Origin of the sequence: Riemerella columbina (assembly GCF_030517065.1) — a bacterium.
Lineage (GTDB): Bacteria > Bacteroidota > Bacteroidia > Flavobacteriales > Weeksellaceae > Riemerella > Riemerella columbina_A.
Genome location: NZ_CP103950.1, coordinates 1 through 115,343, shown reverse-complemented (window position 1 = coordinate 115,343; position 115,343 = coordinate 1). Strand labels below are relative to the sequence as shown.

Genomic DNA, 115,343 nt, shown 5'->3' with positions numbered 1-115,343 from the left:
CCACGGCAATTTCGGTAGTCCCCCCACCGATGTCAATAATCATATTTCCTTCAGGTTTTTGAACATCAATGCCCACCCCAATAGCGGCAGCCATAGGTTCATAAATCAGGCGTACTTCTTTGGCGTTCACCTTCTGTGCAGAGTCTCTAACGGCTCTTTTTTCCACCTCTGTAATGCCCGAAGGAATACAAATCACAATTTTTAAAGCGGGCTGAAATAACTTCCCTTTAATCCCTGGTATTTTCTTGATAAACTCCTTGATCATATGCTCAGAAGCTTGAAAATCAGCGATAACCCCATCTTTTAGAGGGCGAATGGTTTTTATGTCTTCATGGGTTTTGCCCTGCATATGCTTCGCCTGTTCACCTACGGCTATGGGTTTCCCCGTATTCCTTTCTATAGCAACGATGGACGGCTGGTCCACAACAATTTTATTATCGTGTATAATGAGGGTATTGGCTGTACCCAAGTCTATCGCAATCTCCTGCGTAAATAAATCAAATAAACCCATTGTATTTCTCTATAATTATTTTCAATTGACAAAGATAGGAATTTAGACTTATTCTAAGGTATATCCTTTTTTAAAAAAATGTTAAAAAATGAAGATTTTTTTCTTGGGATAAGATTCAGATGGCTTTATGATTTGATTTGCAATGGGGTTGAATTTTAAAATAAGATATGCAAGAAAATTAGAATACCTGCAGTTTTTCTCTGATGAAAATATAGGTTGAGATTAAAAAACTCTTCTTTTGCCCTCTTGATTGGTCTTGATAACCACCACGGATTGAGCGTAAAAAACTTTAAGATGAAAAAAATATTAAAAAATATTTGGAGTGTATTATAAAAAGTTTATACATTTGCAACCACAAAAAAGAATAGCGGACTTAAACAAATAACATAGCCACTGCGGATGTGGTGTAATTGGTAGCCACGCCAGACTTAGGATCTGGTGCCGAGAGGCGTGGGGGTTCGAGTCCCTTCATCCGCACAATAAATTGCGAAAATAGCTCAGTTGGTAGAGCGCAACCTTGCCAAGGTTGAGGTCGCGGGTTCGAACCCCGTTTTTCGCTCATTGCTTGCCCTGGTGGTGGAACTGGTAGACACGCAGGACTTAAAATCCTGTGCCTCTTTTGGCGTGCGGGTTCAAGTCCCGCCTGGGGTACTTTAATCGCTGTTAATCGTTATGATTTTCAGCGATTTTTGTTTTTATACGCTTGAGGAATGATGCGTTTTGGGGAAAACTTAAACATTCTCATCGCACGATAATAACACGGCGTATTCTGGCAAATTTTTTGTTTTTCAAAAGTTTATGAAGACTAAATCTCAGCAACTTAGGTTTTATAAAAATATCGCAACGGGGCTTTTTATTCTGATGGCACTCGTTTTTATCATTACCACAATTTATCAAAAAAATCACCAAGAAGCCCATTGGGTCGGCTATATCAGAGCGTTCTCAGAAGCCGCTATGGTCGGAGCTTTGGCGGATTGGTTTGCGGTAACAGCGCTCTTTCATCATCCTTTGGGGCTTAAAATTCCGCACACCAACCTCATCGAAAAGAGTAAAAATAAAATTGGGGATAATTTAGGAAATTTCGTGGTGGAGAATTTTTTATCGCCGCAGAACATCAGACCTTATATTCAGAAATTGAGTGTATCGCCTATTTTGGGGCAATGGTTGGAAAAGCCCACCAACCAAGCCTTATTAGTAGATGAAATTTCTACAATTTTGACCAAAATCCTCCAACCTTTGGACGATAAACAAGTGGTAACACTCCTCAGTGGAAAAGCTAAAGAGTTGTCTTCTGATCTGAAAATCAACCAGTTGTTGAGTGGTGGGATTCATTATATGATGGGAGCGAATGAGCATCAAAAGTTGCTGACTTATCTGTCTCATCAAATGAAAATTTACATAGAGCAAAACCAAAATTTGGTTCGGGAACGGGTTAAAAAAGAGAGTTATGCGCTGATACCGAAGTTTGTAGATGATGCTATTGCGGATAAAATAACCCACGGCATTGCTCAATATTTTGATGAAATTGCTCAACAAAATGAACATCCTATTCGGCAGGAGGTAACGCAGAAATTGGCGCAGTTTTCGGAGGAATTAAACACGCCAGCGTGGGAAGAAAAGTTGAACGCTCTTAAAAACGAATGGTTGAATGAAGCGCGCATTGCGGAATATGTGGCTGCCATCTGGGCGACCACCAAAGCTAACCTGATGAAAGAACTCACCACGCCAGACTCCACGCTGCGGAATTATATGGCGAAAAATCTGATGCAGTTTTCTTCTCAATTTAAAAATGATGAAAATTTAAAACTCAAAATAGACCGCTGGGTAAGGCGTACGCTTTATGGGTATTTGTTGAAAAATACGCACCGTTTTGCCGAACTGATTAGCCAAACGGTAGGCAATTGGGAGGGCAAAGAACTCAGTCAAAAATTGGAGTTAGAAGTGGGTAAAGACCTGCAATTCATCAGGGTTAACGGAACTCTGGTGGGTGGTTTGGTCGGGTTGATCATTTATGCCCTGTCTCATATTTTTCTATAAAATAGTAGCCGTTTTGTTTTTGAAAAAGTCTATTTTTGCAAAAAAATCATTGCGCGTTGATAAGGATTTTAGAACATAAAGATTGGGTGATTTTCAGTCTCTTAGGGATCGGTTTTTTGTATGTTTTCGTTTTGAGAGTCTTGCTGCGGGACATCAACTTGGTGGAGTTCTTCACTTTGAAAAAAGAGGTAGCAAATAACACTTTTCAGGCGTGGCTGTTGGTGAGTTTAGGTTTTGCCATTGCCGTAGGTCTGGCTTTAAGCTCGCTATTGCCGATGGTGCCGCATTGGTTTGCTACAGAAATTTCGGTTTGGGGCTACCAACCTAATAAAATAGGCTCGGTGCTGTTGAGTTTATTGGTGCTGTTTGCCTTTCGTAATTTTTTCACTTATTTTTTATTCGCCAGCATAGGAGATTTAGACCGTTGGGCTTCATTTTACTTCGTGGCAACCAAATTTTTTATGGGAAGCACTTTAGCGCTTATAGCGTTGATTTTGGCACAATATTATCTTAGTATAGACACAGAATGGATGCTCTATGCTTATATGGCGTTTTTTAGTATAAGTTTCATTTTCAAAAATTTAGTTTATTATTTTCACAAAGATGAAATTTTGCCAGAAGAATGGTATTATAAAATTTTGTATATTTGCACGCTCCAAATATTACCCTTTTTGGTGGTTTGGAAATTTTTATTTTTATAAAACTTTTAGCGCGCATCTTACCGATCAGCCATTGGAAAATGGGCGGTAAGTTTAACCTAAAAATAAGTCAATACAACAGATGAAAATTAAATCCATATTGGTGTCTCAGCCACAACCTGCAGAGTCTTCTCCTTATATAGAAATGGCAAAAAAAGAAAAAATCAACATTGATTTTCGTCCATTTATCTATGTTCAAGGTGCAGATGCTAAAGATTTGAGAACGCAGAAAATAGACCTCTCTCAATACACGGGCATTATTTTTACCAGCCGAAATGCGGTAGACCATTACTTCCGATTGGCAGAAGAAATGCGCTTTGTGGTGCCAGATTCTATGAGATACATTTGCCAGTCAGAAGCCATTGCCAACTACCTCCAGAAGCACATTGTTTATAGAAAGCGAAAAATCAGTTTTGGAGAAAAGTTGCCTTCTGATATGCAGCCATTGCTCAAAAAGTACCCATCAGAAAAATACCTCTTGCCGTCTTCAGATGTGCTGAACGATAGCATTACCAAAGTTTTAGATGCCGCAGGGGTAGATTGGACCAGAGCCATTATGTACCGCACGGTGAATAGTGACTTGTCAGACATCAACTTGGCGGATTATGATATGCTGGTGTTCTTTAGCCCACAAGGCATTAAATCTATGGTAGAGAATTTTAAAGATTACAAAAAAGCCCAATTTAAAGTGGCTACTTTTGGTGCTTCTACCAAAGCTGAGGCAGAGAAAGCGGGGCTTAGCGTAGATGTAATGGCACCGACCAAAGAAAATCCATCAATGACGATGGCGATTGAGAATTTTATTAAAAACGAAAAATAAACGCAGTTTTATTATTAAAAATATAGCGCTATCATCTTTTATAAAGTATGGTGGCGTTTTTTAATTGATTAAAATATCCTATATGAAACCTCCTATAGCGCCTAAAAAAACAACCGTTTTGGTGACTCATCAAGATGAACGCATAGACCCTTATTTCTGGCTTAACCAAAGAGACAGCCCTGAGGTCATCCAATATTTAGAAGAAGAAAATCGCTATGCACAATGGGCAATGGCAGACACGGAAGCCCTACAAAATCAGCTGTTTGAAGAGATGAAAGCCCGCTATAAAGAAGATGATGAATCTCTGCCGTATTTTTTTAATGGTTATTGGTATATGGTTCGTTTTGAAAAAGGCAAAGATTACCCACTTTTTTTCAGAAAATATAAAACCTTAGAAGCGGAAGAAGAACTTTTATTAGATGCCAATTTGCTGGCTCAAAATCGAGATTTTTTAGATGTAGGGAGTATGAATGTAAGCCCTAACAACCAGCTGTCAACCTATTCCGTAGATGATACAGGGCGGCGCATTTACCGTATTTTTATCAAAGATTTAACCACGGGAGAGACCGCTACGGAAGTGATAGAAAACACCACTGGGAAAGCCGTTTGGGCGAATGATAACCAGCATTTTTTCTACATCAGAAAAGATAAATCTTTGCGGGCGTTTCAGGTATTCCGCCATCGGTTGGGCACAGCGCCAGAGGAAGATGTTTTGGTGTATCACGAGGAAGATCCCAGCTTTGATGTCAATTTATTCAAAACGAAATCTTTAGACTATATTTTTATCTCCAGCTCCAGCACGGTTTCGGATGAGCATCGGTTTATCCCTGCCGATGATGTTTTTGCAAAATGGACCGTGGTAGAGCCCAGAGCCAACGGCTTAGAGTACGCGGTGGAGCATTACGAAGACCATTTTTACATCATTACTAATGAAGGTGGCGCTACCAATTTCAAATTAGTGAAAACGCCAGTGGCTACGCCTCAAAAATCCTATTGGGAGACCATTGTACCCCACCGAGAAGCGGTATTATTAGAAGGTTTTGAGATTTTTAAAGACTTCTTAGTGTTGGAGGAACGCCAAGAGGGATTGTTGCAAATCCACATTCAAAATTGGGCTACGGGAGAGGCTTACCACCTGCCATTTCAGGAAGATACCTACACGGCGTATATCGGCGTTAATTTAGATTTTAATGCCCAAGTGCTGCGCTATGGTTATTCATCGTTAGTGCAACCTGCCGCCACTTTTGAGTTTGATATGAAGGACAAAACGCAAACCCTCCTGAAAGAACAAGAGGTTTTAGGCGGTCAGTTTCAAAAGGAAAATTATACTTCTGAGAGGCTTTGGGCGCCTTCCAGAGACGGTAAAACGAGAATTCCAATCTCATTGGTTTACAAAAAAGGAACGCCGCTTTCTGCCGAAACACCGCTATTGCTCTACGGTTACGGAAGCTATGGTCATACGGTAGATGCTGCTTTTTCCAGACTAAGGCTTTCGCTTTTAGACCGAGGTTTTGTCTTTGCCATTGCCCACATTCGGGGTGGTGAGTATTTGGGAAGACATTGGTATGAAGAAGGCAAGCTGCAGCATAAAAAAAATACATTTTATGACTTTATTGATGCCGCCGAGTTTCTCATTTCTCAACAATATACCTCTTCGGCTCACCTCTATGCTATGGGCGGCAGCGCGGGTGGATTATTGGTTGGTGCAGTGATGAACGAAGCACCTCAATTATTCCACGGCGTTATTGCGCAAGTGCCGTTTGTAGATGTGGTTACCACGATGTTAGATGAAGAAATTCCGCTGACCACAGGCGAGTTTGATGAATGGGGCAACCCTAAAAATAAAGCCGATTATGACTATATGAAATCCTATTCGCCGTATGATAATATAGCGCCGAAAGCCTATCCGCATCTTTTGGTGACCACGGGTTATCACGATAGCCAAGTGCAATATTGGGAGCCAGCCAAATGGGTGGCTAAACTCCGAGATTTAAAACAAGACCAAAACCTTTTAATCTTTAAAACCGATTTTTCATCAGGACACGGCGGCGCCAGTGGTAGGTTTGAATCTCTAAAAGAAGACGCTTTAGAGTACGCTTTTTTATTAAAATTAGAAGGTCAAAATCACTAAATAAAGTCTCTGATTTTTGGAGAGATGGGGAGAATTTTGATTTTTTATCCCATTTTTTCAGATGGATTTTTTTATTTTTTTATATCTTTACAGCTTAAAATAGAAGACTATGGAATTACAAGGCACAATTAAAAAAATTGGAGAACTGCAGACCTTTCCGAGTGGATTTCAGAAGAAAGAAATGGTACTCCTAACCCAAGAGCAATATCCTCAGCCCATTAACATTGAATTTTTATCCGAAAAAGTTTTTGCTTTAGATCCTTTCTCAGAGGGCGATGCCGTAAAAGTGGGTATCAACATCCGTGGGAGAGAGTGGACCAGCCCTCAGGGGGAGGTGAAATATTTCAACTCCATTACGGGGTGGCGTATTGAGAAAATTGATGGTTCTCAGCAATTTAATGAACCTACACAAGCGGCACCTTCGGCTACGCCAACACAAGGGAGCCCTGCAGTGGATGATAATCCCTTCAGTGATGATGAGGATGACCTACCATTCTAAAAAAATTAAAGCCGTTTCAAATCTTCTTGAAACGGCTTTTTTTAGCGGTTATTTTTTGCAAACTATGGTTTTGCTACCAGTTGAGCAATGTTTAAAATCACTTTAACGGCTTTTTCCATACTTTCCAAAGGCACATATTCATAAGGACCGTGGAAGTTCAGCCCACCCGCAAAAATATTGGGACAAGGCAAGCCCATATAAGAAAGTTGCGCACCATCTGTCCCCCCGCGGATCGCCTTGATTTTTGGCGTGATGTTCGCCGCTTTCATCGCTTCTTCGGCTAAATCTACAATGTGCATTTTGCCTTCAAATTGTTGCTTCATATTGCGGTATTGCTCCTTGATTTCCAGCTCTGCCACATCGCCATATTTTTCATTAAAACGGCGCACCGTGTCTTCCATCACGCGTTTTCTTTCTTCAAATTTTTCGGCATCGTGGTCACGGATGATATATTGAAGTTTGGCTTCAGAAACATCAGCATTCACTTCTAAAAGATGATAAAAACCCTCAAAACCTCGTGTGGTAGCTGGGGTTTCGTTTTCAGGTAACATCTTGATGAAATCGGCAGCCAAGAGCCCTGCATTCACCATTTTTCCGTAGGCATAACCTGGGTGCACGCTTAGCCCATGGATTTTTACCACCGCACCAGCAGCATTAAAATTTTCGTATTCTAACTCGCCCACTTCGCCGCCGTCCATTGTATAAGCCCACTCGGCACCGAATTTTTCTACATTGAAAAGGTGAGCGCCACGCCCAATTTCTTCATCTGGGTTAAAGCCTACCGAAATCCTACCGTGTTTAATTTCTGGATGAGCGATGAGGTATTCCGCTGCGGTGACAATTTCGGCAATTCCCGCTTTGTCATCGGCGGAGAGTAGCGTGGTGCCATCTGTAGTGATGAGCGTTTGCCCAATATAGTCTTTTAAAGTTTCAAATTTCTTCGGCGATAGTGTAAAGCCAGTTTCTGGATTCAGCAATAAATCTTGCCCATCATAATTTTCCCAAACTTGGGGATTAACACCTTTGCCATTGAAATCGGGTGTGCTATCGTAGTGGGCAATAAACCCAATTTGAGGCACTTTTTCCTCAATGGTGGCAGGAATAACGCCGAAAACATAGCCGTGTTCATCTATGGTCACCTCTTCTAAACCTAAACTTTTTAACTCTTCAAAAAGTAAATTCGCCATATCCCATTGTTGAGGTGTGGAGGGCGTGCTGGGGCTTTCTGGATCGCTTGTGGAGTAGATTTTAACATAAGAAATAAAACGCTCAAGGAGCTTTTTTTGCCATTCTGGGCTGAATTCTATCGTGTTTATCATTTTTAAATTAAATTTTTACAAAGTTAGCATTTTGAGCCGAGGTATCGGCATTATTCCTATTTTTTATGCGGTGTTATTGGGGTGTGTTTGTTGTAAAACATTGATAATGAAATATAAACAGGTTTGATGTGAAATTTAAAACTTTTTATTATATTTGAGACCAAATCTAAAAATGTAAAAATGTTTTTAACAGAATGTCCCCGAGATGCTATGCAAGGTTGGAATGAATGGATTCCCACAGACACCAAAATCGATTATCTCAATAGCCTGATGTCGGTCGGTTTTGATGTGTTGGATTGCGGCAGCTTTGTTTCGCCTAAAGCCATTCCGCAGATGGCAGATTCTGGCGAGGTTATAGATGCTATAGATAAAACGTTGTCTGATACTCAACTGTCTGTTATTGTAGCGAATATCAAGGGGGCAGAGAAAGCTTTGAAACATCAAAATGTGGATATTTTAGGTTTTCCGTTTTCCATTTCGGAAACTTTTCAATACCGCAATACCAATAAAAATCAGGAGGAAGCGTTTGCACAGATTCAACAGATTTTAGAGATGGCATCTGCCGAAGGGAAAATATTGAATGTTTATTTCTCTATGGCGTTTGGCAACCCTTATGGCGAAGGTTGGAAATGGCAAGATGTGGATTATTGGACGCAACGTTTTGCGGAAATTGGCGTTAAGAACATTCTCCTCTCTGATACCACAGGTGTGGCTACGCCAGAAACCATCCAGCTGTTGTTCAGCAAAATCCCACCTCAATATTTAGACATCAGCTTTGGCGCCCACTTTCACAACCGTTATGATGAGGCTTATCCTAAGCTAAAAGCCGCGTATGACCAAGGCTGCCGCAGATTTGATGCTGCGATAAAAGGCATTGGCGGTTGCCCTATGGCAAAAGATGATTTGGTCGGCAATATGCCCACGGAGCAAGTGTTTAACTTTATGAATTTAGAAAAAATCCCTATCCAGCAGAATATGCTCCACTTTGAAAGCGCTTGGAATAAAGCCAAGTCTATTTTTCATTTTTAATCAGGGATAAGAGTGGCTTAAAACATTCCTAACTCAAAGCGGGCTTCCTCGCTCATCATATCTTTGGTCCAAGTGGGCTCAAAGGTCAGCTCTAAGTCTACGGCGGTTACGCCCTCTACTTCTGCCACTTTTTCTTTGACCTCTTGGGGGAGAGATTCGGCAACGGGGCAATTGGGGGTGGTTAGTGTCATCACCACTTTTACGGCGCCTTCATCAGAAATTTGAACATCATAAACCAAGCCCAGTTCATAAATATCCACAGGGATTTCTGGGTCGTACACGGTTTTTAGAGTTTTGATGATCTCTTCGCCTATGCGGTTAATTTGTTCGTCTGTATATTTCATCCTATTGTGTTCAAAAAAGTAAAATCTTGAGTAGGCTGGAGTATTTAAAGGATACTTTACCGATAAAGCGGTTAGTCTTCTCGCTCCAATAAATCCTCTTGCCTTAGCTTTCTAAAAATGTTGCACAAAGTTAAAACATCTTTTTCACAATATTTAATAATTCTTGATAAATCTTTCTCTTGGTAATAAATCTCTGCTACCATAGCACCATCTATATCATCTTTTGGCGTAGGAATGCCGAAGAGATGTGCCATCAGTTCCAAGGGAATAAAGCTTTTATAATCTCCAAATTTCCAAAGCTCCATCGTATCCAGATGAGGGATTTCCCAAGGTTTTTTGCCAAACATTTGGAATGGGCTAGGAGGCATCATCCCATTAACTAAGAAACGGCGCGCAATCCACGGAAAGTCAAATTCTTTACCATTGTGGGCGCATAAAATCACTTGCCTTAGGCGCGGCGTATTGAATAAATCACCGAAATCTCTGAGCAGTGCCGCCTCATCATCACTGGCAAAACTCTTGATTTTCAGTTTGCCACTTTTGCTCATCATCCCCACGGAAATACAGATGATTTTTCCAAACTCAGCCATTACGCCTGCCCTTTGTGGATAAAAATCTTCGGCGGAAACCTCCTCCTTTCTTTGGAAAGCCGTTTTCTTCTCCCAAAGCCGTTGTTCGGTTTCAGACAGTTCGCTCCAATCTTGTACGGCAGGCACCGTTTCTATATCTAAAAAAAGAACTCTCTCAATAGGAATTTGTTGAATCATAGCGAGTTGTGTTTATCCAAAAAATAGGTAAGCCAAAATAATAGAAGTGATGATGCCCACCAAATCGGCTAAGAGCATCACGCCCACCGTATAGCGGGTATTGCGGACGCCCACGGCACCAAAATAAACGGCAATCACATAAAATGTGGTATCTGAGCTGCCTTGTAAAATCCCTGCCAACCGCGATGGGAAGGAGTCTGCACCGAAAGTTGCCATCGTGTCCACCATCATCCCACGCGCCCCAGACCCCGAGAGTGGTTTAATGAGTGCAGTAGGTAAGCCATCAACAAAACGCGTGTCTAAATTCAGCACATCGGCAAGCCATTTCATCCCATCTATGGCTAAATCAAAAACGCCAGAAGTCCTTAATAAAGAAATCGCGATGAGCATTCCCACCAAATAAGGGATAATCTTCACACAGACTTTAAAGCCTTCTTTCGCTCCATCAATAAAAGCATCAAAAATATTGAGTTTTTTATACAAGCCTCCCAGCACAATAGCGAGGAAAATCAATAGGATAATACCATTGCTCAGCACCTTGCTAAAAGTGTCCAATTCCTCTTTGCTCAGGCGGACTAAAAACCACACCAAGCCAGCGATAACGGCAGAAATACCACCAATATACAAAAGGATCACAGGCTGAAAAAGGTTGATGCGTTGCTTGATGGAGACCATCATCATCGCTGCCATAGTGGCGCAAAAGGTAGCAATCATACAAGGTAAGAAAATATCCGTAGGCGTTGCCGAGCCCATAGAAGCCCTAATGGCAATAATGGACACAGGAATTAAAGTCAAGCCACTGGCGTGCAAGCACAGGAACATAATTTGAGCATTGCTGGCGCGGTCTTTATCAGGGTTGAGAGATTGGAGGCTCTCCATAGCTTTAAGCCCGAAGGGGGTAGCGGCATTGTCTAAGCCTAAGAGATTGGCGGAAAAATTGAGCATCATATGCCCAAAAGCGGGGTGATTTTTAGGAACTTCGGGGAAGAGCTTTGAGAAAAAAGGCTGTATCCATCGGCTGAGGAGGCTAATGCCGCCCGCTTTCTCCGCAATGCTCATAAAGCCCATAAATAAAGCCATAATCCCAACTAAGCCCAAACAAATTTCCACTGCGGTTTGGCTGGTGCCGATCACGCCATCGGTGGTTTGTATTCTGTAGACCTTCACATTATTAGCCTCTGGCTGGTATTGGTAATGAATACGATTCTGAATATACAGCGGATTTTCTTGAAAATTCTCCACGGCATTGGGGTGGAAATCCGAAATCGGTTTGGTGGCAATCTGGATGGTATCACCACCTTTGCCCACCACCATATCGTTAAAAACCGTTTTGTAATGGTCAGAAAATCCATACTTTACCCCAGCGACTAAAATAGCGATGATGATAAACGCACTCCAAATTCTACTTAAAACCATAAGCTTAAATCAAAGAAAAAATAAGTATTAACAAGCGGCAATTTTCTCTACTCTTTTGAGGTGTCTACCGCCTTCAAAATCTGTGTTGAGAAAAGTTTGCACAATTTCTAACGCCAATTCTTTTGCGATAAAACGCGCTGGAATGGCCACCATATTGCAATTGTTGTGCTGCCGTGCTAAGGCGCCTAATTCTGGCATCCAGCATAGGGCACAGCGGATACCTTGGTGTTTGTTTGCGGTCAGCTGCACGCCTTGCCCACTGCCACAGACCAAAATACCCAATTCATTTTCTCCACTTTCTACAGAAGCGGCGGCAGGATGTACAAAATCTGGATAATCCACCGAGGCGGTGCTGTGGGTGCCATAGTCGGTAATGTCGTACTGGGCGCTGAGTTGTTGTTTTAGGTACTCTTTGTACTCGTAGCCAGCGTGGTCGCAGGCGAGGGCTAATTTTTTCATAACTTTAAAAAAGATTTTTACTTATCCCACAAAAATAAGATTAAAAAATGAAAACGGGGTTATGATGAGGTAAGAAAAAATAGTATCTTTGCAGACTACCGAGAAAACATCTATGAAGAATATAAGAAATTTTTGCATTATTGCCCATATAGACCATGGTAAATCCACGCTGGCAGACCGTTTATTGGAATACACCAATACTGTAACGCAGAGAGAACTCCAAGCGCAGACTTTGGACGATATGGACTTGGAAAAAGAACGAGGCATCACCATAAAATCTCACGCCATACAGATGGATTATGAGCACAAAGGGGAAAAATATGTGCTCAATCTGATAGACACCCCTGGGCATGTGGATTTTTCTTATGAGGTTTCTCGCTCTATTGCCGCTTGCGAGGGCGCTTTGCTCATTGTAGATGCGGCACAAAGCATTCAGGCACAGACCATTTCTAACCTCTACCTCGCGTTAGAAAACGATTTGGAAATCATCCCTGTTCTCAATAAAATAGACCTGCCTTCCGCCAATCCAGAGGAGGTAACCGATGAAATTATGAACCTTATCGGTTGTGATTATGAAGATGTTCTCCGTGTTTCTGGAAAAACTGGCGAGGGTGTGCATCAGTTGTTAGAGCAAATTGTGGAGCGTATTCCAGCACCGCAAGGCGATCCTGAAGCCCCGCTACAAGCCTTAATTTTTGACTCCGTTTATAATCCATTTAGAGGGATAGAGGCTTATTTTAAGGTGGTGAATGGGAAAATTAAAAAAGGCGAGAAAGTCAAATTTATGGCAACGGATAAAACCTATGAAGCCGATGAAGTGGGAACTTTAAAGCTCAAGCAACAGCCTAAGCAAGAAATCAAGTGTGGAGATGTGGGCTACATTATCTCTGGGATTAAAGATGCCCGAGAGGTTAAGGTGGGCGATACCATTACCAGCGTAGACCACCCTGCCACTGCGCCTATAGAAGGCTTTGAGGAAGTTAAGCCGATGGTTTTTGCAGGTATTTATCCTGTGGAAAGTGAAGATTTTGAGGAGCTTAGAGCCTCTTTGGAAAAGTTAAGGTTGAACGATGCCTCTTTGGTATTTGAGCCAGAAAGTTCGGCAGCGTTAGGCTTTGGTTTTAGATGTGGTTTCTTGGGAATGCTCCATATGGAAATCGTGCAAGAGCGCTTGGATAGGGAGTTTGGGATGAATGTAATCACCACCGTGCCCAATGTATCTTACCACGGTTACAGCAAAAAAGCGCCAGATGTACCTATTTTAATCAACAACCCATCGGAGATGATGGATCCAACAATCATGGACCGTGTGGAGGAGCCTTACATCAAAGCTTCTATCATTACCAAATCTGATTTTGTGGGTGCCGTGATGACCCTCTGTATCGAGAAGAGAGGCGAAATTGTGAGCCAAAATTATCCTACGGCAGATCGGGTAGAGCTCATTTTTAATATGCCGTTGGCAGAAGTGGTTTTTGATTTTTATGACCGACTGAAATCCATTTCCAAAGGTTATGCCTCTTTTGATTATCATCCGATAGGCTTCCGTGCTTCTAAATTGGTAAAAATGGATATCCTCATCAATGGCGATATGGTAGATGCTTTATCATCACTGATCCATCAAGATAATGCGTACAGCATCGGTAAGAAAATGTGCGAAAAACTCCGAGAACTGATACCAAGACAGCAGTTTGATATTGCGGTGCAGGCGGCATTAGGGACCAAAGTGATTGCCAGAGAGACCATAAAAGCTCTTCGGAAAGATGTGACCGCTAAGTGTTACGGCGGCGATATCTCTAGAAAGAGAAAGCTCTTAGAAAAACAGAAAGAAGGGAAAAAGAAGATGAAACAAATTGGTAGGGTTGAGGTGCCACAGTCCGCATTTATGGCGGTTCTCAAACTGAACGACTAAGCTCTATCATCAACCCTCAATAGATAACAGCAACGATTTTTTAGTTTGAAATCGTTGCTGTTTTTTATAAAACCTCGCGGCGTATGGTGCGCAGTAGATCTTCTAAGCCGTTCAGTTTAATTTCATAAACCGTAGCGAGCTGCATCCCCAATTTCCCCTTGGGGAAGCCGCTACTTCGCTGAAACCATTCCAGATAAGAAATGGGTAAATCGGCTAAGACTGTCCCTTGATATTTCCCGAAAGGCATCATCACGGTGCAGATTTCTTTTAAAATTTCTGGATTCAAAAGGAATAGATTTTAAGCGTTAGCATCGGTTGGTGGGATAATAACGGATTCTTTCTCAGCCTCCAGTGGCGTATCCATAGACTCAGGAATGATGAGTTCTGGCGTATCGTCATCGGAAAACTCATCTCGGTAGATTTGGATAAGAAGCAAAGTTACCGAAACCAAGATAGGCCCGAAGACCAAGCCCATAAAACCAAACAAATTCATACCCAAAATAATTCCAAATACCGTATTGAGCGGGTGGATGTCTTCCAGCTTTTTGAGCAAAGTAAATCTGAGTACATTATCCGTAAGTCCCACTAAAACAATGCAGTATGCAAATAGTGCCACGGCAGAAACCACCTCGCCCTCGGCAGCCATAAAAATACACACAGGAATATAAACGATAGAAGCCCCCACAATAGGAATCATAGATGCGACCGCCGTGAGTGCAAATAGCAAAATAGGGCTGGGCGCATCAAAAATAAAATAGCCAACAAGTGCCACCAAACCTTGTCCCAAAGCCACCACAGGAATACCAATGGCATTGGCGATAATCATCTTTCGGATTTTGTCGGCAATTAGGCTGATGTTCGCCCTTTTGAGCGGTGCCGCTTTGGTTAGGATACGCTCAAAAACCCTCGGGTTAACCAGCATAAAATATAAGATAAAATATGCAGAACCCACCACTGTAACGGTGTTGAGCGTGCTACTTAGTGCACTGGTAGACACGGTGCCTGCCAATTCTTTAAGCTTGCTGAGGTTGTCTTGGCTGAGGATATCAAATCCTGTTTTAGACAAAATATAAGCGTGTATTTTATCCAAAAAAAGATTGAACCGCCCCATATAAGCTTGCGCATTGCCTAATTTTCTGATGACCACATCAATAAGGAAATACAGCGGCAGAATCAAGATAAGCACCGTAGAAAGCATAATGGTTAATGCCGAAAGCCACGGTTTCCATTGTTTTTGCTCGATGAGGTAGAGGTTGTATTTTCTGGAAATCACATACAGGGTAATGGCGCCCAAAAGAGAGGGAATAAACATCGATAAATTATAGGCGATGAGTAAAAATAACACCAAAATGATGATTAAAAGGGCGATCTGTTTAATTTTAACATTACTGATAATGCCGTTGCGTTCAGTGTCCATAGGGTTGAATTTTAGAGTTGGATAATTTTAATTTTTGGTGATGATAAAGAGGCGTTTATAAAGCGTGTAGAGCATAGCATTCCAAAACGGAAAAGTGACTAAATAGCCGATGCCAAACAGCAATAAACCAGAATAACTGAACAAAACACAAGCGAAACAAGCCATCAATAACGAGACAAAATGTAACCTTAGCGCCACCCAATTGAGGCGAATACTTTCAAAAATATTAAGGTTGAGGAAGTACATAATGGGTGTAACCAATAGTGTGAGCATCATCCAAAGAAGGGGCAAAAACAGCGGTATTATTTGCAAATAAGACAAAATAATCCCCCAAAATAAGGCATATCCAAAGAATTTAAAAAAAGTACCGCCACGATAACCTGCCAATAAATCTGAAGTTTTATAAGGCTCCTGCAAGTCTATTTTTTGATAAATCTGATAAAACCCAATGTTTAGAGGGAAGAGCAATGCTTTGATGATGCTGAGGCCCAAAATAAAATAAGACATTGCCTCATTTTTAGAGAGTTCTTCGGCGGCTTTGTTGAGGTTTTTGAGTTGCCCATCGGCAATGATTTTTTGAAATTTAGCAATTTCTGGCTCTAAATTCAAATATTGTAAGAGCCCCGTAGCAAACACCATCAGCAAGCCAAAATATAAGACGGAAAACAGAATTTGGAAGCCTATCGTTTTCTTCCAATAACCTATAGCGGCTTCTAAAATAGGGCTGATATTCAACTTTCGATTAAGTTTTATTTTAACATTCATTAAAAATAATTTTGCACAAAAATAAGCATTCTTTATTTTTGCTAAATGTTTTCTGACAAAGAATCTCAATTTAATTTAATGGACCGCCTTTCCCTCCAAGGGGCGCCTTTTTTCTTTATCATAGATTTTTTGATGAATAACATAGAAATTTATACTCCACAGGCGCTGGAAGAGGCGAATATCAGCATTGATTTTAGAGGTTTTAAACAGAATTTAATATCTCCCGAATCTTTGCCCGAGCCTTTATTGTGGGAGGCTTTTCCAGAATCTTTGGCGGCGTATGCCTCGGGATTTCATCAGGTGCAGTGGCATCTCAAAAAAGGCAATTCCTATTTAGCGAACTACACCCGAAAAACCAAGGTGAGCACCAATCTCAGTTTGCCCCAAATTTTTGCCCATACCAAAGCCAAATATAAACTCCTCTATCCCGAAAAATGGGTGTGTTTCTCTCCTGAAACCTTTGTGGAAATTAAGAAAAACACCATTGCCACCTATCCTATGAAGGGTACTATAGAGGCTTCTCTCCCTAATGCCGAAGAGCGTTTAAAGCAAAGCACCAAAGAGAAAGCCGAGCATTATACCGTGGTAGATTTATTGCGAAATGACCTCAGTACGGTGGCGGATGCGGTAGAGGTGAAAAAATTTCAGCATATTGATTTTTTGCAAACGCAACAGAAAAACCTTTATGCCATGAGTTCGGAGATTGTAGGGCAACTCAAGCCAGAATTTCAGAATAAAATAGGGCAGATGATGAAAAAGCTCTTGCCAGCAGGCTCTATTTTGGGGGCGCCTAAGCCTAAAACGCTGGAACTCATTTTGGAGGCAGAAGGCTATGATAGAGGCTTTTACACGGGTGTGGCAGGCTGGTTTGATGGTGAGAATTTAGATTCCTGCGTGCTGATCAGATGGATAGAACAGACCGAAGATGGGCTTTATTTCAAAAGTGGTGGCGGCATTACTCACCAAAGCCAATTGGAAGAAGAGTATCAAGAAATGAAAAACAAAATCTATGTGCCAATTTATTGAGAGCATCCAGTGTAGAGCGGGCAAAATTTTGAATCTTCCGCTCCATCAACAGCGTGTAGATCAGAGTTTAGAGCGTTATAAAACCGCAGCATCTATTCACTTGGAGGCTATTATTTCAGCGTTGGACATTCCGCCAAAAGGCATTTATAAATTACGAATTCTTTATGATACCGAGGGCGTTTTTAGCACAGAATTTCAAGTTTATCAGCGTCCGGTCATTACTCAATTTCGGTTGGTGGAAGCACCACATATCCAATACGATTTAAAATATGCCAACCGTGAGGCTTTGCTTCAACTTAAATCTTCTCAACCATCGGAAGAGGTCATAATTACGCAGAATGGCGCCATTACGGACACTTCTTTCAGCAATTTGGTTTTCCTTAAAGATGATAAATGGTATACGCCAGAGACTTTCCTCCTTAATGGGGTGCAGCGCCAGCATCTTCTCAATAGGCAGCAGATCCAATCAATGGCAATCAACACTGGGAATCTACCCTCTTTTTCGCACTTTAAAATCATCAATGCGATGAATGAACTGTCCCAAAGTCCCAGCTATCCTATCAGCCAAATTATACTGTAGAAGGTGGATTTAAGAATTTAAAATACGCTTTCAGCGTGTCTGCATTAGGGGCATTTTTGGTGGAAATTTCTAAAATTTTGGGTTGCTCTCCAGCTTCAAAGAACAGCGGCAAACTCCGCTCTAAGGTGGATAAATCATCTAATCTGAAATAAGAAAACCCAAAATGTTTCGCCAATAGTTCTGCATTTTTTTGATGTGTGGTCGCAATAAACTCCTCCAAAGCATTGGTGGTATCTGGTCCAGGGATGATGCGGAAAATATTGCCCTCGCCGTTGTTGAGGATAATAATCCGCGTATATGGCGGAATGTAAGGATTCCAAAGCCCGTTAATATCGTAGAAAAAGCTAATATCTCCAGTGATAAGCAGCGTGGGTTGCTCGCTGACCATTGCGAAGCCCATAGCTGTAGAGGTGGAGCCATCAATGCCGCTGGTGCCACGGTTGCAGTAGATCGGATTTTGATGCACGAAATCAAACAACTGGGCGTATCTAATGGCAGAACTGTTAGAAATATGGACTTGATAATGTGCAGGAACTGCCTCGCAGAGGGTATCAAAAACCTTGAAATCTGAAAAATCAGCCTGTTGGGCATAAGCGGCGTGCAGACGGTCTTTTTTCTCTCGGAGGGTATCCCAAAGTTGAAAATAAGGCGTAGGCTCTATTTTGATTTGATTGATAATAGCGGAGAAAAAAGCTTCTGGCGTGGTGGCTAATTTTCGGTTGAGGGCAAAATAAGTATCGGGTTGCCAATAAGGGTCTATATGCCAATGGTTTTTGATGGGCGCCATCCGCAAAAATTGCTTAATCTTCTTAGAAACCACATTTTGCCCAATGGTAATGAGCAAATCTGGCGCATAATAAGGAATTTCCTCAGGGGTAATGCTGAAAATATAGCGGTCTATATGCCCAAAAAACTTAGGGTTATGCAGGTTAGAATTCGCTTCTGTAAGGACCACCACAGAATGGTTTTTCGCCAATTGGTCAAGGTAAGTTTCTAAAACCTCGTTGTGATGTAGCGTTCCCGTGAGGATCATAATTTTTTTAGAAGTATTCCACTCTGCAATAAGGGAAGCCTCTGGGGTAAAGTGTTCCTCGGGTTGTGTTCTCTCCACAGGAGGCAAAATTGGCAATTCTGGCACCAACTGATAGAGTGGCTCTTCCAAAGGAATGTTAATATGCACGGGACCTTGTTTTTCAAAACAAGTTTCTATCGCTTTTTTAATGGTACTGAAGTTATAATCATCAGCATCTGGTTGGCTGTCTTCTAAGAGTTGAAAACTGCCATAGGCGTGCTGTTGGTAAAGTTGGTTTTGTCGAATGGTCTGCCCATCAAATCGGTCGGTAAAGTCCGAAGGTCGGTCGGCAGTGAGGAGGAGGAGCGGAATGTTTTGATAAAACGCTTCCACTACGGCAGGGTAATAGTTGGCAGCCGCAGAGCCACTGGTACAAGACACAGCAACGGGCTTTCTGAGGCTTTGTGCCATCCCCATCGCTACAAATGCTGCGCTCCGCTCATCAATAATGCTATACGCATTGATGTTTTCTATTTCCGTAAAGTGGATCGCAAGAGGGGCATTTCTGGACCCTGGGGAAATGATGATATGATGAATGCCGTATTGCTGGAGCAAGTGGGCTAAAATTTGGATGCTGCGTTTGGAGGTGTATTGTTTCATACCAAAATGTCAATGATTAGAAAGTGGCAAAGTTAAGGCTATTTTATAGATTGAGGAATTATTTTTTTTGAGGGATGCGGTGCGTGAGGGATAGAGGCGGTATCCTTTTTTGAGGCGGCACGCCGAAAAAAAGATAAAGCCGAAAGCCCGACCCGAGGGGTTGGCATCGCATTGGCGAGGGGCACGCCCTGATTATTTTAACTGAAAGAATGAAGCAAGGCTTCCACCTGATTTTTCTGCGCCGTGTAGGCTTGTTGCAGTGCTGGTGTTTGTGCCATCCGCTGGTAGTAGGTGAGGGCTTTTTGAGCAAATTGCTTTCGGTTAAAGTCTGGAGCATCAGGGATTTGTGGAAAATTGGGGTGGAAGAGCATCTCGTAATACGCCTGAAATTCGCGTTCGTTTTTGTCTTCCACCAGCGTGTCTTTGGCTTTTTGCCGAACATGGAGCATCTCGTGGGCTATGAGGTTGAGGACGAGGCTGAGGTCAAAATCAAACAGGTTTTTAGGGATTTTCACAATGGTAGGCCCTCCCAATTGTCCTTCGGCGGTCAGGAGGATGTTGTTGGGTTCGCCCTCGCCCTCACGGATTTGAAAACTTGCAAAATTGGGGTGTTCCAAATTAAAACTTCGGATGAGAAACCGTGCCGCCTCCAAAGTCTGATGGTGCTGGCGGTAGGCATTGATGTGAAATTGAACGGTGCTAAAATTCATCGGAAAACATAAAAAAGCCTTATCGTGATGACAAGGCTTGGGGGTTAGAATAGGTTGTTAACGCCTAATTTTTCGGTCAATAGCTGGGCTATTTTTTCTTTTAAAGGGATGATGTCTATGTTCTCCATCGCATCATTCGCAAAAGCGTAGAGCAATAGGGCTTGCGCTTTTTCCTTAGAAATTCCTCTGGCACGCAGGTAGAATAGGGCGTCTTCATTCAGTTGCCCCACCGTGCAGCCGTGGGAGCATTTAACATCATCAGCAAAGATTTCTAACTGCGGCTTGGAGTCTATGGTGGCGCCTTCGTTGAGCAAAACATTGTTATTTTGCTGGTAGGCATTGGTTTTCTGTGCTATTTTGTCTACGAAAACTTTTCCATTAAACACGCCGTGAGATTGGTCTTTGTAGATGCCTTTATAATTTTGGTAACTTTCGCAATTCGGTTGGTTGTGGTGCACTGCGGTGTGGTGGTCTACCAACTGTGTGTCGCCAATAATGGTAATCCCATTCATAAACGAGTGGATATTTTCGCCCTCTTGGATGAAATCTAAATTATTACGCACCAACTTGCCCCCGAAAGAGAAGGTGTTCACCGTGGCTTGGCTGTCTTGCTCCTGTCTTACAAAAGTGTGGTCTACCAAATATGCGGTATTCGAATCGTTTTGAAGTTTATGCCAATCGACCTTTGCATTTTTCGCCACGAAAATTTCAGTTACCGCATTGGTAAACACAAAATTTTCATCTAAATTGTGATGACTTTCAATGATTTCTACCTTGGCGCCTTCTTCTACAATCAGCAAATTGCGAGGATTGTAAAAAGTATTTTCCTCTTGATTCTGAGAGATATAGAAAATATGGATAGGCTTCTCTACTACAATATTTTTAGGAAGATGAAGGAAAAATCCATCTTGGTTCAAGGCTTGGTTGAGGGTACAAAATGCCAAATCTGATGCGGCAATGCTGTTGTATTTCTCCGCTAAAAGAGCCTCGTATTTAGGGTTGGAGAGGGCGTACTTTAAAGTAAGAAATTCCGCATTGTCAATAGAAATGTGGGATAATTCTGGATGAAGTTTCCCATTGACAAAGGTTAGAAAATCAAAATGTTCCTCGCCTAAATGGAGCGCCTCCCACTGCGTTTTACTTATGGTGTTGGCTTCTGAAGGCTCGGTTTGATAGTCTTTCTCCGTAATTTCTTTGAGTAAAGTGTATTTGTATTCCTCATCTTTTTTTGTTGGGAAACCTTGGGCTAAAAATTGATCTAAAGCGGTTTGTTTAGCTCCTGAAAGCTGAGGTTGTAATGATTTTAATTGCTCTAATAATGCCATTTTTTAATCTTTTACCTTTCTAAAATGGAGGTTTAGAAAGCGTTGAGTTAAAAGTTATTTTAAACTTGCGCGACTATTTCACTAACCAATCGTAGCCTTTTTCTTCCAGTTCTAAAGCTAAGGATTTATCGCCTGTTTTGATGATTTTTCCGTCGGCTAAGACATGCACAAAATCGGGCTGAATGTAGTTTAAAAGCCTTTGGTAGTGAGTGATCAGAAGCACGGCATTGCCTTCATTTTTGAAGTGATTTACGCCTTCGGCTACAATTCTGAGGGCGTCTATATCCAGTCCAGAATCGGTTTCATCTAAAATGGCCAATTTAGGGTTGAGCATTAGCATTTGGAAAATTTCGTTTCGTTTTTTCTCGCCGCCAGAAAAACCTTCGTTGAGCGAGCGTGAAAGGAAATCTTTTCTAATCCCCAGTAAATCAGACTTTTCACGAATGAGTGCCAGCATTTCTTTGGCAGGCATATCCTCCAATCCATTGGCTTTGCGGGTTTCGTTAATCGCCGTTTTGATGAAGTTGGTCACCGTAACGCCAGGGATTTCCACAGGATACTGAAACGAAAGGAAAATCCCCTTGTGGGCGCGCTCTTCTGGGGCATCTTCCAACAGACTTTCGCCATCCAAAAGAATGTTGCCTTGGGTCACTTCAAAATTTTCGTTGCCAGCAATTACGGAAGATAGCGTGGATTTTCCAGCGCCGTTGGGTCCCATAATGGCGTGCACTTCCCCAGGGTTGATTTCTAACTGAATCCCCTTTAAAATTTCTTTATCTTCAACACTTGCGTGTAAGTCTTTTATTTTTAGCATATTAGTATATATTGTTTTTAATCTGTTCTAATTTTTCTTTTGATATTTTCGCGATGGATATAATATTTTCGTCCGCCATCCCCGAAGCGAGCATACTTTCTACCATCTCTATGATGGCTTCTTGTTTGCTAAAAATCAGGTGGTTTTGGGATACTCAATATTGCATCTTTTTCCGCTCAAATATTTTGCAAAGATATGAATTTTAAGGGATTTTTTGTGCTTGGAGCGGAAAACTTTAATCGCTGTGGTAGGGCTTGGTTTTTGAGCTGATATTAAAGAAATGTCATAATAGTAAAACCTATTTTATAATTTCTTTTGTTGATTATAGTTAAAAAGTCGTTGAAATTTAACTATGTTTAGGGTTAAAAACAGAAAAACGCCCAACAAACAATACTATCAGGCGTTTTTTTATTATCCAAAAATAATCAAAATTATTCCTTCCAATCTACTACGGCTTTAATGAAAGCCTCAGCGTTTTCTAATGGGATATTAGGGAGGATGCCGTGTCCTAAATTAACGATGTAGCGGTCTTTTCCGAACCTTCTAATCATCGTGTCTACCATTTTTTTAATGGTTTCTGGAGTGGAGTGGAGGCGGGCAGGGTCAAAATTCCCTTGGAGGGTCATCGTGTGGTTGGTGTACATTCTGGCGAGTTCTGGCGTAATAGTCCAATCAACGCCGAGGGCAGACACAGGACTGAGCACCATCTCTTCCAGCGCGAACCAACAGCCTTTACCAAAGACCACCACATGCGTGAGGGGACTTAGCGCCTCTACAATTTGCTTGATGTATCGCCAAGAGAACACCTCGTAGTCTTCTGGCGAAAGCATACCGCCCCAAGAATCAAAAATTTGAACGGCAGAAACGCCTTTTTCTACTTTTCTTTTAAGGTAGGCAATGGTGGTATCGGTTATTTTTTGTAAAAGTTGATGAGCGGCTTCGGGGTGCTGGAAGCAAAATGCCTTAGCGGTGTCAAAAGTTTTGCTGCCTTTGCCCTCTATACAATAGCAAAAAATCGTCCAAGGGCTACCTGCAAAGCCAATAAGCGGAATTTCATAATCCAATTTCTGTAGCGTGAGTTCTATCGCATCAAAAACATAACCGAGGGTGTCATCCACATCAGGAATTTCTATCGCCTCTATCTGTTCTTTGGTGCGGATAGGATTTTCCAGCCAAGGTCCTACGCCTTCTTTCATCTCAAAATGAATGCCCATAGCCTGAGGCACCACTAAAATATCCGAAAATAAAATAGCAGCATCCAGCGGAAAACGCCGAATCGGCATTAGGGTAATTTCTGCGGCTAACTCTGGGGTTTGGCAGCGCGTGAAGAAATCGTATTGGTCTCTGAGGGCTCTAAATTCTGGTAAAAAACGCCCTGCTTGGCGCATCATCCAAACGGGTGGACGCTCTACGGATTCCCCACGGAGGGCTTTAAGGTATAAATCGTTTTTTATTTTCATAAATCTTGTTTTTAATCGGGTTGTTTTATATGGTGTTTTATGGTGTGGAGTAAATCCTCCAAAGTCTGTTGTTGACTGGTGATCACGGGGTTTTGGCTCTGTTGTTTTAACGCTTTTTCTGTAGAAGTGCCTAAGGCGAAAAGGGTGGCATTGCCCAAAGTATTCTTCGCTAAAAAACTCTCTACGCCACTTGGGCTAAAAAACGCAATACCATCATATAGCGAGGTTATTTTGGGGTAAAGAAGTTGCGTTTCATAAACCGCTATGGGATGAAATGGGTAACCTTTGGCGGTGAGTCCATTTTTTAAAGTGTTGAGGCTTCTATTTCCGCAAAAATGTACAAATTGAGCTGTTTCCTCGCAAGGGTTTTCAAGGAGAAATTGAAGCAATTGTTCGGCATTTTTAGCCGTATGCAAGACTGGAATATTTAGGCGCTCCAATGCTGCCGCTGTTTTAGAACCAACGCAAAACACAGGCTCTTGTTGCCATTGAAAACCATTCTCTTGGAAGCCTTTAACGCTACTTACACTCGTTAATAAAAAGTGGGCGTGCTGAGGTAAATCGGTGGTTTGGGGCTTTATGATTTGGGTTTTGATGACCTCTTGGAAATCGCAATCCGCCACCTCTGATAAGTGGTGTTTTACTTCTGCCTCAATGCCGATTTTAGTGAAAAGAATGCGTTTCATTATAAAAAGCCTACGGTAGATTTTGCTTGATGGATTGCATAATGTCTTTGCCCCCACGGTTGAGGAGGTCTTGTGCCAAATGATAACCAAAATCTTGATGAGGTTCATATTTAAAAACCTCTTCTATTTCTAAAGAATCTTTACCGTTTAGGGAGGTCAGCTGCCCACGGAAGCGCACGGTATCATCATCAATAAATTCCGCAAAAGCGCCAATGGGAGCCGTACAGCCACCTTCTAAGGTTTGTAAAAAAAGGCGTTCTATCTCCACGCACTTTTGGGTAGGTTGGTGGTTGATGCGTTGTAAAGCCTCCGCAATATCGGCATCATCAGTGCGTCCTGCTATTGTTACCACCCCTTGGGCTGGTGCTGGCAACATAAAATGAAGCGGTTCATAGTGGAGGTCTAAATTAAGGCGCTTGATGCCTGCTAAAGAAAATAATGTGGCATCAGCAATGCCTTCTTCGGATAACTTTTTGAGGCGCGTTTGTACATTGCCACGGATGTCCACAAAAGCGGTATCTTTAAACTCACGAAGCCAAAAAGCCCGTCGCCGAAGGCTACTGGTGGCAATTTTCAGTTCGTGGAGGGGCAGATGTTGGGCTTTCTCAGCACGTACCAAAACATCTTGAGGGAAATCTCTTTCCAAATAAGCCCAAAGGCTGATGTTCTGCGGCAATTGTGTAGGGACATCTTTTAGTGAATGCACGGCAATATCAATCTCCGAGTTCAGCAGTGCCCAATCCAAATCTTTGGTAAACACGCCAGTAATGCCCATAGCGTATAGCGGTTGGTTGAGGTTTTTATCTCCAGAGGATACAATAGGGCAGATTTCTGTTCGGTACTGGTGTTGTTCTAATGCCTGTGCGACTTCTTGCGCTTGCCATAATGCCAACGGCGAGTTTCTGGTCCCTATTCTAATTGTGTTTTTCATTGAATTCTTCTATGGGTTGTTTCACGAAAATTTCATCCATCAACTTGGCAATTTCTTCGGCTTTCATAGGGTTGTCTATGATGTATTTTGCAAATCTATTGGTGATTTTTTGGATCAACTTATTGCTGAGCTCCATATCCTCTATGCCGATGTAGCGGTGCTTGCGGTAGAAATGGCGCATCTCATACTCCTCAATCCGTTGTAGTGAAGATTTAAACTGATGGATTTTTGGGGCGTATTTCCTTTTTTTCTCCCATTCTAAGAACTCTTTGCCCATTTCTTTGATGATGGCTTCCGCTTTTGGAATTTCCTTGCGGCGCTCTTCTATGGTTTCTTGTATTTGTTGGGAGAGCTCATCTACATCAATTAACTGCACTTGTGGTAGCTCTGCCACGGCTTTGTCCACATTGTGAGGGATGGATAGATCAATGATGAGCAAGTCTTTATTTTGAGGTAAATTTTCTTTGTGAATAATCGGTTGTGGGGCACCTGTCGCCACGATGAGAATATCAGCCTGTGCGATTTCCTCTTGATAATCAGAGAAATCAGCGTACGGGATTTGGAATTTATCCGCTACTTTTTGAGCGTTTTCTAAAGTCCTATTGATGATTTTAATATTAGGCTGGTAGAGGTGTTTCATAAGATTTTCCACCGTGTTTTGTCCAATCTCTCCCACGCCCAAAAGCAGGATTTTCTTATTTTGAAGCTGCCGCTGATGGTTCAGAATATAGTGCACAGCCGCATAGGAAACGGAGGCTGCGCCATTGCTAATGCCAGTTTCAGTTTTGATTTTTTTAGAAATTTGTATCGCGGAGTTGATGGCTCTTTCTAAGTAAGAGTTGGGTTTTCTTTTATAGGTTTTAAACCTTGTAAACGCCTTTTTAATCTGCGAAATAATTTCAAAATCGCCTAAAATCTGGCTCTCCAAACCTGCAGCCACGCGGAAGAGGTGGTTGAGGGCATCTTCGCTTTTTTTAACCTCACAATATTTGATGAAATCCACCAAACTCACGCCCACCGTGTTACAAAAAAGCTGTGCCACAAACATATAATTATGCGTGGTGGTGTAGATTTCCGTTCGGTTGCAAGTGGAAACCACAAAGGCATCGCCCATATTTTTATTATGGATATTCTGGACAAATTCTTTAATATGCTCATCAAAAAAAGCAAACCTTCCCCGAGTTTTGGTATCGGCTTTTTCAAAACTAATGCTCAGCACAGTAAAGTTGGCAGTCTGGTATGGATTATTTTTGTTTTGCATAGGATTTAAGAGGACAAAATTACGGTTTTTTCTGGTGATATGAAAATGATAATTTCTATATAAAATCGTTTGGTTAGATAAGGAAACATAGTCGTGATTTTTATATCAAAAAAAGCCCTAAAAATATTTTTAGGGCTTTCATCTAAAACTAAGATGATTGTAATAAAAGAGATGTTAATTAAGCGTTTTGCTTTTCTAAGGCATCTTTGGTTTCGTTGAGTTGGAGGACAATGGCCTCGCCCTCTTGGAGCTGTTTGGTCACTAAAAGCTCTGCCAGCAGGTCTTCTATATACTTCTGTACCGCTCTTTTTAGAGGTCTGGCACCGAAGTCTTTATCCCAACCTTTCTCCGCAATGAAGTCTTTGGCATCTTCTGTTAAACTCACCGTATAACCGAGTTTGTTGAGTCTTTCGTAGAGTTTATTCAGCTCTAAATCAATGATTTTTTTGATGTCTTCTTTTTCCAGCGAATTGAAAATGATAATATCATCAATTCTATTTAAAAACTCTGGTGCAAAGGCTTTCTTCAAGGCGCTTTCTATGGTATTTCTGGCATTGGCATCTACATTAGATTTCTTCGCAGTAGTGCCGAAGCCCACACCATCGCCAAAGTCTTTGAGGTGGCGCGTACCAATGTTAGAAGTTAGGATGATAATGGTATTTCTAAAATCAATCTTTCTGCCTAAACTATCGGTCACAAAGCCTTCATCTAAAATCTGCAATAGGAGGTTAAACACATCTGGGTGGGCTTTTTCTATCTCATCTAAAAGCACCACGGCATAGGGTTTTCTGCGCACGGCTTCGGTGAGCTGTCCGCCTTCCTCATAGCCTACATACCCTGGAGGCGCACCCACCAAGCGAGAAACGGCAAATTTCTCCATATATTCACTCATATCAATTCTGATGAGGGCTTCATCGGAGTTGAAGAGTTCTCGTGCCATCACTTTTGCCAATTCGGTTTTTCCGACGCCTGTGGTTCCAAGGAAAATGAAAGTACCGATTGGGCGGTTCGGGTCTTTGAGCCCAGCTCTGTTACGTTGTATGGCTTTCACTACTTTTTTTACGGCATTTTCTTGCCCAATAACCTTGCCATTAAGGTTTTGGTCCATTTCCGCCAATTTGTCTAACTCATTTTTGCCCACTTTGGTCACAGGAACGCCGCTCATCATTGAAACCACTTCGGCAACATTTTCTTCGGTGACCACTTCTTTCATTTCCTTAACTTCCTTATCCCAAGCCTCTTGTGCTAAGTTGAGCTCTATTTGTAAGCGCTCTTCCTCATCTTTAAGTCGGCGGGCTTCCAAATAATCTTGTGCTTTTACCGCTTTTTGCTTGAGATCTTTGGCTTCTTCTATTTTAGCCTCAAAATCAATAATTTCGGTAGGCACTTTCATATTTTTAATGTAAACCCTTGAACCCGCTTCATCCATCGCATCTATCGCTTTATCAGGAAGAAAACGGTCGGTAATGTATCTGGCGGTGAGGTTCACACACGCGTTAATGGCATCATCGGTATAAGTGACATTATGATGCTCCTCGTATTTGTCTTTAATCTGATAGAGAATTTGTATGGTTTCCTCTATGGAAGTAGGCTCCACCATTACTTTTTGGAAGCGTCTTTCTAAAGCACCGTCTTTTTCTATATTCTGTCGATATTCATCTAATGTTGTAGCACCAATGCATTGGATTTCGCCTCTGGCAAGGGCAGGTTTAAATATATTGGACGCGTCTAAACTCCCTGTGGAACCGCCTGCGCCTACAATGGTATGGATTTCATCAATAAAGAGGATAACATCTCTATTTTTCTCCAATTCTGTCATAATGGCTTTCATCCGCTCCTCAAACTGACCGCGGTACTTGGTGCCTGCCACTAAACTGGCTAAATCTAAGGTGATTACCCTTTTATTATAAAGCACTCGAGAAACTTTTTTCTGATAAATTCTAAGCGCTAAACCTTCGGCAATGGCGGATTTACCCACGCCAGGTTCCCCGATGAGGAGCGGGTTGTTTTTCTTTCTTCTCGATAAAATTTGAGAAACGCGCTCTATCTCCTTCTCGCGCCCAATCACAGGATCTAATTTCCCTTCTTTAGCGAGGTGGGTTAGGTCGCGCCCAAAGCTGTCTAATGTTGGCGTTTTGCTCTTGCCGCTTACCACGCTGCTGGAGGGGCGTCTGCTCTGTCCATAACTTTCTTGCTCCTCGCTTTCGCCATAGGTATTGTTCATTTTGGGGAGCATTCCGTTTTGTTGTAGCATATGTCGGTAGGCTTTTGCTACGGCTTCATAATCTACATCATAGCCTTCTAAAATCTGCGTGGTTGGGTCTTCCATTTTGTAGAGGATGCCCAAGAGAAGGTGCACGGTGTTGATATGGCCTGCTTTGTAGCTTCTGCTTTCTAAATCAGCTCTTTTAAGGGCATAATCAGCCATTTTAGTAAATGGAATCACCTCGGTTTCTTTGTTGAGGAGGGCATTATTCCCAATACTATTGAGCGCCTCTATTTTTCTTCTGATTTGAGTTAAATCAGCATTGAGGGTTTGTAATATTTCTCTTGCAGAATTGTCAGTTTTTAAGATGCCGAGGAGGAGGTGTTCTGTATTTAAGAACTCGCTTTCTAAGCGTCTGGCCTCGCTGGCACTGATTTTTAGGACTCTATCTAAGCCCTCTGAAAATTTGTTGTTCATTGGTAATCTCTCTTTTCTAAAGTTAAAAAAGATGGATAGAGTTTTTAATACTCTATTATCTGTCTCCCCAAATTTACAAAATCTTTACCAAACTAAAAAAATGACTTTATGGCATATTTTTTCATAACTTTGCCAAAAAATAAAAATCATATGAACTCAGAATTGGTAAATTATATTGGCTATGCCGCCTCGTTTTTTGTAGTGCTTAGTTTTGTGCTTAAAGATATTACCAGAATCAGATTGGTTAATTTAATAGGGTGCATTTGTTTTGTGATTTATGGCGTGTTTAGCGGTATGCTCTGGCCGATTATCATTCCGAACGCTATTCTGTGCTTTATCCAAGCTTATCATCTTCTGAAAAGTGGATCAAAAGCCTCGTAGATGCGGGTTATCGTTTCTGCGTTTAGTCCATTATCTACCGACCAAAGGATAGAGAAAGTCTGCCAAACGCTCCATCAGCATTATCCTGATTTACATTTAATTGGTAATGACTGGGGCGATGCATCATCGGTATCTCGTCCGTATGAAGTGAGTAAAATTGCTTTAAAATCTAAGATACTCCGTAGGGCGTATGTAGAGTTTAACTATCAGCTTTACCAAAAGTTGCTTGCTATAGCCGATAAAAATACTATTCTCCACGCGAATGATTTAGACGCATTATTACCCAACTATTGGGTGAGTCAAAAATTGGGCATTCCATTGGTTTATGATAGCCACGAAATATTTACCGAAATGCCTTCGCTCCAAGGGCGGTGGACCAAGCGTGTATGGCAACTTTTGGAACGCTCGGTGTTGCCAAAGGTAGCGCATATGATGACTGCCAGCCATAGTTATGCGGCGTGGTTTAGGCAGCATTATGGTCAATCGCCTGTGGTGGTTCAGAATTTCCCTTATCGCCAAAGAATAACAAAAACTAAAGAAGAATACCAACCTAAAATCGTGCTTTATCAAGGCGTCATCAATCCTTTTAGAGGGATAGACAAAGCCATTGAGGCTATGGCATATCTTCAAAATGTAGAATTCCTTATCGCTGGGGAGGGACCTAAAAAAAAGGAATACGAAGCTTTAACCCAACGGCTCGGCTTAGAGCATCGGGTGCGTTTTTTAGGGAGATTGTCGCCTCAGCAATTGAGAGAATTAACGCCCACTGCAGATGTGGGGCTAAGCATAGAAGAAAACGGTGGGCTGAGTTATTTTTACTCTTTACCGAATAAAGTGGCAGACTACATCCAAGCCAGAACGCCTCTTGTGATGTCTAAGTTCCCAGAAATGCAGAAAATTAATCAGCGCTATCGTGTAGGCGAGGTGCTCCATTCCCATACGCCAGAAGCCATTGCGGAAGCCATTCAGAAAGTGTTAAACCAAGGACAAAGCGCTTATCAAGAGGCTTTGGAAACCGCTGCCCACGACCTCTGTTGGGAAAACGAAGCGCCTAAAATCCTCCAACTTTATAATACGGTCATTGCCCAGCACCACGCGTAATACGGCGCAGTTTTAATTAAGCAATGAAAAAAAACTGTTAAAATCTCTTAATATTTACAAAAAAATATTATATTTGCTTCGTAAGAAAAATGGCTTATAGGAAAAACTTTACTATTTAATCAAAAAACATCAGATCTTTAACCGCTTTAGCCTTTGATTTGGGCTATGAGGTTTTTTGCGTGATGATAAAAAAGTAAAGTTATGAAATTTCAAGAAGACAGTTTACTAATCCGCCAATATCAGTCAGGCGAGGAGCCAGCGCTGGCGCGTTTAATAGAAAAACATCAGAAAGAACTTTTTACCTTTATATATTATAAAATTTTAGATGAAGATTTAGCGAATGATATTTTCCAAGATACCTTCGTTAAGATTATTATCAAGCTCAAATCTGGCGCCTACAAAGATGAAGGCAAGTTTATCCTTTGGGCTAAGCGCATTGCTCATAATTTGATTATAGACTTCTACCGCGTGACTTCCAAACGCAAAAAAGTCTCTGATACCACGCTCCGTCATCAAGATGAAGAGTTTTCTATTTTTGATAAAATCTGTGAACCCTCGGAGAATATAGAAGAGCAAATGATTACGACACAGATCAACGATGATTTGCTGATGATGCTCCAATGGCTGCCCGAAAGTCAGCAAGAAGTGATTAAGCTGAGGTTTTTTGATGGTTTGAGTTTTAAAGAAATCGCTGAACAAACAGGGGCGAGCATCAATACTACGCTGGGGCGCGTGCGCTATGCCGTGCTGAACCTCAGAAAGTTGATGAAAGAACACCAAATAATTTTAACCCGATAAGTAATAAATACCGTAGGCTTTTCGTTTAACAAAATAAAAAGAACAGCCTATGAATAATGTTTACAAAAGTGCACTCAAAGTGCTCCTTCCTAAACCCGCTACGGTCAAGTTTTTAACGGATTTTTCAAAATCAATAGTAGTGGTTCATTCTAAGTCAGGAGTCTTTATACTCTCAAAAAATTAACTACCTTTGCGCCTTATGAAAATAAGGCATATTTTTTTTGATTTAGACAACACCCTTTGGGACCATCGTAAAAATGCGAGGCTCACCTTAGAACAGTTATTTAAAAAATACCATATCCAAGACCGTATTCATGTGGATTTTGAGACCTTTCATCAGGTTTACCATACCATTAATGAAGACCTTTGGGCAAAAATCCGAGATGGCATCATTGATAAAGAAACGCTGAGAAAACACCGTTTTTATGATGTTTTCTTGCACTTTAGCTTAGATGATTTTGAGCTTTCTCAAATTTTTGAACATCAGTTTTTAGATGAAATCATCAGCTATAATGAGCTGGTGGAAGGCACCGTTCAGCTTTTAGAAGATTTAAAAGCAAAAGGTTACATCCTTCATATTCTATCAAATGGTTTTCAAGAGGTTACGAGTAGAAAACTGGAAGGAAGCGGCATTGCAACCTATTTTGAAACCGTAACCAGCGCTGATGAGGTCGGCTTGAGAAAACCGCACCCAGATTTGTTTCAATATGCATTAGATAAAGCCAAAGCCGAAAAATCAGAGTCATTTTTTATCGGTGATGATTGGATTGCCGATGCCCAAGGAGCAAAAAACTTTGGGTTGCCTGTGATCTTTTTTGATGCTTTAAACGAAGGTTTTTCAGATGATGGCATTATCAAAGTGGAGCGCTTGGCGGAAATCCCACAATACTTTTAAAAAATCATTATTTTTGCAACGATAAAAACAGAACAAATGTCAAGAATACTTACAGGAATACAAGCCACGGGAACCCCGCATTTAGGCAATTTGTTGGGCGCCATTATTCCAGCGATAGAACTCTCTAAAGCCTCTGATAATGAGTCTTTTCTATTCATTGCGAATATGCACTCCCTCACGCAGATTAAAAACGCTGAAGAACTGAAACAGAACACTTATGAAATTGCTGCGGCGTGGTTGGCGTGTGGTTTAGATACAGAAAAAACATTTTTCTATCGCCAGAGTGATATTCCAGAAGTTTGTGAATTATCGTGGTATTTATCGTGCTTTTTTCCTTACCAAAGGCTAACCTTGGCACATTCTTTTAAAGATAAAGCTGACCGTTTGGAAGATGTTAATGCAGGCTTGTTCACCTACCCTGTTTTAATGGCGGCAGATATTCTCCTCTATGATGCAGAGGTGGTGCCTGTGGGCAAAGACCAGTTGCAGCATTTAGAAATGGCGAGAGATATGGGCGCACGCTTTAACCACCAGATGGGCGAAACTTTTGTGCTTCCACAAGCAGAATTGCAGGAAAATACCAAGTATGTACCAGGTACAGATGGCAATAAAATGTCTAAATCCAGAGGGAACATCATCAATATTTTCCTACCTGAAAAGCAACTCAAAAAGCAAGTGATGTCCATAGAAACGGATTCTAAAACTTTGGAAGAACCTAAAGATCCAGAAACAGATAAGGTTTTTGCCATTTATCAACTCATCGCTACGCCAGAGCAAACCGAAGCTTTGCGCGAGAAATATCTTGCGGGCAATTTTGGCTATGGTCACGCTAAAACGGAACTTCTTAATCTGATTTTAGAAAAGTTTGAAAAAGAAAGAGTGCTGTTCAGCTATTATATGAGCCACCTCGATGAGCTTGAAGCGAAGTTAAAAGAAGGGGCAGAAAAAACCCGACCGATAGCACAAGAAACGCTAAAACGGGTGAGAGAACATTTGGGAATGTAATTTCTCCCAATTTAATCATTATAGAAAAAATATGATGTAAGTGCTTGTGAATAAGCACAATACTTTAACTGGATAAAAAATCCTCATCAGCCAACCTACTGATGAGGATTTTTATTTAATTTTTTTACTCAATCACCTTGAAATCCAATTGCTTGGCGATAAGGTTGGCTTTGGTCACTTTGATTTTGATAGGGTCGCCCAATTGGTAGCGGCGCCCTGTGCGAGCTCCATATACGGCGTGTGTTTTAGCATCGTATTGGTAGGAATCGTCCATTAAATCACGGAGTTTTATCAGACCTTCGGCGCCATTTTCAGGAATTTGTACCCAAAAGCCAAACTCTGCCACACCAGAGATCACGCCTTCAAAGGTTTCTCCCAAATGTTTTTCCATAAATTTAACTTGCATAAATTTAATAGAATCGCGTTCGGCATCGGCGGCTAAGCGCTCCATCATAGAGCAATGTTTGCATTTTTCTTCGTACTCAGCGCGGTTAGGCGATTTGCCTTTATCTAAATAATGTTGCAATAAACGGTGGGCAATCACATCTGGATAACGGCGGATTGGCGAGGTAAAATGCGTATAATACTCAAAGCCTAAACCGTAATGCCCCAGTGGCTCTGTGGAATACACTGCCTTGCTCATCGAGCGCATGGCTAAGGTTTCTATCATATTTTCTTCGCCTTTGCCTTTCACGGCTTTTAGGAGAGCGTTCATACTTTCTGCCACTTTTTTGGTGTTGGCGAGGTCCATTTTGTAACCAAAAGTCGCCACAAAATCTCGTAGAGCGGCTAATTTTTCTGGGTCGGGATCATCGTGAACACGGTAAATAAAGGTGTTGCCAGAAGGCTCTTTGCGATGGTTGAGGGAGATAAATTCCGATACTTTTCTGTTGGCTAATAGCATAAACTCCTCGATGAGGTGGTTGGCATCTTTGCTCACTTTAAAGTAAACGCCGATGGGCTCGTGGTTTTCATCAAGGTTGAAACGAACTTCGCTGCGGTCGAAGGTAATGGCACCGTTTTGAATTCTTTCTTTTCGCATAATTTTTGCCAAGCGGTTCAGGGTCAGGATTTCTTCCGCCAAATCGCCAGTTTGGGTTTCTATGCGCTCTTGGGCTTCTTCATAAGTGAACCTGCGGTCAGAGTGGGTTACGGTACGCCCAAACCATTCTTTAACCACTTCGGCTTTGTCGTTCATTTCAAAAACGGCGGAGAAGGTGTATTTGTCTTCATTAGGGCGAAGGGAGCACACGCCGTTGCTCAGCACTTCTGGGAGCATGGGCACCACTCTATCCACCAAATAGACGGAGGTGGCGCGTTGGTAGGCTTCTTCATCCAGCAATGTGCCAGGCTTTACATAATGGGATACATCAGCGATGTGAACGCCAATTTCCCAATTTCCATTTTTGAGTTTTCTGATGGATAGGGCATCATCAAAATCTTTGGCGTCTTTGGGGTCAATGGTAAAAGTGAGGATGGAGCGCATATCCCAGCGTTTTTTGACCTCTTCAGGGTCTATATTTTGGTCTATGGCATTGGCTTCTTGCTCCACTGCTTCAGGGAATTGATATGGCAATCCGTACTCGGCTAAAATAGAGTGTATTTCGGTTTCGTGCTCACCAAGGAGCCCTAAAACTTGGATGATTTCTCCATCAGGATTTTTTTCATTGGGTTTCCAGTCGAGCATTTTCACGATGACTTTGTCGCCATTTTTAGCACCATTGATTTTGGATTTAGGCACGAAAATATCGGTGTTGATTTGCTTTTTATCACAAACCACAAAACCGAAATCTTTATGCTTGATGAACTCAAAAGTGCCTACAAATTCCTCTCTGTTTCGTTCCAGTACTTCTAAAACGGAGCCTTCTAATTTTTTAGATTTGAAATGATAGGTCACAATGAGGACTTTATCGCCCTGCAAGGCATCTTTTACATTTTTAGAGTGGATGAAAATGTCTTCCTCTAAACCTTCCACGCGCACATAGGCGTTGCCCGTTTGGTTGAAGTCTATAATGCCGGTTAGGGTGTCTTTAATTTTAAGGTTGATGATATATTTGCCTTTCTCTACTTCTTTTATTTTCTCCTCTGCGATGAGCTTGTGGAGGGCTTGAATGACTAATTCCCGTTGGCGTGGGTTTTTGTAATCAATGCCGTCCGAGATTTGTTTATAATTATAAATTTTGGAAGATTGTTGTTTCATAAATTTTAAGATGAGTCTTCCAATTTCTTTGAGTTTACCGTCGTTTTTTTGGGATATATATTTTCTTTTTTTTGCCATTTCTTAGTGAATTTTAAGGTCAATTGATACAAAGGTAATGTAAATAACTTATATAGACTTTATTTTGTAAAAAATGAAGTGCTATTTAAACAAAATTTAATCTGTTTTGGGGTGTTTTTAATTTAGAATTATTATAAATTAATATTTTAATGAGGCTTAAAAAATGAATATTTATTAAAAATATTGAAATATTTTACAGATGACTCAAAAATGAGCCTGAAATAAAGTTTGTTTTTGTGAATTCAATAAATTGATAAAAATACTTGATATGTTAAAAGTGAAACTATTTATATTATTTTATATATTTGTTCGTTTGATTAGTAAAAAAATAATTTTGTTTAGTAAAAAAAATTACAAATGAAAAGAAAGTTACTTCTACCGCCTACTGTTTTGTTTACAGCAGTGTTGTTTTTTGGGCAAGAAGCTCATCAAACTAATGAACAGTTAGGAATGTTTAGTAAAACATTAAGTTTTGAAACCACTAATGCTCCTGATTTTGTTTTAGGACAATTGGTATTAGATGAATCCTCAAAATCTTTGAGAGATTTGCCTAAGCTAAAATTGCTCCAATCAGAAAAAGATAATGTAGGGATTACGCATTATCGCTATCAACAAATGCTGAATGGCTACCCTGTGGAAGGGGCTTCTGTGGTGCAGCATGTAAAAGATGATAAAGTGATTTCTCAGAATGGAGAGATCGTAAAAACTTTTTCTAATCAACTGTTATCCACAAAACAGCCTAAAATTTCAGAAACAAAAGCGCTGGATTTAGCAATTGCTTTTATGGGTGCTGAGGCTTATAAGTGGGAAGACCCTAAAGAGGAAGAATTTCTAAAAGCGGAAACAGGAAATCCAGAGGCTACATTTAAACCAGAAGGAACTTTGGTATACTATGCGCCAGGTGCGGAGTTTAAACCAGAAAATTTAAGACTTGCGTATAAATTTGATATTTATGCCGCAAAACCTTTAGATAGAAAAATTGTATATATTGATGCCGAAAATGGATCCGTTTTAGGGACTGAAGATAAGATAAAGCATTTTTGTAACAATCCATTGCACCTTCACGGAGCGGAAGGAGAGGCTAATGTAGCAGCGTTGCCAGAGTCTTATATGCCTAATTCTACGGCTAATGGAACAGCGTTCACAGCGTATAGTGGCACAAGGGCTATTGTTACAGATTATACAGGAAGTACCTATAGACTAAGAGATAATACCCGCGGAAATGGTATAGAAACTTACAATTTAAAAAGAGGAACCAATTATTATAATGCTGTAGATTTTACAGATTCTGATAATAATTGGAACAATAGAAATACTTATTTGGACCAATATGCAACAGATGCACACTGGGGCTCTGAAATGGTGTATGATTTTTATAAAAATACACTGAACAGAAATGGGATAGACAATAGAGGGATGAAAATGCTGAGCTATGTTCATTATGGTACCAATTATGTTAATGCATTTTGGGATGGTAGTAGAATGACTTATGGTGATGGGAACTATAGCTACAAGCCGTTGGTATCTCTAGATATTGTAGGTCACGAAATGACCCATGGGGTTACAGAGCGGTCTTCGGGGTTAGCTTATAGAGGGGAGTCGGGAGCGTTGAATGAAGCGTATAGCGATATTCTCGGAGTAGCTGTAGATTTCTGGGCTCGTCCTAATCAAGCCAATTGGACTATGGGGGAAGAAATTGGAGCGGCGTTCAGAAGTATGATTAACCCTAATCAATACTCTCAACCAGATACTTATAAAGGAACTAAGTGGGTGTCTACTGAAGGGTGTGTGCCAAGCAGGTCTAACGACCAGTGTGGGGTGCATACTAACTCAGGGGTGCTTAACTATTGGTTCTATTTACTTGTGAATGGCGGAAGAGGTACTAATGATTTAGGCAATACTTTCAATGTTTCAGGCATAGGAATCACTAAAGCAACGGCTATTGCTTACAGAACTAATGTATATTACCTTACTTCTTCATCTAATTATGCAGATGCAAGAACTTATTCTATTAAATCGGCTGAAGATTTGTATGGTGCTAACAGTAATGAGGTAAAGCAGGTTAAAAATGCATTTCATGCTGTAGGTATTGGTTCTGCAGCGGGAGATACACCAACCACGCCACCAACGGCTTGTAATACACCAACAGGCTTAGTGTCTACCAATATTACTTCTTCAGGGGCTAAATTACTTTGGGATGCCGTTTCTGGAGCCACAGGATATACCGTGGAATACAAAGCTGCTACGGATTATTCATATTCAGCAAGTGATGTACAATCTGCAGGCGCTATTTTATCAGGGCTTGATTCAGGAACGACTTATAATTGGAGGGTTAAAACCAAATGTAACTCTTCTACAAGTAACTATGCGAGTGCTCAGTTCACAACAACTTCATCATCTTCAGGATGTAATGGTGCTTTTGAGCCTAATAACTCTACAGGAACAGCAACAGAGATTACAGCTTTAAATGCCGATTACAATGCATCAATAGAAACTTCTTATGATGTAGACTATTACAAAGTCTCTTTCTCTTCAGGAGGAACATTAACCGTGAAATTGACAGGATTAACTCATGATGTGGATTTAGCGCTTTACAATAGTTCAGGCTACCGAGTGGTGAGTTCTCAAAAATCAGGAACTGCAGACGAAAAACTATATTATAGAGCATCAGCAGGAACTTACTACATTAAAGTTTATCCTTATTCTGGATCTAACCCAAATGCTTGCTACACACTTAGAATAGAGCCAGGCTATACTATAGCAGGTAATGCCGGAGTGGTTGCGGAAGAAGCTAATAGTGATGGCGGTTATAGCGTTTATCCTAATCCAGCAACAGATGTAATTAACATTAAAGTGCCAGAAAAATTAGTAGCGAATACAACGGTACATATCTATGATTTATCTGGTAAAAAAGTAATTACAACAGGTATAGAAGGAAAAGGACAAATCAATATCTCGAGATTACCAAAAGGTGTTTATACAGCTAAGGTAGATACAGGAGATGGAGAATCTACGGTGCTTAAATTTATCAAGAAATAAATTGAAAACCAAAAAGTAAAAATGAAAGGAAAGTCAAGGTAGGTCAATTGCTTACCTTGATTTTTTTTTGATGCAATGACATACGAGATACACTTCTAAAACATAAAAAATCGCTATAGTGTCTACTATAACGATTTTTTTATTTTGATAATATCTTAAATGCTTCCTATAAAGCATCAGTACAGAAAATCATATACTTTACAGGGATAGCATTTTTAAAGAAAGCTTTGATTTTTCTTAAATCGCTGGAGGCATCTTCTTTGGTGAAGTAACTCCCTGCGAGCACCTTATAATTAGGTCTTAGCGAGGCATCTTGCTGTACTTTAATATAAGGAAACTTCCGTCTGAAATAAAGCGCCACTTCATCCGCTTCGGCTTTGCTTTTTACTACGGCAAGTTGTATTTTAACCCCTAAAATCCGAGGATTCTTTCTGCAAATTTCGGCATTGGTTAGCGCTTTGTTGGGCGTATTTACTTTTGGTGCAGTGACGGGGTTTCTGCTTTCATAAGAATTGCTAGAACTATTGTTGGCGCTACTTTTTTTACATTTATTCTCCAAATTGTCTAAAACTTGACTTACATTTTGATCCGTGGTAATGGTAAGTTCCGTATTTTTTATCGTATCCTTTTTTACAACGAGCTGTGCGGTTGCTTTTTGGACGCTCACAACGGAAAATAGACAACTGAAAATAAAGACTGATAATGATTTCATCTTGTGTTTAAATTTATATTCCGCAAAAATACTAAAACTGCCAAAACTACCAAGTTGAAAAATGAAAATATTACGCTATTTAATTTAGAATGGTTACAAATTAAAGGAATATGATAATTTGCATCGCTTTCTGTCTGTTAATTTTCTGTTAAAGTCTTATTTTTGCCCAACTGAATGTAGAATTCAAAACGATTTAATAACCCAAGATTATATAAATGATTAGTTGGAGAAAGCATTACAAAAAGGGATTGATAGCCATAGGATTATTGCTATCAACAGGTGCTTCTGTCTATGCGCAGGATGCCGCAAGCGGTGACCCAAAGAATGGTGAGACGCTATTTAAAACCAATTGTGCTGCCTGTCACGCCTTAGATAAGCAGATGGTGGGGCCAGCACTTGGCGGTGTGGTAGATCGGTTAAAATCCGACCAAAACTTAGGTACAGATTGGCTTCATAAATGGATTAAGGACAATAAAGCCTTAAGAGCCTCTGGCGATAAATACGCTAACGAGGTGTATGAGAAGTTCAATAAAACGGAGATGACGCAGTTTACGAGCTTGTCTGACCAAGATATTGATGATATTTTGGCGTACACCACCAACCCTCCAGCAGAAGAGCCTGCAGCAGCTGATGCCGCTACGGAGGTCAATAGCTTAGATGCGATTAAAGCAGAGCAGAAACAGAAAAATGATTCTACAATTGTTCTGATTTCTCTGTTATTTATTGCAGCGCTATTGGTTTGGTTATTGGTAAAACTAAGACAATTGGTAAAACTCAACCAAACGGAAGAGCTTTCTGAGTTAGACGAAACCAGAATAAAATCTTTCGGCGAGTTGTATGAAAAATACCACTATGTAGGCAAAGGCTTACTGGCTGTACTTACCGTTCTTGCCGTGTATGGCGTTTGGAACTGGCTAATGTGGGTAGGGGTTTACAAAGGTTACCAACCAGAACAGCCGATTTATTTCTCTCACAAAATCCACGCTGGGGAAAACAAAATAGACTGTCAGTTTTGTCACTCTGGGGCTAAATATGGAAAAGTTTCCGAAATCCCTTCTATGAATGTGTGTATGAACTGCCACAAAAATATTTCTGAATACAAAGGAAAATATGTGGAAGAAGGCAAGTCTAAAGAATTCTACACGGGTGAGATTAAGAAAATCTATGCCGCTGTAGGTTGGGATGAGGCTACACAATCTTACACAGGGGAAAACACAACCTGTGGAGTGGACAAGAATCCACAATATGCCAGATTTCGTGTACTTTAACCACTCTCAGCACGTGGTGGCAGGAGAGGCTGTCATTAAGAAAGCTAAAAATGTAGACGTCGTTTGTAAAGCGTGTCACGGAGCTATAGATACCATGAATGTGGCTAAAATGGCTAACGATTTCACAATGGGATGGTGTATAGACTGTCACAGAACCACAGAAGTGGATATGAACAACGAGTACAATAAAGAGTATTTCAAAAACTTACACGATAAGTTGAAAAAACAATACGGCAGTGGCACTAAGATTACAGTAGATGCTATTGGTGGATTAGAGTGTGGTAAATGTCATTATTAATAATAGAAAACTAAGAAGTATCAAATGGCTTCAAATAAAATACAATTCAGAAGTATTCACGAGTTAAAAAGACCCGTCGCTAAACGCGAAACTGGCTCAGAAAGAATTTCAAAACGAAATTCCTGTAGATGAGTTCTTGGGTAATGAGGATAAAATGAATAACTCCGGAACTAGCAGAAGAGATTTCCTCAAACTTTTAGGGTTCTCTACTGCAGCCGTTACTTTGGCGGCTTGCGAGGCTCCGGTGATTAAAACCATTCCTTATGTGGTTAAACCTCACAACATTATCCCTGGGGTGCCTAACTACTTTGCATCTACCTTTTTTGATGGGTATGATTTCGCAAGTGTTTTGGTAAAAACCAGAGAGGGTAGACCAATTAAAATAGAACCGAATCCAGTTGCAGGTTCCTTAGGAACAACCAATGCAAGGGTGCAGGCGGGATTGTTGGCATTATATGATAATGATAAACTAAAACAGCCTAAATTAGACGATAAAGATGCAACTTTTGATCAAGTTGATGATTTCGTTCTTAAAGGTTTAGCCGAGGCGCAAGCTTCTAATAAGAAGATTGTTTTATTATCACATTCTTTTGCCAGCCCTACATTTAAGAAACTTTTTGGCGAATTTAAAGCCAAATATCCTAATGCAGAATTGGTAACTTATGATGCCATTCCTTACACGGCGGCTTTAGATGCGGCAGAAGAGGTGTTTGGGCAGAGAGCATTGCCGGTTTACGACCTTTCTCAAACCGAATTGGTAGTTTCTTTCCAAGCGGATTTCTTAGGCAATTATAACGCAGGAAGCCTTGAAACTTCTTATGCAGCAGCCAAAAAACCAGGTGCTAATATGCTTCGCCATATTCAGGTGGAGTCTAATATGTCACTCACGGGGGCTAATGCAGATACGCGTTTAAGAATGAAGCCAACCGAAGTGAATAAAACTTTAGTTGAGGTTTACAATGCGCTGAATGGCGGTTCTTCTAATGCGGTGGCTAACAAAATCGCTAATGAACTTAAAGCCAAAGGCAGCAAGGCTGTGGTCTTCGCTGAGGGCTCTAAAGGGGCTTATGTATTGGCACATTTAATCAACCAAAAGTTAGGTTCTGTTGCCTTCACAGGGAAAGCCAACTATCTGAAAGAATTTAACGGACAGAAATTCAACGAGTTCTTATCTTGGCTTAAAGCAGGGCAAGTGGGCGTGCTCATCTCTAATGATGTGAACCCAATTTACTCTTACCACAAAGGGGCAGAGCTCAAAGAAGCGTTCAAAAAAGTACCTTACCATATTGCGGTAGCACAGAAAAAAGATGAATTATACCAAACCGCTAAGGCAGCCATTCCTGTAGCCAATTGGTTAGAGTCTTGGGGAGATTTAATGCCTGAAACTGGCGTTTATTCCTTAATGCAGCCTACCATCCAAAAAATTTACAAATCAAGACAGATTGAAGAATCTCTATTGGTTTGGACCAATGGTAAAGATCAACCCAATAACGATTATTATACTTATTTAAAAGCCAGTGCAGCCAATATTTTAGGCGATATTTCTTTCAACAAAGCCTTATATAACGGTTACAACGCAGTGTCTGGCGGTGCAGGTTTATCTTATGTAGATGGTAATGCTGGTGCGGCAGTGGCAGATTTAAACCAACTGAAGCCAAGCCAGTTTGAATTACAACTTTACACTAAAACTTCTATGGGTGATGGTACGCAGGCCAACAACCCATGGTTACAAGAATTACCAGACCCTATTTCCAGATTGTCTTGGGACAACTATTTAACTATTTCTCCAAAAGATGCACAAGATTTAGGTCTTGAGAACGAACTGAACGGAAGGATGCAGTTAGATGGTTCTAAGGTTAATGTTACCGTGAACGGCGTTACCATTAAAGATGTCCCTGTGTTTATCCAACCAGGGCAAGCCGATGGTTCTGTGGGGTTAGCTTTAGGTTATGGTAAAAAAGATGCTGGAAAAGTAGCAGAAACTGGGGTGAATGCTTATCCATTATTTGATGGCAATCAGTTCTCTGTTTCTAATATCAAAATAGAAAAAACATCAGGGGAACACGAGTTTGCAGGTATGCAGTTGCAAAATACTCTAATGGGTCGTTATGAAATTGCAAAAGAGGTGTCTTTAGATACTTTCCTTAATGTGAAGTTTGATGATGAGCACCACGGCTGGAACAAACCATTGGAATACCACACGCTAAGCGGCTCACTCCCAGCAGGGAAAATCGACCTTTGGGATGCCTATGATGATACCGACGGTCCTCACTTTAACCTTTCTATTGACCTAAACTCTTGTACAGGTTGTGGCGCGTGTATCATTGCTTGTCAAGCCGAGAACAATGTACCAGTCGTAGGAAAAGACGAGGTGCGGATGTCCAGAGATATGTATTGGTTGAGAATAGACCGTTACTACTCTGCGAAAGAGAAAATAGAAGTAAAAGAAGGTATTGATAGAGGTCTTGATGTACCAAAACTTTACGATATTTTAATAGAACCAAACGAAAGTCCAGATGTGATTTTCCAACCAGTGATGTGCCAGCACTGTAACCACGCCCCTTGTGAAACGGTGTGTCCAGTAGCGGCAACTTCTCACGGTAAACAAGGACAAAACCAAATGGCTTACAACAGATGTATCGGTACCAGATACTGTGCTAACAACTGTCCTTATAAAGTAAGAAGATTCAACTGGTTTACTTATAACCTCAATGATAAGTTTGACTTCAATATGAATAACGACTTAGGTAGAATGGTCCTTAACCCAGATGTGGTGGTAAGAACCAGAGGGGTTATGGAGAAATGTTCTATGTGTATCCAGATGACGCAGAGCGTGATTTTGGAAGCGAAGAAAGAAGGTAGAGTAGTGGCAGATGGCGAGTTCCAAACCGCTTGTTCTAAAGCTTGTTCTACAGGAGCAATGAAGTTCGGAGATATGAACGACAAAAACTCTGAGGTAAGAGCATTATTCAATGATGATAGAAGATACTTCTTGTTAGAAGAAATAGGCACCAAGCCGAATGTATTCTATCATACCAAGGTGAGAAATAGAAAAGAAGAAGAAAATAAAATTTAATTATAAATAGGTAAAAAATGTCAGGACATTACGAAGCTCCAATTAGGGAACCTTTAATTATAGGGCATAAGACTTATCACGATATTACAGTAGATATCGTAAAGCCTATAGAAGAAAGAGCAGGTAAATTATGGTGGGCGTCTCTCTACGCTGCCTTAGTATTATTCATTTACGGATTTGGGTGTATTGCCTATACCATCGGTACTGGGATTGGTGCGTGGGGGCTTAATAGAACCATCAACTGGGGTTGGGATATTACCAACTTCGTATGGTGGGTAGGTATTGGTCACGCTGGTACGCTCATCTCGGCGGTACTCTTATTGTTTAGACAAAGATGGAGAATGTCCGTTAACCGTTCTGCGGAAGCCATGACCATTTTTGCCGTGGTACAGGCGGCTATCTTCCCTGTAATCCACATGGGTAGAGTATGGGTAGGCTATTGGGTATTCCCTATTCCTAACCAATTTGGTTCACTTTGGACTAACTTTAACTCACCATTGCTTTGGGATGTATTCGCGATTTCTACCTATTTCTCAGTATCCGTAGTGTTCTGGTTTATGGGATTGATTCCTGACTTTGCGATGATTAGAGATAGAGCCAAAACACCATTTACAAAGAAAATCTATACCATATTAGCCTTCGGTTGGGGTGGTAAAGCCAAACATTGGCAAAGATTTGAAGAATTATCATTGGTATTGGCTGGTTTAGCTACGCCACTGGTATTCTCCGTACACACCACCGTATCCTTTGACTTCGCCACTTCGGTGATTAAAGGTTGGCACTCTACCATTTATCCACCATACTTCGTGGCAGGAGCGATTTTCTCAGGCTTCGCAATGGTACAAACGCTACTATTGGTTGCCAGAAAAGTTTGCCACTTAGAAGAATACATCACCATGTACCACATCGAAATTATGAACATCGTAATTATCGTAACAGGGGGGATGGTAACTGTAGCCTACGCTTGTGAGTATTTTATCGCGTGGTATTCAGGTAGCCGTTTTGAAGACTTTGCTTACCTAACGCCAGGTGCCGCTACAGGACCTTACTGGTGGGCATTCTGGGCACTAATTATCTGTAACTTAGTAATTCCAGCATTGTTCTGGTTTAAGAAAATTAGAACCAACATTATCGCGACATTCATTATCGCTTTAGTGATTAACATAGGGATGTGGTTTGAGCGTTTTGACATCATCGTAATCAACCTATCCAGAGATTATTTACCAGGGTCTTGGACCATGTTTAAACCTACCATTATTGATGTAGGGGTGTACTTAGGAACCATAGGATTCTTCTCTGTATTGTTCTTATTATACGCCAGAACATTCCCAGTAATTGCCCAAGCGGAATTGAAGAGTATTTTGAAAATTTCAGGTGAAACTTATAAAGCAAAAGAAGGAGATGAGCACCACTAAAAGAATATACGGGCTTTACGGCGATGACGATGATTTGATGCATGGCGTACAAGCGTTTAGAGAAAAAGGTATTGAGATTGCAGAGGTCTACACCCCATTCCCAGTACACGGTTTAGATAAAGCCTTAGGCTTAAAGAAAACCAGAATTTCCGATGCTGCTTTCATCTATGCAGTATATGGAGTCACCATTGGTGCACTAACCACTTGGTATATGATGAACCACGACTGGCCGCAGAACATCGGTGGTAAGCCAGCTTTTGATTGGGCACACAATATGCCTGCTTTCGTAGTGCCAATGTTTGAGTTGATGGTATTCTGTTCCGCACACCTTATGTCGCTTACTTTCTTGTTCAGAAATAAGATGTACCCAGGTGCCAAGCCGCAGAACCCAGACCCAAGAACTACGGATGATAAGTTTATGATGGAATTCGTCTCCTCAGATGTAGATACGATTAAACAACTCCTCATCGATACAGGCGTAGAAGAAATAACGATAAAAGATGCTTAACATGAAGAAAAATATTTTTAAAATATCAGGTATCTTTGGTTTATTAGCAATAGTTTTAAATTCTTGCGGGCCAAAAGAAAATGCCCCTTTAGTCTATTTCCCAGATATGTACTTTCCAGTGGCTTATGACCCATTGATGAAAGCCGAAGATCCATACTCTAAACACGAGAATGAAATTCCTGCTTTCGTTAAAAACAATGGTGCTACAGGGCTTACATTGGTGCCAGGTACGGTATCTCAGAATCCAGAAGGCATTGTAGAAAGTACGCCAGGTGCAGTGATGACACCAGACCAATACAACGCAGGCTATGATGCCTCTAAGTTGGTGGTTACTTCACCATTAGACCCAGCTAACAAAGCTAAAGATATAGAAAGAGGTAAGCATTTATATGAAATTACATGTGCCGCTTGCCATGGTACTGCAGGAGATGGACAAGGTTCTATCGTACAATCTGGCGCTTATGCGGGCGTACCTAAATATGCTGATAGAGAAATTACCATAGGCTCTGTACACTATGTATTAACCAACGGTAGAAATGCGATGGGCTCTTATGCAGGACAGCTAAAACCTGGCGACCGCTGGAGAGTAGCACTCTATGTGATGGAAGCCTTTAAAGGAGGTACTGCTAATGCGCCTGCCGCACCTGTTGCAGAGGCTAATGCGACTACGCCTACAGATGAAACACAAAACAATACTAAATAATAAAAACTAAAGAAAATGTATAGTTTTTCACCAAAATTAAGATTATATTCTATCGTATTTATCATTTTGGGATTGGTGCTTTTTGGTGCCGGCTACTTTATAAATCACGGAATAGATGATGCGAAAGTAGAACATATGATGGAGGCGGTTCATGCTTCAGGGCATCATAACCCAACGCACTCCAGCGAATTGGTAGGACCTCAGGACCACGGTGCTCACTTAGAACACGCCAAAATGCAGGTGCATAATCAGCCATTGGCTACGCTTCATTTGGTAGCCGTATTTTTCTTTGGGCTTAGTTGCTGTGTGATGTTCTTCTACTCTATACAGCACGCGGCACACGCAGGTTGGTCTATCATTATTACCAGAGTGATGGAGGCTATAGGCGCTTACATTCCTTTTGGAGGGATTATTCTCCTGATCATTATGGCTTTAAATGTTACCCACAACGGGCATTTATTCCATTGGATGGACCCAGCACTGACCGACCCTAACGATCCACACTTTGATGTCATTCTTTACGAAAAGAAAAAATTCCTTAACATCCCTTTCTATGTGGTTCGGAACTTTATCTATGTTGCTGGTGCCTCTTTCTTCGCGTGGAAGCTGAGACAGATGTCTAAAAAAGTAGATGAAACCAAATCTTTAAGAGATTATCAGATGCTTTACAGATGGAATGTGGGTTATATCGCGTTCTTTGGTTTCGCCTCTGCCTCTTGGGCTTGGGATTGGTTGATGTCTATTGACCCACACTGGTACTCTACCATGTACATTTGGTATTCTATGGTAAGCTGTTTAGCGAGTGCCATTGCGGTAATTATCCTCATCAGCGTTTACCTTAAAAAGAATGGCTTTTTACCACAATTTAATGATAACCACTTGCACGATTTAGGGAAATACCTATTCGCAACAAGTATGCTTTGGACCTATACTTGGTTCGCTCAGTTTATGCTTTATTGGTATGCTGATATTCCAGAAGAGGTCAATTATTTCTTCGGTAGATTTGAATATTACGCACCGACTTTCTTGCCAATGCTCATTCTGAACTTCCTAATCCCATTATTGGTTATGGTAAGTAGCAGCATTAAGAGAAATTATAAAGTGGTAACAACCATGGCAGTTATCGTGATTATAGGACACATTGTGGACTACTTCAATATGGTGATGCCAGGCACCGTGGGACCTTACTGGAATAACTTCACCGAGTTATTATTGATATTAGGTTCTGTATTATTCATCGTTGGGCTGTTTATCTTCGTAGTGATGTCACAGTTATCCAAAACAAAACTCATCCCTACAGGTAACCCATACCTACACGAGTCAGAAATTTACGAATATCCATTCTAATAGAAGGATACTAAACTCATAAAAAATCCCGATATATTTGTCGGGATTTTCTTATTTTTGTAAGACTTTAAAATGATAGAGATGAAATACATAAAGCCACTCATCGTACTTTTGCTGTTTTTTTTGGTCTCGTGTAAAAAAGATCAAGTAGATGGCACCAATATAAAAACCTTCCAACAGAGCATTAACGAGATGTCCTCTGGGCTGAGCACCATAGAGCAAATTAAACTCAACGAAGCCCTCTACATCCTCAAAACTTTTGGCGTAGAAGGCGAAGATGATGTGACCGAGCTCAATGCTCTTTCCAAGTTGCTAAACGGCAAAAAAGTCGCTGATATTCTATCAATGGCGAATACCGTAGCGCAGAACAATGGCTTAGATTGGACCAGCACAGGGCCGCCATCTTTGGGCGATATGAACATTTTTCAAAGTCAAGAACCCGAAGAATCCGACCCTAATGATGTGAAGGCGGCTTCTATTTCATTATTGATTAAACCTACCGCTGTTGATAGCCTTACGGGGCCTAAAGCTTTGCAGGTCATTCCACAATTGGTTGATGAATTTAACCAGCCGATAGAGTTCTCTAACGCTGCATTAGAAACCAAAATGGAGGTTTTAAGCAATGATGTAACGCTACTGACTTATAAAAACCTAATGCAAGATAACCATTTCAAAGGCTTCAATTTGAAATTTTCATCACTGCCTTCCGAAAAAATAACCGATGGCGTGGTGGACATTCAAGTGACAGTAAAAACCACCAAAAAGCTATTGAAAATGATAAGAAAAGGCGTTAAAGTTAATGAAATCGCCCTAAAAGTTCAAGCGCCAGAGCCCATAGAAACCTTAGTGCCAGAGCAACCAGAGGGAGCAATCATCAATGAACCTATGGCACCAGAGCAAGGCGGAGAGCATCCAAAAGAAGACCCGAAAGCTACGGTGCGCCGCTTTTTAAATCATTTAGGCAACCAAAATTTAAAGAGTGCTTATGATGCTTCTGCCAATCCGCAATGGGGTTCTTATGAGCAGTTTACAAACCCTACTTCGGGATTTGGAGCGGTTAAAAACATCGTGGTGAAGGACATTACAACCACCTCGGTTAAAGCTCCATCAGCGCAGGTTAACGCCACTTACAGCGTAACCGATAAGAACGGTAACCAAAGCGATTTGCAAGTGACCTATACGCTCAAAGCTTCTGAGAATGGTTGGAAGATTACGGGCTACAAAATCAATTCATCTCAAAAACAATAATTCAAAAAAATCAAGTTAAAAATAACAAAATGGCAAACCAAGATTTAATTCAGAAATTAGAACAAACCATAGAGAACATTCCTGATTTCCCCAAAGCAGGCATTCAGTTTAAAGATATTACCCCAATATTCCTCTATCCACAGCTTTATGAGGAAGTGATAGAAGATTTGGTGGCGTTCAGCAAAGGCAAAGTAGATGTGGTTTGCGGGATAGAGAGCCGTGGTTTTTTATTCGGAATTGCCATTGCGGTTAAGTTGGGCGTTCCTTTTGTGCTCATCAGAAAAAAAGGAAAATTGCCACCGCCATTCATCTCCCAAAAATACGATTTAGAATACGGCTCTTCGGAGATTGAAATGAAAGAAGGGCAGATCAAAAAAGGCGACAGGGTACTCATTCACGATGATTTACTCGCCACAGGAGGTACCACGGAAGCCGCCGCTATGCTCATCAAAAAACAAGGTGCCGAGGTAAAGCAGTTCAGCTTTCTAATCGGATTAAAAGACCTCCACGGCGAAGAGAAACTAAAACAGTTTAACGCCGAGGTGTACCAAATTTTAGAGTATTAGAACTCCAGCGATATAAAATTTTGTATATCAAAAAGAAAAGATTAAATTTGCCCATTAAATCAAATTTGAAATGTCTAAGAAATATAATCAACTAAGCAAAGAGCAGATTAAAGAAGGAAAAGAGACGGTAGAGATTTTTGAAGAATTAGACCAGTCTGCATTAAAATCAGAAAAATTTATAGAACGCTATGCCAAGCAGCTGATGATAGGCTTTGGTGTAGTTTTGCTCGCTATTTTAGGCTATTTTGCATACCAACAATTTGTGATCGCCCCTAAAAACCAAGAAGCCACGATGGCGTATCTATCGGCACAAAAAGCCCAATCTCTCGGTGATGATGCCAAAGCGTTAGGCGGTAAATCTTCTGCCAATCCAGGGTTTTTAGGAACTTATGAAGAATTTGGCGCCACTAAGGCAGGCAAGCTTTCGGCTTACAACGCTGGGCTCATCAAGTACAAGGAAGGCAAATACCAAGAAGCCTATGATTTAATAGACGCCTTCAAGTCGGATAATAAAATCCTAATGGCAATTAAATACGGCGCTATGGGAGATTGTCTCGCTAACCTCAACAAAGCGGAAGATGCGATGGCACAGTATGATAAAGCCTCTTCTACCTCGGAAGACCCTTTTACATCGTACTATTTTACAAGAAAAGCAGGCATTATGGCATTGGCTTTAAAGAAAAATACAGATGCTAAAAAATACTTTGAAACCATTGATGAAAAATACCAAGACTATGACGGCGGCGCTTCTGCGGCTTACATTGAAATGGTAAAGTATTACTAAAATATCAACCTAAAACAAGAAATTATGGCAACGGTTAACCTTTCTGACTATACGCCACTCAACATAAAAAATGCCGATGCGTTCAACATCGGCATTGTTGTCTCTGAGTGGAACGATTTCGTAACTTTCAACCTCCGAGATGGCGCGGTGGAAACCCTACTCAAAGAAGGTGTGAAAAAAGAAAAAATCAAAATCTACTATGTTCCTGGTGCTTTTGAGCTCAGCTATGCCGCTATGCGCCTTTGTGCTAAAGACCAATATTTTGATGCCATTATCGCTATCGGCTGTGTGATTCGGGGCGAAACTTCCCACTTTGATTATGTGTGCCAAGGCGTTACCCAAGGCATCACCGCTTGCAATACCCAAACCCAAACCCCAACCATTTTCTGCGTGCTGACCGATGATACCCGAGAACAGTCCATCGCCAGAAGTGGCGGAAGTTTAGGGAACAAAGGCGTGGAAGCTGCCGTTACAGCGCTCAAAATGATAGAATTTAAGAACAATATTTAGTCTATGATTCTCAATAAAATTAAACCATTTTTATATTTAGGTGGACTGTACCTATTGATTTCTATAGGATTAAGACTCGTTTTTTTTGCCCATCCGATTACCACTTCACATTTTGGAATAACGGAAATTTTAGGGATACTTATTAGGGGAATTGTAGTAGATATTCCTATTTTTATTTTGATAAGTAGTTTTTTAGCTATTTATTTTTTGTTTTTATCTAATGCTAAATATAATCGCCCTTGGGGGGTACTAATTTTAGCAGGAATGATACTCTTATTTTTATATATTTGGTTAATACCGAATAATATTTTCAGACAGTATGGAGGTTCATTGGTGGAGATTGCCTTGAGTTTCGTTGGTATGAAAACACTTATTTTTGCTATAATGCTTTTCCTTCCAAAACAGAGACAAAGTATCCGTAGAGGGCTATATAGTTTTACACTGTTTTTGTATGTGTTATTGATTATATTTAATGCAGTGAGCGAGTATTTTTTTTGGAATGAATTTGGTGTACGGTATAATTTTATCGCAGTAGATTATTTAATTTATACGAATGAAGTTATTGGTAATATTTTAGAGAGCTATCCTATTATTCCATTATTTTCGGTGATATTAGTTACGGCATTAGTGCTAACTTTCTATATTTACCAAAAAACCAAAGATACCTTATTAACTTTACCTAATTTATCACAAAAATTAATACTTCTGTTTTGCTTTTTATTACTTTCAGTTTTGAGTATATGGGCGATACCAAAATCTGAGCGTTGGCTACCTAAGGAAAACCATTTTGCTACTGAAATTCAAGCCAATGGTGTTTATAAATTCTACTATGCATTTACCCATAACGAATTAGATTTTTTTCAGTTTTATCCAACTATGCCTCGGCAGCAAGCTGCTAAACTGTATTTAAATCAGTTTCAGCCAAGTCAATTAGAGAGAATAGTAAAAGGCAGAGGAGAGGAACTACATAAAAATGTAGTGTTAATTTCTATAGAGAGCCTCTCGGCTGATTTTATGAAGCATTATGGTAATGAACAAAATATTACGCCGTTCTTGGATAGTTTAGCCAATCATTCTCTTATGTTTACCCAGCTCTATGCCGCAGGAAACCGTACTGTACGAGGGTTAGAAGCATTAACACTCTGCATACCGCCAACCGCTGGAGAAAGTGTAATTAAAAGGAAAAATAATAAGGATAAATTTACCACGGGTAGTATATTCAAGCAAAAAGGCTATCAGGTTAAATACCTCTACGGGGGGTATAGTTATTTTGATAATATGAAAGACTTTTTTGGAGGAAATGGTTATGATATTGTAGATAGAGACCACTTTTCTCCAGAGGAAATTACATTTGCCAATGTTTGGGGTGTTTGTGATGAAGATATGGCTAGAAAAGCTATCCAAGTAATGAATAAAGAAGCCCAAGCAGGAAAACCCTTTTTTAACCATTGGATGACGGTTAGTAACCACCGTCCATTTACTTATCCTGAAGGTAAAATTGATATTCCAGGTAACGCTAAATCCCGAGAAGGGGGAGTAAAGTACACCGACTATGCCTTAAAGCAATTTTTTGCTATGGCAAAAAAACAAACATGGTATAAAAATACTATTTTTGTAATTGTAGCAGACCATTGTGCTTCTAGTGCAGGAAAAACAGAACTCCCAATGGATAAATATCGTATCCCAGCAATAGTTTTTTCAGAAGGTTTTATTAAACCACAGAAATTTACAGGATTAATGTCTCAAATTGATTTAATGCCTACGGTATTAGGTCTACTCAATTTTAATTATCGAACGAAATTTTTAGGGCAAGATGTCTTTACTGAGAATTATCAGCCCAGAGCTTATATTGCTACTTATCAAGATTTAGGATTGATAAAAGAAAATAAGCTAACCATTATATCGCCTATAAGAAAAGTGAAGCAGTATCAGCTTAAGCATCAGTATTCTGAACTACCAGAAGCCTATAAACTCTATTATGATGAGATACCAGTGGTACAGACTGAGAATCATTTAGTACAAGAAAATATAGCTACTTACGAAATGGTTTCGTTTTGGCTAAAACATAAAATACTCAACCGATAGGTAAAATTAAATAATCCATAAAACTAACTTTATATATGAAATGGACAAATAATAGAAGCGAAATAGATGATCGCCGTGGCAGTGGCGTAGGTGGCGGGCTTATTGGCGGCGGTATTGGCACGCTGATTATTGCCGCTATTGTGTTTTTCTTAGGTGGTGATCCTTCCGCGGTCATCGGCTCTGGGATGAATGCACCTACCGCAACTGAACAGCGTGATTTGAGCCCTCAAGAACTGAAAGTTAGAGAGTTTGTAGAGATGCTGCACGCCGAGAACGACCTCACTTGGGAGAAGGTATTCCAAGAGAACGGAATGAAGTATCGGGCGCCTCGTGTGGTGTTGTTTGAGAATGTTACCCAGTCGGGTTGCGGTGTGGCACAGGCAGAAATGGGGCCATTCTATTGCCCAGCTGATGAGACCATTTATATGGATATGAGCTTCTTCAACGAGTTAGAAAAGCGTTTCGGAGCTAAGGTTACGGAGTTTTCCGTAGCGTATGTCTTTGCGCACGAGCAAGGGCATCATATCCAAACCTTATTGGGCACCACGCAACAAGTGAATGATTTACGAAGAAGTGGGCGTTATTCGGAGGCTCAGCTCAATCGTGTGTCTGTGGCTACGGAGCTTCAAGCGGATTTCTTTGCAGGGCTTTGGGCGAGAAAAACTGACAACAGAGCCCATATTTTAGAGCCTGGCGATATAGAAAGTGCCATCAGTGCCGCCGAAGCGGTGGGTGATGATAACATCCAAAAGCGAGGTCAAGGCTATGTCAACCAAGAAGCCTTTACCCACGGCAGTTCGGAGCAACGCAAAGCGTGGTTCATTAAAGGCTACGAAACTGGCGACATCTCCCAAGGCGATACTTTTAAAGCCTTGTTGAGGTAATTTAAAACGGAAAATAGGCACTATTGGATAGTAAAAATGCTAAAAAACTCCAAATATAACTTTAGTTTGCTGTTTTTTTAGTATTTTTACTTTCTTGAATTAAGCTTTCTATAGATGGAGGCTAAAATTGACAGTATGTTAGAACTCATCATTTCGGCGATTATGTTAGGGCTAATGCTTAGTTTAGTGTTTATAGGGCCTATCTTTTTTTTGCTGATAGAAACCAGTTTTTCCAGAGGTCCTAAGCATGCTTTGGCATTAGATTTAGGCGTGATTTCTGCAGATTTACTCTGCATTTTAGCGGCTTATTTTGCCAGTGATGATTTGGTAGAACTCATTGATAAGCACCCCAGTTTTTATAGAATCACTGCGCTGATTATCTTTGTTTATGGCATTTTTATGATGGTGTCTAAGACCAAAATGCACATAGAAGGCGAAAAGCAAATCATCAACCAAAATTATTTTAAAACTTTTTTAAACGGCTTTTTTCTCAATATAATCAATATTGGGGTGGTCTTATTTTGGCTGGTAACCGTGATTTCCGTGAGAAACCAATACCCTAACCCCTACGAATTTATCCTCTACATCGGGCTAATGATCAGCACTTATATCGGTATTGATTTGATTAAAATTGTGCTGGCAAAACAGTTTCACTATAAATTAACGCAGAAAATAGCCAATAGCATCAGAAAAGGTGTAGGCGTAATCCTTCTGATTATCAGTGTTTTTATTTTTATGCAAAGCTTTAAAAAGTTTAATAAATTTGACCAAGAATTAGAAAGAAGCGGCTATGTGAAAGATACGCTAAGGCATTCTAAATAAATATGATACAAAAACCAAAAACAGTAAAAAAAGGCGATTTAATCGCGGTGGTATCGCCAGCAGGCGCCGTGGAGCACGCTCAAATTCAATCCACTTTGGATTTAATAAAAGAATATGGCTATCAGCCCGTACTTTCGCCGCACGCTTTGGGACGATATGAAGAGGGTTATGCTTACTCTGGCACGGAGGAAGAGCGCATTTCTGACTTAAATTGGGCTTTTTCCAACCCTTCTTTTTCTGCCATTTGGGCTACAAGAGGCGGCTACGGCTGCCAACATCTACTCCGTCATTTGAAAATGCCTCCCCTCAAAAAAATGCCGAAATGGTACATTGGATATTCCGATAACACCGTGATACAGAGTCTATTGCTTAAAAATAACATCGCCAGTATTCATGGGCAAACACTCAAAACTTCATCTTTTGGAGTGACAGCAGAGGCTTATCCGATGATTTTCTCTCTATTGGAAGGTCAAATGCCTCATTATCAGTTCCAGCATCATCATTTAAACCAAAAGGGCGAAGCACAAGGTATTTTGGTCGGTGGCAATCTCGCACTGATTTATGCCTTATTAGGAACGCCTTATAGCTTTAATTTTAAAGATAAAATTCTGTTTATAGAAGATATTGGCGAGCAATTTTACGCATTGGATAGAATGCTGATGGCTTTAGATTTAGCGGGTGTTTTTAGAAAAATTAAAGGCTTGGTGGTGGGCGGAATGACCAATATGGGCAGCGAGAAAGACAATCCAGCATACGAAGCGAGTTTTGATGACAAAGCTTATCAAATCATCGCCCATCGGCTTAAAGATTACGATTTTCCTATTATTTACGGCTTCCCGAATGGGCATATTTACGAAAATCTTCCACTGGTGATTGGCGCAGAAGTTCGGATGAAAGTTTCGCCAAAAGCCGTGAGTTTAACATACCAATAATTCATCGTGGCAGAGCATAACGATTTTGGCAAAGAGGCGGAAAATTTTGCCGCAAATTACCTTCAGAAATTGGGTTATGCCATTGTGGCTCGCAATTACCGCTATCAAAAAGCGGAGTTAGATCTCATTACACGGTTAGGGGACTTGTTGGTGGTTGTAGAAGTAAAAGCACGGCAGCATGATACAATGGTAGCGCCACAATCCGCCGTAGATAGGAAGAAAATCCAACGGATCATCTTAGCCACCGATGATTTTCTGAACGCTTATCCGGATGATGTAGAAGTCCGTTTTGATATTATTTCTATCCTGAAAACGCCACAACAAACCTTGGAACTCACGCATATAAAAAACGCCTTTGAGAGTGTTGATTTCTAACAAAAACTCCAAAGCAACCATTGGCCACTTCGGGGAAAAATAATAATATATGAAAAAAAACTATTTGCAGTGTTCGGCTTTGTGTTTGATCATTTTGTCGCGCAACAATCCTTCGGTTTGGAATATTTTAATCACCTGTTGAGGTGTTAGGATTTGCAAAAACTTGGCGGCATAGACTTTTCGCTGGTCTAATAGCGCTTGCCCTACTTTAAAACTTTTCTCCAAATCTTCCCGAGCCTCTTGGTCAGAAACGGCATCAGGATTTTTAATAGGCTTAAAGCTGTGTTTAATCTCCATCATTTTGTTCTGATACGCTTGGTATAGTGGCACAAATGCCTTTCTCTTTTCCTCGGGTAAATTCAGCGCTTTGAGCACCTGTTCTTGTTTATACTGAAGAATGCGCGCCATATGCTCCTCGTGAGAAGGGGGTGTAGAGGCAGTTTGTGAGGTTTCATTTTTAGCCTCTTGCCACGGTTTTTGGTTTTGAGCAAAAGAAAAATTGAGCCCTAAAACTAATAATAATGAAAGGATTACAGTTTTCATCTTTTAATAATATAAGTCTAAATAAATGTCTTGTTCTATATTTTGCGTCACCTCATTCACCTCTTTAGGGGTAAAACTTGCCAAGATAAAATCAGCATTTTCTTTTCCTAAATGGGCTTTCGCTGGTGGCGTTTGAGGTATTGGCTTTGGTTTCGTTTCATCTCTTTGATGCACCTTTTCCGTTAAAGTTAAATCAGGATTAAAATTTTCTTTTTCAGGTGCTGTTATGGCGGCTATGGGCGCCGTTATCGTTTCTTCTAAGCCAGTGTTAGGCGCTGTAATAGAGGAATTTGTTACCGCTATTTGAGGTTCATTATTTTGAAAATCAGTGTTTTGTAAAAATAAAATCAAACTACCGATTAAGCACACCACGGCGGCTGCCCAATACCACGATTTCAATCTGAAAATGGGCGTTTTTTCTTGCTTCCGAGGTTGTATTTTGCTGATGACTTGCTCCTGAAAATCATCAAAAAAGCCTTCTGGAATGTCGTACGGCATCTTTTTATCTAAATGGTCTATATCTAATTTTTTCATAGCATCGGTTTTTAAATGGAGTCGTGTTGAGCGGTAATATAATCCTCTATTTTCTGTTTGGCGTAGTGGTAATTGGTTTTCAAAGTCCCCACGCTCATATTGAGCATTTTACTCAATTCTTCATAAGGCAAATCATCGTAATACCTCAGCGTAAAAACAATTTTTTGCTTCTCTGGCAAGGTGTGGATGGCTTGCTGCAACAGACGCTGAACCTCATCGGCATCGTGGGGTGTGTGGTTAGAAACGAGGTGATGCATTTCATCCACCAAGGTACTTTCGTTCTGGAGTTTTCTTTGCATTTTTCTCAATTCTTGCAGTGCTTCATTAGTAGCAATGCGATAAAGCCAAGTATAGAGCTTACTTTCCTTTTTAAATTGACTAAAATTTTGATAAGCTTTAATGAAAGTTTCCTGCAATACATCTTGCGCCGTATCATGGCTTACCACCAGCCGACGGATATGCCAATAGAGCCGTTCTTGGAAGGCATCCATCATCTTCCTAAGCCCTTTTTCTTGGTGCTCAGGCGTGTTCATTAGGCTGATGATTTCATTTTCCACAATATCCATCTGCGTCTGTTCTTGGGTTAGATGTTCGCAATTTTAAAAAGTTAAATTTAATGTTTAAAAATGAGATAAAGCCCAACTCCTTAAAATTTTTTATCTTTGTTTATTAAAATGAATGAAATGAGAATCGTGATGATAGGCTCTGGGAATGTAGCGTACCACCTCAGCAAAGCGTTTAAAGAGGCTGAACTTAATGTGGTGCAAGTTTTTGGGCGCAATGAGGAGGCGCTAAAAGCCATTGCAGAGGAAAATCAACTACCCTATAGCACCACAGATTTGGCGGAGGCAGACCTCTACATTCTCTGTGTAAAAGATGATGCCGTGGCAGAGGTTTCTCAACACATTACCAATGTAGATGCTTTAGTGGCGCATACTTCGGGCTCTCTGCCAAAGGAAATTTTGGAGGGCAATTATCGGAAAGCCTCTTTTTATCCTTTGCAAACTTTCTCTAAAACTAAATTTTTAGACTATTCGGAAATTCCGTTTTTTGTGGAAGCCGAAACGACGGAAGATGCGGCAACGCTTAAAACGATAGCCTTAAAAATATCCCCACGGGTGATGGAGGCAGACTATGAAAAGCGAAAGTACATCCATCTCACAGCCGTTTTTGTGTGTAATTTTGTAAATCACCTCTATGCCAGAGCGAAGGAAATTGCAGATGCTCAGGGAATTCCGTTTTATTATTTTTTACCATTGATAGAGGAAACCACGGACAAAATTTACCATATTCCGCCCAAAGAAGCCCAAACAGGACCAGCGGTAAGGCAAGACCAACGCGTTCTGGAGCTTCATAAAGCCATCATTAAAGACCCGATGCAGCTTAAAATTTACGAAATAATGAACCAATCGATAAAACAAATGTATGAGTTATAAACAGCGGTTAAAACAGATTAAAGCTTTCGTTTTTGATGTAGATGGCGTATTTACCGACGGTAGTATTTTTTTGATGCCAGATGGGAGTATGTCTCGGGTAATGAATGTGTTAGATGGCTATGCGGTGGTCAAGGCTTTGAGGAAATCTTATAAAATCGGCGTGATTACAGGCGGCAACGACCCGATGGTGAAAAATCGGCTGCAATATTTAGGCATCACAGATTATTACCCCAAATCTTCGGATAAATTATTGGATTATGAGGCGTTTAAAAATCAACATCAGCTCAAAGATGAGGATATCCTTACCATGGGAGATGATTTACCCGACCTCCCGATGATGAAAGCCTCTGCCATAGCTACTTGTCCGCCCAATGCACGACCAGAAGTCAAAGCCATTTCGGATTATATTTCACCCACTTTGGGGGGTAGTGGTGCCGTTAGAGATGTGATAGAGCAAGTGCTAAAAGCCCAAAACCAATGGTCAGAAGATGATACCCGCTCGGTTTAAGGGCTTTTTTACCATAAAAAAAGCAACAGATAAATTGCATTTTTCATCATAAATGAGTACTATTGTGGCGTTAATAGTTTGAGATGAGGAAGCAACTCTATTTGGCGTCGCAGTCGCCGCGGCGGAAGGAATTATTAGAACAGTTGGGCTATCCATTTCAGGTGGTGAGCATCAATTGCGAGGAGATTTATCCCAAGGAAATGCCCGTTTCGGAGGTGGCAGGTTACCTTTCGCAACTTAAAGCAGAAGCCTTTCGGGCATTAGAACCTCACGAGGTGCTACTAACTGCGGACACCATTATTGCCGTAGAAAACGAAGTTTTAGGAAAGCCCAAAGATGAAGCCCACGCCAAAACGATGCTAAGGCAATTGTCAGGGAGAACGCATCAGGTTTATACAGGGATTAGCCTGCGCACGGCGGAACGAATCATCACGAAAACCGATGTTGCCAAAGTCACTTTTTTCCCAATGACAGAGGCGGAGATGGATTTTTATATTCAAAAGTTTAAACCTTGGGATAAAGCTGGGGCTTACGGCATTCAGGAATGGTTAGGGATGGCAAAAATTCAAAAAATAGAAGGCAGTTTTTATACGATTATGGGACTTCCCACCCATTTGGTGTACGAAATTCTGAGTACAATAAGCGATGAAAAATAATCGTTGTGCTTCATAATAAATTCAACATTAAAAAGTTATACTAAATAACGATGAAAAAATATATTCTAATTTTAACCATAATGGCGGTGGCGATAGCGTGTTCCTCTCGGAAGAAAGCCCCAACCAACCGTGTTACCCATAATTTTTTAGCCTATTATAACACTTTGTTTAATGGGAAAGAAGCCTTAGAAACGGAACTCAATACGAGAAATAAAAATTATCAAGATAACTTTTATAAGCCTTATATTCAGTTATTTACATTTGAAAATGAGGCGGAGGCAACGGAAGAAGAAAATCCTACGCCACGCTTTGCTGCAGGGTTCAATGCACCCGAAGAGGACAACAATCCCAAAGGAGCTAAAACGCTGGAAATTGCCGAAGCGAAAGCTCTAAAAGCCATTGAAAACCATAGCGTGATGAAAGATGGCGAGGAGCGCAACAAGATGATGTTTGAGGCTTATCTTATTTTAGCCCAAGCCAGAATGTACCAAGGCAAATATTTGGAAGCCTTAGATGCGATTAACTTTATTCTGTCGCATATGAAACAGGATAAGCGCCTGCCTTTGGCACAGATTTACGAAGCTCGTCTTTATTCTAAAATGAAAGATGAGCACCGCGCCGATGAAATTTTTAAAACACTCCAACAAGCCGATATCAAGAAAAAATACCGAGGCTTGCTCAATGCTTTTTATGCCGAAAATCTATTGGCGCAGGGGCAAAAAGAGGAAGCCGTAGAAGCTCTTTCCCAAGCCTATGCCGATACCAAAAATAGAAATCTGAGAAGTAGAATAGCCTTTCTCCGAGGGCAAATTCTCGCGAGTTTGGGCAAGAATGAAGAGGCGAGGGAGAGTTTTGCAACGGCTTACCAAAAATCCAATAATTTTGAATTTGAAGTGAAATCTCAGATTGAAATCGCTAAGACTTTTAACGCTTCTACTGATGATTATGAAGGGGCTAAGCGCTATTTGGAAAGCCTTTCTAAAAAAGGAACATATGCCTCTCGTAAGAACGAATTTTATTACGCCTTGGGGCTGATGGCGCTCCGTGCAGGCAAGGATGAGGAGGCACAACAATTTTTTGAAAAAGCCCTAAAAGAAAAGGCTTCAGATGGACAGATTAGAGGGCTCACCTATTATGAAATCGGGAAGAAATACCTCAGTAAAGATGATTATATTGCGGCAGGCAGTTATTATGATAGTGCTGTTGCAGCAATGACTTATCGCCCTCAGAAAGAGGAACTTGAGAAGTTGTCATCTAATATTAAAAAACTGTCAAAAAATTATTATTTGATTAAGAAAAACGATAGCATTTTGGCATTAACAAAAATGGATGATGCTCAGAAACAAGCTTTTTTCAATACTCATATAGAACGCCTAAAACAGCAAGAAGCCCAAGAGGAAGCTCGCCTGAAAGCCGAAAAAAATCAAGATTTTAGCACGGTAGAATTTGCCTCTTCTCTGGGGCAAGACCAACAGAGGGGCTTTGTTGATTTTGGACAAAATACCTCCAAAGGTTTTTATTTTGCGAATACCACTGCCGTTTCTAAGGGCGAGGCTAACTTTAAACAAATCTGGGGGGATAGGGCTTTGGCGGACAATTGGCGCTATTCTGCGGAGACCAATACCATTGAAGATTTGAAAAATCAAGCACTGGGAAAAACGGAAACCAAAAATCCACGGCGGTTTGAGGCAGCGTTTTATATGGAGCAAATTCCTACCAATGCCGATGAAATTGCTCACCTAAAACAAGAGCGAGATACGGCAACTTTGGCACTTGGGCAGATGTATGAGGATTATTTTGACAACACGCCACTCGCCACCAAAACTTTAATGGATCTGGTGAAGGCACAGCCAGAAGATCAAGTGAAATTACAAGCCCTCTATCAGGTATTTTCAATGAATTATGATAAAAATCCAGCCGCCGCAGAGGAAGCCAAAGAATTGATTTTGAAAGACTTCCCTTATACACCTTATGCGGAATTTGTAAGAAATCCGAAAAGAAAACAGCTGATGGCAGGCGCGCCAGAGGTGGTTCAAGCTTATGAAAATGCATTTCAACTTTACAATGATGGCGCATATGAGAATAGTAAAGTATTGATAGATAAAACTTTAGAGCAATATCCTAATGATGCATTGGTGCCGAAATTAACCTTACTCAATGCTTATAATACTGGAAAAACCGTAGGCAAAGAGGTGATGATTTTGCAACTTCAGCAAATTGCCCTCAATTATGAAAAACTTCCAGAAGGGGAGAAGGCACAACAATTACTCAATTACCTCAAAAGCGATTTGGAACAGCCCCAAGCGCCTGCACAGGCTACGCCAAATAAGATACCGCAAAATAATATAAAAACGGCAGAACCTGAGCCAGAGGTACCCAGCCCAGATGATAATATCATTGAAAAGAAAAGATTACCGCCAAGTCAGCGTAAAAAACCGAAAGTCAAAGAGTTATAATCAGCGTTGGCGCTTCACACCATGGAAGTCTTTAAGATAAAAAGGCTCAAAATAAGCGATATTTTCAAAATCTTGAGAGCGGTATTTTTCTACCGCTTTTTTGATTAAATACTGTGCCGAAGGGTAATTCTGAGGCAGAAAAGTGGCATAGGGCAGATTGATGAGCTCTTGGGTTTTCTTGGCACCATCACCTACGAAAAGCAATTTTTTATCAGCCCATTCTTGGTAGGCTTTTTCGTCTAAAATTTTCGCTTCTGTGGGCGTAACAGCTTCGCCTGTTTGTCCGTGATAGATGGCGGTATAAACTTCCATTCTACGGGCGTCCACCATTGGGATAATGTAATCAAAATCTTGTCCTATATAAGGCGCCACCAGTGTTTCCAAAGAATTGATCGCGATGAGGGGAATGCCCAATCCATAACAAAAACCCTTGGCAGAAGCGGCACCAATTCTCAATCCTGTATAAGAGCCAGGTCCCATTCCTAAGGCAACGGCATCTAAATCTTGCAACTGAAGTTCCGCCCCTTCTAATGCCCACTGGATAAAGGTGTGTAGGCTTTCACTTTGTTTATAATTCTCCGAGGCTTCTTCGCAGAGGCAAAGCAATTGTGCGTGATCAGAAATGGCAACGGAGCAATTTTTAGATGAGGTTTCTATATAGAGGATTTTCATAGCATTAAAATAAATTATTGATAATAAAGGTGTAAAAATTCAAAAAACTCTTGCATTCGGTAGCCGTTATTGAGCGCTAAAAATAAGGTCAAAATGATGAGCACCATCAAGGCATAGTTTTGATATTTACTTTTTAGCGAGGCATAGAGCCAGCCCAACATCAGCGGTACAATAAAAATAAAATGACCACCATAGATATACGCCGTGTGCAAACCAAATTTAAGCACCGCATGAATCACAACATCCACGAGGAAAGAGAGCATCAGAATTTGAACCAAAGGCTTTTTAAAATTTTTGAGATAACCCCACACGATGAGAAGAAAAATAACCCCCACAAAAATATAAGACATTGGCGCACTGTAAGCCTCCATAAATAAGGCTTTGTAGTGAAATTGGTTGAGGTAATGATAATCCCTGATCAAAAAACTGGAAAACAGCATATTGCCACCCCAAAACCAAGAAACCACCATATCCCAAACGGGTACTACCTTTGGCTGCGAAAATTTTTCGTACTGTTGCCCCGATTTATCCAAAAATGCAGAAAACTGAAACCCTACACGTGACATAAAGAGCAGCATAAAAATACCAAAAGAACCCAGAACTTTGGCGGAGGTTTTGAGCCATTCTTTGGGCGTACGGAATGCCCCTTTTTCAAATAAAACAGGGATATAAACCTTCACGATATTGGTAATGGTGAGCCCTCCAATCGTGATGCTAGCAATGGTGAGCGCTCCAAAAGAAAGCTTCTGGTGGTGCTTAAGTTTTAGCGCGGCATAATAGTTAAAAGTGGTTAAAAAGAATAGGGTATAAGTGTAAGTTTCTGGCGTAAAAGACAGCAAAATATTGGTGCTGAAAAGGCTAAAAAAGCCCACCAAAAGCAAACTCGGAGTGATGGAAAGTGCAATGATGTTTCGGAGGTATTTGTAAACCTGCACCATACTAAGGCTGACCGTAAAGGTACTCAGCAACGCTAAAGCAGTTCTAAAAGTGGCACCCTTCTGCCCTGAGGAAACCCAAAGCGAAAAAGTCCTAATGGCTTCAAAAAAATAATTGGACAATGGGTGCCGCTCGTAGCCGCCGCCAGTCATCACAATGGCTCTGTTATCAAAGCTGAAATAGGCATCCCACGGGATTCTATCATCAAAAATAATTCTGAAATTCTGCGCAATATCTACGCTCAAACTGCCATAGGCTAATAGGAAAAATGCCCACAACGCCCACTCTACCCAAGAGCAAGGAAAGATGATTTGAAGCCAATGAAAGCGCCGCGTTTTCACAAAATATAAATTTCTGCAAAAATAATCTAATTATCCTAAATATAAGGTTTAGATTTTAAATTCCCCTTGGATTTATGACCTTAAAAACCGCTAAGAACTGCAAGAAAGGGTGGAACAGCCCGCCACACTATTGTATTTTTCAGGTCTTTTGGCTGCCCAGTGCGGATATTTCATTTCATAAGGGTGTTTTAGTGCGTCTATAAGTTGGTGGAGCATCGTTGTATCGCCGTTGTTGAGGGCTTCTATACACTCGTAGAGGAGGTAATTTCTCAAAATAAATTTAGGATTCACCTTTTGCATCATTTGGCGGCGCTGTTCAGGGGGATTTTGATTTTTTGAAAGGCGCTCTTGGTAGCGTTCCCACCATTGTTCCAAAGTTTGTTGTTCTTTGGTATCCAGTGGTTTATAGCTTATTTCATTCCAGTTAGGTGCTTGGGATGAATCTTCAATAGCATTAAAAAATAAGGTATAATCCAACTCTAAATCCATTATCATTTGTTGCCATTGGGTAAAAAATGAAGTGTCCTCTGGCATCAAGGTTTCCAATCCGAATTTTTGTGCTAACATTTCATCAAAGCCTTTCCAAAATAGCGTGGCAAATTCTTCTAAACACGCCTCAATCCACGCGGCTTCTTTAATCAACGGAAATAAAGCGTTCCCGAGTTGCCATAAATTCCATTGAGCCATTTCGGCTTGTCTGCCAAAGGCATAGCGGCGCCCAGGCAGGTCGGTGGTGTTGGGGGTAAAGTTAAGGTCGTAGGCATCTAACATTGAAAATGGACCATAGTCAATCGTTAGCCCTAAAATGCTCATATTATCCGTGTTCATCACGCCGTGGGTAAAGCCCACGCGCTGCCATTCCACCATCAGATGTGCGGTTTTTTGCACAATAGCTCTAAAGAAATGATGGTATTTTTGTTCCTCTTGTGTCTCAATTTCAGGGAAATAGCGGAGAATAGTATCATCTGCGAGGTATTTTAGGGTCTCTATTTCCTCTTGAGCGCTCAACAACTGAAAGTGTCCAAACCTTAAAAAAGTTGGAGCGGTGCGCATCACAATGGCGCCTTTTTCGGCTTTGGGATGCCCATCATATAAGATATCTCTAACCACGGGTTCGCCCGTTTCGCTGAGAGATAAGGCTCTGGTGGTTGGCACGCCCAAATGGTGCATCGCTTCGCTCATCAGAAATTCTCGTACGGAAGATCTGAGCACAGCGCGCCCATCAGCAAATCTGGAATAAGGCGTGGCGCCAGCGCCTTTCCATTGCAGTTCGGTAGGTTGCCCTTTGGTATTTTTAATTTCTCCCGCGAATAAAGCTCTGCCGTCGCCTAACTGCCCAGCCCAATTGCCAAACTGATGTCCCGCGTAAGCCGTAGCATAGGTTTTAATGTGAGGCGGCAAATTCTGTGCGGCTAAAAAATCTTCATCTTGAGCAGAAGTGATGTCGCCCAGCCCAATCGCCTCGCTTAGGTTTTGGTTAAAAGCCAACAATTGATGTTGAGGAAAATGGACAGGCAGCGCTGTGGCAAAGAGCATTTTTGGTGTTTGCCGCTGCATAGGATTGTCGGAAGTATCACCAGGGAATTTCTCTAAAAAAGGCTGTGTAATCAGATTGAGGTTCATTGTAATGGGTTTGAATAGACCTTGGATTTTCTACCAAAACTACGCCAATAGAAAAAAGTGGTAATTGTGACAAAAAACGACTATTTTGCTTCTGTTTTCCCGAATGGAAGGCGCTCGGCGAGGTCTTGCCCTAACTCCAAAGTTCGGATAGGATAAGGAATGTTGATGCCTTTTTCTCTGAATTTTTTGAGAATGCTCCTGCGGATTTCATTTCGGGTTTGTGGCGCACGGAACAGGTGTACCGAGAAGTAAAAAAGTTTGAGCTCTAAGGCGCTATCACCAAAGTTTTCTAATCTGACCAAGGGTTGATAGGTTTCTTCTTTAACCACGAAATCATTTTCCAAAGCGGCTTCAATGAGGAGTTGTGTGGCGAGGTCTATATCGGTATCATAGTGTACGCCCACTTCTATCTCAAAGCGCACCATATCATCAGCGTGGGAAAAATTGATCAGTTTTTCCTTAGTGAGCACAGAGTTGGGGAAAATCATACTTTTATGGTCGCGTGTCATCACGGAGGTGGTTCTCATATGGATTTGCTCCACGCGCCCCACCACGCCGCCAATATCTATCACATCGCCGACCTTTATTGTTCTGTCAATGAGGATGATAACGCCAGAGATGAAGTCTAAAAATAAATTTTGAAGTCCTAAACCAACCCCCACCAAAATGGCACCAGAACCTACCAAAAGCGGTGAAATATTGATGCCCAAAGATTTCATCACCACAAAAAAAGTGATGATAAAGACAATGTATTGGATGATTTGTGAAAAAGCGAATTTCTTACCAAGGTCCAGTCTATCGGTTTTGTAGATGAGTTTTTTAACCATCTTCGCGATGAAAAAGCCTATGAGCGCAATAATGGCAGCGGCGGCAATTTCATAAACGCTAAGACTGTATTTGCCTAATGAAAAGATTTCGTATTCTAAAATTTGTTTAAATGTAAGACTAACATCATCGGTTATTTTGTCTACATTTTCTTTCATTCTGTTGTGTTATTTTGGTTGGGTATAGGGTTAATTTTTGAGAATTATTTAATATCAGAAACAACATTCACACTTTCTTGTAGGTATAGATCGCGTTTAAGGTTTTTGATCCATTGCTTGCTTTTTCTGGCGAAAGTAGTGTCGGTTTTCATCCGTTGTTGCTCATCTTGGTGCAGAATAAACTGCAAGCCATTGTTGTATTTTTCCAAAGGTTTAAAGGCTTCCAATTGTTTTTTTCTTTTCGTCATTAAGGCATCAAATTGGGCTTGGTTTAAGGTGATTGTTTCCTCTTTATCCAATTTTTCTTTCCAGATGGCAGATTCTTGGAGCATTTGGTAGGTTTTGTTTTGAGCCACTCTCTCTTGGCTTTTTTTGTTGAGGGTAGGCAGGTCTAAAGCATCTAAAGCCTTGAACTCCGCCGCACCGATTTTATCCCAAGGTAAGGCATAGTCTTCATAGCGTTCTCCAATTTCGGCATAAGAGAAAAAGTCCTTAAGCACAATATCCGAAGGCACGCCTTTCAGTTGGTTAGAAGAGCCGTCTATGCCGTAAAATTTCTGTATGGTCAGCTTAACCGCGCCAAAATCATCAGAAGTGTTGAGGAAGCGGTTGAGGTCTACCATCACTTGCACGGTTCCCTTGCCAAAAGACTGCGGAGAACCGAAGATTACGGCTCTGCCATAGGCTTTCATCGCGGCGGCTAAAATTTCTGAGGCAGAGGCGGAGAGTTCATTCTGCATAATCAATAGCGGACCATCCCAAACAGGTGTGTTGGTCTTATTTTTATAAACTTCTATTTTGCCATTGCCATCTTTCACTTGTACCACGGGACCGTTTTTCATAAAGAGCCCCATCATATCCACCACCTCGGAGAGGGAGCCGCCGCCGTTGTTTCTGATGTCTAAAATTAAGCGTGTGGCGCCTTCTTTTTTCAACTTCAAGATTTCGGCTTTTACATCATCAGAGGCGTTTTTGCCATTGGGGTCTTTAAAGTCTACATTAAACCCTGGGAGGTAGATGTAGCCAATTTTTTCGCCTTTGTCATTATTGACCATCAGGCTTCGGGCAAAGGTGTCTTCTATCTGCACCTCATCTCGGATGAGGGTGACATCTTTTATGGTACCATCGCGTTTCATTACGGTGAGCACTACGGGCACGCCTTTTTTACCACGGATGTATCTTACAATCTCATCAACCAACATTCCGCTGGCGTTGATGGGTTCTTCCTTTGGAGATGGTTTTACTTTGAGGATTTTATCTCCTGCATTCAGCTGTTTAGACTTCCACGCAGGGGCACCCACAGTCAGCTCGCCCAAATAAATGCTACCTTTTTTCTCTTGGATAATGGCACCAATTCCGATGAATTTACCCTTGAACTGGGCATCAAAATCCTCTTTATTCTTCGGTGAATAATAGTTGGTGTGTGGGTCAAAAACCTCAGTGTAGGCGTTCATATAAACCGTAAACCAGTCCATTCTTTTTCTTTTCTGAAATCTACGGAACATATTGTTCATCAGGTCTTTAATCTCCTTCGTGGCTTTGACTTTTTTCTCTTCAGGAGAGAGGATTTTAAGGTTAATGGTATCAGGTAATTTATTGGCAATCAGAGAGTCTTTCATTTTTTTTCTTCTCTCTTCTCGACTGTTGATGGTTTCTATCTCTTGGAGAATGTTATACTTAATGTATTTTTTCCACTCGGCATAGAGGGCTTTTTGGTCGGCAGGATAGGTTTTGAGTTTAGGTTCTAAAATAAGCTCCTCATTTTCATTTAAATCAATAGGGTGGCTAAAGATATCCTGCGTAATCTTGTCAATATCCTCCACACGCTGGTACAGGCGGTCTACCGTTAATTTATAGAAAGTTAAATCGCCTTGGTTAAGGTAATCATCTAATAGGGTTTTGTGTTTTTCAAACTCCTGAATATCAGATTTTAAGAAATAGCGTTTTACAGGGTCTATTTTTCCTAAATATTCTTTATAAACCTCTTTGGAATAGGCATCGTTAATCGGTTTAGGGCTATAGTGGAGGTAAGACAAAGTGTTCTTAACGCTCACCATAATGGTTTGCATTTTCTCATCATCATTCTTCGGCGAATTAAAACAAAAAATAAGCGTAGTAAACGGGATGAAGAGTAAAAGCTTGGATATTTTTAAATTTTTAAACATAATATAAAGTGGATATTTAAACTCAAAAGTAATGATAATTTTTTAACTGACAAATTTAGGGCTATTTTCTCATTACTACAGATTTTTTAGTTAATTTTGTGAAAAATTATTTTTTATGAAAAAACCACTGATATTGGTCACCAATGATGATGGCATTACCGCACCTGGGATTCGGAATTTAGTTGATTTTATGAACGAAATTGGCGATGTCGTGGTGGTGGCACCTAACTCCCCACAGTCAGGGAAGGGGCACGCCATTACCATCAATTCCACGCTTACTTATGAGGAAATCTCTATGGAAGGACCGCAGAAAGACTATGCGCTAAGCGGCACGCCAGTGGATTGCGTTAAATTCGCGCTGGACAAAATATTAACCCGAAAGCCCGATATAGTGGTGTCTGGCATCAACCACGGTGCCAATTCTTCTATCAATGTGATCTACTCAGGGACGATGTCTGCCGCGGTGGAAGCAGGTGTGGAGGGCTTGCAGGCGATAGGCTTTTCATTATTAGACTTCAGCTGGGATGCCGATTTCTCTCAAGCCAAAACTTACATCCAAGAGATTGTGAAGAAAACCTTAGCCCACCCTTTACCCAAAGGCATTGTGCTGAATGTCAATATCCCAAAACTGAAAAAAGAAGAGATTAAAGGCGTGAAGGTTTGCAAACAAGCCGATGCCAAATGGGAAGAAAATTTTGACGAGCGCACCAATCCTCACGGCAAAAAATACTACTGGCTCACAGGCTATTTTAATAATATGGATACCTCGCCAGAGGCTGATGAAAACGCCCTTGCCGAGGGCTACATCACCATAGTGCCAGTTAAATTTGACCTGACCGCCCACGAGCATATTGAGTCTTTGGGGAACATCCTCAATTGCTAACAGCAAAATCAAATTCAACCAAAAATCCATAGAGCGTTATAGGTCTATGGATTTTTTATGGATAAGGATTAAAATTATAAATGTTGCTGAATGATTTGAGTGAGGGTGTTCACATCGTGGACGCCGCTGCCGCGCCAAAGTACCTCGCCTTTTTGGAATAAAATTAAAGTAGGCACGCTGCGCACTTGGTAAGTGGCGGCTATGTCTGGATAGCGGTCAATATCCACTTTTACAATTCTCGCAGCCTCACCGATGTTGGCTTTCACAGGCTCTAAAACCGAAGATTGCACTTTGCACGGCTGGCACCAAGTGGCAAAAAAATCCACGAGCACAGGCTGTTCGGACTGTATCAATTCATTAAACTTTTGGGACATCGTTTTTCTTTTTTTAGTTAGTTTGAAATTTGTCTTTGTAGCGATTTCCAGCTGCCGCCATTATAGGCGATAAAGCCATTATTCTTGAGCAATGCCGCTGCCGAAGCGCTCCTAACACCGCTGGCACAACAGGTAATCACGGGTTTGTTTTTATCTAAATGATGCCATTGTTGTTTCAAATCTTGGAGCGGTAGGTTCTGCGCATTGGGGATATGCCCATTAGAAAACTCGGCGCCAGTGCGAACATCTACAATCTGAGCGCCCTCCTGCACCATTTTTTTGAAATTGGGTGCCGACTTTCCGAATAAACTTTTGAACCAACTAAGCATCTTTAGAACCGATTTCTTGGGTGATTAAAAATATATTTTCCTCCTCTACGCCCACCACCTCGTGTTCTATATTCACAGGAATATCGTAGGTGTCATAGCTGTTAAGGCGAAGGCGCTCCCCTTGAATGAGGAAGTCCACGCTGCCTTTAATCACAACCAAGGTGGTGGGTACGGGGGTGGTGTGTTTTTTTAACACGGTATTTTTTGCCAAACCTACGGCAAAGTATTTTACGGTTTCATCTTTTTTGATGATCACCACACTGGGTTTTTCTGCACTGAACTGAATTTGGTCTAAGATATTCATTTTTTGTAAAGATTTTATAGACTGCCAAGAGCCTCCGTTATACACTTGATGATATTGTTTTTGCTCCAATAATTTCTTTGCTTCGGCGGCTCTTTTGCCACTTCTGCAAAACACGATAATGGGCTGATGTTTGGGCACACGGTCTAAATGCTGAGCCAATTGGCTCAGCGGGAGGTTGAGCGCTCCTGCGGCGCTGCCTTCGGCGAACTCCTCTGGTGTGCGCACATCAATGAGTACCGTTTGTTTTTGGTTGATGAGGTCGGCAAGTGCCACTTTCTGCGCCCTGCCGAAGCCTATGCCTAAGGCTAAAATACAACTGAAAAGCCAGTATTTCGTCTTCATCATCGGTTAAGATTTAAGTTGCGAAGGACAGACAAAATCCGTTTTGGGGAGGTCTGTATCCTTGATTTTATTGTATCCGCCGTCAATCTCGATGAAATTTCTAATCCCCCGAGAGTTGAGGATGCTGGCGGCAATCATACTGCGGTAGCCCCCAGCACAGTGGAGGTAGAAGGGCTGGTCGCCCAACTTGATCGCCCATTGGTTGAGCTCTCCTAATGGATAATGCAGGGCATCTACAAGATGTTCGGCACTATACTCTCCGAGGTTCCTTACATCTACCACTTGGGCATCTGGCGTATAGCGCTTTGCAAAGTCTTCCGCAGAAATTCGGGTAATGGTGTCTATTTCTTTGCCTGCGTTTTTCCAAGCTTCAAAACCGCCATCTAAAAAGCCTAAAACATGGTCAAAGCCCACGCGCGAAAGTCGGGTGATCACTTCTTCCTCGGTGCCTTTATCACAAACCAAGAGGAGCGGTTGCTGTACATCTACAATCATAGCGCCTACCCAAGGGGCAAAGCTTCCCTTTAAACCAATGTTGATGGCATTCGGGATAAAGCCTTTGTGGAAGTCGGCGGCGTTTCTGGTGTCTAAAATTAAGGCGTGGCTTTCCTCGGCAATGGCTTCAAAGTCTTCCACAGAAAGGGGGCGGTGCCCGTGGCTCATCACTTCATCAAAGCTTTTGTAGCCGCTTTTGTTCATTGCGACATTCATTCCGAAATATTGCGGTGGTGCGGTTAGCCCATCTAAAACGGCATTGATAAAGGCTTCTTTATTGGGCTGGTTGAGGGCGTAATTGATTTCTTTCTGGTGTCCTAAGGTGTCCACGGTTTCCTTCATCATATTCTTGCCACACGCCGAGCCCGCCCCGTGTGCAGGGTATACGGTCACCTCATCTGGCAGAGGGCGTATTTTTTGATAAAGGCTATCGTAGAGGAGTCCCGCTAAAGCCTCTTGTGTGAGGTTGGTGGCTTTCTGTGCTAAGTCGGGGCGCCCCACATCGCCTAAGAATAGGGTGTCGCCGCTAAAAAGAGCGATTTCCTTGCCTTGCTCATCAATCAGGAGGAAACAGCTGCTCTCCATAGTATGCCCTGGGGTGTGGAGGACTTTGATTTTGATATTCCCTAACGGAAAAATAGCGCCATCTTCGGCAATGGTGGCTTCAAAATCTGGGTTGGCTGTAGGGCCGTAGATAATGGGTGCGCCAGTCTTTCGGCTAAGGTCTAAATGCCCAGAAACGAAATCGGCGTGGAAGTGGGTTTCAAAAATATATTTAAGCGTAGCGCCATCTTTCTCCAAGCGGTCTATATAGGGCTGTACCTCGCGAAGAGGGTCTATAATGGCGGCTTCTTTCCCATCGGTAATGTAGTAAGCGCCTTGTGCTAAACAGCCTGTGTATATTTGTTCTATATTCATTGTGAGATCTTTTTTTATGGTTTTATCTTGAGGTTAATAATAATTCTTTAATGATAATGTAAATGCCCATGACGAGTACCAACCACCCAAAGAGCGGTTTTAGTCTCTTGCCGTCTATCCTTTTAGCGAGCATCAGCCCGATTGAAATCCCTAAAATGGATAAAGCGGTAAAGGTAAGGAGGAAAGTCCAGCGGATACTGAGGCTATCCAACGAACTGGCAAAGCCAATCAACGAATTGATGGCGATGATGAATAGGGAAGTTCCCACGGCTTCTTTCATCTTAAGCCCTAAGAGCATCACTAAGGCAGGCACGATGAGGAAGCCCCCGCCAGCGCCGATGAGCCCTGTAACAATGCCGACCAACAATCCCTGCGAAATCAGTAGCGTGGTGCGTGCTGCCGAGGGTTTGGCGCTGGTGGGGGAGATGCTGGCAGCGGCAATCATTTTATAGGCGGCTAAGAGCATCAGCACTGCAAAAACGAGGAGCAGGAACATATCTTTGGTCAGAGTAATGCCCCAGCGGTGGATAATGTAGTGGGGGAGGTGCGGCACCACCAAGCGTCTGGAGAAAATAACCCCCAGTAGCGAGGGTAACCCAAACCATAGCGCTGTGCTTAGGCGGACTTGGCGCGCTTTAAAATACCCCACGGAGCCCACAGCACTGGTACAGCCCACCACAAATAAGGAATAGGCGGTCGCTGTAACGGCATCTAAATGGTAGAGGTACGCCAGCACGGGAACGCTCAGGATACTGCCTCCGCCCCCGATGAGCCCAAGGATGAGCCCTATGATGACTGCACAACCATAGCCTAAGACTTCCATAGTTTATTTTTTAAAAACGCTGGTTTTGCCTTGGACATCGGTAAGGGTGCCGCCTGTGCCATCTTCGGACATCTCCCAAGTCCACTCGCCGTCGGTAAAGAGGGGGTTGCCCTTCTCGGAAGTGCCTTTGGCGTGTAGGGTTTTCTGCGGTTCTTCCGCCTTGGTCAGCTTAACCGCTACGGCATTGCCTTCGGCGAAGTAAACGACTTTAAGCGGCGTGCCCTCGGCATTGGTTAAGATGATTTCAGGCTGTACCAAATCTTCCTCTACCGTGGTGGCGCTTTCTGCTGTGGTGGCTGGTGTAGCCTCTGTTTTCTTGCAATAGACCACGCTCAGTAGGGCTAAGCCTATGGCGAAGGGTTTGATGTTGCGTGTGTTCATAAGGTTAGGATTTAAGAAATGCTGATGATTTGAATTTGATGGCTACCAAAATCAATGGTGTCGCCTATTTTGGCATCTTTTATTTTGGCGAAAATAGGGGCTTCTTCGGAGATGCAGATGACCTCCTTATCTTGGATTTTAAACGGCGATACGGAAATCCCGATGAAAATATAGTTTTTATCCGTTTCTATTAAGGCGCCAGATTCTATGCCCGTGCGGGGTTCATCTATGGCTTTTTCTAAAAAGAGGAGGTTGGCTTCGGCGCTTTTTACCAATTGCTCAAAGCGGAGTTGCATATCCTTAGCCTCGGTCTGGTGGGAGAAGTCCTCTCTGTCGTGCGTGGCTTCTTCATCTAAGTCTGATGCATTGCGGAAGCGCTCCACAGAGTTTTGGAAGTTGCTGATGACTTTCTGTTGTTCTTCAATAATTTTTTTGATGATATTTTCTTTTTTCATAAGAGTTGATTTTAAAACCATACAAAAGTAGCATTTTTTATTTGAAGCCCCAAGATGATTTTTGTTTGATGAGCGGTGCTTGCGCTTTCCCTGTATTTGGGGTTTAAGTTGGAGGGGGTGAATCTTGATTTTATTGAGGCCTTATTTTGTTGAGAAATTATGTGGATTAAGTTGAGATAAAACCTTATCTTTGCATATCAATTGGACATTAAACTAAACAAAATGGCACTGATTAAATCTATCTCAGGAATTCGTGGAACTATTGGTGGTGCGGTTAATGATAACCTAACGCCGCTGGATGTGGTTAAATTTACCTCCGCTTTTGGAACTTGGCTACAGCAGGAGAAAAATAAAAAAGACCTCACTTTGGTAATTGGGCGCGATGCCCGTATTTCTGGCGCTATGGTCTCTTCTCTTGTGGTGGCTACGCTGCAAGGTTTGGGTATTCATGTGATAGATTTAGGGCTTTCTACCACACCAACGGTAGAAGTGATAGTGCCAGAGTTGAAGGCTGATGGCGGGATTATCCTCACAGCATCTCACAACCCGAAACAATGGAATGCCTTGAAGTTGTTGAACGACAAAGGCGAGTTTATCAGCGGCGAAGATGGCGCTCAAGTTTTGGCATTAGCCGAAAGCGAAGATTTCCAATATGCAGAGGTAGACGCATTAGGAACTTATAAAACTCGAAATGATGGTTTTGATATTCATATCCAAAAGATTTTAGACCTACCGATGGTAGATGCAGAAGCCATTAAAGCGAAGAAATTTAAAGTCGTTTTAGATGCCGTTAATTCTACGGGAGGCATTGCGCTGCCGCCACTATTGGAGCAATTGGGCTGCGAGGTGGTCCAACTCTACTGCGAGCCTAATGGTCATTTTCCGCACAATCCAGAGCCATTAAAAGAACATCTGACCGACATTTGCGAGTTGGTGAAAAAAGAACACGCCGATTTAGGCATCGTGGTAGATCCAGATGTGGACAGATTAGCCTTGATAGATGAAAATGGCGAGATGTTTGGTGAGGAATACACGCTGGTTGCCGTGGCAGATTATTTATTAAGACATCAAAAAGGCGTGGCAGTGTCCAACCTTTCTTCCAGCCGAGCACTTAGAGATGTGGCGAGAAACTTGGGTTCAGATTATAAAGCCAGTGCCGTGGGCGAAGTGAATGTTGTCACATTGATGAAAGCCGAAAATGCCGTGATAGGCGGCGAGGGCAATGGCGGTATTATTTATCCAGATTTGCACTATGGCAGAGATTCTTTGGTGGGTGTGGCTTTATTTTTGACCCATTTGGCTAAGGAGAATAAAACCGTATCAGAACTGAGAAAAACATACCCAGCCTATTTTATGGGTAAAAAGAAAATAGAACTCACCCCTGATATTGATGTAGATGCTCTTTTAGAAAAAATGGCAGAGCGCTACAAAAACGAAGAAATATCAACTGTAGATGGCGTAAAAATAGACTTTCCAAACAATTGGGTTCATTTAAGAAAATCCAATACAGAGCCTATTATACGCATCTACACCGAGGCTGCTTCTCAGCAAGAGGCAGATGCCTTGGCAGATCAAATTATAGAAGAAATTAAACAAAGCATTGCTTAAGGTTGGGGCATTTAGCCTTTAGAACACAAGCACAGATGCTACATTTTATATGGAAGAATTTTTTGAAAACGAGCTGGCAAGACAGTTCGAAGAAATGATAGAAAACAATGAAGAACGCTATTTTGATGCTGATGATTTAGAGGAAATAGTCATCCACTATTTAGAATTAGGAGATATTACCTTTGCCGAAATGGCAGTTAATTTTGGATTAAAGTTGCATCCGCAGTCTATCGCTCTCAAAACTAAAAAGTTAGAAGTGCTTTTAGAATTGCAGCAATATTCGCATGCCAAGCAACTCATCCAAGAACTTAAAAATGTGGCGATAGAAACCACTGATTTTTTGGTGTGCTGTGCTAAATATTATTCTATTTTAGGCAATTCCAAACGCGCCATAGACTATTGCGAAGAAGCCCTGGAACTCAAAGAAGAAGAGAATTTTTTGCACAACTTCATCGCAGATGAGTATGTCAATTTAGACGACCCTTTTAACGCATTAAAACATTATCAAACGGCATTAAAATACGACCCACAAGATGATTATGCCTTAGAAAATGTGATGATGTGCTTCGGTAAACTCAACCGAAACGAGGAAGCGCAAGAGTTTATCAATCACTATATCAACGAGTTTCCATTTTCAGAAACGGCGTGGTTTGAGTACGGACAGTTGTATTTCAACAAGAAAAATTATGAAGAAGCCATCCGTGGTTTTGACTATCTTCTGGCAATCAACTCTGATGCTATAGGCGTTTATGCCAATAAAGCTGCCTGTTACGAAGCGCTAAAAGATTGGGACAAAGCTATTGCTGTGTACCAAGAAATGTTAGAAATAGAGTACACCAAAGCCTATACTTATTATAAAATAGGACTCTGCTATAAGGCGGCAGCCCAACCTCTAAAAGCGATGCAAGCCTTCCAGCAAGCGCTAAGAGAAGACCCACAGTTTTATTTAGCGATGATGGAACAATCTTTCCTCTACGAGGATATGGGCAATATGCAAGAGGCACTTTATTTCGCAAAAGAAGCCACTTTGCTTAATGAGAACAATATAGAATATCAGAAAAGATTGGCTTTTCTGTACATTGATTCGGAAAAATTTGAAGAAAGTTTAGAATGCTTGCATCGGTTGGTGGAGGCAGAGCCCAATCGTTTCTATAATTGGTACGCTTATTCCGAAGTGTTGATGCTTGTGGAGCGTTATCAAGAGGCGGTGGAAGCCCTGCACAAAGCCTTAAAGATCCACCATAGAGCCGAACTTTTTTATCAGTTGAGCAATGCTTATTTTAACATTGGTAAAAGTTTAGAAGCCCGAGAATATTTGGCAATCGCTCTCACGATGGATCCAAGTTTGGTGCAAGATATGCAACAGAAATACCCATTTATCCGTGATGAATTTAAAGGCGCTAAAACCAAAAAACGCAAAGAAAACTAAGCGGGAATTTCTTGTTTTTTAAACTCATTTCTTAAAAAAGCCAACTTGAGCTCGTTATAGACCGCAGGCGTGGTATGCTCTACAGAGATTTTAAGTTTAGAAATTTTATCATAGGTACTGATTTGCGAAAACCAATCGTAAAAGCCGTAGCCTGTGATTTTCCCATTTTCCAGCAATATAAAGGACTTTTCGCCACGGGTTCTGCCTTGTCCTGTCAGGAGTAAATTTTGATTTTTAACCGAAATGAGCGCTTTCAACTCACCCTCGTTAAATTGCTTTTGATTGATGTATTCCAAAGCTTTTTTCGCCTGAGAAAGGGTGCGAAATTTGACCAAAGCATTGCGCGTACTCTTGGCAACCGTCCATATTTCATCTTGGAAATAAAGCCCATAATTGAAAGCACTTTTAATACTCAAACCTTGTGTGGAAGCCATAAGATGCGCTAATAAATCCGAAGGTGCCAACTCAAAAGAAACCTGCGTAGTCGCCTTTTGTAGCTTGTGCCAACGCGGAGAATGGGCGTTGAAAACGGTCTTCGCAAACCGATAAATATCCTCCACATAACGGAAGAAAAGCACCTTGCCATCCGCATTTTGAAAATAAATAATTCCCTTGCGAGCGGGCAGATGTTCCGTAATCACTTTGGTATGGTTGAGGTAAGTTTTGGCTTGCCGCTCTTGGTGGTGGGCTTCTATAATTTCGTGGGCTCTATCTTTGGTCAGTAGGAGCTTAAATAAATCCAAAGTTGCTCTGGCATCGCCGGCGGCTCTATGGTGCTCCGCAATAGGAAACCCTAAGGATTTGGAGAGCTTCCCCAGCGAATAACTGGCTTCATCAGGAATTAGTTTTTTTGCCAAAGGGAGGGTGTCTATGGTCTCTATCTCAAAATCATAGCCTAACCGCTTGAAGGATTGCTTGAGCATCCGATAATCAAATTCCACATTGTGTCCCACCAAAGTGGTGTTTTGTGTGATCTCTATCACGCGCTTAGCCACTTCGTGGAATTTAGGCGCTGTTTTTACCATTTTAGGCGTAATACCCGTTAATTTCTGTACAAAAAAAGAAATTTTAGCCTCAGGGTTGATGATGGAGCTAAACTGGTCGGTAATCTGATGCCCGTCAAATTGGTAGATCGCAATTTCTATAATGCACTCCTCCCGAAACGCACCACCATTACTCTCTATATCTATAATGGAATACATCTATTTTCTTGCTTTTTACAAAGGCTGAAGTCTTGGCGCCAAGTAGATTTTCATAAAAAAGCCCTTGCCACCAAGACCCCGCTGCTCAAATTTTTGAATTATCTTCTGCGTCTGGTGGTCGCTTTTAGCCCTAACATTCCTAAGATGGCTTTGGCGCCTTCTCTCATCAGCGTGGTACCGAAAGTTTTTGCCATTGGGCTTTTGAGTACACTATCAAAAACGCTGGGCTCTTCCGCTGTTTTTTTGCGCTCGGCAGGGGCACTTTTTTGCTCGGTTGCAGGCGCATTGGCAGGCGTCATCCGTTGGGTTAAAATTTCGTAGGCACTTTCTTTATCAATGCTGTTTTGGTATTTTCTCACCAATGTTGAATTTTGAGTCAGGCTGTCTATTTCTGAAGCTGTGAGCGTACCCATTCTACTTTCTGGCGAAATTAAATAGGTCTGAACCAATGGTGTAGGGATGCCTTTTTCATCTAATGCCGTTACAAACGCCTCGCCAATACCTAAATTTTGGATGAGTTCTGTGGCTTTATAATAAGGCGTGATAGGGTAATTTTCTATGGCTTTGTCTATTTCTTTTCTGTCTTTGGCGGTAAAGCCTCTCAGGGCGTGCTGGATTTTCAGCCCCAGTTGGCTCAATACATTTTCTGGCACATCTCCAGGGATTTGCGTGATGAAATAAATGCCGACACCTTTGGAACGGATGAGCTTCACCATTGTTTCTATCTGCGCTAAGAGTGTTTTAGAGGCTTCTTTAAAAATCAAGTGGGCTTCATCAATAAAGAGAACTAATTTCGGTTTGCCGCTATCGCCTTCTTCTGGAAAAGTGAGGTAAATCTCCGCAAACAAAGACAGCATAAAAGTAGAGAACAGATTGGGCTTATTTTGAATATCATCTACTCTCATAATATTAACGACGCCCTTGCCATCTCTGGTTTGGAGGAGATCTTGCACCTCAAAGCTCGGTTCTCCAAAAAAGGTGGTGGCGCCCTCTTGCTCTAATGCCACAATGGAACGCAGAATAGCCCCAAGGGAGGCAGGCGCAATGGAACCATAATTTTCCGAAAGTTCCTTTTTGCCCTCGGTATCTGTGGTAACATATTGTAGCACTTTTTTCAGGTCTTCTAAGTCGATGAGGGGTAAATTTTTATCATCACAATATTTGAAAACAATGGACATAATGCTACTCTGCGTATCGTTAAGCCCCAAAATTTTACTTAGCAAAACAGGACCAAACTCGGTCACGGTAGCTCTCAGTTGCACGCCCTTAGCGCCAGAAATGCTCATCAATTCCACTGGAAAGGCTTGCGGCGTGTACGGAAGTTCAGTTTTGGCGTAGCGCTCTTTTATGATGTCGTTCTCTGCCCCTTTTTCAGCGATGCCAGAAAAATCCCCTTTAATGTCCATAACTAATGTAGGAATGCCTGCGTGAGAAAGTTGTTCCACAAAAACTTGCACCGTTTTGGTTTTTCCTGTTCCCGTGGCACCAGCAATCAGCCCGTGGCGGTTAATGGTTTTTAGCGGAAGTTTAACATCTACTTCTTTGATAACTTCACCGTCTAACATTCCTTTTCCGAGGGCAATACTCTCGCCTTTAGATTGGTATCTGCTGTTGAGATCTTCTATAAATTGTGCTTTATTTGCCATAGTTTTAAAGTATTTTTTATGGTTGATGATGTGTTGTTTGGTTCAGGTGTTGGGCAATCAGCCACGCCTCACTCCAGCAAGCTTGGAAGTTAAATCCACCTGTAACGGCGTCTATATCCAGCACTTCTCCCGCAATGTAGAAATTCGGGAGTCGTTTAGATGCCATGGTTTTAAAATCTATTTCTTTAAGGCTCACCCCACCTGCCGTTACAAATTCCTCTTTAAAGGTAGACTTGCCATTGACTTTAAAACGCTTTTTACATAAAGTCTCAGCGATGAGCAATAATTGCGCCTTAGAAAGCTGCGCCCATCGTTCCTCAGGGTTGATGGATACCGTTTCTAATATCCGAACCCAAAAGCGAGAAGTGATTTCAAACGGTTTGATTTGGTATAATTTTTTATGAGCGTGTTCTGTTTTAAAATCTTTTAAATTTTGAAAAGCGTCTTCCACGGTGGTGCCTAAAAAATTGACTTCCAAGTCGAATTGATAATTCAAATCGGCTAAATGGCGGGCTTGCCAAGCGGATAATTTTAAGATGGCAGGACCGCTCAAACCCCAGTGGGTGATCAGTAGTGCGCCGCTTTCCTCGGCTTTAGATAAGGTGATTTTGACCTCAGCATAAGGAAAACTGGTGCCTGAAAGTCCTTCTAAAAGGGCATCTTTAATATTGAAAGTAAACAAAGAAGGCACAGGCGGAATTAGGCGATGCCCCAACCGCTCCAACAACCGAAAAGCCTTAGGCGAACTCCCTGTGGTAAAAATGATGAGGTCTGCCTCTATATCGTTTTGGTTTGTTGTGATGAGGTAACCGCCGTTTTCGCGCGGGGTGATGTCTTTCACTGTGATTTTGGTTAGGACTTCCACTTGATTTTCCACTTTTCGGCACAGTGTATCGATAATGGTCTGCGAGCTGTTAGACTCTGGAAACACGCGCTGGTCGGCTTCTATTTTTAAAGGAACACCTTCGGCATGAAACCACGCCATAGTATCGGCAGGCTGAAATTTACTGAAAACGCTCAACAATTCTTTATGCCCACGAGGGTAAAACCGTACCAACTCGCGTGGGTCAAAACAAGCGTGGGTAAGGTTACAGCGCCCACCACCAGAGATTTTGACTTTCTGGAGCACCTCGGCATTTTGTTCCAAAATCTGGATATGGTACCGAGAATGGTCTAAATTAGCCGCACAGAAAAAACCTGCCGCTCCACCACCAATAATCACAACACGAGGTAAACGCTCAATCATAAAGGCAAAGATAAGGTTTTTTGAGAAGAAGAAATAATGTAAATCAATTAAAACCTTATCTTTGTACCCTATCGCAGATTAAAAATTTCTGACTTTAATACTAAAATGACGAAAAAACTGAAATTAGAAGAGCTGAACAGGGTGGATATAGAAACCTTTAAAGCGCAGGAAAAGATGCCATTGGTAGTGGTTTTAGACCAAATTAGAAGTATGCATAATGTAGGCGCTATATTCCGTACCGCAGATGCCTTTACGGTTGAAAAATTGGTGCTTTGCGGGATTACGCCTCATCCGCCTCATCGGGAGATTCATAAAGCCGCTTTGGGCGCTACAGAAAGCGTGGATTGGCATTATGAAAAAGACATAAACACGGCTTTATCTCATTTAAAAACAGTAGGTTATCAAATTATAGGCATAGAGCAAACCACAGATAGCGTGATGTTGGATGACTTTAAAATAGAACCTTCAGTAAAATATGCACTGGTTCTTGGCAACGAGGTAGAAGGGCTTAGCGAGTCCGCTTTGGCACAATATGATGCCTTTATTGAAATCCCTCAATATGGTACCAAACATTCTTTAAATGTGAGTGTTTGCGGCGGTATTGTGATGTGGAATTTCTTTTCTCAAATGTTTAAAAAATAAAATTCAATATTATCAATAATGAAATCAATTTTAAATTATATAAGTTTCATCGCTCTATTTTGTTTAGGAGCTTGCAAAAAAAGTGATACGCCTATAGCTGTTGTTCCAGAGCACACGAGCCTTGACAGCCTTGCAGCAACTTATTACGATGGCTACCTTAAATACCATCCGCTGGAGGCTACAGCGCAGGGCGATAGACGCTTTAATGATATCTTACCGCAAAATTTAGATAAAGCCCAAATATCGGAGGAAACAGCGTTTTATCATCAGATGATTAAGAGGTTGGAAGGCATCAATTACAACCAACTAACCGATGCCCAAAAGGTGGTGTATAATGTATTGGATTATCAGCTAAAAGACCAAATAGAAAGCTATAGCTATCACCCAGAATATTTTCCATTTACCCAGTTTTCTGGCTTGCCATTGGAGTTTCCGTTGTTGGGTAGTGGGCAGGGGAGCCAACCTTTTGAAACGAAGGAAGATTATGAAAATTGGCTCAAAAGAATGGAGGCTTTTCCCAATTGGATGGATATGGCGATCACCAATTTTAGATTAGGAATTAAAGACCATATGGCGCTGCCGAAAAGTTTAGTTTTAAAGATGATACCGCAGATGAATGCCGAGGAGTTGACTTCTACCAAAGAGTCTAAAAATATCTTTTTTAACCCTATTCATCACTTTCCAAAGGCGCTATCTTCGGTGGAACGGCAAGATTTTACAAAACGATATAGAGCGGTGATCCTCGATCAAATTATACCCGCTTATCAAAAAATGGCAAAATTTTTAGAAGAAGAATATTTGCCTAATGCTCGGGATACTGATGGCTACAACGCCCTGCCTAAGGGAAAAGAAATCTATCAATACCAAGTGAAGCATTGGACGACCACGAATGAAACGCCTGAAGAAATTCATCAAAAAGGCTTAGAAGAAGTGGCGCGCCTGAGAGCCGAAATGGAGAAAGTAAAAAACCAACTCAATTTTCAAGGGAGTTTAGAGGAATTTTTATCCTTTGTGAAAAAAGACCCTAAAGCCAAGCCTTACCATACCTCTCAAGAAATATTGAACGCCTTCAATGCAGTGCTTGCTAAAATAGAGCCTAAGCTAAAAACGATGTTTAATGTAGTCCCAAAAACAGGCTTTGAAATTAGGCAAACCGAAAAATTTAGAGAAGCTTCAGCCAGTGCAGAATATCTGCCTGGAACGCCCGATGGCAAGCGCAATGGTATTTTTTATATTCCCATTCCTGACCCTAAAGAATTTAATGTAACTTCTGGAATGGAGTCCCTATTTCTCCACGAGGCTATACCTGGGCACCACTATCAAATCGCGTTACAGCAAGAGAATACGGCGCTGCCTAAATTTTTGCGTTTCGGTTGGATTGGTGCTTATGGCGAGGGTTGGGCGCTCTATTGTGAATCCTTGGGCCCGGAATTGGGGCTTTATACAGATCCTTATCAAAAAATGGGCGCTCTAAGCGATGAAATGATGCGTGCTGTGCGCTTAGTGGTAGACACGGGGATCCATACTGGAAAAATGAACCGTGAGCAAGCCATTCAGTATTTTCTGAGCAATGTCGCCTATGATGAAGCCGCAGCAACGGCAGAAATAGAGCGCTATATGGCTTATCCTGGGCAAGCACTTAGTTATAAAACTGGTGCAATGAAAATACAATCATTGAGGCAAAAATATGCCACAGAATTGGGTAATCAATTCAATTTGGCTCAATTTCACGATGAGTTATTGAACCAAGGTTGCCTCCCACTGCAGGTTTTAGAGCAAAAAATGGACAATTGGGCAAAGCGAGTTCGGAAGTAGATTTTATATAAATTAAACCATCACCCCTAATTATTTTAGGGGTAATGGTTTTTATTTAAGTATTTTTTGTAATTTAGCCCCATAAAAAATACACTCATTATGTCATCACTAAGATTTAAAGCGTTAGCTAAGTTGCCTTTTATGGATTTCAGAAAAGACAACGCCGTGAATGTCCCTAAAAAACTCTCCGAGTTATTTTGCGAAAATGTATTCTCAGAGCAAACCATGAGGGCGTACCTCACCAAAGAGGCGTTTAGCTCCATTATGGATGCCGTGAAAAAAGGTGCCAAAATTCAGCGAGATATTGCAGACCAAGTGGCAGTAGCGATGAAGGACTGGGCGCTCTCTAAGGGGGCTACGCATTATACCCACTGGTTCCAGCCACTTACGGGATCTACGGCAGAAAAACACGACTCTTTTTTCACGCCCATAGAGAGCGACAGGGCTATAGAACGCTTTGATGGCGGAATGCTCATTCAGCAAGAACCCGATGCCTCTTCCTTCCCGAATGGTGGCATTAGAAATACCTTTGAAGCCCGTGGTTATACCGCTTGGGATCCTACATCGCCAGCGTTTATCGTGGGTACAACACTCTGTATTCCATCGATTTTTATTTCTTATACAGGCGAAACCTTGGATTATAAAACACCTCTTCTCAAAGCCCTCCACGCGGTAGATGAGGCAGCGACCAGCATTTGCAAAGCTTATTTTGACAAAAATGTAACCAAGGTAACCGCTACTTTGGGTTGGGAGCAAGAGTATTTTTTGGTGGATAGCGCGCTGTATCAGTCCAGACCAGATTTAATTTTTACGGGTCGTACGCTTTTGGGGCATTCTCCAGCGAAGGGACAACAGTTGGATGACCATTATTTTGGCTCCATTCCTACACGGGTGATGAATTTTATGAAGGAATTGGAAATTGAGTGTATGAAACTCGGCATTCCCGTTACCACAAGGCATAACGAGGTAGCGCCTAACCAGTTTGAGCTCGCACCGATGTTTGAAGAAACCAATGTGGCAGTAGACCATAACTCCCTATTGATGGATATTATGGCGAGGGTGGCACACAAACATCATTTTCATATTTTGTTCCACGAAAAGCCGTTTGCAGGCGTTAATGGCAGCGGCAAGCATAACAACTGGTCGTTGGCGACAGACACGGGCGAAAATCTCCTAAGTCCAGGCAAAAATCCGAAGAAAAACTTACAATTCTTAACTTTTTTTATCAATACCTTAAAAGCCGTTCACGATTATGCCGATTTGCTCAGAGCCAGCATCGCTTCTGCGAGTAACGACCACCGTTTGGGCGCCAACGAAGCTCCACCAGCCATTATTTCGGCGTTTATTGGTTCACAACTTTCTGCCGTTTTAGAAGAGTTGGAAAAGGTAACCGATGGTAAATTATCCCCAGAGGAAAAAACTGATTTAAAACTAAATGTAGTCGGCAAAATCCCTGAAATTCTTTTAGATAACACGGATAGAAACCGAACTTCGCCATTCGCCTTTACAGGGAACAAATTCGAACTGAGAGCCGTAGGTTCTTCTGCCAATTGTGGCGAACCGATGACCGCGCTTAATGCGATGGTTGCTAAACAGTTAAGATTGTTTAAAGCCGAAGTAGATGCAGTGATAGACCGCAAAAATCTCAAAAAAGATGAGGCGATATTCAATGTCCTTAGAGAATATGTTCGGGATTGTAAAAGGATTATTTTTGAGGGCGATGGCTACTCCGAAGATTGGGCAAAAGAAGCCAAAAAACGAGGACTCAACAATCTTAAAACTACACCAGAAGCCCTTAAGAATGAGTTAGATAAAAAGTTTGTAGATTTATTTCAAGACCTAGAAATTTACAACCACCGAGAGTTTGAGGCAAGGAACGAAATCAAATTAGAAAAATATTCCGCTAATATTGATATAGAAGCCAAAGTACTGTCGGATATTGCAAGAAATCACATTATCCCAGCGGCGTTAAAATACCAAAACCGTCTGATAGACAATGTTAAAGGTTTAAAGGAAATCTTTGGTGCTCAGGAGTTTAAGAGTTTGGGTAAAGAACAAATGGAGCTCATTAAGGATATTTCTGAAAATGTATCTAAAATTAAAGTTGGTGTAGATGAGTTGTTAAAAGCCAAAGCCAAGGCGCAAGCCATCAGCAATCATCAGAAGCAAGCCGAGGCGTATTGCCAAGAGGTAAAACCTAAGTTTGATGCCATTAGAGAAGCCTCCGATGCTTTAGAAATGATGGTAGATGATGAGCTTTGGCCACTCACCAAATACAGGGAATTACTCTTCACGAGATAGGAAGATGTTAAAAAATATTAAAAAAAAAGAACTGCTGCAGAGCCTAAATAGGGCATTTGTGGCAGTTTTTTCTTTAAGAAATCGGTTGAAAAATGTTAAAAAGTGTTAAAAAAATAATTTTCAAGGGAGAATAAAGCCTTGACTTAATATGCAATATGTATTTTTGCTTCGTTGTTATTCCAAAATAAAAAAATGAGAAATCAATTTTTAACCTATATCGTTGCGGCTATTTCTATATTATCTTTACAATCTTGTGTGAGCAATTATGTGGTTAGCGCTACACCATCTCAGCAAGACTTTTATAACAAAACCAATGCCAATGTACCCAAAATCAGCAAGGCAAGTTTAGTATCAGCGAAAAAATCACTCTATGCTGATGATAATTTTGAAGCAGCAAAAGCCACACTAACGGAACTCAACAAATTAGAAGCCAGAGCTGAAATAGAAAAAGCCATACAACACGAGAAAACTATAGACGATATTCTCAACCAAGCCAGCACTTATATTGGAACCCCTTACCGCTTCGGAGGAACGAGTAGAAGAGGGATTGATTGCTCAGCATTCGTACTTTCAGTATTTAATGAAGCAACAGGAATTAGTTTGCCAAGAGTAGCGGCAGCACAAGCTCAAGAAGGCGAAAGAGTGGCTAAATCAGAACTCAAAAGAGGCGATTTGGTATTCTTCTCACACGGCAGACGCATTTCTCATGTAGGGATTGTACAAGAAGTGACAGAAGATGGCGAGGTAAAATTCATCCACGCAGCGACATCAAGAGGCGTTATGATTTCTTCGTTGAATGATGGTTACTGGGGACCACGCTACAGATTTGCTAAAAGAATTATCCAAGAAAACTAATTCAAGGATAGATTAAAAAATATACAACTCATACCAAATAAAAAGGTGTGAGTTTTTTTATTTTCAAAAATGATAAAAGCCTCCATCTCAAAAATCTTTACTAACTTTGAACTTTAAAACCCTTATAAAATGTCCAAAACAGTAGCTGATCAATTAGTAGAAATGCTGGTTAATGCAGGCGTGAAGCGCGTCTATGGCATTACTGGCGATAGCCTCAATCCTGTGAATGATGCCATCCGCAGAGATGGGCGAATAGAATGGATCCATGTCCGCCACGAAGAAGCGGGAGCTTATGCCGCCTCTATGGATGCGGAACTCAACGGCATTGGCTGTTGTATGGGCAGTTCTGGGCCAGGGCATGTGCATCTGATCAACGGTCTTTATGATGCCAACAGATCCGGAAACCCCGTAATTGCGATTGCCAGCACCTGCCCTTCCAACAAATTTGGGCAAGATTATTTCCAAGAGACCAATCCGTTTTATCTCTTCCAAGATTGCAGTAAATATGTGTATGTTGCCAATACGCCCACCCAGTTTCCGCATATGTTGCAGCACGCCATACAGGTGGCTACGGAGCAAAAAGGCGTGGCGGTGGTCGGTTTACCAGGCGATGTAGCGGCGGCACCAGCGGTGGACATCATCACCTCGCAGCGAAATTACAATACCCAAAGCATCTTTCGCCCTTCTGATGCGGAGTTGCAGGCTTTGGCAGACCTTCTCAACGAAAACAAAAAAATCGCACTCTATTGCGGACACGGCTGTCGGCACGCAGTGGTAGAAGTCAAGGCATTGGCAGCGAAACTCAATGCACCGATGGCGTTTTCATTCCGAGGGAAAATATTTTTTGATACCGATGATAATGCCTTTGCTACGGGGCTCAATGGGCTTTTGGGGCATCGTTCGGGCTATCTCACTTGCAACGAAGCCGATGTTTTGCTGATGCTCGGCACCGATTTCCCTTATGCCGAATTTTTACCGCAGAAAACGAAAATCGTGCAAATAGACCACCAACCCGCTCGCATAGGGCGAAGAGCCAAAGTCAGTATGGGCTTGGCAGGCGATATTAAGGACACCCTTACCGCATTGTTACCGCTATTGAAGGGCAATATTGACACCGATTTCCTTACCGAAATGCAAAAAGAACACCGCAAAAGTGAGGAAGCATTGGATAAATTCGTCAATACTGATGGCAAAATCGATGAAATTCACCCTGAATATGTGGCACATATGATCAACCAACTGGCGGATGATGATGCCATTTTTACCGTAGATACAGGGATGACCTCCGTGTGGGCGGCGCGTTTTATCAAGGGCAAACGCCAGCGTTACCTCACGGGCTCCTTCAACCACGGCTCTATGGCGAATGCAATGCCGATGGCGATTGGGGCGGCGGCTTCCCAAAAAGACAGACAAGTGATTGCGATGTGTGGAGATGGTGGAATTTCTATGCTTTTGGGTGATTTGGCGACCATTATGCAGTATCAATTTCCGATTAAAATCATCGTGTTTAACAACCGCAGTTTGGGAATGGTAAAGCTGGAAATGCAGGTGAACGGCTATGTGGATTGGCAAACCAATATGGTCAATCCCGAATTTGACAAAATCGGTACGCTGATGGGGATGAAGAGTATGGCGGTGCACAAAGCCGAAGAGGTGGAGAGTGCCTTAAAGGAAATTTTCGCACACGAGGGACCTGCCTTGCTCAATGTTTACACCAATCCGAATTCCTTAGCGATGCCGCCGCACATCACGCTCCAACAGATGAAAGGCTTCACCACTTCTATGTTTAAAAAATTAGCCGAAGGTAAATTTGGCGATGTAGAAAGTGCCATCAGTGCCAATATTGGGCATTTGGGCGAGCTTTTGTAGAGTCGGATTTTCAAAAAAGCACCAACTTTTTGATGATTTTATCATAAATAAAAGGGCATTTCAGCGTATGTTGGAATGCCTTTTTTAGGTCAAAAAAGAGAAAGATAACACGATGAAAGATGAAATCCGTCCATTAAATCATCAAACTTATAATAGCGATGAGGACGGGTAAGGCTTGTAAGAAGAAAATTTTTCTCGTGCCACTAATAGCCCCATAAATGCCAGCCACAGCAACGCAGACCAAGAAAAAAAGAGCGATATTTTTCGCCCAAATGGCATCGGTGATAAAAAAAGTCCAGAGTAATCCTGCTGCCAAAAAACCATTATAAAGCCCTTGGTTCGCTGCCAAACCTTTGGTGGGTGTAAATAAATTTTCAGGCAAAAACTTAAAAACCCTTTTGCCAATGCGTTCCCACGCCAGCATTTCAAAATACATAATATAAAGGTGCTCTGCCGCAATAATTCCGATTAAAAATTTAGTAAATAGGCTCATTCTCAGGTAGATATTGATTATAAATATAGCGTTGAATTTTTGTTTTCATCAAGCGGAACTCCATAAAAAAGTCCACTTCTACACAAAAATTTCATTCGGCTAAATTATAAAAAATAAAGGGAAATCATTGTTGGAAAGCGAAAGATTTAAAAATTGCCTTCGCCCAGTACACAGGCTTGTTGCCCAATTTTAAATGATGAATATTAAATCTGACAAGAGCTTGCGACTGAACGAAGCTAAATACCTTTCGGCAACCCCCCGTCACTGTGTGCCACCCCTCTTTTTTAAAGAGGGGAATTATCTGCAAGTTTATTATCTCACAAATTTTTCAAACTTTCAATCCAAAATTTGGAATCATACAAACAAAATTCCCTATATTTGCGGTCTATTATCAAGAACCTCGGAGGGAGGTAGCAACCTGCAACAACAAGCAAGGTGCTAAAAATGATAAGCCAGTTCTGGAAAAAATGTTGATACTTACCCCAATATGTACCGTTTTTTCTATCAAACAAGGCTTGCCTAAGAGGTCTTTGATCGCGTTATGGCGAGGAAAAACTTCGCTACAACTCAGTTGAATTTAATACATAACAAATTGAAAATGAAAACGGTATCTTTTACAAGCATTTTGCCCTTGTTGATTTTTGTGCTGGTCTTTTTAGGCTGCGGCATTTATTTTGGTGATTTTTACGCCTTGCCTTCCCCTGTGGCGGTTTTGGTGGGAATTATCGCCGCTTTTATCCTGTTTAAAGGCAGTTTCAACGACAAAGTGGAACAATTTCTCTCGGGCTGCGGCGACCATAAAATCCTGAGTATGTGCATTATTTACCTACTGGCAGGAGCGTTTGCTACGGTTTCAAAATCGGTGGGAAGCGTGGAGGTCATCGTTAATTACGGTTTGCAATGGGTGCCGCTGGCGTATATTCCTGTGGGGATTTTCGTGATTGCCGCGTTTATTTCCATAGCTTCGGGGACTTCTGTGGGCACGATTGTGGCGCTCGGTTCTGTGGCGATGGGCTTTGCCGAAGGTGGCGTAGATGCCAATTATATTGGGGCAGCGCTTTTGGGCGGTGCGATGCTCGGCGACAACCTCTCGATGATTTCCGATACCACCATCGCCGCAACGCAATCTTTGGGCTGTTCTATGAAGGATAAATTCAAAACCAATATCGCCATTGCCTTGCCAGCAGCGGTGTTGTCCATCGTGCTTTACATTGTTTTCACCCAAGAAGCGGTGCTCTCCACCGTGCCCAATCTTCCTCAAAACGATGGCGGAAATTGGCTCTTGGCATTGCCGTATTTGCTCGTGATTGTCCTTTCGTTATTGGGCGTTAATGTCTTTTTGGTATTGCTGATCGGTGTGGCGTTTAGCGGAGGTTTAGGCTTGATTTTGAGCGGTTTAGATGTGATGGGGCTCAGCAAAAAAATCTACGAAGGCTTTACGAGTATGCAAGAAATTTTCCTCCTCTCGCTCCTCACAGGCGGACTGGCAGCGATGGTGGAAAAAGCGGGTGGCATTACCTATATTTTGAGTGCCATCAAACAGCGGATTTCAGGCTATCGCACGGCATTGTTGGGCGTGGGGAGCTTGGTGGCAGTGGTGGATATGGCGACGGCAAACAACACGATTTCCATCATTATTTCGGGCAAAGTGGCAAAAACCATCAGCGAAACTTTTCGTATCCAACCCAAAAATATGGCATCGGTATTAGATATTTTTTCGTGCGTGGTGCAGGGCGTGTTGCCATATGGCGCGCAGGTACTCATCTTGATTGCCCTCAGCGAAGAGAAAATCCAATATTTAACTTTGCTCAGCTATTCATTTTATCCGTTGTTGTTGCTCATCAGTGCCTTGCTGTGGATCGCCTTTGGGAAACGCCATACGGAGGAAGTAGATTCAAAATTAACTTCCCCCAGTTCGTAGGTTTGACACGAGCTTGCCTACCTACCCCTGCTTCCTCCGAAGGGGGAGCGGAGAGCCTCCGCAGGCGATTATCAAAGCGTAGCCAATTCTTCAATCTTTAAATTATTAAATTTTTGAATATTTTATTTTGGGCGTGCTGCACTGCCTTTTTTTCAAGGGAAAAAGGCAGTGCGTCGGTCTACGGGCAGTCGCTTTTTTTGATTTTTCTCAAAAAAAATCAAAAAAGAGCTCCAACAATGCCCTCCGCCCTCACGCAAACGGAGAGGCAGGTGGCACCTGCAAGCAATTATTCATTTTTACAAAAAAAATCGCTTTTGGGTACTACCCGTTCAACCCTCCGAAAGGAGAAAATTGTGCGTGAAGTTGTGAATAATTCCCCTCTTTTTTAAAGAGAGGTGTCCGTCGAGTGAAGTGTTTGTCCAAAGGTATTTCATATGCCAAATTTCATAATTTAAAATTATTCAAAGATTAAAATTGGCTCCGCCGAGTTCGCAAGTTCGTGTCAAAATCGCCTGAGGCTGCTACCTGCCACCCCCGCCTGAATGGGTATTATTGCTTGCGGAAGCCCCTTTTGAGGAGACAAGGAAAGCTATCACAAGTTTATATCAGACTTAAAAAATTTAATTTTTCCCTTCCAGCCAGTCTTTAAAGTTTTTTACACGCTCGCGGCTGATGCTGATGGGCGTGCTGTGGTGGTAGAGTTCCACGGTGTAAGTGGGCGATGTGTGGATGTTTTTGATGTGCGAGAGCCCAAGAATGGTCTGCCGATTGACCCGAAAAAACAAGGTGGGTTCCAACACTTTTTCCAATTCTTCCAACGAAAAATCAATGGGATAGGCACGCTCCGCCGTTTGAGCATACACGATTTTGTGTTCGGTGTAAAAGCATAAAACCTCCTCTATCGCAATGATTTTCAGGTTGTAACCGATTTTCACCAATAGCCGAGCGAGCTTGGGCGGCTCTTTTTGTATCAGCTCTCTAAAATTGAGTTGCTGGTAGCTCTGTTGTGGCGGTCTAAAAGTTTTGTATTTTTCTATCGCTTGCTGTAAAGCCTCTTGGGTAAAGGGTTTCAGGAGATAATCAATGGAGTTGAGTTGGAAGGCACGCAGCGTATATTGGTCAAAAGCGGTGGTGTAGATGATGAAACTCTGTGTAGGAATTTCCTCAAAAATATCAAAAGAAAGCCCATCCCCAAGGGCAATATCCGACAAAATAAGGTCGGGGTGCGGGTGATTTTTAAAGTATGCCACACCCTCTGCCACCGAGCGGATAACACCCACGATTTCCACTTCTGGAAAATGGCTGAGCATCTTTTGTAACCGCCTCATTGCCAAGGCTTCATCTTCTATAATAACCGTTTTAATCATTGTTTTTTATGAGTTTAAAAGGTTGATAATGGGCAGTTTAACGCTGAATTTCGTAGCGGTTTCCTCTATGCCCACGGTCTGTTGCGTTTGCAAGGCATAGCGTTTTTGGATATTCGTCAAACCGAAGCCTTTCCGAGCGGTGTTTTTAGGGCGTTTTTGCAAATTATTTTCCACGATTAAATGGTTATTTTCGGCATAAATTCGGATTTTTAAGGGTTGCTGGAGCGTGGCGATATTGTGCTTGATGGCATTTTCCAGCAACAATTGCAAAGATAACGGAATCAGCCATTTTTCCTCAGGAATTTCACCTAAAATTTCAAATTGAATGCTCTCCTCAAAGCGGGTTTTCAACAGATGAAGGTAAGATTTCGCAAAAGCCATTTCTTCGGAGATGTTCACCCAAGGGCGTTCTTTTTGCTCCAAAATATAGCGGTAAATATGGGATAATTCTTCGGTAAAGCGTTGGGCTTTTTCGGGATTTTCCGCAATGAGCGCCGTGAGAATATTCAGCGAATTGAACAAAAAATGAGGGTCCAACTGGCTTTTTAACCCTTCAAATTGGGAGATTTTTGCCTGTGCCAAGCGTTGTTCCGCCTCCAATTTAGCTTCGTAATTTCGTTTGACCTCCACCATCGAATAATAGTAATAAAAACCCACCGAAATAAACAGAGCAAGGGAGAAAATCAGCCCATTGGCAAACATCATTTTCTCGCTAAACATATCCACAGACTGCCTTTGTATCAGTTGAATACTCACGAAACTCACTAAAAAAGTCATCGTTAAATTGAGACCTATCGTGGTCAAAATCGTCCAAAAGAAACGCGTATGAATTGGCGTTTTCCAAGACATTTTTTGATTAAGCACTTGGTGAAGAAGCCCGTTGGACAAACCAAATCCTAAAAAATAAACCGCTGATATACTGAATGATAGAAAGAATTTGTACCAAGTTTTGTGTTCTTGAGGTAAGAATATGGCGATGCTGATCATCATAAAAATGAAGAGCTCCCAAAGGAATTTTCGCATAGAATTATTATTAAATGAAACAAAAATACTTAAAATGATTGCGAATTGATGAAATACATTGCTTCTTCTTTTCCCCAATTGGGAGACAAAGCTGTTTTGGGGCGATAGGTTTCAAATTGAGTTAAAGCCTTCTTAAACAAAGCCATCGCTTGCGTGCGGTTGCCTCCAAAATTGGGTGGGATAAAGTAGGCTTCTTCCGCTTGGAGTAGGGTAATTCTTGGGTTTTCAGGATCCAAAAGTTGAGCCATTTTAAGGGCTTTTTTGCCTTCGGGGATCTCCGTAAGGTAGCGTTTTTGAGGATTTACAACTAATTTTAAATTATGATATATTTTCTTCAAAATATAAATTTCTGCATTTGGAGGCGACACGGCTTCGGCTTTTTTGATGTACTCCCAAGCCTTATCAGTGAGGGGATCCAATTGCGGTATTTGAGTGGAGTCTTTCAGCATCCGCCGCCCTTCTTGGAGTAATGCCAATGCTGTGTAATAAGCTGGTAACCAATCTTCTGGCGTTTGTTCGGCTATGTGGCTAAACTGTTGAGCCACTGCATCAAAATCTTCTGGGGTTTGGGCTTGTTGCAGCAGATGAATTTGTTCTGCCATCGTTTTTTCGTCATTGGTTTGGGCGTAACCAAGGTAAGAAATCACGGTAAAACCGAGTGCCAATGCCCATTTTGAAATTTGAAATTTTGTTTTCATTTTGATATGCTTTTAAGATGATGAAGCAAAGATAATCCTCGCCCCAAAGGCACACAAAAATAACTTCCCGAACCGTTGTTTTACGCTGCTGAACGGTAGTTGGTGGAGTGAATAGAAGGTTGAATGATTGGATTTGCTCAATTCCCCTTTGAAGGGGGTAGGAAGTATTGCAAACTGGTATGAAAGATTTAGGAAGTGAGGTAGATTAAAAAAACTTGGATTTATTTTTGAGCCATTGCCTTTTTTTGATGAATAAAATTGTTGTAAATGAAACTTCCGCTAAGTGGTTTTTTACCATAAAAAAAGCCGGTTAAAAATTCTAACCGGCTTTTTTGTTATTGATTTTAAGGGAACTGAACCCCTGAGTAAGCATTAGGGTTGACTTGTGGTAAAGTCGATTTGTATTGGGCGTTAATCGCTTTGATGAACTCATTCGCTATCACAGCGTATCCTCTACCTGTTAAGTGAACGCCATCTAAGGAGAATGCACCACCAGCAATATAAGTAGCGGTATATTTAACCCCATCAAACCGAATACCTGATGATTTTGAAAGCTCGTTTAGCTTGCTACTGGCATCTACAAAAGCTAAACCATAAGCATCGGCTAAAGCTTTAATTCTTTGGTTATAAGCTGCTGTTGCAGTCAGTACCTCTTGTTTTTCTGTAACGGTGAGCACATGCTGGTCTTCCAGTGGGAAAGTAATGCCATAACGGTTAAAAGGCTCTACAGCATAAGGGTAATTAGGCTGGGTGTTGATAGCACTTTTGGTCGTTAGAGGGATTAAATCCTCCGAAGTGGTATGCCTTGCCTGCCCAAAGATTTTTCCAGCTACTGCCGCTTGAGCTAAAGGAACGCCTGCCTGCACTAAAGCCGTTGTAATTTCTTTGGATAAATCTTTCAATGCCTCATCTTTGATGAGTAAAGGGTTGGCGCCCGCTTTTAAGGTCGCAATTCTATTCCCCTCGCCATAGGCAGTTAAAATTTGCTTAATGCCTGCCACTTTTTGGTTGAATAAATCTGCGGTCGCTTGGTCTAACGGCACAGGATTATAAGGTATTGTTGTGAAAAACGGAATAGAAGTCACATTAGGAATATTCGCGATAACACCTTTGGTGGCGCCCACGGCTTTCATTCCTTCAAGGATAGCTTTAATAGAACCAGCCACTACATCGGGGTCGCTAATATCGTTACTTCCGTAGGTGCGTGGGTCTAAATTTCCTTTTTGGTCCACGCCCACGCCGCCTGAAGAGGCATAAGAAAGGACGTCATTATTCCCGATCCATAATGAGAAGAAAGTCGGTTTTTGTGCCATCGCATCTTTTAGCACGGACGTGGTTGGCGCTGAGGCAAACCTCACAAAGAAAGGGTTGGCTTTTCCTACCGCTAAAGCGGCAGGGTTACCATAGCCTTCTGCTAAGAGATGGAATGATTTAGCACCTGGCACGCCCATATTATTGAACTTGCCAGAAATATGGTCTAATGCCGCAGCTGGCGCTGAAGCCACAGGCGCTAAAGAGTTGTCTACTACTTTTAAAGTAAGTTTCCCTGCAAAACCTGGGATATTGGTAAAGCCACCAATGTCGTTAGGCATCATAGGTTGAGTGAAGGTGCCACCACCAGCTTTTTGCATTTGTGCTGCCACCATCACAGGGTAAGATTCCTCCTGTCCGCTGGCGTATAGAGTTCCGTCTCTGTACCCCGAAGTAAGGGAGTTCCCTAAGGCTACATAGTTAGAAAAGTCGGCTTCGCCATTAGAAATTACGGTAGAAGTAACATCGTTGTCAAAATCATTATTACAGCTGGCTACCGAAAATAGGGCAGCTATTGCGAATGAAGATATGATTATTTTTTTCATAATAGTTGAGATTAAAATGCATTATAAGAAAGTCCTAAACCGAAGTAAACGGCTTTAGCCTTAGCTTGTCCATAGAAGTTGTAGTAATCGTTATTAACGGCTCTGGATTTGTAGAATGGAATACCCACGCCCAAATCTACACCAAAACGATTGAGCTTAAAGCCTAACCCAGCGGTGAGCACTTGCGCATTGAACGATGGTGTTTCTGGGATAAAATCTTCATCTGCGTAGGGCGATTCATCGTAATAATAACCTAAGCGCGCCGCTATTTTATCCGTTACCATATATTGTGTACCTACACGCCAAGTTTGGGTATTTTTGAAGTTTTTAGGCGTGATCAAAACGGTATTGTCATCAGGTTGGTTGCCTAAGGTGGCTTTGTCAAAATCTAAAGTCAATTGACCGTATCTTGACCAACCAGTATAGTTGAAATCTGCGGAAACTAACCATTTCGGTGTGATTTTATAAGTAGCACCAATGGTGTATTCTTCTGCCAAAGGTAAAGTGGCTTTAAATCGGTCTTGACCATTGCTGTCCAATCCTCTAAGGGCGAAGAGTGATTTCGGCATATTAAAAGTGACGGTGCCGTTGTCCGCTTTTATATCTACTGGCGAACGGTAGGCAATGCTCACATCTAACTTGTCATTCGGTTGGAAATAAAAGCCTAACCCAAACCCATGACCAGAGGCTTGGTCGTCTTTAATGTTCATCGTACCATTGGCGCTGGTAACGGCTTTGTCCCAGTTCACGCTTCCTTTGGCGTAGATGTAGCTACCACCCACAGAAACCCAGTCTGCCAATTTAAAAGACACCATAGGTTGGAAATAGAAACTCTTCAGCTCCATTTTCTGTACCATTTCTTTGCCACTCCAGTCCGAAGGCCATTGGATGGTACTTCCAAAAGGCGTGGTAAAACTAAACCCTACCGAAAACTGATCGGTTACTTTATACGCAATAGCGGCATAGATAGGCGTTCCTATCGGATTTTCTGTAGAATAAGATTCTAAAGTATTTAGATTCTGATAATCTATATCGGTTTTTACACCAAAACCACCTGCCACGATGCTCAATTTCGTAGGGATAAAAGAAATTCCTGCAGGGTTAAAAAAGGCGATGCTGGCATCTTCTGCGTGGGCACTGGTGTGCGCCATTGCCAGTTGCTTAACCCCTTGTAAAGATACTCTAAAGCCCCCTGCATAAGCCGTAAGTCCACATAAAACGCTTGCGGTAATCAATATTTTTTTCATAAGTTTTGAATTATATAAGAGTGTCCAAATATAAACATTTTTTTTAAACAACTGCCATTTAATTGATGGTGTTTGATGATAAATAATATGCATAGAATAAATAAATAGCTATATTACAAGGTAATAAAGGCTAAAATTAACTCTGATAAAATTTCTGTTTAATATTAAACAGTTTAGCGCTTGTGCCTGATTGTTGGCTTATTTGCTTTAAACTTTATTACTTTGGCAGAAATAGCATTACTCCAATCGAGAGAACGCCATAGAAATCAATCCTTTGTAAAAAAATAAGGCTATAAAATAAATTTATGCTATTTTTGCATTTATATAATAGTTAAAATAGAATACATATGAGTTGTGGATGTGGAGCATCCGGAACCTCTAACCATAGTTGTGGAACTAAATCCGCTACAGGCTGCGCCAGCGTAGACACCTGTGGCAATAGTTATAAATTAAGCGTTTTTGATTGGCTTTCTAACATTAAGCCACCCACCAAAACAGCCAATGAGTTTGTAGAGGTCAGGTTTAAAAACGAGAGAAAAGCTTTTTTTAAAAACGCAAGTAACCTGCCATTAAGCGTAGGCAGCATAGTTACAGTAGAGGTAAATCCGGGGCACGATATAGGCATAGTGAGCTTGGCTGGCGAGTTGGTGAAAATCCAAATGCGAAAGAAAAAAGCCAGAGCAGAGGAATGCCCAAAAGTTTATAGATTAGCCAACCAAAAGGATATTGACACTTGGCAAGCCGCCAGAGCAAAGGAAGATGGCGTGAAGTTACAAGCTCGAAAAATAGCCAGAAACCTTAACCTTCAAATGAAAATTTCAGATGTAGAGTTTCAGGGTGATGGCACTAAGGCGACTTTTTACTATACCGCCGATGGGCGCGTGGATTTCCGCCAGTTGATCAAGGAATTTGCCACGATGTTTCGGACTAAAATTGATATGAAACAAATCGGGTATCGGCAAGAAGCGGCTAAAGTTGGTGGGATTGGCTCCTGCGGAAGAGAGCTTTGCTGTTCCACTTGGTTGACGGATTTTAGGTCGGTTAATACCAATGCGGCACGCTACCAACAGTTGAGTATCAACCCTCAAAAATTGGCAGGGCAGTGCGGGAAACTCAAATGCTGTCTCAACTTTGAGTTGGAGAGTTATTTAGATGCCTTAGATGATTTTCCGTCTACCAATACCACGCTGAACACCGAAAAAGGCAAGGCGTTCTGCATCAAAATAGATGTTTTCAAGAAGAAGATGTGGTTCGCTTATGCGGAAAACCCGATGGTTTGGTATGATTTGGACACCGATGAGGTTAAAGAACTCATCAGAACCAATAAAAAAGGAGAGAAAACACCATCGTTAGAAGAGGTAAAAGCGCTCAACACCAATGTTTTAGAAACGGTAGATTTAATCCAAGAGAATAGCGTAGACCGTTTTGAAAAGCGCAAGCCACAGAAGAAAAAAAGTAGAAATAGAAAATCTTCGGATCCTTCTAAAAAAAGAGAAACGCCTAACACGCCGCAGGGAGAGAAACCGCAGCAGCAAGGCCATTCAAGACGGAATAATCCCTCAAACAGAGATAAAAAACCACGCCTAAAGTCTAAGAACTTTAAGCGCGGTGGTGGCAAACCTAAAAACAATACAGGCAATGCATAAGTGGTGGCTATGGATCATCGTGGTATTGGGGATTTCCTGTCAGCAAGATGCTGGCGAGGTGCAGATGCGTGATGTCAATAATCTGTGGGCGAAAAACCAAGCCCAGGAGTTTCAGTTGGATATTAAAGATGCCGATGTGCCTAAAAACCTCATTTTTATCATCAGAAATAACCAAAACTATCCGTATAGCAATCTGTTCCTCATCGCTACGCTGGCACAGAACGGCAAACCGATTAAAACGGACACGCTTAATTATAGATTAGCCAACCCTGATGGCAGCTGGATTGGTAGTGGTTTTGGAGATACCAAAGAAGGCTGGTTTCAATATAAAGAATATTATCAATTTCCTAAAAATGGAATCTATACACTAAGTATAAAGCAGGGAATGCGCCAAGATACTCTGAGAGGGATAGAAGATATTGGCATAAAAATACAAACATTAACATCAAAATAGAAGACTAAAACAATGGATTCTAAACAAAATACTAAAAAAGCAACCTTCCCACTGCCGCCCAAGAAGAAAAAATCAACGGGTTACAGAAAGTGGATTGGTTTGATTTGGATAGGGCTTATCGCCTTTGTGCTGGGCATTACAGGGTTATTTTTTGCCACTTCGCAAGGCTTACTTGGAGAGATGCCAGATGTGAAAGACTTAGAAAATCCAGACATCTATGTGGCTTCGGAAATCATCTCTTCTGATGGGGTAACTTTGGGTAAATTTGAGGTGGAAAAAACCGATCCTATTACCTATAAAGATATGCCGCCATACCTTATCTATGCCCTACAAGCCAAGGAAGATGAGCGTTTTAAAGAACACTCAGGGATTGACTTAAAGTCAATCCTTAGAGCCATCCGTTACGGTGGCGATCGTGGTGGCGGTTCTACCATTACCCAACAGTTGGCAAAGTTGTTATTTACCAAAAAAGCCTCCACTAATAAACTGTTGAGAATCAGTCAAAAACTGAAAGAATGGGTGGTTGCCGTGAGTTTAGAAAAACGATATACTAAGGAAGAAATCATCACGATGTATTTCAACAAGTTTGATTTCACCTATAATGCCCACGGCATCGAGATGGCTTCTAAAATTTACTTTAACAAACACACCAAAGACCTGACCCTCCCAGAGGCAGCAATGTTCGTAGCGATGTTGGAAGCGCCCATCGCCAATAACCCTTTGCGAAATATTGAGCGCGCCACCAAGAGGCGAGATGTGGTAATCAAACAGATGTTAGAAACAGGTTACATCGACCAAGCCACTTATGAGAAGGCGATTGCGCAACCTGTCGCTGTTCACTATACTCCAATTAAAAACATTGAAGAAGGGAATTCCGCTTATTATAAATATTATTTAAGAAAAGAAATCAATAATTATTTACAAGAATACGAAAAAAAGACAGGAAAGTCTGTTAATCTCTTTCGAGATGGGCTTAAAATTTATGTTACCTTAGATTCCAGAATGCAGAAATACGCAGAGGAAGCCATTAAGGAGCATTTAACCCAACTTCAAAAATCTTTTGATGCCGAGCAGAGAAGAAACCCTAACCGTCCGTTCTATAAAATCAGCAAGAAAAGTGCGGACAATATTATGATGCAAGCCGTGCGAAGAACAGGGCGCTATCAGCAACTTAAAGCCGCAGGCGTTCCTGAAGATTCCATTATGATGGATTTCCATAAGCCAACCAAGATGACCCGCTTCACTTGGCAAGGCGAGGAAGAGGTAGAAATGACCCCTTGGGATTCCATCCGCTACCACAAGCAGATTGCACAAGCTGGATTGATGTCTATGGATCCTTCCACTGGCGATATTAAAGCGTGGGTGGGCGGTATAGATTGGCAACACTTCCAGTACGACCATATTAAACAAGGAAAACGCCAGGTGGGGTCTACCTTCAAGCCGTTTGTTTACGCTACAGCCATTATGAATTTAGGGATGACGCCGTGTACGCCTATTTCTAATGCCACCTACACCAAAGGCAATTGGCGCGTGGCAGGTTCTGGCGGTATGCTGACCATTAGAGATGCCTTGGCACACTCCAAAAACCCTGTCGCAGCCAGATTGATAGAAGCCGCAGGTGTGGATAATGTGATCCGTTTAGCCCGAGATTTGGGTGTGGAGAGTGATATTCCGAGAAATAACACCATTGCATTAGGTTCGTCGGATATTACCATTTATGAAATGTTGGGCGCGTATAGCACCTTTGCCAACTTTGGTAATTATGTAAAACCAGAGATGATTTGGCGGATAGAAGATGCGAACGGCAGGGTGATCACAGAGGTTAAAACTGAACTGAAAGAAGTGATGAACGAGAAATACGCCTATTCTATGATAGACATTATGAGAGGCGTTGCCCGTTATGGTACTGCATCTGGAGAACTTCGCAGAAGAGGCATCAGCGAGGGAGTAGAGATTGCCGCCAAAACAGGGACAACCAATAACAACTCAGACGGTTGGTTCATTGGTATGGTACCGAAATTGACCACTGGTGTTTGGGTAGGTTGGGAAGACCGTGCCACTCACTTCTGGAGCACTGGCGAAGGGCAAGGGGCGAAAATGGCACTCCCTATTTGGGCTATTTTTATGAAGAAAGTTTGGGCGAATAAAGAGCTCAATATTTCCCCTGATGAGAAATTTGTAAAACCTTCCGACTGGACAAACGGTTGTGATGACCTCCGAGGAATGGGCGGTTATGGTGATGAAGGTGCACTGCAAACCATAGAAGAACTGCGAAACCCTAAGCCTGTGGAGACCACAAAGCCGCAACCTAAAAAAGATGAAAACATCAATGAGAAAATCAATTCCTCAGATGATATTGATTTTAACCAATAACTAACGCTTGCCGCCAGATTTTTAAGGTTAAAAATCTGGCGGTTTGCTTTTTTTTCACTATTTTAGCCCATATTTTTAGATGCCGAGCATCATTAACCTTAAAATAAAAACATTATGAAAACATTAAAAGTAGCATTAGGTGCCGTTGTGATTGCCCTTTCTGTGGCTTCTTGTAGCACTGTTAAAAAAACTTACACCATAGCGCCTAAGAGCGGAACGCCTACAGAGGGTACCGCCACACTTTCTCAAAGAGGCAATCAGGTGACTTTAGATGTAAAGGTAGCCAATCTTACACCAGGGGAACACGCCATCCACATCCACGAAAAAGGTGATTGCTCCTCTGCCGATGGGAAATCAGCGGGTGGACACTGGAACCCTACAGGACACGATCACGGCAAGTGGGATACCCAACAGTTTCATAAAGGTGATATTGGTAATTTAGTGGCTGGCGAAGATGGCAAAGCCCATTTGGTATTCAGCACAGACCAATGGTGTTTGGGATGTGATGATGCCACTAAAAATCTTTTTGGTAAAGCCATCATTATCCACGCTGGCGTAGATGATTTCACCTCGCAACCTACAGGAAATGCAGGCGGTAGAGTAGGCTGTGTGGAGATTAAAAAGTAATTTTTTCTTAACCGAAAAATCATCAATTGTTTTTTCATATAGTTAATAGAGAGGTAAGGACAGGTTTTCTTGCCTCTCATCTTTTAAAATGATGACGATGACTGATCAATACTTTATGAAGCAAGCCTTAATGGAGGCAGAGACCGCCTTGGAGCGTGGCGAAGTTCCCGTAGGTTGCGTGATGGTAAGCCAAGGGCGCATCATTGCAAGGGGGCATAACTTAACGGAAACCCTAAACGATGTGACGGCTCACGCCGAGATGCAAGCTATTACTGCTACAGCCCATTTTCTTGGTGGCAAATACCTGATCGATTGCACGCTTTATGTTACTTTAGAACCTTGCGTGATGTGCGCAGGAGCCTTAGCGTGGAGCCAAATTTCAAAAGTGGTGATTGGTGCCAGAGATACCCACCGAGGCTTTATCAATAAAGGACTGAGTCTCCACCCCAAAACAGAGATTGTCACGGGGATTTTAGAACAAGAATGTAGCCTAATCATCAAAAATTTTTTTAAGGAAAAGCGGTAGGGGAGAAATGTTGATAATATTTAAAAATAGCTTTACGACTCTGTATTTTGGGGAATATTGAGGTAGATTTATTACAAAATCTTGCCAACTTATTAACTATGAGAGGCGGTTTCCACCTTTATAAGCATCTTCATCATTGAGTTTAAGGTTAATTTTTTATGGAATATGTAGGAAGTTAGGTTTTATTTTTTAATTTTGCACAGCGTAAAAAAGTAAAAATGTCACACCAAGCAAGCTATCTATTTAGTACCAGAACAAGTAAAGATTTAGCGGAGAAAATTGCTAAAGAATACGGACAAGAATTAGGGAAAATCAATTTTCAAGCGTTTAGCGATGGCGAATTTGAGCCCGTATTAGACCAATCGGTGAGGGGCGGTCGCGTTTTTTTAATCGGTTCTACCTTTCCACCAGCGGATAATCTTTTAGAATTATTACTGATGATAGATGCCGCCAAACGCGCATCAGCAAAGAGTATTACCGTGGTTTTACCTTATTATGGATTAGCCAGACAAGATAGAAAAGATAAGCCAAGAGCGCCTATTGGTGCCAAGTTGGTTGCTAATTTATTAACGGCAGCTGGTGCTACACGGATTATGACGATGGACCTCCACGCCGACCAAATCCAAGGCTTTTTTGAAATTCCTGTGGATCATCTTTATGCTTCCACCATTTTTGTGGATTACATTAAATCTTTAAATTTAGACAACCTCACCATTGCATCGCCAGATATGGGAGGTGCCAAGCGTGCCAAAAATTATGCAGGGCACTTGGGTGCAGAGGTGGTTATCGCCTACAAAGAACGCAAGAAAGCCAATGTGGTAGAGGAGATGTTCCTCATTGGAGATGTAGAGGGCAGAAATGTGATTTTAATTGATGATATGATAGACACCGCAGGAACCCTCTGCAAGGCGGCGGATATTTTGATAGAAAAAGGTGCCAAAAGTGTAAGAGCTATGGCAACGCATCCTGTGCTTTCTGGCAAGGCTTATGAGAATATTGAAAACTCAAAAATAACGGAAGTTATTGTAACAGACACAATTCCTATCAAAAATAATTGCCCATCTAAAATAAAAGTGCTATCTTGCGCCCCATTATTTGCTGAGGTGATGAAAATGGTACACGAGCATAAATCCATCAGTGATAAGTTTATTATCTAATTGATTTTCAGTAAGTAATAAACAATAAAGTTAAAAACAATTTAAAATTTTTATAAATGAAATCTATTACAATTCAAGGACAGAAAAGAGAAAGCGTAGGCAAAAAAGCAACAAAAGCGTTACGCGATGCTGAATTAGTCCCTTGTGTTGTTTATGGAGGTAATGACCCAGTACATTTTTCTACAGAAGAAAAATCTTTCAAAAACTTGGTTTATACTCCAGATGCACACACGGTATCTATTGAAGTAAATGGAGAGACTATTCCAGCGGTATTACAAGACATTCAGTTCCACCCGATTACAGACAGAATTCTCCATGCAGATTTCTATCAACTTAGCGAAGATAAGCCTGTGGTGATGGAAGTACCAGTAAGAATTACAGGTAGAGCAAGAGGGGTAGTTGCCGGTGGTGTGCTTAGACAGTCTTTCAGAAAACTAAAACTAAAAGCGCTACCAGCTAATTTGCCAGACGAAATCGTGATTGATGTGACCAAATTAAGAATTGGTAACAAAATCTATGTTGGCGATATCAAAAACGAAGCTTACACTTTTATGCATCCAGATAATGCAGTGGTTGTGGCAGTTAAGATGTCAAGAACTGCAATGAAAGGCGGTGCTATCGCTGATGATGATGAAGACGAAGAAGAAACAGAAGGAGAAGCGCCAGCTGCTGAATCTGCAGAATAATAGCGTCATCTTTTACAATAAAAAAAGACTGCTTCAATTTTGAGGCAGTCTTTTTTTATCTGTGCATAAGAAATTTTAGCGTTCTATAAAGTTGTTGTATCTTCGAACTCTTGCTTGGTAGCGTTCATCGGCTTGCTTTTTACTATTTTGATCAAAGCTTTCATACAGTTTTGGATGCACTCGATTATAGAATGAGGCTTTTATCAATTCTAGAAATTGATTATAATTCTTGACATCGCTGACATTTTCTTCACTTAAGTTTAAATCTTCTATTCCTTTATTAGACTTTTTAATTTCTACCAATTCTATTTTAATATCTCCTGCTTGATCTTCTGCTGATAATACTAAGCCTGGTAGTCCAATCAACTTAAAAGGTCCTGCAGAAATAGGGATTTCTTCAGTGTACCAAGCGGTATAGGTTCTTCCTGAGAGCTCCGTAGTCGCTTGACGGCAAAGAAATGGTCCTATGTTTTTGGTACTGTCTAATAATTTCCATTGTGGACCTTTGGAAGAGTATTTAAACCAATCTGTTGTTACATCTATATATTGGTCAATAGATGCTGTTTGTAAATCTACAGTGATATATTCTTTTTGGTTACCCCCTCTTTTTATAGCAGAAAGTATATAATTAACATCCGCTAGGGTCTTTGATTTTCTGCTTTGGCTTAAAGAATCATTATAAATTTTTAAGGGTGATATATAAACCGAGCGTTTGGCATCTTTTAGATAAAGGCTCATATCATAAGGCTTTACATCTTTCATACTTACCGCAGAATCTACCCTGTGCCAAACACGATAATCCACTCTATATTGTCCCATATAAAGATGGCATAATAATACAGTTATAAATAATACTAAATTTTTCATAAACAATAAATCATTAAATTAGCCTTTAAGGATAAGCTTAAAGGCTAATAAAGTTGTTTGATTAATTTGTGTTATTGTTACCACAATCTTGTGCAAGGAAACTCTTTACAAATTTTTCAAATGATTCCACGCTACCACACCATTGTCCGGAAGATGTGCCACAGTTACTAATCATAAAGTAATTAAAACCCTCTTCCTTAATCGAGCCATCTGTTATTACTAACTGAGTTTTCCGATCCAAATACAAACGAAGAAATGTATGTTAATGCTAAACTTAATAAAAATGTTTTTCTTTTCATAATGTTAAAACTTTTAAATTAATTAAAATAATAAATTTTATTCATGAAACAAATATGCGATTATTTTTTAATGATACAACTTTTTAATTGTTTTTTTTGCTATACTTTCCAAAAATCTCGGTCAAGGCTTCGGTATTGTATGGCTTCCGCAATATGGTGAGATAGAATATCCTCCGAATTTTCTAAATCGGCAATCGTTCTGGCGACTTTCAAAATCCTATCATAAGCCCTTGCTGAAAGGTTGAGTTTTTCCATCGCCGTTTTAATCAACTTGAGCGAGACATCGTCTAATTGGCAAAACAATTTCAGTTCTTTAGGTCCCATTTGGGCATTATAGCTTATGGGAAGATTTTTGAAGCGCAAACTTTGTTGTTCCCTTGCTTTCAGCACGCGCGCTCTTATTTTATGGCTGGGTTCGCCTTGGCGCTGGTCTGTCAGTTGGTCAAAATCCACTTTTTGAACCTCAATATGAATGTCAATGCGGTCTAATAGTGGTCCCGAGAGTTTGTTGAGATAGCGTTGCATTTCAAAAGCCGAAGAGGTGTTGTTGGGATCATCAGGGAAAAATCCGCTGGGGCTGGGGTTCATAGAGGCAACCAACATAAAGCTGGCAGGGTAGTTGACCGTAAATTTGGCTCGAGAAATGGTCACCTCCCGATCTTCTAACGGTTGGCGCATCACTTCTAACACCGTTCGTTTAAATTCGGGCATCTCATCTAAAAATAAAACACCGTTATGAGCCAAGGAGATTTCTCCAGGTTGAGGGTAGCCACCACCGCCCACTAGTGCTACATCAGAGATGGTGTGGTGCGGCGCTCGGAAAGGTCTGATGGTCATTAGCGAGGTTTCGGCGCCCATTTTCCCTGCCACAGAATGAATTTTTGTTGTTTCCAAGGCTTCCTTCAAGCTGAGCGGAGGCAAAATACTCGGAATTCTCTTGGCGAGCATGGTCTTGCCGCTACCTGGGGGACCAATCAAAATGATGTTATGCCCACCTGCTGCTGCTACTTCCATAGCGCGTTTGGCGGTTTCTTGCCCTTTAACTTCGGAAAAATCAAAAGGGAATTGGTTGATTTTGCTTTGAAAATCTTCTCGAGTATTGATGGTGGTGGGTACAAGAGGTTTTCCTTCATTAAAGAAATCAATTACTTCTTTAATGTTTTCTACGCCGTAGACCTCTAAATCATTAACAATGGCGGCTTCGCGCGTATTTTGCTGTGGGAGGATAATGCCTTTAAAGCCTTCTTCTCTCGCCTTGATGGCGATGGGTAGAACGCCTTTTATCGGTTGCAGTCCGCCGTCTAAGGAAAGCTCGCCCATAATAATATAGCGGTGTAGATCTTCAGCAACAATCTGCTCCGATGCCGCCAAAATCCCAATGGCAATGCTCAAATCATACGCCGAGCCTTCTTTCCGAAGGTCGGCTGGTGCCATATTGATGATGATTTTTTTGCCAGGTAATTTATAACCTACATTTTTTAACGCTGCCGAGATTCTGTGGCTACTTTCCTTAATAGCGCTGTCAGGAAGCCCCACCAAATGGTAGCCAATGCCTTTATCTACATTAACCTCTATCGTGATGGTCTGTGCCGAAACGCCATAGATGGCACTGCCGTAAACCTTTACTAACATTTCGATATGATTTGGTAGTAAAGATAAACATTTTTTATGATTTAGATGAATTGATTGCCATTTTTTTTGTCTTTCAGGTCTAAAACATATTCTTTTATTTTTTGATCGTGAGCTCTTGGGCAGATGAGCAGTGCTTTCTCAGTATCCACGATGATGTAGTCTTCTAATCCATCAATAATCGCGATTTTATGTTCATTTTTTAACCGAACAATACAACCTTGGGTATCATAGGTCAGGATATTTTTAGATTTGATAGCATTATGGTGGACATCTTTCTCGGCGTTATCATAAACGGAATTCCAAGTTCCTAAATCGCTCCAACCTAAATCCGCAGGGATCACATAAACATTTTCGGCTTTTTCCAAAATACCGTGGTCTATTGAGATTTTTTCGGCTTTAGAGTAAATTTTTTCGATGCAGTTGGGTTCGGTATCATTGGCTTGGTAGTCGCATTCATCAAACAATTGCTTCATTTCGGGGAGGTGGGTGCTGAAGGCTTTTAAAATACTTTGAGCAGACCAGATGAAAATACCTGCATTCCAAAGGAAATCTCCTGTTTCTAAAAAAGCTTTGGCTAACTCTAAATTAGGTTTTTCGGTAAAAGTTTTTACTTTTAGAAGACTATCGTTAGGATGTTCAATGACTTGGATATAGCCGTAACCCGTATCTGGGCGAGTGGGCGTGATGCCCAAAGTAATAAGGTAATCGTGCTGTGCGACGATAGAAAAAGCAAGGTTGATTTTCTCCAAAAACAAACCCTCCTTTAAAATCATGTGGTCGGCAGGGGTTACAATGATATTGGCATTAGGATTAAGCTCAGAGATGATGTTCGCCATATAAATATTACACGCGGCAGTATTTTTCATCATCGGTTCTCCTATGATATTTTGTGGCGGCAGCTCGGGCAATTGCTCCGCAGTCAGCTGCACATATTCCTTATTAGTAATTACAAAAATATTCTCGATGGGTACCGCTTTAGAGATTCGGTCAAAAGTTTGCTGAATCATCGTTCTGCCTACGCCTAAAATATCTTGAAATTGCTTAGGGAAATCTTGGGTGCTCAGCGGCCAAAAGCGACTGCCGATGCCTCCTGCCATAATAACGCTATAATTATTTTTCATGTTCATTATTCAGTAATTTTAATGGTTGAACCTCTGCCGTAGGGCTAAATAAATACTGTCGCCCTGTACCGAGGTGGATACAAAGGTAACGCTTTTTTCTTTTTTCGTGGATTTGATATTCTTGCGATCTATAATAAAACACATCACCGAGTTCCAAATCTTCGATTAGGGATTGATGAGAAGGAGGGGCTTTAAAATACCTCGCCAAAGAGACATCAGCATTAAAACTGGCTTTCGGATTTTTAGCGAATGATTTTAAAATTTCCTGCAAATCCTGAGGGTAAACCTCCAAACTTTCCAAAAGTAACTGCCCGAAAGTCTGTTTCCATTCCTTACCATGTGGGCTAATCCTTTGATATTTTTCAAAAGCGATTAAATGTGCCATCTCGTGAGTCAGCACAAAAAAGAAAAGAAAAGGTGACAAATTACCGTTAATCGTGATTTGATGTTTCCCATTTTTAAGTTTCCGATAATCTCCCAGTTTAGAATGTCTTGGGCGGGTTACTTTAATATGAATAGGAAATGCGCTCCCCCAAACAGAAAGATAATTCAGTGCGCCCACAGGCATAAAAGAAGATAAAGCATCTAACGACATAAATACAAAGATATAAAAAACCACTCATATACTTTTATATGTGTATACTTATAGTATATATAGTACATCAGACAATCCCGTATTTTATATTTCAGGGGGAGTATAAAATTTTTAGCATTGATTAACAGGGTGTTAGTAATAATAGGGTAAAAAAAGGTGTAAAAAGATTTGGAGGATTGAGGAGTAAGGGGTATTTTTGCACCCTCATTACGAGAGAGTAGAGCGGTATTGAATTTAAGGAAATATTTTTTAAAAAAAGATTAAAAAATATTTTGTCATATCAGAAATAAGTTTTACTTTTGCACTCGCAAATCAGAGATGGTGAGCGGCGAAAGAGAACGAAAGGTAAGATAAAAATTTTTTACAAAAAATTTGGTAGTTAAAAAATAAGTTGTATCTTTGCAGTCCGAATTCAAAAACGGAGCGCAAGAGAAGCTTAAAAGATTACTGAAAAAATATTAAAAAATATTTTGTCATTTCAAAAATAAGTTTTACTTTTGCACTCGCAAATCGGACGAAGTTTCTGAGAGGGGCTTAGGAAGGTGAGCGAGAGAAGAATAGAGAACATTGAATTAAGATATAACAACCAAGTAAGGATAAAAACCAAAGCGTAACAAAAACTTTGAGTGAGACGGGAAAAACATACAATGGAGAGTTTGATCCTGGCTCAGGATGAACGCTAGCGGGAGGCCTAACACATGCAAGCCGAGCGGTAGAGAGTAGCTTGCTACTCTTGAGAGCGGCGTACGGGTGCGTAACACGTGTGCAACCTGCCTTTATCTGGAGGATAGCCTTCCGAAAGGAAGATTAATACTCCATAATATATTGAATGGCATCATTTAATATTGAAAACTCCGGTGGATAAAGATGGGCACGCGCAAGATTAGATAGTTGGTGAGGTAACGGCTCACCAAGTCAATGATCTTTAGGGGGCCTGAGAGGGTGATCCCCCACACTGGTACTGAGACACGGACCAGACTCCTACGGGAGGCAGCAGTGAGGAATATTGGACAATGGGTGAGAGCCTGATCCAGCCATCCCGCGTGAAGGACGACGGACCTATGGTTTGTAAACTTCTTTTGTATAGGGATAAACCTACCCTCGTGAGGGTAGCTGAAGGTACTATACGAATAAGCACCGGCTAACTCCGTGCCAGCAGCCGCGGTAATACGGAGGGTGCAAGCGTTATCCGGATTTATTGGGTTTAAAGGGTCCGTAGGCGGGCTCGTAAGTCAGTGGTGAAAGCCTGCAGCTTAACTGTAGAACTGCCATTGATACTGCGAGTCTTGAGTATAGTTGAGGTAGCTGGAATGAGTAGTGTAGCGGTGAAATGCATAGATATTACTCAGAACACCAATTGCGAAGGCAGGTTACCAAGTTATAACTGACGCTGAGGGACGAAAGCGTGGGGAGCGAACAGGATTAGATACCCTGGTAGTCCACGCCGTAAACGATGCTAACTCGTTTTTGGGCTATTATAGTTCAGAGACCAAGCGAAAGTGATAAGTTAGCCGCCTGGGGAGTACGACCGCAAGGTTGAAACTCAAAGGAATTGACGGGGGCCCGCACAAGCGGTGGATCATGTGGTTTAATTCGATGATACGCGAGGAACCTTACCAAGGCTTAAATGGGAATTGACAGATTTAGAAATAGATCCTTCTTCGGACAATTTTCAAGGTGCTGCATGGTTGTCGTCAGCTCGTGCCGTGAGGTGTTAGGTTAAGTCCTGCAACGAGCGCAACCCCTGTCACTAGTTGCCATCATTCAGTTGGGGACTCTAGTGAGACTGCCTACGCAAGTAGAGAGGAAGGTGGGGATGACGTCAAATCATCACGGCCCTTACGCCTTGGGCCACACACGTGATACAATGGCCGGTACAGAGGGCAGCTACACTGCGAAGTGATGCGAATCTCGAAAGCCGGTCTCAGTTCGGATTGGAGTCTGCAACTCGACTCTATGAAGCTGGAATCGCTAGTAATCGCGCATCAGCCATGGCGCGGTGAATACGTTCCCGGGCCTTGTACACACCGCCCGTCAAGCCATGGAAGCTGGGGGTACCTGAAGTCGGTGACCGTAAAAGGAGCTGCCTAGGGTAAAACTAGTAACTAGGGCTAAGTCGTAACAAGGTAGCCGTACCGGAAGGTGCGGCTGGAACATCTCATTTTAGAGACTCATTTGGAGTATAAACAAAAACAAGAGTACTTACTTAAAGTAAGCTTTGGTTTTTTACTGGTTGGTTGTAATATTAAAAATATAACCCCTAAAGATTAGTATAAAGGGAAGAGATTACAGAGTCTCGTAGCTCAGCTGGTTAGAGCGCTACACTGATAATGTAGAGGTCGGCAGTTCGAGCCTGCCCGAGACTACTAATTGAAAGAGAGGGGGAATTAGCTCAGCTGGCTAGAGCGCCTGCCTTGCACGCAGGAGGTCAAGGGTTCGACTCCCTTATTCTCCACAATAGATTAGACTATTGGAAGACTTTATAGTAAAGAAATGAGAGCCATTTCGTTTAAAGGAAAGCAATAGAGACTAATCAAGACTAAAGAACATTGACATTAACGGTAAAAAGACATCACAAAGAGAAAACCGAGCACTTATAAGTGCTTGAGTAACCAATAAATTAGGAAAGAAATCGTTAAGGGCGTATGGCGGATGCCTAGGCTTTCAGAGGCGACGAAGGACGTGGTAAGCTGCGAAAAGCTACGGGGATTGGCACACACGAATTGATCCGTAGATATCCGAATGGGGCAACCCGGCAGGTTGAAGGCCTGTCACCTCGCAAGAGGAGCAAACCCGGAGAACTGAAACATCTAAGTACCCGGAGGAAAAGAAATCGAAGAGATTCCGTAAGTAGTGGCGAGCGAAAGCGGATTAGCCCAAAAGTTTATATATGTTTAATAGAATGTTTTGGAAAGAACAGCCATAGAAGGTGAAAGCCCTGTATATGAAAGGCATATTTAGATGATACAAGAGTAGGGCGGGACACGTGAAATCCTGTCTGAATATGGGGGACCATCCTCCAAGGCTAAATACTCCTGAAAGACCGATAGTGAACAAGTACTGTGAAGGAAAGGTGAAAAGCACTTCGAATAGAAGGGTGAAAGAGAACCTGAAACCGTACGCCTACAAGCGGTCGGAGCAGCGTTATAGTTGTGACGGCGTGCCTTTTGCATAATGAGCCTACGAGTTAATTTTACTAGCGAGGTTAAGGACTTCAGGTCCGGAGCCGGAGCGAAAGCGAGTCTGAATAGGGCGAATAGTTAGTAGGATTAGACGCGAAACCTTGTGATCTACCCATGGGCAGGTTGAAGCTTTGGTAACACAAAGTGGAGGACCGAACCGGTTGACGTTGAAAAGTCTTCGGATGACCTGTGGGTAGGGGTGAAAGGCCAATCAAACTGGGAGATAGCTCGTACTCTCCGAAATGCATTTAGGTGCAGCGTCGATGTTAAGTTTATTAGAGGTAGAGCTACTGATTGGATGCGGGGGTTTCACCGCCTACCAATTCCTGACAAACTCCGAATGCTAATAAATGTTCGTCGGCAGTGAGGGCATGGGTGCTAAGGTCCATGTCCGAGAGGGAAAGAACCCGGACCACCAGCTAAGGTCCCTAAATCTATACTAAGTTGAAAGAACGCGGTTGAACTGCATTGACAGCTAGGATGTTGGCTTGGAAGCAGCCATTCATTTAAAGAGTGCGTAACAGCTCACTAGTCGAGCGGTTCGGCATGGATAATAATCGGGCATAAGTATAGTACCGAAGCTATGGGATGTATTAATACATCGGTAGGAGAGCATTCTATCGGCGCAGAAGCAGTATCGCGAGGTATTGTGGAGCTTATAGAAAAGAAAATGTAGGCATAAGTAACGATAAAGGGGGCGAGAAACCCCCCTCACCGAAAGACTAAGGTTTCCTCAGCCATGCTAATCAGCTGAGGGTTAGTCGGGACCTAACGCGCACCCGAAAGGGGAAGTGGATGGACAATGGGTTAATATTCCCATACTTGCTCACACTAAAAAAGGGGACGGAGCGCCGTACTTACTGAAGACTGACGGAATAGTTGAGACCTAGCCTACGGGCGAAGTTGTTGTAGGGAAAGCGCTTCCAAGAAAAGCCGAAGTGAAGCAACCCGTACCAAAACCGACACAGGTAGTCGAGGAGAGAATCCTAAGGTGCTCGAGTGAGTCGTGGCTAAGGAACTAGGCAAAATAGTCTCGTAACTTCGGAAGAAGAGACGCCTCCCTCCGGGGAGGCCGCAGTGAAGAGGCCCAGGCGACTGTTTATCAAAAACACAGGACTCTGCTAAATCGAAAGATGCTGTATAGGGTCTGACACCTGCCCGGTGCTGGAAGGTTAAGGAAGGTGCTTAGCGTAAGCGAAGGCATTAACTGAAGCCCCAGTAAACGGCGGCCGTAACTATAACGGTCCTAAGGTAGCGAAATTCCTTGTCGGGTAAGTTCCGACCTGCACGAATGGTGTAACGATCTGGGCACTGTCTCAGCCACGAGCTCGGTGAAATTGTAGTATCGGTGAAGATGCCGATTACCCGCAATGGGACGAAAAGACCCTGTGAACCTTTACTATAACTTCGTATTGACTTTGAGTAAACAATGTGTAGGATAGGTGGGAGGCTATGAATCTGGCACGCTAGTGTTGGTGGAGCCGTTGTTGAAATACCACCCTTTGTTTACTTAGAGCCTAACTCGGAAACGAGGACATTGCGTGGTGGGTAGTTTGACTGGGGTGGTCGCCTCCAAAAGAGTAACGGAGGCTTTCAAAGGTACCCTCAGCACGCTTGGTAACCGTGCGTAGAGTGTAATGGCATAAGGGTGCTTGACTGTGAGACCTACAAGTCGATCAGGTGCGAAAGCAGGACATAGTGATCCGGTGGTTCCGTATGGAAGGGCCATCGCTCATAGGATAAAAGGTACTCCGGGGATAACAGGCTAGTCTCCCCCAAGAGCTCACATCGACGGGGAGGTTCGGCACCTCGATGTCGGCTCGTCACATCCTGGGGCTGGAGAAGGTCCCAAGGGTTGGGCTGTTCGCCCATTAAAGTGGCACGCGAGCTGGGTTCAGAACGTCGTGAGACAGTTCGGTCTCTATCTATTGCGGGCGTTAGATGTTTGAGAGGGCTTGATTCTAGTACGAGAGGACCGAATTGAACAAACCTCTGGTGTATCTGTTGTGCCGCCAGGCGCACCGCAGAGTAGCTATGTTTGGTAAGGATAAGCACTGAAGGCATATAAGTGCGAAACCTGCCTCAAGATGAGACATCTTTTAAGGGTCGTGGGAGATGACCACGTTGATAGGCTATAGGTGTAAAGCTGGTAACAGCATAGCCGAGTAGTACTAATTACCCGTAGATTTATAGCCTAATAGGTTAATAAAACCAAGCCTTATAAGTGCAATCAAGGTTTTGCCTTTGTGATGTTAATTACCGATAATTTATGCTACTTGAATCAAGATAGCATAAAAATATAAAACTACCATTTGCTTCATAGGAGCAAATAGGAACCAACTTTAGGGTGGTTTTAGCGGTGGGGCTCACCTGTTCCCATTCCGAACACAGAAGTTAAGCCCACCAGCGCCGATGGTACTACGAAAGTGGGAGAGTAGGTCGCCGCCAGTTTTTATTTTTGTTAAAAGCCGTGTACATACCAGTACACGGCTTTTTTTGTTTAT

General features: G+C 41.6%; 97 protein-coding genes, 5 tRNA genes, 3 rRNA genes, 2 pseudogenes and 1 riboswitch (1 of these 108 running past the window's edge). Of the genes and pseudogenes, 59 read left to right on the top strand and 48 right to left on the bottom strand.

Annotation, left to right across the window (positions count from 1 at the left end; genetic code table 11):
* Nucleotides 1–511, bottom strand: the start of a protein-coding gene (locus tag NYR17_RS00535; RefSeq protein ID WP_302505584.1) for a rod shape-determining protein. Its footprint begins 515 nt before the window's first position; only the first 511 of its 1,026 coding nucleotides appear in the window; its start codon is at nucleotides 509–511; the stop codon falls past the left edge of the window.
* Between the two features lie 395 nt (nucleotides 512–906).
* Between NYR17_RS00535 and NYR17_RS00530 the strand changes: the two genes are divergently transcribed.
* The 8 genes from NYR17_RS00530 to NYR17_RS00495 all read left to right on the top strand — a co-directional run bounded on the left by NYR17_RS00530 (nucleotide 907) and on the right by NYR17_RS00495 (nucleotide 6,696).
* A tRNA-Leu gene (locus tag NYR17_RS00530) sits at nucleotides 907–988 on the top strand.
* A gap of 9 nt (nucleotides 989–997) precedes the next feature.
* A tRNA-Gly gene (locus tag NYR17_RS00525) sits at nucleotides 998–1,070 on the top strand.
* Between the two features lie 8 nt (nucleotides 1,071–1,078).
* Nucleotides 1,079–1,162: transfer RNA gene (locus NYR17_RS00520), tRNA-Leu, on the top strand.
* A gap of 147 nt (nucleotides 1,163–1,309) precedes the next feature.
* Nucleotides 1,310–2,548 (top strand): DUF445 domain-containing protein, encoded by a 1,239-nt coding sequence (locus tag NYR17_RS00515; RefSeq protein WP_302505583.1) that lies wholly within the window; start codon nucleotides 1,310–1,312, stop codon nucleotides 2,546–2,548.
* A 56-nt stretch (nucleotides 2,549–2,604) separates the two neighbouring features.
* Nucleotides 2,605–3,249, top strand: coding sequence for a DUF4271 domain-containing protein (locus tag NYR17_RS00510; protein ID WP_302505582.1), 645 nt, complete (start codon nucleotides 2,605–2,607; stop codon nucleotides 3,247–3,249).
* Between the two features lie 79 nt (nucleotides 3,250–3,328).
* Nucleotides 3,329–4,066, top strand: a complete 738-nt coding sequence (locus tag NYR17_RS00505; protein WP_302505581.1) for a uroporphyrinogen-III synthase — start codon at nucleotides 3,329–3,331, stop codon at nucleotides 4,064–4,066.
* Nucleotides 4,067–4,148: 82 nt separating this feature from the next.
* Nucleotides 4,149–6,197 carry a S9 family peptidase gene (locus NYR17_RS00500; protein WP_302505580.1) on the top strand — a complete coding sequence of 683 codons (2,049 nt, stop codon included), beginning with the start codon at nucleotides 4,149–4,151 and terminating at the stop codon, nucleotides 6,195–6,197.
* 109 nt (nucleotides 6,198–6,306) lie between these two features.
* Nucleotides 6,307–6,696, top strand: coding sequence for a DUF3127 domain-containing protein (locus NYR17_RS00495; protein WP_302505579.1), 390 nt, complete (start codon nucleotides 6,307–6,309; stop codon nucleotides 6,694–6,696).
* A 62-nt stretch (nucleotides 6,697–6,758) separates the two neighbouring features.
* Here the strand turns inward: NYR17_RS00495 and pepT are convergent, their stop codons facing one another.
* Nucleotides 6,759–8,015 (bottom strand): peptidase T, encoded by a 1,257-nt coding sequence (gene pepT, locus NYR17_RS00490; protein ID WP_302505578.1) that lies wholly within the window; start codon nucleotides 8,013–8,015, stop codon nucleotides 6,759–6,761.
* Between the two features lie 180 nt (nucleotides 8,016–8,195).
* Here pepT and NYR17_RS00485 point away from each other — a divergent pair, with 180 nt between their 5' ends.
* Nucleotides 8,196–9,044, top strand: coding sequence for a hydroxymethylglutaryl-CoA lyase (locus NYR17_RS00485; RefSeq protein ID WP_302505577.1), 849 nt, complete (start codon nucleotides 8,196–8,198; stop codon nucleotides 9,042–9,044).
* Between the two features lie 17 nt (nucleotides 9,045–9,061).
* On the opposite strand, the gene NYR17_RS00480 is transcribed toward NYR17_RS00485, so the two are convergent.
* From NYR17_RS00480 to rpiB, 4 genes are all read right to left on the bottom strand, one after another.
* Nucleotides 9,062–9,388 (bottom strand): SUF system Fe-S cluster assembly protein, encoded by a 327-nt coding sequence (locus NYR17_RS00480; RefSeq protein ID WP_302505576.1) that lies wholly within the window; start codon nucleotides 9,386–9,388, stop codon nucleotides 9,062–9,064.
* 71 nt (nucleotides 9,389–9,459) lie between these two features.
* Nucleotides 9,460–10,155: a 3'-5' exonuclease gene (locus NYR17_RS00475; protein ID WP_302505575.1), complete on the bottom strand. Its 696-nt coding sequence runs from the start codon at nucleotides 10,153–10,155 to the stop codon at nucleotides 9,460–9,462.
* A 12-nt stretch (nucleotides 10,156–10,167) separates the two neighbouring features.
* On the bottom strand, nucleotides 10,168–11,571 hold the full coding sequence (locus NYR17_RS00470; RefSeq protein ID WP_302505574.1) for a nucleoside recognition domain-containing protein: 1,404 nt from the start codon (nucleotides 11,569–11,571) through the stop codon (nucleotides 10,168–10,170).
* Between the two features lie 27 nt (nucleotides 11,572–11,598).
* The gene (rpiB, locus tag NYR17_RS00465; protein WP_302505573.1) at nucleotides 11,599–12,030 is read right to left on the bottom strand and encodes a ribose 5-phosphate isomerase B; all 432 of its coding nucleotides are present in this window, start codon (nucleotides 12,028–12,030) and stop codon (nucleotides 11,599–11,601) included.
* Nucleotides 12,031–12,142: 112 nt separating this feature from the next.
* Between rpiB and lepA the strand changes: the two genes are divergently transcribed.
* Nucleotides 12,143–13,939 (top strand): translation elongation factor 4, encoded by a 1,797-nt coding sequence (lepA, locus tag NYR17_RS00460; protein WP_302505572.1) that lies wholly within the window; start codon nucleotides 12,143–12,145, stop codon nucleotides 13,937–13,939.
* Between the two features lie 64 nt (nucleotides 13,940–14,003).
* On the opposite strand, the gene NYR17_RS00455 is transcribed toward lepA, so the two are convergent.
* The 3 genes from NYR17_RS00455 to NYR17_RS00445 are packed head-to-tail and all read right to left on the bottom strand — an operon-like array spanning nucleotide 14,004 to nucleotide 16,121.
* A complete protein-coding gene (locus tag NYR17_RS00455; RefSeq protein ID WP_302505571.1) occupies nucleotides 14,004–14,225 on the bottom strand; it encodes a DUF3820 family protein in 222 nt (73 codons plus the stop codon).
* A 12-nt stretch (nucleotides 14,226–14,237) separates the two neighbouring features.
* Nucleotides 14,238–15,356 (bottom strand): AI-2E family transporter, encoded by a 1,119-nt coding sequence (locus NYR17_RS00450; RefSeq protein WP_302505570.1) that lies wholly within the window; start codon nucleotides 15,354–15,356, stop codon nucleotides 14,238–14,240.
* 27 nt (nucleotides 15,357–15,383) lie between these two features.
* Complete coding sequence (locus tag NYR17_RS00445; protein ID WP_302505569.1) at nucleotides 15,384–16,121, bottom strand: hypothetical protein; 738 nt, start codon at nucleotides 16,119–16,121, stop codon at nucleotides 15,384–15,386.
* Nucleotides 16,122–16,166: 45 nt separating this feature from the next.
* Here NYR17_RS00445 and NYR17_RS00440 point away from each other — a divergent pair, with 45 nt between their 5' ends.
* Together NYR17_RS00440 and NYR17_RS00435 are read left to right on the top strand one after the other, a co-directional pair.
* Complete coding sequence (locus NYR17_RS00440) at nucleotides 16,167–17,147, top strand: aminodeoxychorismate synthase component I (RefSeq protein WP_302505568.1); 981 nt, start codon at nucleotides 16,167–16,169, stop codon at nucleotides 17,145–17,147.
* Entirely contained in the window at nucleotides 17,131–17,727 is a 597-nt protein-coding gene (locus tag NYR17_RS00435) for an aminotransferase class IV (protein ID WP_302505567.1), read from the top strand. Before NYR17_RS00440 ends, NYR17_RS00435 begins: the two co-directional genes overlap by 17 nt.
* On the opposite strand, the gene menD is transcribed toward NYR17_RS00435, so the two are convergent.
* The 9 genes from menD to NYR17_RS00390 form a co-directional block, all read right to left on the bottom strand.
* A complete protein-coding gene (gene menD, locus NYR17_RS00430; protein WP_302505566.1) occupies nucleotides 17,717–19,399 on the bottom strand; it encodes a 2-succinyl-5-enolpyruvyl-6-hydroxy-3-cyclohexene-1-carboxylic-acid synthase in 1,683 nt (560 codons plus the stop codon). The two genes, NYR17_RS00435 and menD, sit on opposite strands and share 11 nt — an antisense overlap.
* Before the next feature lie 197 nt (nucleotides 19,400–19,596).
* Nucleotides 19,597–20,109, bottom strand: coding sequence for a hypothetical protein (locus NYR17_RS00425; RefSeq protein ID WP_302505565.1), 513 nt, complete (start codon nucleotides 20,107–20,109; stop codon nucleotides 19,597–19,599).
* Nucleotides 20,110–20,153: 44 nt separating this feature from the next.
* Nucleotides 20,154–21,434, bottom strand: coding sequence for a Fe-S cluster assembly protein SufD (sufD, locus tag NYR17_RS00420; protein WP_302505564.1), 1,281 nt, complete (start codon nucleotides 21,432–21,434; stop codon nucleotides 20,154–20,156).
* 73 nt (nucleotides 21,435–21,507) lie between these two features.
* Nucleotides 21,508–22,248 carry a Fe-S cluster assembly ATPase SufC gene (gene sufC / locus NYR17_RS00415; RefSeq protein WP_302505563.1) on the bottom strand — a complete coding sequence of 247 codons (741 nt, stop codon included), beginning with the start codon at nucleotides 22,246–22,248 and terminating at the stop codon, nucleotides 21,508–21,510.
* A 431-nt stretch (nucleotides 22,249–22,679) separates the two neighbouring features.
* A complete protein-coding gene (hemE, locus tag NYR17_RS00410; RefSeq protein WP_302505562.1) occupies nucleotides 22,680–23,708 on the bottom strand; it encodes a uroporphyrinogen decarboxylase in 1,029 nt (342 codons plus the stop codon).
* 11 nt (nucleotides 23,709–23,719) lie between these two features.
* Nucleotides 23,720–24,394 (bottom strand): uroporphyrinogen-III synthase, encoded by a 675-nt coding sequence (locus NYR17_RS00405; RefSeq protein ID WP_302505561.1) that lies wholly within the window; start codon nucleotides 24,392–24,394, stop codon nucleotides 23,720–23,722.
* Nucleotides 24,395–24,404: 10 nt separating this feature from the next.
* Complete coding sequence (gene hemC / locus NYR17_RS00400; protein WP_302505560.1) at nucleotides 24,405–25,325, bottom strand: hydroxymethylbilane synthase; 921 nt, start codon at nucleotides 25,323–25,325, stop codon at nucleotides 24,405–24,407.
* Complete coding sequence (hemA, locus tag NYR17_RS00395; RefSeq protein WP_302505559.1) at nucleotides 25,309–26,586, bottom strand: glutamyl-tRNA reductase; 1,278 nt, start codon at nucleotides 26,584–26,586, stop codon at nucleotides 25,309–25,311. Before hemA ends, hemC begins: the two co-directional genes overlap by 17 nt.
* A gap of 178 nt (nucleotides 26,587–26,764) precedes the next feature.
* The gene (locus NYR17_RS00390; RefSeq protein WP_302505558.1) at nucleotides 26,765–29,269 is read right to left on the bottom strand and encodes an ATP-dependent Clp protease ATP-binding subunit; all 2,505 of its coding nucleotides are present in this window, start codon (nucleotides 29,267–29,269) and stop codon (nucleotides 26,765–26,767) included.
* 150 nt (nucleotides 29,270–29,419) lie between these two features.
* Here NYR17_RS00390 and NYR17_RS00385 point away from each other — a divergent pair, with 150 nt between their 5' ends.
* The 5 genes from NYR17_RS00385 to trpS all read left to right on the top strand — a co-directional run bounded on the left by NYR17_RS00385 (nucleotide 29,420) and on the right by trpS (nucleotide 33,449).
* Nucleotides 29,420–29,650 carry a uroporphyrinogen decarboxylase gene (locus NYR17_RS00385; protein ID WP_302505557.1) on the top strand — a complete coding sequence of 77 codons (231 nt, stop codon included), beginning with the start codon at nucleotides 29,420–29,422 and terminating at the stop codon, nucleotides 29,648–29,650.
* Entirely contained in the window at nucleotides 29,651–30,751 is a 1,101-nt protein-coding gene (locus NYR17_RS00380) for a glycosyltransferase family 4 protein (RefSeq protein ID WP_302505556.1), read from the top strand. It begins immediately after the preceding gene.
* Between the two features lie 201 nt (nucleotides 30,752–30,952).
* On the top strand, nucleotides 30,953–31,549 hold the full coding sequence (locus NYR17_RS00375) for an RNA polymerase sigma factor (protein WP_302505555.1): 597 nt from the start codon (nucleotides 30,953–30,955) through the stop codon (nucleotides 31,547–31,549).
* A gap of 199 nt (nucleotides 31,550–31,748) precedes the next feature.
* On the top strand, nucleotides 31,749–32,444 hold the full coding sequence (locus tag NYR17_RS00370; protein ID WP_302505554.1) for a YjjG family noncanonical pyrimidine nucleotidase: 696 nt from the start codon (nucleotides 31,749–31,751) through the stop codon (nucleotides 32,442–32,444).
* A 36-nt stretch (nucleotides 32,445–32,480) separates the two neighbouring features.
* The gene (trpS, locus tag NYR17_RS00365; RefSeq protein ID WP_302505553.1) at nucleotides 32,481–33,449 is read left to right on the top strand and encodes a tryptophan--tRNA ligase; all 969 of its coding nucleotides are present in this window, start codon (nucleotides 32,481–32,483) and stop codon (nucleotides 33,447–33,449) included.
* 124 nt (nucleotides 33,450–33,573) lie between these two features.
* Here trpS and rnr read toward each other — a convergent pair whose 3' ends face one another.
* Nucleotides 33,574–35,727, bottom strand: coding sequence for a ribonuclease R (gene rnr, locus NYR17_RS00360; RefSeq protein WP_302505552.1), 2,154 nt, complete (start codon nucleotides 35,725–35,727; stop codon nucleotides 33,574–33,576).
* A 357-nt stretch (nucleotides 35,728–36,084) separates the two neighbouring features.
* Between rnr and NYR17_RS00355 the strand changes: the two genes are divergently transcribed.
* Nucleotides 36,085–38,766, top strand: a complete 2,682-nt coding sequence (locus NYR17_RS00355; protein WP_302505551.1) for a M4 family metallopeptidase — start codon at nucleotides 36,085–36,087, stop codon at nucleotides 38,764–38,766.
* A gap of 166 nt (nucleotides 38,767–38,932) precedes the next feature.
* Here NYR17_RS00355 and NYR17_RS00350 read toward each other — a convergent pair whose 3' ends face one another.
* On the bottom strand, nucleotides 38,933–39,478 hold the full coding sequence (locus tag NYR17_RS00350; protein ID WP_302505550.1) for an SPOR domain-containing protein: 546 nt from the start codon (nucleotides 39,476–39,478) through the stop codon (nucleotides 38,933–38,935).
* 215 nt (nucleotides 39,479–39,693) lie between these two features.
* Here NYR17_RS00350 and NYR17_RS00345 point away from each other — a divergent pair.
* The 15 genes and pseudogenes from NYR17_RS00345 to NYR17_RS00275 all read left to right on the top strand — a co-directional run bounded on the left by NYR17_RS00345 (nucleotide 39,694) and on the right by NYR17_RS00275 (nucleotide 56,299).
* Nucleotides 39,694–41,044: pseudogene (locus tag NYR17_RS00345) on the top strand (c-type cytochrome).
* 24 nt (nucleotides 41,045–41,068) lie between these two features.
* A pseudogene (locus NYR17_RS00340) lies at nucleotides 41,069–44,120 on the top strand (TAT-variant-translocated molybdopterin oxidoreductase).
* 17 nt (nucleotides 44,121–44,137) lie between these two features.
* The gene (gene nrfD, locus NYR17_RS00335) at nucleotides 44,138–45,535 is read left to right on the top strand and encodes an NrfD/PsrC family molybdoenzyme membrane anchor subunit (protein ID WP_302505549.1); all 1,398 of its coding nucleotides are present in this window, start codon (nucleotides 44,138–44,140) and stop codon (nucleotides 45,533–45,535) included.
* Nucleotides 45,522–46,043 carry a DUF3341 domain-containing protein gene (locus NYR17_RS00330; RefSeq protein WP_302505548.1) on the top strand — a complete coding sequence of 174 codons (522 nt, stop codon included), beginning with the start codon at nucleotides 45,522–45,524 and terminating at the stop codon, nucleotides 46,041–46,043. Before nrfD ends, NYR17_RS00330 begins: the two co-directional genes overlap by 14 nt.
* Nucleotides 46,036–46,746: a c-type cytochrome gene (locus tag NYR17_RS00325; protein ID WP_302505547.1), complete on the top strand. Its 711-nt coding sequence runs from the start codon at nucleotides 46,036–46,038 to the stop codon at nucleotides 46,744–46,746. The genes NYR17_RS00330 and NYR17_RS00325 overlap by 8 nt, the downstream gene beginning before the upstream one ends.
* A 15-nt stretch (nucleotides 46,747–46,761) precedes the next feature.
* Nucleotides 46,762–48,093 (top strand): quinol:cytochrome C oxidoreductase, encoded by a 1,332-nt coding sequence (locus tag NYR17_RS00320; RefSeq protein WP_302505546.1) that lies wholly within the window; start codon nucleotides 46,762–46,764, stop codon nucleotides 48,091–48,093.
* An 81-nt stretch (nucleotides 48,094–48,174) separates the two neighbouring features.
* Nucleotides 48,175–49,341, top strand: a complete 1,167-nt coding sequence (locus tag NYR17_RS00315; RefSeq protein ID WP_302505545.1) for a hypothetical protein — start codon at nucleotides 48,175–48,177, stop codon at nucleotides 49,339–49,341.
* Between the two features lie 29 nt (nucleotides 49,342–49,370).
* Nucleotides 49,371–49,907, top strand: a complete 537-nt coding sequence (locus NYR17_RS00310; RefSeq protein ID WP_302505544.1) for an adenine phosphoribosyltransferase — start codon at nucleotides 49,371–49,373, stop codon at nucleotides 49,905–49,907.
* 70 nt (nucleotides 49,908–49,977) lie between these two features.
* A complete protein-coding gene (locus NYR17_RS00305; RefSeq protein WP_302505543.1) occupies nucleotides 49,978–50,691 on the top strand; it encodes a tetratricopeptide repeat protein in 714 nt (237 codons plus the stop codon).
* Nucleotides 50,692–50,715: 24 nt separating this feature from the next.
* Nucleotides 50,716–51,201 (top strand): 6,7-dimethyl-8-ribityllumazine synthase, encoded by a 486-nt coding sequence (ribH, locus tag NYR17_RS00300; protein ID WP_302505542.1) that lies wholly within the window; start codon nucleotides 50,716–50,718, stop codon nucleotides 51,199–51,201.
* A gap of 3 nt (nucleotides 51,202–51,204) precedes the next feature.
* A complete protein-coding gene (locus NYR17_RS00295; RefSeq protein ID WP_302505541.1) occupies nucleotides 51,205–53,286 on the top strand; it encodes an LTA synthase family protein in 2,082 nt (693 codons plus the stop codon).
* A 35-nt stretch (nucleotides 53,287–53,321) separates the two neighbouring features.
* The gene (gene ypfJ, locus NYR17_RS00290; protein ID WP_302505540.1) at nucleotides 53,322–54,170 is read left to right on the top strand and encodes a KPN_02809 family neutral zinc metallopeptidase; all 849 of its coding nucleotides are present in this window, start codon (nucleotides 53,322–53,324) and stop codon (nucleotides 54,168–54,170) included.
* A gap of 135 nt (nucleotides 54,171–54,305) precedes the next feature.
* Nucleotides 54,306–54,992: a LysE family translocator gene (locus tag NYR17_RS00285; protein ID WP_302506956.1), complete on the top strand. Its 687-nt coding sequence runs from the start codon at nucleotides 54,306–54,308 to the stop codon at nucleotides 54,990–54,992.
* A gap of 2 nt (nucleotides 54,993–54,994) precedes the next feature.
* Nucleotides 54,995–55,924 carry a S66 peptidase family protein gene (locus NYR17_RS00280; RefSeq protein ID WP_302505539.1) on the top strand — a complete coding sequence of 310 codons (930 nt, stop codon included), beginning with the start codon at nucleotides 54,995–54,997 and terminating at the stop codon, nucleotides 55,922–55,924.
* Nucleotides 55,925–55,930: 6 nt separating this feature from the next.
* Nucleotides 55,931–56,299 carry a YraN family protein gene (locus NYR17_RS00275; RefSeq protein WP_302505538.1) on the top strand — a complete coding sequence of 123 codons (369 nt, stop codon included), beginning with the start codon at nucleotides 55,931–55,933 and terminating at the stop codon, nucleotides 56,297–56,299.
* A gap of 60 nt (nucleotides 56,300–56,359) precedes the next feature.
* On the opposite strand, the gene NYR17_RS00270 is transcribed toward NYR17_RS00275, so the two are convergent.
* The 3 genes from NYR17_RS00270 to NYR17_RS00260 are packed head-to-tail and all read right to left on the bottom strand — an operon-like array spanning nucleotide 56,360 to nucleotide 57,942.
* Nucleotides 56,360–56,842, bottom strand: coding sequence for a hypothetical protein (locus NYR17_RS00270; RefSeq protein WP_302505537.1), 483 nt, complete (start codon nucleotides 56,840–56,842; stop codon nucleotides 56,360–56,362).
* Nucleotides 56,843–56,845: 3 nt separating this feature from the next.
* Nucleotides 56,846–57,376: a hypothetical protein gene (locus NYR17_RS00265; protein ID WP_302505536.1), complete on the bottom strand. Its 531-nt coding sequence runs from the start codon at nucleotides 57,374–57,376 to the stop codon at nucleotides 56,846–56,848.
* An 11-nt stretch (nucleotides 57,377–57,387) separates the two neighbouring features.
* Complete coding sequence (locus NYR17_RS00260) at nucleotides 57,388–57,942, bottom strand: RNA polymerase sigma factor (RefSeq protein ID WP_302505535.1); 555 nt, start codon at nucleotides 57,940–57,942, stop codon at nucleotides 57,388–57,390.
* Between the two features lie 108 nt (nucleotides 57,943–58,050).
* Between NYR17_RS00260 and NYR17_RS00255 the strand changes: the two genes are divergently transcribed.
* From NYR17_RS00255 to NYR17_RS00240, 4 genes are all read left to right on the top strand, one after another.
* Nucleotides 58,051–58,812, top strand: coding sequence for a Rossmann-like and DUF2520 domain-containing protein (locus NYR17_RS00255; RefSeq protein WP_302505534.1), 762 nt, complete (start codon nucleotides 58,051–58,053; stop codon nucleotides 58,810–58,812).
* Nucleotides 58,802–59,320, top strand: a complete 519-nt coding sequence (locus tag NYR17_RS00250; RefSeq protein ID WP_302505533.1) for a KdsC family phosphatase — start codon at nucleotides 58,802–58,804, stop codon at nucleotides 59,318–59,320. The genes NYR17_RS00255 and NYR17_RS00250 overlap by 11 nt, the downstream gene beginning before the upstream one ends.
* A gap of 83 nt (nucleotides 59,321–59,403) precedes the next feature.
* On the top strand, nucleotides 59,404–59,976 hold the full coding sequence (locus tag NYR17_RS00245; RefSeq protein WP_302505532.1) for a Maf family protein: 573 nt from the start codon (nucleotides 59,404–59,406) through the stop codon (nucleotides 59,974–59,976).
* A 50-nt stretch (nucleotides 59,977–60,026) separates the two neighbouring features.
* Nucleotides 60,027–62,432: a tetratricopeptide repeat protein gene (locus NYR17_RS00240; protein WP_302505531.1), complete on the top strand. Its 2,406-nt coding sequence runs from the start codon at nucleotides 60,027–60,029 to the stop codon at nucleotides 62,430–62,432.
* On the opposite strand, the gene tsaB is transcribed toward NYR17_RS00240, so the two are convergent.
* The 5 genes from tsaB to NYR17_RS00215 form a co-directional block, all read right to left on the bottom strand.
* Complete coding sequence (gene tsaB / locus NYR17_RS00235; protein ID WP_302505530.1) at nucleotides 62,433–63,104, bottom strand: tRNA (adenosine(37)-N6)-threonylcarbamoyltransferase complex dimerization subunit type 1 TsaB; 672 nt, start codon at nucleotides 63,102–63,104, stop codon at nucleotides 62,433–62,435.
* A gap of 14 nt (nucleotides 63,105–63,118) precedes the next feature.
* On the bottom strand, nucleotides 63,119–64,381 hold the full coding sequence (locus NYR17_RS00230) for a DUF6080 domain-containing protein (protein ID WP_302505529.1): 1,263 nt from the start codon (nucleotides 64,379–64,381) through the stop codon (nucleotides 63,119–63,121).
* 90 nt (nucleotides 64,382–64,471) lie between these two features.
* Nucleotides 64,472–66,004, bottom strand: coding sequence for a protein adenylyltransferase SelO (locus NYR17_RS00225; RefSeq protein WP_302505528.1), 1,533 nt, complete (start codon nucleotides 66,002–66,004; stop codon nucleotides 64,472–64,474).
* A gap of 80 nt (nucleotides 66,005–66,084) precedes the next feature.
* Nucleotides 66,085–66,987, bottom strand: a complete 903-nt coding sequence (locus NYR17_RS00220) for a mechanosensitive ion channel family protein (protein ID WP_302505527.1) — start codon at nucleotides 66,985–66,987, stop codon at nucleotides 66,085–66,087.
* 44 nt (nucleotides 66,988–67,031) lie between these two features.
* Complete coding sequence (locus tag NYR17_RS00215) at nucleotides 67,032–69,152, bottom strand: carboxy terminal-processing peptidase (RefSeq protein WP_302505526.1); 2,121 nt, start codon at nucleotides 69,150–69,152, stop codon at nucleotides 67,032–67,034.
* 115 nt (nucleotides 69,153–69,267) lie between these two features.
* Between NYR17_RS00215 and surE the strand changes: the two genes are divergently transcribed.
* Nucleotides 69,268–70,035: a 5'/3'-nucleotidase SurE gene (surE, locus tag NYR17_RS00210; RefSeq protein WP_302505525.1), complete on the top strand. Its 768-nt coding sequence runs from the start codon at nucleotides 69,268–69,270 to the stop codon at nucleotides 70,033–70,035.
* A 74-nt stretch (nucleotides 70,036–70,109) separates the two neighbouring features.
* On the opposite strand, the gene trxA is transcribed toward surE, so the two are convergent.
* From trxA to NYR17_RS00175, 7 genes are read right to left on the bottom strand one after another with little or no spacing between them, the layout of a single operon-like run.
* Nucleotides 70,110–70,409 (bottom strand): thioredoxin, encoded by a 300-nt coding sequence (gene trxA, locus NYR17_RS00205; protein WP_302505524.1) that lies wholly within the window; start codon nucleotides 70,407–70,409, stop codon nucleotides 70,110–70,112.
* Between the two features lie 17 nt (nucleotides 70,410–70,426).
* On the bottom strand, nucleotides 70,427–70,738 hold the full coding sequence (locus NYR17_RS00200) for a rhodanese-like domain-containing protein (protein WP_302505523.1): 312 nt from the start codon (nucleotides 70,736–70,738) through the stop codon (nucleotides 70,427–70,429).
* Nucleotides 70,731–71,387: a rhodanese-like domain-containing protein gene (locus NYR17_RS00195; RefSeq protein ID WP_302505522.1), complete on the bottom strand. Its 657-nt coding sequence runs from the start codon at nucleotides 71,385–71,387 to the stop codon at nucleotides 70,731–70,733. Before NYR17_RS00195 ends, NYR17_RS00200 begins: the two co-directional genes overlap by 8 nt.
* 3 nt (nucleotides 71,388–71,390) lie before the next feature.
* Entirely contained in the window at nucleotides 71,391–72,797 is a 1,407-nt protein-coding gene (locus tag NYR17_RS00190) for an MBL fold metallo-hydrolase (RefSeq protein ID WP_302505521.1), read from the bottom strand.
* 22 nt (nucleotides 72,798–72,819) lie between these two features.
* Complete coding sequence (locus tag NYR17_RS00185) at nucleotides 72,820–73,620, bottom strand: sulfite exporter TauE/SafE family protein (protein WP_302505520.1); 801 nt, start codon at nucleotides 73,618–73,620, stop codon at nucleotides 72,820–72,822.
* 3 nt (nucleotides 73,621–73,623) lie between these two features.
* Nucleotides 73,624–74,001, bottom strand: a complete 378-nt coding sequence (locus NYR17_RS00180) for a hypothetical protein (RefSeq protein WP_302505519.1) — start codon at nucleotides 73,999–74,001, stop codon at nucleotides 73,624–73,626.
* Between the two features lie 11 nt (nucleotides 74,002–74,012).
* The gene (locus NYR17_RS00175; RefSeq protein WP_302505518.1) at nucleotides 74,013–74,456 is read right to left on the bottom strand and encodes a hypothetical protein; all 444 of its coding nucleotides are present in this window, start codon (nucleotides 74,454–74,456) and stop codon (nucleotides 74,013–74,015) included.
* Between the two features lie 222 nt (nucleotides 74,457–74,678).
* Between NYR17_RS00175 and glmM the strand changes: the two genes are divergently transcribed.
* Both glmM and NYR17_RS00165 read left to right on the top strand, forming a co-directional pair.
* Nucleotides 74,679–76,064 (top strand): phosphoglucosamine mutase, encoded by a 1,386-nt coding sequence (gene glmM, locus NYR17_RS00170; RefSeq protein WP_302505517.1) that lies wholly within the window; start codon nucleotides 74,679–74,681, stop codon nucleotides 76,062–76,064.
* Nucleotides 76,065–76,113: 49 nt separating this feature from the next.
* Nucleotides 76,114–77,493 carry a tetratricopeptide repeat protein gene (locus tag NYR17_RS00165; RefSeq protein ID WP_302505516.1) on the top strand — a complete coding sequence of 460 codons (1,380 nt, stop codon included), beginning with the start codon at nucleotides 76,114–76,116 and terminating at the stop codon, nucleotides 77,491–77,493.
* Here the strand turns inward: NYR17_RS00165 and NYR17_RS00160 are convergent.
* The 3 genes from NYR17_RS00160 to NYR17_RS00150 all read right to left on the bottom strand — a co-directional run bounded on the left by NYR17_RS00160 (nucleotide 77,490) and on the right by NYR17_RS00150 (nucleotide 81,587).
* Nucleotides 77,490–78,695 (bottom strand): 3'-5' exonuclease, encoded by a 1,206-nt coding sequence (locus NYR17_RS00160; RefSeq protein ID WP_302505515.1) that lies wholly within the window; start codon nucleotides 78,693–78,695, stop codon nucleotides 77,490–77,492. The genes NYR17_RS00165 and NYR17_RS00160 overlap by 4 nt on opposite strands.
* A gap of 98 nt (nucleotides 78,696–78,793) precedes the next feature.
* On the bottom strand, nucleotides 78,794–80,341 hold the full coding sequence (locus tag NYR17_RS00155) for a helicase HerA-like domain-containing protein (RefSeq protein WP_302505514.1): 1,548 nt from the start codon (nucleotides 80,339–80,341) through the stop codon (nucleotides 78,794–78,796).
* Nucleotides 80,342–80,357: 16 nt separating this feature from the next.
* Entirely contained in the window at nucleotides 80,358–81,587 is a 1,230-nt protein-coding gene (locus NYR17_RS00150; protein ID WP_302505513.1) for an NAD(P)/FAD-dependent oxidoreductase, read from the bottom strand.
* Nucleotides 81,588–81,692: 105 nt separating this feature from the next.
* Here NYR17_RS00150 and NYR17_RS00145 point away from each other — a divergent pair, with 105 nt between their 5' ends.
* The 5 genes from NYR17_RS00145 to NYR17_RS00125 all read left to right on the top strand — a co-directional run bounded on the left by NYR17_RS00145 (nucleotide 81,693) and on the right by NYR17_RS00125 (nucleotide 89,069).
* Nucleotides 81,693–82,229, top strand: a complete 537-nt coding sequence (locus NYR17_RS00145; RefSeq protein WP_302505512.1) for an RNA methyltransferase — start codon at nucleotides 81,693–81,695, stop codon at nucleotides 82,227–82,229.
* An 18-nt stretch (nucleotides 82,230–82,247) separates the two neighbouring features.
* Nucleotides 82,248–84,044 carry a DUF885 domain-containing protein gene (locus tag NYR17_RS00140; protein ID WP_302505511.1) on the top strand — a complete coding sequence of 599 codons (1,797 nt, stop codon included), beginning with the start codon at nucleotides 82,248–82,250 and terminating at the stop codon, nucleotides 84,042–84,044.
* A gap of 99 nt (nucleotides 84,045–84,143) precedes the next feature.
* Nucleotides 84,144–86,345 carry a glutamine synthetase III family protein gene (locus NYR17_RS00135; protein ID WP_302505510.1) on the top strand — a complete coding sequence of 734 codons (2,202 nt, stop codon included), beginning with the start codon at nucleotides 84,144–84,146 and terminating at the stop codon, nucleotides 86,343–86,345.
* A 192-nt stretch (nucleotides 86,346–86,537) separates the two neighbouring features.
* Nucleotides 86,538–87,200, top strand: coding sequence for a C40 family peptidase (locus NYR17_RS00130; protein WP_302505509.1), 663 nt, complete (start codon nucleotides 86,538–86,540; stop codon nucleotides 87,198–87,200).
* A 129-nt stretch (nucleotides 87,201–87,329) separates the two neighbouring features.
* Complete coding sequence (locus tag NYR17_RS00125; RefSeq protein ID WP_302505508.1) at nucleotides 87,330–89,069, top strand: thiamine pyrophosphate-dependent enzyme; 1,740 nt, start codon at nucleotides 87,330–87,332, stop codon at nucleotides 89,067–89,069.
* A 133-nt stretch (nucleotides 89,070–89,202) separates the two neighbouring features.
* Here NYR17_RS00125 and NYR17_RS00120 read toward each other — a convergent pair whose 3' ends face one another.
* A complete protein-coding gene (locus NYR17_RS00120; RefSeq protein ID WP_302505507.1) occupies nucleotides 89,203–89,562 on the bottom strand; it encodes a DUF1304 domain-containing protein in 360 nt (119 codons plus the stop codon).
* A 383-nt stretch (nucleotides 89,563–89,945) separates the two neighbouring features.
* A riboswitch (SAM-I-IV-variant riboswitch) is annotated at nucleotides 89,946–90,040 on the top strand.
* A gap of 120 nt (nucleotides 90,041–90,160) precedes the next feature.
* On the opposite strand from NYR17_RS00120, the gene NYR17_RS00115 reads away from it, so the two are divergent.
* Complete coding sequence (locus NYR17_RS00115; RefSeq protein WP_302505506.1) at nucleotides 90,161–91,483, top strand: Na+/H+ antiporter NhaC family protein; 1,323 nt, start codon at nucleotides 90,161–90,163, stop codon at nucleotides 91,481–91,483.
* Between the two features lie 113 nt (nucleotides 91,484–91,596).
* On the top strand, nucleotides 91,597–91,872 hold the full coding sequence (locus NYR17_RS00110) for a hypothetical protein (protein WP_302505505.1): 276 nt from the start codon (nucleotides 91,597–91,599) through the stop codon (nucleotides 91,870–91,872).
* A gap of 231 nt (nucleotides 91,873–92,103) precedes the next feature.
* Here NYR17_RS00110 and NYR17_RS00105 read toward each other — a convergent pair whose 3' ends face one another.
* The 5 genes from NYR17_RS00105 to NYR17_RS00085 all read right to left on the bottom strand — a co-directional run bounded on the left by NYR17_RS00105 (nucleotide 92,104) and on the right by NYR17_RS00085 (nucleotide 97,674).
* Nucleotides 92,104–92,850 carry a LytR/AlgR family response regulator transcription factor gene (locus tag NYR17_RS00105; RefSeq protein WP_302505504.1) on the bottom strand — a complete coding sequence of 249 codons (747 nt, stop codon included), beginning with the start codon at nucleotides 92,848–92,850 and terminating at the stop codon, nucleotides 92,104–92,106.
* Between the two features lie 6 nt (nucleotides 92,851–92,856).
* The gene (locus NYR17_RS00100; protein WP_302505503.1) at nucleotides 92,857–93,873 is read right to left on the bottom strand and encodes a sensor histidine kinase; all 1,017 of its coding nucleotides are present in this window, start codon (nucleotides 93,871–93,873) and stop codon (nucleotides 92,857–92,859) included.
* A 29-nt stretch (nucleotides 93,874–93,902) separates the two neighbouring features.
* Nucleotides 93,903–94,571 (bottom strand): hypothetical protein, encoded by a 669-nt coding sequence (locus NYR17_RS00095; RefSeq protein WP_302505502.1) that lies wholly within the window; start codon nucleotides 94,569–94,571, stop codon nucleotides 93,903–93,905.
* Nucleotides 94,572–94,915: 344 nt separating this feature from the next.
* Complete coding sequence (locus NYR17_RS00090) at nucleotides 94,916–96,427, bottom strand: G-D-S-L family lipolytic protein (protein WP_302505501.1); 1,512 nt, start codon at nucleotides 96,425–96,427, stop codon at nucleotides 94,916–94,918.
* Nucleotides 96,428–96,438: 11 nt separating this feature from the next.
* Nucleotides 96,439–97,674, bottom strand: coding sequence for an OmpP1/FadL family transporter (locus NYR17_RS00085; protein ID WP_302505500.1), 1,236 nt, complete (start codon nucleotides 97,672–97,674; stop codon nucleotides 96,439–96,441).
* A 347-nt stretch (nucleotides 97,675–98,021) separates the two neighbouring features.
* On the opposite strand from NYR17_RS00085, the gene NYR17_RS00080 reads away from it, so the two are divergent.
* The 7 genes from NYR17_RS00080 (at nucleotide 98,022) to NYR17_RS00050 (ending at nucleotide 105,143) form a co-directional block, all read left to right on the top strand.
* Complete coding sequence (locus tag NYR17_RS00080; protein WP_302505499.1) at nucleotides 98,022–99,320, top strand: PSP1 domain-containing protein; 1,299 nt, start codon at nucleotides 98,022–98,024, stop codon at nucleotides 99,318–99,320.
* Nucleotides 99,313–99,774, top strand: coding sequence for a gliding motility lipoprotein GldH (locus NYR17_RS00075; RefSeq protein WP_302505498.1), 462 nt, complete (start codon nucleotides 99,313–99,315; stop codon nucleotides 99,772–99,774). Before NYR17_RS00080 ends, NYR17_RS00075 begins: the two co-directional genes overlap by 8 nt.
* Nucleotides 99,775–99,786: 12 nt before the next feature.
* Nucleotides 99,787–102,147, top strand: a complete 2,361-nt coding sequence (locus NYR17_RS00070) for a penicillin-binding protein 1A (RefSeq protein ID WP_302505497.1) — start codon at nucleotides 99,787–99,789, stop codon at nucleotides 102,145–102,147.
* A 114-nt stretch (nucleotides 102,148–102,261) separates the two neighbouring features.
* The gene (locus NYR17_RS00065; RefSeq protein WP_302505496.1) at nucleotides 102,262–102,774 is read left to right on the top strand and encodes a superoxide dismutase family protein; all 513 of its coding nucleotides are present in this window, start codon (nucleotides 102,262–102,264) and stop codon (nucleotides 102,772–102,774) included.
* A 97-nt stretch (nucleotides 102,775–102,871) separates the two neighbouring features.
* Nucleotides 102,872–103,300 (top strand): nucleoside deaminase, encoded by a 429-nt coding sequence (locus NYR17_RS00060; RefSeq protein ID WP_302505495.1) that lies wholly within the window; start codon nucleotides 102,872–102,874, stop codon nucleotides 103,298–103,300.
* A 218-nt stretch (nucleotides 103,301–103,518) separates the two neighbouring features.
* Entirely contained in the window at nucleotides 103,519–104,457 is a 939-nt protein-coding gene (locus NYR17_RS00055; protein ID WP_302505494.1) for a ribose-phosphate pyrophosphokinase, read from the top strand.
* Nucleotides 104,458–104,513: 56 nt separating this feature from the next.
* A complete protein-coding gene (locus NYR17_RS00050; RefSeq protein WP_302505493.1) occupies nucleotides 104,514–105,143 on the top strand; it encodes a 50S ribosomal protein L25/general stress protein Ctc in 630 nt (209 codons plus the stop codon).
* A 75-nt stretch (nucleotides 105,144–105,218) separates the two neighbouring features.
* Here the strand turns inward: NYR17_RS00050 and NYR17_RS00045 are convergent, their stop codons facing one another.
* The 4 genes from NYR17_RS00045 to NYR17_RS00030 form a co-directional block, all read right to left on the bottom strand.
* Nucleotides 105,219–106,010 (bottom strand): GLPGLI family protein, encoded by a 792-nt coding sequence (locus tag NYR17_RS00045; RefSeq protein ID WP_302505492.1) that lies wholly within the window; start codon nucleotides 106,008–106,010, stop codon nucleotides 105,219–105,221.
* Between the two features lie 398 nt (nucleotides 106,011–106,408).
* A complete protein-coding gene (locus NYR17_RS00040; protein WP_302505491.1) occupies nucleotides 106,409–107,941 on the bottom strand; it encodes a YifB family Mg chelatase-like AAA ATPase in 1,533 nt (510 codons plus the stop codon).
* A 41-nt stretch (nucleotides 107,942–107,982) separates the two neighbouring features.
* Nucleotides 107,983–109,068: a mannose-1-phosphate guanylyltransferase gene (locus NYR17_RS00035; RefSeq protein ID WP_302505490.1), complete on the bottom strand. Its 1,086-nt coding sequence runs from the start codon at nucleotides 109,066–109,068 to the stop codon at nucleotides 107,983–107,985.
* Nucleotides 109,052–109,657: a SprT-like domain-containing protein gene (locus NYR17_RS00030; RefSeq protein ID WP_302505489.1), complete on the bottom strand. Its 606-nt coding sequence runs from the start codon at nucleotides 109,655–109,657 to the stop codon at nucleotides 109,052–109,054. Before NYR17_RS00030 ends, NYR17_RS00035 begins: the two co-directional genes overlap by 17 nt.
* Nucleotides 109,658–110,301: 644 nt before the next feature.
* On the opposite strand from NYR17_RS00030, the gene NYR17_RS00025 reads away from it, so the two are divergent.
* The 5 genes from NYR17_RS00025 to rrf all read left to right on the top strand — a co-directional run bounded on the left by NYR17_RS00025 (nucleotide 110,302) and on the right by rrf (nucleotide 115,290).
* Nucleotides 110,302–111,821: ribosomal RNA gene (locus NYR17_RS00025) — 16S ribosomal RNA — on the top strand.
* 128 nt (nucleotides 111,822–111,949) lie between these two features.
* Nucleotides 111,950–112,023, top strand: a tRNA-Ile gene (locus NYR17_RS00020).
* Nucleotides 112,024–112,038: 15 nt separating this feature from the next.
* Nucleotides 112,039–112,112 (top strand) — tRNA-Ala (locus NYR17_RS00015).
* Nucleotides 112,113–112,282: 170 nt separating this feature from the next.
* Nucleotides 112,283–115,034, top strand: a 23S ribosomal RNA gene (locus NYR17_RS00010).
* A gap of 148 nt (nucleotides 115,035–115,182) precedes the next feature.
* Nucleotides 115,183–115,290: ribosomal RNA gene (rrf, locus tag NYR17_RS00005) — 5S ribosomal RNA — on the top strand.
* Together the 16S, 23S and 5S rRNA genes with 2 tRNA genes alongside form the textbook arrangement of a ribosomal RNA operon.
* Nucleotides 115,291–115,343 lie beyond the last annotated feature (53 nt).

Coding starts and splice junctions, on each gene's coding strand:
- sufC (WP_302505563.1), bottom strand. CDS start 22,248: ATGCTAAAAATAAAAGACTTACACGCAAGTGTTGAAGATAAAGAAATT.
- rnr (WP_302505552.1), bottom strand. CDS start 35,727: ATGGCAAAAAAAAGAAAATATATATCCCAAAAAAACGACGGTAAACTC.
- NYR17_RS00090 (WP_302505501.1), bottom strand. CDS start 96,427: ATGAAAAAAATAATCATATCTTCATTCGCAATAGCTGCCCTATTTTCG.
- NYR17_RS00330 (WP_302505548.1), top strand. CDS start 45,522: ATGAGCACCACTAAAAGAATATACGGGCTTTACGGCGATGACGATGAT.
- NYR17_RS00495 (WP_302505579.1), top strand. CDS start 6,307: ATGGAATTACAAGGCACAATTAAAAAAATTGGAGAACTGCAGACCTTT.
- NYR17_RS00405 (WP_302505561.1), bottom strand. CDS start 24,394: ATGAAACGCATTCTTTTCACTAAAATCGGCATTGAGGCAGAAGTAAAA.
- NYR17_RS00080 (WP_302505499.1), top strand. CDS start 98,022: ATGAGTTGTGGATGTGGAGCATCCGGAACCTCTAACCATAGTTGTGGA.
- ypfJ (WP_302505540.1), top strand. CDS start 53,322: ATGAAATGGACAAATAATAGAAGCGAAATAGATGATCGCCGTGGCAGT.
- NYR17_RS00485 (WP_302505577.1), top strand. CDS start 8,196: ATGTTTTTAACAGAATGTCCCCGAGATGCTATGCAAGGTTGGAATGAA.
- NYR17_RS00040 (WP_302505491.1), bottom strand. CDS start 107,941: ATGTTAGTAAAGGTTTACGGCAGTGCCATCTATGGCGTTTCGGCACAG.
- NYR17_RS00060 (WP_302505495.1), top strand. CDS start 102,872: ATGACTGATCAATACTTTATGAAGCAAGCCTTAATGGAGGCAGAGACC.
- NYR17_RS00135 (WP_302505510.1), top strand. CDS start 84,144: ATGTCATCACTAAGATTTAAAGCGTTAGCTAAGTTGCCTTTTATGGAT.
- NYR17_RS00125 (WP_302505508.1), top strand. CDS start 87,330: ATGTCCAAAACAGTAGCTGATCAATTAGTAGAAATGCTGGTTAATGCA.
- NYR17_RS00325 (WP_302505547.1), top strand. CDS start 46,036: ATGCTTAACATGAAGAAAAATATTTTTAAAATATCAGGTATCTTTGGT.
- pepT (WP_302505578.1), bottom strand. CDS start 8,015: ATGATAAACACGATAGAATTCAGCCCAGAATGGCAAAAAAAGCTCCTT.
- sufD (WP_302505564.1), bottom strand. CDS start 21,434: ATGGCATTATTAGAGCAATTAAAATCATTACAACCTCAGCTTTCAGGA.
- NYR17_RS00095 (WP_302505502.1), bottom strand. CDS start 94,571: ATGAAAACAAAATTTCAAATTTCAAAATGGGCATTGGCACTCGGTTTT.
- NYR17_RS00085 (WP_302505500.1), bottom strand. CDS start 97,674: ATGAAAAAAATATTGATTACCGCAAGCGTTTTATGTGGACTTACGGCT.
- NYR17_RS00270 (WP_302505537.1), bottom strand. CDS start 56,842: ATGAAAACTGTAATCCTTTCATTATTATTAGTTTTAGGGCTCAATTTT.
- trpS (WP_302505553.1), top strand. CDS start 32,481: ATGTCAAGAATACTTACAGGAATACAAGCCACGGGAACCCCGCATTTA.
- NYR17_RS00470 (WP_302505574.1), bottom strand. CDS start 11,571: ATGGTTTTAAGTAGAATTTGGAGTGCGTTTATCATCATCGCTATTTTA.
- NYR17_RS00505 (WP_302505581.1), top strand. CDS start 3,329: ATGAAAATTAAATCCATATTGGTGTCTCAGCCACAACCTGCAGAGTCT.
- NYR17_RS00185 (WP_302505520.1), bottom strand. CDS start 73,620: ATGGAAGTCTTAGGCTATGGTTGTGCAGTCATCATAGGGCTCATCCTT.
- NYR17_RS00220 (WP_302505527.1), bottom strand. CDS start 66,987: ATGAAAGAAAATGTAGACAAAATAACCGATGATGTTAGTCTTACATTT.
- NYR17_RS00200 (WP_302505523.1), bottom strand. CDS start 70,738: ATGCTTAGTTGGTTCAAAAGTTTATTCGGAAAGTCGGCACCCAATTTC.
- NYR17_RS00165 (WP_302505516.1), top strand. CDS start 76,114: ATGGAAGAATTTTTTGAAAACGAGCTGGCAAGACAGTTCGAAGAAATG.
- NYR17_RS00285 (WP_302506956.1), top strand. CDS start 54,306: ATGTTAGAACTCATCATTTCGGCGATTATGTTAGGGCTAATGCTTAGT.
- NYR17_RS00100 (WP_302505503.1), bottom strand. CDS start 93,873: ATGCGAAAATTCCTTTGGGAGCTCTTCATTTTTATGATGATCAGCATC.
- NYR17_RS00260 (WP_302505535.1), bottom strand. CDS start 57,942: ATGGATATTGTGGAAAATGAAATCATCAGCCTAATGAACACGCCTGAG.
- NYR17_RS00480 (WP_302505576.1), bottom strand. CDS start 9,388: ATGAAATATACAGACGAACAAATTAACCGCATAGGCGAAGAGATCATC.
- NYR17_RS00385 (WP_302505557.1), top strand. CDS start 29,420: ATGAACTCAGAATTGGTAAATTATATTGGCTATGCCGCCTCGTTTTTT.
- NYR17_RS00475 (WP_302505575.1), bottom strand. CDS start 10,155: ATGATTCAACAAATTCCTATTGAGAGAGTTCTTTTTTTAGATATAGAA.
- NYR17_RS00515 (WP_302505583.1), top strand. CDS start 1,310: ATGAAGACTAAATCTCAGCAACTTAGGTTTTATAAAAATATCGCAACG.
- NYR17_RS00035 (WP_302505490.1), bottom strand. CDS start 109,068: ATGAACATGAAAAATAATTATAGCGTTATTATGGCAGGAGGCATCGGC.
- NYR17_RS00390 (WP_302505558.1), bottom strand. CDS start 29,269: ATGAACAACAAATTTTCAGAGGGCTTAGATAGAGTCCTAAAAATCAGT.
- NYR17_RS00355 (WP_302505551.1), top strand. CDS start 36,085: ATGAAAAGAAAGTTACTTCTACCGCCTACTGTTTTGTTTACAGCAGTG.
- NYR17_RS00305 (WP_302505543.1), top strand. CDS start 49,978: ATGTCTAAGAAATATAATCAACTAAGCAAAGAGCAGATTAAAGAAGGA.
- NYR17_RS00030 (WP_302505489.1), bottom strand. CDS start 109,657: ATGTCGTTAGATGCTTTATCTTCTTTTATGCCTGTGGGCGCACTGAAT.
- surE (WP_302505525.1), top strand. CDS start 69,268: ATGAAAAAACCACTGATATTGGTCACCAATGATGATGGCATTACCGCA.
- NYR17_RS00140 (WP_302505511.1), top strand. CDS start 82,248: ATGAAATCAATTTTAAATTATATAAGTTTCATCGCTCTATTTTGTTTA.
- hemE (WP_302505562.1), bottom strand. CDS start 23,708: ATGAAAATAAAAAACGATTTATACCTTAAAGCCCTCCGTGGGGAATCC.
- NYR17_RS00075 (WP_302505498.1), top strand. CDS start 99,313: ATGCATAAGTGGTGGCTATGGATCATCGTGGTATTGGGGATTTCCTGT.
- NYR17_RS00055 (WP_302505494.1), top strand. CDS start 103,519: ATGTCACACCAAGCAAGCTATCTATTTAGTACCAGAACAAGTAAAGAT.
- NYR17_RS00190 (WP_302505521.1), bottom strand. CDS start 72,797: ATGAATATAGAACAAATATACACAGGCTGTTTAGCACAAGGCGCTTAC.
- NYR17_RS00450 (WP_302505570.1), bottom strand. CDS start 15,356: ATGGACACTGAACGCAACGGCATTATCAGTAATGTTAAAATTAAACAG.
- NYR17_RS00195 (WP_302505522.1), bottom strand. CDS start 71,387: ATGATGAAGACGAAATACTGGCTTTTCAGTTGTATTTTAGCCTTAGGC.
- NYR17_RS00265 (WP_302505536.1), bottom strand. CDS start 57,376: ATGAAAAAATTAGATATAGACCATTTAGATAAAAAGATGCCGTACGAC.
- NYR17_RS00130 (WP_302505509.1), top strand. CDS start 86,538: ATGAGAAATCAATTTTTAACCTATATCGTTGCGGCTATTTCTATATTA.
- NYR17_RS00295 (WP_302505541.1), top strand. CDS start 51,205: ATGATTCTCAATAAAATTAAACCATTTTTATATTTAGGTGGACTGTAC.
- NYR17_RS00500 (WP_302505580.1), top strand. CDS start 4,149: ATGAAACCTCCTATAGCGCCTAAAAAAACAACCGTTTTGGTGACTCAT.
- NYR17_RS00245 (WP_302505532.1), top strand. CDS start 59,404: ATGAGGAAGCAACTCTATTTGGCGTCGCAGTCGCCGCGGCGGAAGGAA.
- NYR17_RS00370 (WP_302505554.1), top strand. CDS start 31,749: ATGAAAATAAGGCATATTTTTTTTGATTTAGACAACACCCTTTGGGAC.
- NYR17_RS00045 (WP_302505492.1), bottom strand. CDS start 106,010: ATGAAAAATTTAGTATTATTTATAACTGTATTATTATGCCATCTTTAT.
- hemC (WP_302505560.1), bottom strand. CDS start 25,325: ATGAAAAACACAATTAGAATAGGGACCAGAAACTCGCCGTTGGCATTA.
- NYR17_RS00145 (WP_302505512.1), top strand. CDS start 81,693: ATGACGAAAAAACTGAAATTAGAAGAGCTGAACAGGGTGGATATAGAA.
- NYR17_RS00315 (WP_302505545.1), top strand. CDS start 48,175: ATGAAATACATAAAGCCACTCATCGTACTTTTGCTGTTTTTTTTGGTC.
- NYR17_RS00240 (WP_302505531.1), top strand. CDS start 60,027: ATGAAAAAATATATTCTAATTTTAACCATAATGGCGGTGGCGATAGCG.
- NYR17_RS00065 (WP_302505496.1), top strand. CDS start 102,262: ATGAAAACATTAAAAGTAGCATTAGGTGCCGTTGTGATTGCCCTTTCT.
- NYR17_RS00215 (WP_302505526.1), bottom strand. CDS start 69,152: ATGTTTAAAAATTTAAAAATATCCAAGCTTTTACTCTTCATCCCGTTT.
- NYR17_RS00280 (WP_302505539.1), top strand. CDS start 54,995: ATGATACAAAAACCAAAAACAGTAAAAAAAGGCGATTTAATCGCGGTG.
- NYR17_RS00310 (WP_302505544.1), top strand. CDS start 49,371: ATGGCAAACCAAGATTTAATTCAGAAATTAGAACAAACCATAGAGAAC.
- NYR17_RS00175 (WP_302505518.1), bottom strand. CDS start 74,456: ATGAAAAAAGAAAATATCATCAAAAAAATTATTGAAGAACAACAGAAA.
- NYR17_RS00425 (WP_302505565.1), bottom strand. CDS start 20,109: ATGAATTTTAGCACCGTTCAATTTCACATCAATGCCTACCGCCAGCAC.
- NYR17_RS00150 (WP_302505513.1), bottom strand. CDS start 81,587: ATGATTGAGCGTTTACCTCGTGTTGTGATTATTGGTGGTGGAGCGGCA.
- NYR17_RS00380 (WP_302505556.1), top strand. CDS start 29,651: ATGCGGGTTATCGTTTCTGCGTTTAGTCCATTATCTACCGACCAAAGG.
- glmM (WP_302505517.1), top strand. CDS start 74,679: ATGGCACTGATTAAATCTATCTCAGGAATTCGTGGAACTATTGGTGGT.
- NYR17_RS00435 (WP_302505567.1), top strand. CDS start 17,131: ATGTGCCAATTTATTGAGAGCATCCAGTGTAGAGCGGGCAAAATTTTG.
- NYR17_RS00350 (WP_302505550.1), bottom strand. CDS start 39,478: ATGAAATCATTATCAGTCTTTATTTTCAGTTGTCTATTTTCCGTTGTG.
- ribH (WP_302505542.1), top strand. CDS start 50,716: ATGGCAACGGTTAACCTTTCTGACTATACGCCACTCAACATAAAAAAT.
- rpiB (WP_302505573.1), bottom strand. CDS start 12,030: ATGAAAAAATTAGCCCTCGCCTGCGACCACGCTGGCTACGAGTACAAA.
- NYR17_RS00070 (WP_302505497.1), top strand. CDS start 99,787: ATGGATTCTAAACAAAATACTAAAAAAGCAACCTTCCCACTGCCGCCC.
- menD (WP_302505566.1), bottom strand. CDS start 19,399: ATGAAACAATACACCTCCAAACGCAGCATCCAAATTTTAGCCCACTTG.
- trxA (WP_302505524.1), bottom strand. CDS start 70,409: ATGTCCCAAAAGTTTAATGAATTGATACAGTCCGAACAGCCTGTGCTC.
- hemA (WP_302505559.1), bottom strand. CDS start 26,586: ATGCAAAACAAAAATAATCCATACCAGACTGCCAACTTTACTGTGCTG.
- nrfD (WP_302505549.1), top strand. CDS start 44,138: ATGTCAGGACATTACGAAGCTCCAATTAGGGAACCTTTAATTATAGGG.
- NYR17_RS00105 (WP_302505504.1), bottom strand. CDS start 92,850: ATGATTAAAACGGTTATTATAGAAGATGAAGCCTTGGCAATGAGGCGG.
- tsaB (WP_302505530.1), bottom strand. CDS start 63,104: ATGAAAATCCTCTATATAGAAACCTCATCTAAAAATTGCTCCGTTGCC.
- NYR17_RS00375 (WP_302505555.1), top strand. CDS start 30,953: ATGAAATTTCAAGAAGACAGTTTACTAATCCGCCAATATCAGTCAGGC.
- NYR17_RS00115 (WP_302505506.1), top strand. CDS start 90,161: ATGAAAACGGTATCTTTTACAAGCATTTTGCCCTTGTTGATTTTTGTG.
- NYR17_RS00250 (WP_302505533.1), top strand. CDS start 58,802: ATGAGTTATAAACAGCGGTTAAAACAGATTAAAGCTTTCGTTTTTGAT.
- NYR17_RS00160 (WP_302505515.1), bottom strand. CDS start 78,695: ATGTATTCCATTATAGATATAGAGAGTAATGGTGGTGCGTTTCGGGAG.
- NYR17_RS00155 (WP_302505514.1), bottom strand. CDS start 80,341: ATGGCAAATAAAGCACAATTTATAGAAGATCTCAACAGCAGATACCAA.
- lepA (WP_302505572.1), top strand. CDS start 12,143: ATGAAGAATATAAGAAATTTTTGCATTATTGCCCATATAGACCATGGT.
- NYR17_RS00255 (WP_302505534.1), top strand. CDS start 58,051: ATGAATGAAATGAGAATCGTGATGATAGGCTCTGGGAATGTAGCGTAC.
- NYR17_RS00050 (WP_302505493.1), top strand. CDS start 104,514: ATGAAATCTATTACAATTCAAGGACAGAAAAGAGAAAGCGTAGGCAAA.
- NYR17_RS00445 (WP_302505569.1), bottom strand. CDS start 16,121: ATGAATGTTAAAATAAAACTTAATCGAAAGTTGAATATCAGCCCTATT.
- NYR17_RS00225 (WP_302505528.1), bottom strand. CDS start 66,004: ATGAACCTCAATCTGATTACACAGCCTTTTTTAGAGAAATTCCCTGGT.
- NYR17_RS00440 (WP_302505568.1), top strand. CDS start 16,167: ATGTTTTCTGACAAAGAATCTCAATTTAATTTAATGGACCGCCTTTCC.
- NYR17_RS00120 (WP_302505507.1), bottom strand. CDS start 89,562: ATGAGCCTATTTACTAAATTTTTAATCGGAATTATTGCGGCAGAGCAC.
- NYR17_RS00320 (WP_302505546.1), top strand. CDS start 46,762: ATGTATAGTTTTTCACCAAAATTAAGATTATATTCTATCGTATTTATC.
- NYR17_RS00180 (WP_302505519.1), bottom strand. CDS start 74,001: ATGAACACACGCAACATCAAACCCTTCGCCATAGGCTTAGCCCTACTG.